Genomic DNA, 114,193 nt, shown 5'->3' on the forward strand with positions numbered 1-114,193 from the left:
CCGTGCTTCCGGCAGATCTCGGCAACCGGCAGCCCGGCCTGACCCTCCTTCAGGATCCCGATGATCTGCTCTTCGCTGAACCGGCTCTTCTTCATCGTCCGTCTCCTGATCGACGGACCCTAGCTTCAGACCGAGGGCATTTCAGGGGGCAAGGTCAGCCAGCTTGCCGATGATCACGGCGCAAGCACTAGTTCTACTCGCCTTCCACAAGCTGGGCTCTAATACCTGCAATCGACACGCCCCAAGTCACGCAGACCAGCACAACATCTAGCACCTCCTGCGTTACGGCAGGATGAACGCGTGAACGAATATCGCAACATTCATCAGAATAATAATGACGCACGTGATACTGGATGATGCAGACCAAGCGCAACTGAATTAGATGGACTTCCAGACCAAGCTGCTTGAGACCCATACCGTATGGCGCGAGATATCCAGTTTTGGGAAAAAATTCGTAAAAATCCAGAGCGCTTCTATATTATACACTACTCATCTCAATCACTTTTCGATGCCGAGGCGGGGGCCTTATCGCCCCGCATAACATCGGTGGTTGTCAGGCATTATCAGAGCGGCCAAACGGTCAGCTTTGCCACCCACACCGTCGCAGAATACCTCGGCATTGGCTTAGATGAGATAGAGTCGCGCTATGACGAAATCGAGAGAGAACTCCTAACGCAGTTCTATAGCTTTGTCATGGATCGGCGAGAAAAATTCTGGATCCACTGGAACATGCGGAATGTCACTTTCGGCTTTGAGCATCTAGAGCACAGATACAGAGTCTTAACCAAGAAGGAACCGCCCAACATACCAATAGAGGTGCGGGTCAACTTGAATGACGCACTCAAGCAGCGATTCGGCAGTGATTATGCACCAGACCCTCGAATGCCCTCGCTGATGAAACTGAACGGCAGCTTAGTGCAGGGATTTCTTTCTGGAAAATAAGAAGCAGAAGCATTCAAGAGAAAAGACTTTATTCGAATGAATACATCCACGATTTCGAAAGTAGCTTTCTTCGATTATGTTATAACTGCTGCATTGAAGGGCAAACTTAAGACTTCTGCTCGTGGATTCATCAATACGTTGGACCGCCTCTTAGAGAGTCGAAAGAACCGCGTACTGACTGCTATTGCTGCCATCGTCGGAATAGTAGTTGGCATTGTCCAGTTAATACTGTGGATCTTTTCCAGTTATGTTTAGAGCGCATACTTCTGCTGATGTAAGCCTGGCGGCGACGGCCGCCTTCCTCACTGCGTAAACCGCCTCACCCCCACCACGCACCCCACCACCCCCAGCGTCACCGCGACCATCGCCAGGCTCACCGGCTCGCCCAGCAGGGTCGCGGCCAGGGCCAGGCCGAAGAAGGGCTGGAGGAGCTGGAGCTGGCCGACGGCGGCGATGCCGCCCTGGGCCAGGCCGCGGTACCAGAAGATGAAGCCGATCAGCATGCTGAGCAGGGAGACGTAGGCGAGGCCGGCCCAGGCGGCGGGGGTGATGTCGGTGAAGGTCGGGGGCATGGTGAGGAGGGCCAGGGCGGCCATGGGCGGCAGGGACAGGACCAGGGCCCAGGAGATGACCTGCCAGCCGCCTAAGCGGCGGGACAGGCGGGCGCCCTCGGCGTAGCCCAGGCCGCAGACCAGGATGGCGAGCAGCATCAGGAGGTCGCCAGTCGGGTTGGTGGTGAGGCCCTGGCTGAGGGCGAAGCCTACGACCAGGGCGCTGCCGAGGGTGGAGAACAGCCAGAAGGCTGGCCGTGGGCGCTCGCCGGCGCGCAGCACCGCGAACAGGGCGGTGGCCAGCGGCAGGAGGCCGATGAACACGATCGAGTGGGCGGCGGTGACGTGGCGCAGGGCCAGGGCGGTGAGCAGCGGGAAGCCTACCACCACGCCCAGGGCGACGATGACCAGCGGGAGGAGGTCGGTGCGGGCCGGGTGCGGCAGGCGGAACAGGCGGACCAGGGCCAGCGCCAGGATGCCGGCGACGGTGGCGCGAGCCACGGTCAGGAAGACCGGGTCGAAGTCCAGGACGGCCACGCGCGTGGCCGGCAGGGAGCCGCTGAAGATCAGCACGCCCAGCAGGCCGTTCAGCCAGGCCCCCATCGTCCGCTCCATCCGTCCCCTCGCCTTTCCCGGCATGACAGCCGGCGGCACCATGGCGGCGCGGCACTGGCAGCGCCAGGGACGGTCCCATACAGTCGGACGAAACTGTATGGGTACGGAGAGCCCTACGGATGCTGCGCGCGGCGGAGAGCAGGAGCCGGACCGAACAGGTGATGGCGGCGGTGCGCCGGAAGATCGCCGGGCGCAGGCTGGGGCAAGGCGCCAGGCTGCCCTCGATCCGGGCGCTCGCCGGGACCATGGGCGTGTCGACCTCGACCGTGGTCGAGGCCTATGAGCGGCTGGCGGCCGAGGGCCTGATCCGGGCGCGGCCAGGGGCCGGCTTCTTCGTGGCCGGGCCGCCGGCGCCGCTGGCGCTGGCGGAGCTGGGGCCGAAGCTCGACCGGGCGATCGACCCGTTCTGGGTGTCCCGCCAGGCGCTGGATGCGGGGGTGGCCATGCTCAAGCCCGGCTGCGGCTGGCTGCCGCCGGACTGGCTGCCGGAGGCGGCGCTGCGCCGGGCGCTGCGCGGCCAGGCGCGGGCGGAGTCGGCCGATCTCGGCGAGTATGCGGTGCCGCTCGGGCTGGCGGCGCTGCGCCAGCATCTGGCGCGCCGGCTGGCCCAGCACGGGATCGAGGCGGCGCCCGGCCAGATCCTGCTGACCGAATCCGGGACCGGCGCCATCGACCTCGTCTGCCGCTTCCTCCTGGAGCCGGGCGATGCGGTGCTGGTCGACGATCCCTGCTACTTCAACTTCCTGGCCCTGCTGCGCGCGCACCGGGCGCGGGTGGTCGGCGTGCCGATGACGCCGACGGGGCCGGATCTTGCCCGGTTCGCGCAGGCGATCGAGGCGCACCGGCCGCGCCTCTATCTGACCAACTCCGCGATCCACAACCCGACCGGGGCCAGCCTGTCGCCGGTCGTGGCCCACCGGCTGCTGACGCTGGCGGATGCGGGCGGGCTCACCGTGGTCGAGGACGACATCTTCGGCGACCTCGCGACTGGTCCGGTCACGCGGCTGGCCGCCTTCGACGGGCTGCGCCGCGTCGTCCACGTCGGCAGCTTCTCCAAGACGCTGTCGGCGGCCCTGCGCTGCGGCTTCATCGCCGCCCGGCCGGACTGGATCGAGGGCCTGGTCGACCTGAAGCTCGCGACCTCGTTCAGCGGCGGCCGGCTGGCGGAGGGGGTGGTGCTGCGGCTCCTGCTCGACGGCAGCTATCGGCGCCATCTGGGCGGGCTGCACGCCCGCCTCGCCCGTGCCCGCGACCTGACGCTGCGCCGCCTGGCGGAGCTGGGCATCGAGCCCTGGCTGGAGCCGTCCGCCGGCATGTTCCTCTGGTGCCGCCTGCCCGACGGGCTCGATGCCGCCGCCGTGGCGCGGCGGGCGCTGGAGGAGGACGTGGTGCTGGCGCCGGGCAATGTCTTCAGCATCGGCCAGACCGCCGGCGGCTTTCTGCGCTTCAACGTCGCGCAGTGTGCCGAGCCGCAGGCATTTGCCGTGCTGGCCGGGGCAATGCGGGCAGCCGGCTGACGGCACGATCGGCCCGGGCGGCCCCGTATCACATCGAGCATTGGCATCCGTGCGGCATCCGCAGCCGGCGGGCTGCCTGACGCCTGACGCTCGGTCGTCATCGACGATCGGCGGCTTCGCCGAACAAGATCAATGCTGCTGATTCGAGAATAAGCAGGGCTGATTTACCCACGAGACGGTGCCGGCGCGCCGCATCCGGCCGGGCGGTCGACCAGCCGTCAGGTGCTCTACGCCATGGCCGATGGGAACGGAGCATGAACCGGGGAACCGGGTCGGCCTGTGCCGGCCGGCTGATCAGGCAGCGGCGCGGGCCGGCTGCCGACATCCTTGTCAGCGGAAGGGGTCGATGAAGGCCGGCGGCGGATGCCCCGCAGCCAGCCCGGTCACCAGAGCAGGATGGTGGCACCGCCCACGCAGAGCACGACCGCTACGCCCAGGAGCGGGACGAGCAGCGAGCGGCGGTGCGGGCGCTCGGGCAGAGGGTCCACGCCCGGCTGGTCGGGCACCAGCCGGGCCACCAGATGGTCGGGGTCCAGCACGAGCTCGCCCTGCCCGGCCTCGGCCAGGACGGCGTGGGGCAGGCCGAAGATCAGGCTGTCCGGCCGGGGACCGGCGATCTGCTCGCCGTAGGGGTGGCCGTCCAGGGCCTGGACCACCGTGTCGCCGCCGGGCGTCACCCTGAAGCGCAGCCGGGGCGGCGGGCCGTCCGGATCGCGCCCGACGATCCGGCCCTGGCCGTCCTGGTCCAGCAGCAGCGTGCCCCGGAACGCGCGGGCGAACGCCTCGAACGGGATGCCCGGCAGCCCCTCACCCGGTTCCGGCCGGGGCGGCGGCTCGCCGGCCGACGGGTCCAGGACCCGCAGCATGACCCGGCGCCCGGGCGTGACCACGAAGGCGAACAGGACGGGGGCGGCGCGCACCGGCAGGGGCGGCAGGCCGGGATCGGGTGGCGGCGGCCTCCGCGGCCGCGGCGGGCGCGGCGGGCGCGGTGCTGCCGGCGCCGGGGCCAGGGCGCCCGGCCCGTAGCTCGGCACCACGCCTTCCCAGCTCACCTTGCAGACGATGTCGTAGCCCGGGAGCTGGATCTCGACGACCGCGAACTCCGGGATGGCGTCCACCACCTCGCGGCCGACCAGGATCGTCAGGGTCTGCCCGTCATGCTCGACATCGAGCGGGTGGAAGCGGTGCTCGGCGACCTGCCAGCCGGCCGGGCCCAGCCAGGGGGTGGCCGGGTCGCTGCCGCGCACGGTGAACCAGGCCGGCCGGTCCATCGCCGCCACCGGCGCGAAGGACAGGCGCGCCCGCCCGCCCCCGCCGGCATCGGCATCCTCCAGACGTGCCCGGACCTCGCGCATCACTCCTGCCTACCCGGGGATTGCCCGCCCAGCCGGTCGAGCAGCGCGCCCAGCCGACGGTTCTGCTCGACATCGACGAGGCCGCCCTGGCCCCAGGCGGCATTGTCGCTCGTGAGCAGGCGCAAGGCGAGCAGCCAGAAGCGGGCGCGCTCGAAGCGGCCGGCGAGCGACTGGCCCTTGTCGGCGGCCAGCTCCGGCAGCTCGCCCACGGCGAGCGGGCGCGGCCGCGGCAGGCGCGGCACGTCCGGCCGGTCCGGCGGCTGGAGGTCGGTGCCCAGCAGGTTGACCATCCGGTCGATCACCAGCCCGCTGCCCATGGCGACCCGGTGCATCACGTCGCCCGCCGTCTGGGCGAACGCCTCGGTGGCCCGCACCTGGGCCTCGACCTTCTGGGCCACCTCGAAACGCCTAGCCCCCACGGCGAGCTCGCTCACCACCGCGCGGAACGCCTCGCAGGTGAGGCCGAACTGCCGGGCCAGCTCCTCGTCGCCGGCCTTGCGCTCCAGATCGTCCAGCCAGACCTGGACCGCGGCATCGCCGAACCGGGTGGGCGGGCGGTGAACCCCGTCGTCCTGCCGGCGCAGGCCCAGGACCGGCCGGTTCGACCCGACCAGGCCCATGCCCCCGCCCATGCCCTGCCGGCGCGCGATCTCCAAGAAGCGCTGGCCCAGCCGGGCGGTGCTCACCTGCAGCTCGGCCAGGAACGGCCCGAACATGGTCGGCCGGTGCTCGAACGCATCCAGCACCGGCTCGATCGCGGCCAGGCGCTGCTCGACCCGGCGCACGAGGTCGCCGGCCTCGTGGAAGGCGGCCAGCTCGCTGCGCAGCTCCTGGGCCAGCACCGCGACCCGGGGAGCGATCTGGTCGTATTTCAGGTCCGGGTCGCAGGCTGGGGCCAGATGCTCGGCGAGCAGGCGGATGCCGCCGTCGTTCAGCGCCAGCATGGCCTCCCACTTTTCCGCCGGCAGAGCGACGTGGGTGCGCACCATGGGATCGGCCAAAAAGGCCTGGCGGTAGCGGGCGAGGAGTTCCGCCTTGTCCGGGCGCAGCCGGCGCTCGGGCGGCATCACCCCGTCCGGCAGGCCGGGAACCTCCTCGTAGTCGAACAGGTCCTCGCGCTTGATGCCCTTGGGGTTGCGGATGAAGAACAGGTTGGTGAAGGGCTGGCCCGGCAGCCACTGGCGGATCCAGCCCGAGAACTTGCCGATGCTGCTGTCCAGCCGGTTGGCGATGGACGGCTCGGGTGCGGTGCCGGTGCTGAAGTCGAACAGCTTGTCGGCCTTGGTCAGGCAGAAGAACAGGCTGGTGCGCTGGTTGGGCCTGGCGGCGCGCGCCTCCGGGTCCGGCCCGTGGGTGACGCTCACCCAGTCCTGGATCAGCTCCGGCAGCTTGGCGACGTCCTGGTTGCTGTCGCCCACGCAGAGCAGCATCGTGTTGAGGTCGAGGTCGGCCGCGTACTTGTCGAACAGCACGGCGACCTTGCCGCGCAGGAAGCAGTAGGCGCGCGCCTGCGGCTTGTCCTTGGCACGCAGCAGCCGGTCCGGCGTGGAATCCTCGCGCGAGCGCGCACCGGGGAAGTCCAGCAGGTCGGTATGGGCGAAGAACGGCCAGGCGGGCTCGTCCAGCACCACGCGCAGCTCGGCCGTGAGTGCCGTCACCACCGGCTTGCGCAGGCGCACGGGCGGGCGGCCGGGCACCAGGACCGGGACGGGCTCGGCGGCAGCCGCGTCCTTGGAATCCAGGCCCAGCAGCGTGTCGACATGGACGAGGCTGCGGGTTCGCTCGGTGATCGTATCGAGCGGGACATAGGCGAAGTCCGGGGCACCCTGCCCGGCATCGCCCAATTGGTCGAGCGCGTCCTTGAGCTCGCGGTAGAGGGCGGTGAACTCCGGCAGCTCGCCCCAGAGCGGCGCCAGGAGCTCGGTCCGGTCGCCGGCGGCGAGGTAGGGCAGCACCGCCTCGGCCAGCGCCCAGTAGCGCTGGGCCAAGGGGCCGCCCCGCTCGGCCAGGTGGTGGCGCGGCAGGCTGTGGGCCAGATAGGCCCGCAGCTCGAACACATCCTCCAGCTCCAGTGGGTCGACCTGCTGGCCGCGCCGGCGCTGGGGCATGGTGGCCTCGAGCGCGGCCAGGCGCTCGCTGCTGAACGCCTGCTCCCCATCCGCCTGGCCGCCCAGGTCGAACACGAAGGCGTTGGCCAGGATCTTGACGATGTCGATCTCGCGCAGGAGCCGCAGCACCACCGGATGGCCGGGCGGGGTGGCGTGCGGGCGGATCGAGAAGCGGGTGACCACGCCCGTGGTCTCCTTGCCCCCCTGCGGGTTCACCTCCTCCAGGAAGTCGCGGCGCACCACCTCGTCGCCGCTGCCGAACAGCACCTTGGCCGGGCGGCCCACCGGCGTGATCAGGCTGCCGATCAGGAAGGACTTGCCCGCCTGGCTGGCGCCGAACACGCCCACCGACATCGGCCGCTCGGCGGCATTGGCCAGCCGGCGCGCGTCCACCGCATGCCGGCGGCAGGTGCGCTCCAGCGCGTCCAGCCGGTTGCCGACCAGGCCCGGATTGTCGCGAAACCAGGCCAGGCCCTCGACGGCGGTCCGGGCCAGCATCCGGGCCCGGTTCGCGAGGTCCTGGTCCTTTGGGCGGGTGGTGCTCTCGGTCACGAGGCCGCCAGCCCGATCGTGCGCAGCACGCCGGTATCGAGCCAGTAGCCGCCACTGGCCTCCTGATCCATCGGGATGGTCTGCAGGCGGAAGCCGACCTTGTCCTTGCGCGGGTTGCCTTCCGCGTCCTCGACCTCGACCAGGCGGAAGTCCTCCAGCGTCGCGTCCTTCTTCTCGATCCGCTCGAAGGTCACCTTCAATGGCGTGGCCAGCCGGGCCAAGCCCGCGGGGTCGGTGAAGTACACATAATAGAGCGGCGTGGTCTTCCAGCGCTCCAGCGGGAGCTGGCGGAAGCCCAGCAGCACCGGGCCGCCCATGGACAGGGTGAAACCTTCCACGTTCTCGCCGGTGTCGAGGTCGGCGTCCGCGAGCAGCACGTTGCGCGCGACGATCCGGCCGTCCAGGTCCATCACACCGATATGCCGGGCGGTCGAGCGCATCTTCAGGCGCGAGGCGCGGAACACGAAGCCGCGGGTCATGCCCTCGCAGATCCGGCAGAGCAGCGCGCCCACCGCGGCGGTGGTCTTGGGGTCCTGGATCAGGAAGTCGAGCGAGCGGAACGGGTACCAGCCGCCGACCTCGTAGCGGTCCATCGGCACGATCCGGTCCGGGAACAGCGGCAGGTTGGCATAGATCAGGTCGCGTACCGCCGGCATCCGGGACGGGCGGCCGGTGAGCAGCAGCACGTCGCAGTCATAGGCGCGGATGACGTCGCACAGGTCTTCCAGCATCCCGCTCGCGACCGAGTGGACGGCACCGGCCATGGCGCTCGGGTCGATCGTGAAGGGAATCTCGTCCAGGTCCAGGCCGACGGCACCCGCCCGCTCGGCCGCGCGCAGGAAATGCTGGCGGACCGGGGCGGAGAGCCGGTGCTGGCCGAGCAGCTCGGCACAGCGGCGGGTCTGCGGCGGGGCCGGCCGGCGCGGGTCGCTCAGCTCGTACTCCTGGATCAATGCCAGGGCGACGGGCACCAGGAGCTGGTTGACCAGCAGGGCGCGCAGGGCCTGTTCCTGCTGGGTCTGGCCGACCCGGTTGCCGCCGAACAGGTCGGACAGGACATGCCGCGGCCGGCTGGCCCCGGCACGGCCGAGCGCTGCGGCGAGGTCGGGCAGGATCACCTGCTCGATCACCGCCTGGACCACGTCGTCGCCGGCCTGGCGGAAGCCCTCGCGGAACAGTTGCGCCGGCTCGACGGTCTGCTCGTTGCCGTGGTTGATGCGGTACTCGACGATCATCAGGTCGGTGGTGCCGCCGCCCATGTCCATGCTGGCGATGCGCAGGGAGCGGCCGCGCGCGTCCTCGTGGCCGATCAGGCCGAACAGGTCGAAGGCGTTGCCGCGGAACTTGTAGCTGATCTCGTTGAACAGCCAGACCAGATGGGTGGCGGTCGCCTCGTCCCAGTCGAGCATCACGTCCGGGCGGCGGTGCACCGCGTCCTCGCCCACCCAGCCCATGGTCTGCCAGACCAGATCGATCGCGGCGGTGATCCGCTTGCGCATGATGCGCTGCTCGGCCAGCGGCGTGGCCGACGGCATGGTCAGGATCAAGGAGCGCAGGCGCCTGGGCAGTGCCGCGTTCGCCCGCTGCTCGCGCACCGCCACCGCGTTGATCTGGCAGAGCGCGTGGCTCAGCAGCTCCGCGATCATCAGCGTGTAGAGCGAGGAGCGGGAATAGAGCGGCTGCATGCCGACCTGGCCCTGGAGCGCCAGCTCGCCGGTCTCGGTGAGGCGCGCGGTCATCGGGCCGCTGATCGGCGGGATGCGCTGGCTCTTGGGCAAGGGCCCGCGGCTGTTGACCCAGGGCAAGGGCCTGGGCGCATCGTCCCACAGATAGCGCTTGGCGCTGGACAGGCCGGACACGCCCTCGGTGCCATCCGAGAACGAGGCCAGCCATTCCGCCTCCGGGCCGATCCGGACCGGCGACGGCCACCAGAACGCGTCGCGCCGCCTGCCGGTGCGCCGGCTGAGGTCGGTGCGGCCGAAGCTCGCCGGGGCGAACTCGATCCGGCTGGCGAACGGGTCGGCATAGACCCGTTCCGGCCGGGACAGGTCGCGCAGCTCCAGCCGGTAGGCCTGGCCGATATCGACCACGCCCCGGTCCTTGGGCTGCTCGATGATGATCCCGCAGGTCCGGCTGTTGCCGACATCGACCACGAGATCGACGTCGATCGGTTCGTTCTGGAGCGACGGGGTGAGCGTGTCGACGAAGCGCAGCACCGGGATGTCCAGGGTCTGCGCCAGCGCGTCGAGCAGGACCAGATAGGCCGCCCAGTACTCGCCGGGCTCGGCCAGGTCGTCCAGCTGGAGCGGCCGCTTGCGATCGCGGCTGCGCCCGGCGAGATAGGCGTCCGCGATCCAGGTCCGGACCCAGTCCAGCATCAAGAACCAGCGATTGCGCACCCCGTCGGCGACCAGGGCGAAGCGGGCATCGTCCACCGCGTCGGCGGGCTCGGGTGCCGCATAGGGGCCGGTGGCGGAGCGCTCCAGCAGCACGGTGTCGAAGGCCAGCACCACCCGGTGGGTGTTGCCGTCCTCGTCGGGCCGCTCCTGCCGGCGCACATAGAGCCGACCCCAGTTGGTGGGCCCGTTGTCGAAGCTGGGCCCGCTCGAGCCCACCGGCTCCTTCTGCCGGAAGAACGGCAGCGGCAGCCAGATCCCGTCGAACACGTCGAGCGCCCGGCTGGCCCGGTACTCGTAGACGCCGTCGTCGGGTGCCACGCGCCCGGCGGGCTCGCCCTCGACCAGGTAGCGCCACGCGCCGTCCGCGGCCTCGTACAGCGGATGGAGGACGAAGCGCGGCGCCTCGCCCGGGGACTCCTCACCGCCCGGCGCCGCCTGATGCCAGAAGTGCCCGGTCAGCCGCGCGATCCGCGCCTCGTTCAATCCGAAGTCCAGGAACTGAATCCCGGTGTTCATCACGAGGCTGGTAACTTCCGGAAAATGAACGAGCTTCTTCAACATCCAGCCTGTCTCATGGAATGCTGAACTCATACATGGAGCGACGCTCCCCCGGAAGGACGCTTCCCTCGATCAGCCGCTCGTCCTCGCCCACGCGCACCCGCAGCACGAACGGCACGGACCCGCTGCCGGGCGGGCGGCTCTTGAAATTGTGCACCTCGACCCGGTAGCGGCCCGGCGGCGGCTGAGCCGGCCAGCTCACGTTCTCGATCGGGTTGGCGCTCAACGCATCGTCCGCCACGTTGGCATCCACGTCGAGCCTGGCCCGCCCGCAGCGCGCCTGCGGCTGACCGTTGAGCTGGAAGTCGACCATCGTGCCGTTCGGGCAATAGACCCGCAGGTCCAGATCGCACGCTGCCTGCCATTGCAGGGTGACGGTGGCCGGCCCGACCGTGCCGCCGGCCTGCGTCACCGCCTGGTCGAGCCGGGCGATCCGGCTGCGCTGCTCCCGTTCGTCGCCTTGCTCCGGCGCGGGCGCAGGGCCGGCCATCGGCGTCACCGACCGCGACTGCGCTGGCGCCTGCGCCGCAGCGGGCGCCGGGCCACCGGGGATCGGCTCGCAGCGGGGCAGTGCCGCTACCTGCTGCTGCAGGGCACCGAGCTGCCGTTCCAGATCCTCGCCCTCGCGACGCAGCTCGGCCAGGCCGGCGTCCGGGGTCTGGCAGGCCGCCAGGAACGGCACCAGCACGCCGCAGGTCGGCAGGAGGGCAAACACGATCGCTGCCAGGAGCCCGCCCAGCAGCAGCGCCCAGGGCCACAGGCGCGGGCGGCTCGGCGGCGTCGCCGGGTCTGGCCCCGCAGATTCCGGCTCAGGCTCTGCAGGCACGGTCTCCGTCAGGACCCACGGCTCGGGCCGCAGCCATGGCGGTTCCTCCCGCGGCTCTGCGGATGGCTCGGCCGCGGCCTCCTGGCCGAGGGTGTCCGACTCATCCCCATCCGCCAGGTCGGGGTCCGGCTCCGGGGATGGCGCAGGGGCGGATGGTGAAGCAGGCGGCGCCGGCGCCGGCATGTCAGGACCGTCATCCGGGGTGGTGTCGTCCGGTGCGGGGGTGCCGGGCGCCGGTTCTGCCGCCGGCTGGGGCAGGTGCAGGCGCAGCGCCTCGCCGCGCAGGAAATCCTCGAGGGCGGCCAGCGGCGGGTCGGGCACGTCGTCGCGCGTTCCCCAGTTCACCAGCACCGGCTCGTCGCCCGAACCCGTGCGGATGGCGAACAGGATCTCGCGGTCGGCGAGCGGGCCCGGGAACGACATCAGCCGGTCCAGCGTCTCGCCCAGGCGCCGCTGGGCGGGCTGGCCCGACGCCTTGAGCTCGGCCACCTTCGCCCGCATCGCCGCGAGCCGCTCCTCCACCGTCCGGATCAGCGCGCGCTTGGCCGCATCGTCCAGGCGGCGATATTCCACCACCAAGCCCTCGGGCTGGGCGAACCAGCTCGTCGTCCCCTCGCCCGGCACGGGCTCCGCGAACAGCCGGGCATAGGGGTCGCCCAGGTTGCTGCGCAGGGCGGCGTCGATCTCGTGCCAGGATTCCTGGATGCGCCGCCCGCCGATGCCGAGCGGGCGCAGGCCGGCGAACGTCGTCTCGCAGACGAACTGCCGGTTCATGGCTGGCCTTCCATCCGGTTCGGCCGGCACAGGTCGGAGGCGACCGGCACCTCGACGCCGGCCTCGGCCAGGAAGGTCGCCAGCGCGTCGGTGGCGAGCGCGTAGCTCATCTGCGCGGCCTGCTCGCGCTCAGTGCGGACGAAGGTGTTCATGCCGACCACGCGGCCGCACTGGTCCACCAGCGGTCCGCCGCTGTTGCCGCCCGAGACCGACGCGGTGTGCAGGATCAGGGGCGTGCCGGCCGGGGACTGCCGCGCCGTGACCACGCCCTGGCTCACCGCCATCTCCGGCACGGCCGACCGGTCGCCGGCCCGCAGCCGGCGGAAGCCGGCATCGGTGTCCATGACCAGCTTCGGGAAGCCTGCGGCCACCACGTTCTGCAGGCGGTCGGCCGGGGCTGCCAAGCTCAGCCTGGCCTGCTCGCCGCCGTCCTCGACCTCCAGCAGCGCGAAGTCCGGCCCGCCGATCTCGACTCTGGGCGAGCGCGCCAGCAGCTTGGCCCGGGTGGCGCGGTTGAGCGCCTTGCTGGTGACCCAGATCTCGTCGGCGGGCGGGTCGCCCACCACGTGGAGATTGGTGACGACCAAGCCCGGGGCCACGAAGAAGCCGGTGCCGAATCCGCTGCCCTCGCGCTGGCCGCCGCGCGCCAGCACCAGCACGGTGGCTGCGTCCAAGAGGTCGGCCAGCGAGCGCTGCTCGGCGGGTGCGGCCGCCGGATCATGCACCGCCGGTGCCGCGATCCGCTCCACTGGCGGCGGCGGCAGGCTGGCATCGTCCGCATCGGAGGCCGGCACCGGGGCGCCGCCCGGCCCGTGCCGCATCAGCCGGTCGCCCGCCACGCAGACATTGCCGGCGAGATCCTGGCGCATCTGCGCCACCTGCCGGGATAGCGCCTGGTTGGCCTCCTTCTGCAGGGCGACCAGCACCGCGGTTTCCGGTGCGGGCGGCGGCGCCGGATAGAGCAGCACGCCGGGCAACTGGAAGGCAGCCAGCACGGCAGCGGCCGCGAGGCACCCGATCCTGAGACCGAGGCCCAGGCGTCGGCGCCGCATGCGGTAAGGCCCGGCCGTCACCCGCCCGTCACCTTCCCCTCGTGCGGACCCGACTCCCCCAGCAGCCCGGACCCGGGTCCCGATGGCAAACCATTAGTGAATATCGACACGACGGCGTCACCTGAGCGAAAATAAGCGTTGCCCCCGTCGGGCAGTCTCGACGGAAGGCACATGGTCGGATCAGAACATGACAGGGAGGCTAGCGAAGGCGGGCTGGCCTGTCGATATGCGGCATTTCCAAAAGATGACGAGCCGGCAATGTCCGGCCGCGCCTGCCCCTGCCCGCTGGGCCGGACTCGTGGCTGCGCCTGGAACCGCCACCGTCGCGACAGCTTGCTCTGGCTGCACGTCCCTTTTCCTGCCGGAGCATGCCATGCGCTTCCGCTCGTTCCTCCTGTCCGCCACGGTACTGCTCGCCGCCTGCAGCACCGGGCCGCTCCTGCCCGACCAGCCGGGTGCCGTGGGGGCGATCGAGGACTATTATGCCCGCCATGCCTGGGAAGAGGGTGCCCGTTGCGTGCTGCCGCGCATGTCGGTCACGGCGGCGGAGGTCGTCGAATCGGCGGATGGCCGGACCGTGGTCGAGGTGCGCTATTTCTGGCGGGACAACCGCCTGCAAAGCGAAGCCGGCGCCACGACCTGCGCGGGCTTCGCCTCGCGCCGCTTCACCCTCGAGGGCGGCCGGGTGGTGGCCATGACCGGCGAGCAGCGCCCAGGCACGGCAGCGAGTACGGCAGCCGGCCCGACCTGAGGCAACGTGATCGACGCGCTGCCGCGAAAGCCAGTGCGGCCGGCTTGCCCGACCGGGCGTTTATGGGAAGATGACCGATACGCTGCATCGGCATGGCCCGGCGACGCCAGGACCCTCGAGCGGCACGGGAGGATTGTCATGAGCGACGAGCAGGACCGGACGGGCGCAGGAGCGGGTGCAGCCGGCGGGACCGGCGGTGCTGGATCCAAGGGTGCGGAGGCCCCACCCTTCCAGGGGCTCCGCCAGGAGATGGACCGGCTGTTCGATGACCTGTTCGCGACCGCACCGTTCGCCTTGCTGCGCCGGCGGCAGCTCGACGCGGACCCCTGGCGCCGCCTCCAGTCGGTGTTCGACGCGACCGCACCGGTGGTGGACGTGTTCGCCGGCGAGGGCGGCTACCGGCTGGTGGCCGAGCTGCCCGGGCTGCGCGCCGAGGATCTCGACATCGCGGTGAGCAACGGCGTGCTGACCATCAAGGGGCACAAGCAGCAGGCGCAGGTCGAACGACAGGAGGAGCAGGTGCTGGCCGAGCGGCGCTACGGTGCGTTCCAGCGCTCCTTCCCCTTGCCCGACGATGCGGATCCGGAGCGGATCGGCGCCGAGCTGAAGGACGGCCTGCTCACCGTCACGGTGCCGCGCCGCGACGGGGCGCCGGCGGGCCGGCGCCGGATCGAGGTGACGGCCGGCTGAGACGACGACCCGGGCGGGCCACCGGCGTCTTCAGCCGGGCTGGCCCGATCCCTCAGGCCCAGCCCATTCCGGCATGGCACGGGCAGTCTGCTGCCGGGCGCCGCGACCCGTGGGCGCGGCCGCGCTCCGGCCAGGCCGGCAGGGGCCGGCTCACCATCAGCAGGTAGCGGCGCACCTCGGTCGGGATGCGGCTGGAGATGTCCGCCACCCGGAAGGTGCGCACCCCATCGCGTCCGATCAGGGGCACCAGCTCGTCCTGCACGAGGCGCTGCGCACCCAGCCGGTAGCCATGGTCCTCGTCGGCATCGGCACTCGGATCATAGTCGATGATCCAGGTCGAGCCCTCGGCCCCGCCGGCCCGGTGGCGCAGGGCGCCGATCAGGATCGGCTGCCCGCACGAGATGCGCAGCACCGGGCAGCCGCCGCGCTGCGCCCGCCAGAGCTGCGGGTCCAGACGGCCATCGCCGGTCAGCGGGGCCAGCAGGTACAGGCTGCGCCGGTCGACCTCCTGCATGGCGGCAGGCCGCGCGGCCTGGGCCAGCGTCACCCAGAACAGGCCGGCGCCACCCTGCGGCACCGGCGCGGGCCGAACGGGCCCCATCACGACGCCCGCACCGGCAGAGCAGCGCCGACGGTGAACCGCCCGGCCGTCATGCCGCCCTCGAAGACGGCACGGCCTCGCTCGCCTCGCGCATGAGCAGCTCGGCCTCGTCGCGATAGTCCGTGAGCATCCGCTGCGTGAAGGCGCTCTGCAGCTCCGCGGCCTCGCGCACGCTGGCGCATCTGGCCAGGGCCGCGACGTTGTCGGCATGGGCCGCGCAACGGCGGCTGGCAAAGCGCAGGCTCTCCGCGCTCAGCGTCAGCGGCAGGCGCAGCCAAGCGTGCCACCAGGTCAGCAGCTGGTTCGAACCGTCCATGGAGCTAATTCCCTCATCCATTACCCCCCAGCCTGCCGGTGCCACGCTCTTGTGTCGTGTTTTCCTTGCCCGGCCGGCTGGCGGCTACCGCCGTGCCGCTAACTACCCCCGGCCGCGGGGACCCTGCATTGATCTATGTCAAGCCACGAACGAGATTCCTTGCCCCGGCCGGTGCTCAGCACCGCCGGCACTCCCCTTCCCGAGGAAGCCGATGTCTCCCGATCGTCCCGCCAACCGGCGGCCGCTCATCGTCGCCGCCATCGTGCTGGCGACCTTCATGGTGGCCATCGAGGCCACCATCGTCGCCACCGCGATGCCGCACATCGTGGGGCAGCTCGGCGGGTTCGCCTATTACAGCTGGGTGTTCTCCGCCTTCCTGCTGGCGCAGACCACCACCACCGTGATCTATGGCCGGCTGGCCGACATCTTCGGCCGCAAGCCGGTGCTGATCACCGGCACGGTCCTGTTCCTCCTGGCCTCGCTCTTGTGCGGGCTCGCCTGGTCGATGCCGAGCCTGATCCTGTTCCGGCTCCTGCAGGGCCTGGGTGCCGGCGCCATCCTGCCGGTCACCACCACGATCGTGGGCGACCTCTACCGGATCGAGGAGCGCGGCAAGATCCAGGGCCTCCTATCCAGCGTCTGGGCGTCGTCCGCGGTGGTGGGGCCGCTGGCTGGTGCGGTGATCGTCGACCACCTGCCCTGGGCCTGGATCTTCTGGCTGAACCTGCCGTTCGGCGTGCTGGCGATCGCCGGCTTGGTCCTGTTCCTCCAGGAAAAGGTCTCCAGGAAGAACGAGCCGATCGACTATGCGGGTGCCGGCCTGTTCGCCGTGGCGATCGCCGCCTTCATGCTGATGCTCACCGAGGCCGATGGCGGCCTCGGCACCGTCCTGGCCCTGGGCCTGCTGTTCCTCCTGGCCGGGGCGGCCTTCCTCTGGCAGGAGCGCCGCGCCCAGGCCCCCATGATCTCGCTCCAGCTCTGGCGCCGCCAGCTCATCGCCGCCTGCAACGTCGCCACGCTGCTGGCCGGCATGGCGCTGATCGGGCTGACCACGATCCTGCCGCTGCACGTGCAGGGTGTGCTCGGTCGCAGCCCGCTGCAGGCGGGATTCGCGCTCACCATGCTGATCCTGGGCTGGCCGCTCGCCGTCACCCTGTCCAGCCGCTGCTACCGGATCTTCGGCATCCGCCGCACCTTGCGCGTGGGCAGCCTGATGTTCCCGCTGGGTGCCGCCGCCTTCCTCCAGCTCCAGCCGGGCAGCTCGCCGATCCTGGCCGGAGCCGGCTCGTTCGTGATGGGCTTCGGCATGGGCCTGCTCAGCATCACCTGCATCATCCTGATCCAGGAGAGCGTGGACTGGGCCGAGCGCGGCAGCGCCACCTCCTCCAACCTGTTCGCCCGCAGCCTGGGCAACACGCTGGGCGCCACCGCCCTGGGTGCCGTGCTCAATCTCGGGATCGACCGCTACGCCCCGCCTCATGCGGCGGCACGGCTGCACGGCCTGCTCGAACAGCCGGACGGGCTGGGCGAGGTCGCGACCAACCCGCTAGCGCAGGCCGCCCTGCACCAGGCCCTGCATCTGGCCTTCTGGGGCATCCTGCTCCTGGCGCTGCTGGCCTGCCTGACCTGCTGGTGGATCCCGGCCCGGCGCCACCTGACCAAACCGGCCTGACCCCGCCACAGCCGGCGCCGACCCGGCGCCGGCCATGCGCGAAAGGCGGCCGGCCGGGTGCTCAGGCCTGCCAGCTGAAGCCGAAGTCGGCCCGGGCGCGGCCGGCCCGGTCGCCCATCCCGGCGATATGGCTCGCGAGGTTGCCGAACTCGTCCTGGATCTCGGCGGTGCTGATCCCGCGCTCCCGGGCGGCCATCAGGCAGCGCGCCGCATACTCCCGCGACCGGTGCCGCTCTTCCCGATAAAGCTCCGGACCGATGTTCTCATCGATCCAGCACTGCACGAACGCCCTCGCCCGCGTGCTCATCCCGATCTCCACCATGGGACATCGAGCCTAGGAACGCTTTGGGACTTTCGTCTTCACAGTGCGACCTTTTGCCATGGAGATGGCGCTTGCCGGCCGTTGGCCGTGGCGCCTGCGGCACGCTCGCGCGTCGAATTCCGGGCGCTCACCCGGGCTCGACCGCCCCGCCCTGCTCGGCCCAGTCCTTGAAGCCGCCGAGATTGCGCACGTCGCGATAGCCCAGGTCCAGCAGCGCCTTGCCGGCCAGCGCCGAGCGGCCGCCGGACGCGCAATAGACGATCACGGTCTTGGCCGGATCGAACGCCTGGTCGTGATAGGGCGAGGCCGGGTCGGCGCGGAACTCGAGCATGCCGCGCGACACCTGCCTGGCCCCGGCGATCTTGCCGCTCGCCTGCACCTCGGGCTGGTCGCGCACGTCCACGACCAGGACGTCGCCCCGCTCCATCAGCTCCTCGGCGGTCGCACGATCGATCCGGGGCACCGCACTGTTGGCGGCGGCCAGCAATTCCTTGACCGAAGTCGGCATCGTTCATCCTCCCGGAAATGCCGTCCCGGTGGCAGATTTGCCCCGAGACGGCCAGTCGGCGAACCTGCGGCATCCGGCCGTCCGGGTCAACTTGCGGCCGGAGGCCACGATCCTCCTGCCGTCCCACCGCTGGCGCGGGCAGTACAGTCGGCGACCACAACACATCCGGCAGTTCTTGCAGTCATTCTCCGCCCTGGCCCGTCTGTTCACTTGCTTCGTCGACATAATGCCGGATCCATCCAATGAGGAGCGACGTGGGACCGGTCCCGGGCCGCTCTGTCCTCAGGGCACCTGGAAAGGATGGTTGGACCGATGATCCTGCGTGGCCGCATCTTTCTCGGCTGCACCTTCACGCTGCTGGGGGTGCCGGCCGCCCAGGCGGCGGACTGCAGCAGCACCTATGACTGCACGGTGACGAGCGGCAGCTATGCCAGCCCCTTCGGCCTGGACTCGACCGGCAGCAGCGGCAGCCAGGACGACGACCCGGGCGACGGCTCGGCGATCACCATCACCAACCAGGGCGACTTCACCCTGGGTGCCAGCAGCTACCCCTATGTGCTGCATGGCCAGTCCACCGGCGGTACGCCGGTCGACGAATCCACCGGGGGTGCCGGCGGGGCCGTCACCATCGGCAGCGACGGCGACCTGTCGCTGAGCCAAGGATCGTATGGCAGCGAGCTGATCGCGATCGACGCGCGCTCGGTGGGGGCGGACGCGGACCGGGACAACCAGAACAACGGCTCGCCCGGCGGCGATGGCGGGGCCGCCGGCAACGTCTCGGTCACGAGCACGGGCAGCATCACGCTGGGCAGCAGCCTGCCCCATGGCGGCATCGGCATCTATGCCCCCTCGCAGGGCGGCACGGGCGGCGAGGGCAATACCGAGTTCGGCGTCAACCAGCCCGGCGGCCATGGTGGAGCGGCCGGCACGGTCACCGTCACCAACCAGGGCGCCATCACCATGGGCAGCAGTTCGGCGCCGGTGGGCTCGGGCGAGCGCGCCTGGGGCATCCGGGCCGAATCGAACGGCGGCGGCGGTGATCCCGACGCGAATGAAGGCGACAACGACCCGGCCAGCGGCAACGGCGCCGGCGGCAATACCGTCACGATCGAGAACACGGGTGCCATCAGCCTCCATGTCGACGGCACCGGCAGTTCCACCGGCGGGGTGAAGGGCATCTATGCCAGCTCGACCGGCGGCAACGGCGCCCAGTCCTCCTACAACTTCAACACCGGCGGCAGCGGCGGCAGCGGCGGCAGCGTGGACGTGGACGTCGACAGCGGCGGCGACATCGACATCTCGTCCGCCCGCTCGCTCGCCGACGGCGGCGCCGGCGTCCACGTGCTGAGCAGCGGCGGCGATGGCGGGCTCGGCAACAAGCAGGACGATGACGGCAATGGCCGTGGCGGCAGCGGCGGGAGCGGCGGCAGCGTCGGCGTGAACGTGAGCGGGGCCGCGATCACCACGTCCGGCGACCATCTGGTGGGCGTGCTCGCCACCACGACCGGCGGCGATGGCGGCAGCGGCGACAGCGAGAACAAGAGCAGCGGCGGCCAGGGCGGCTCGGGCGGGGCCATCCAGATCAACCTGGAGGGCAACGGCACCATCAGCACGGCCGGGGACTATGCCTATGGCATGCTCGGCCAGAGCATCGGCGGGTTCGGCGGGGATGGCGGCGACGATTCCGCCCTGTTCGGCACCTCCGGCAGTGCCGGCCCGGGCGGCGACAGCAGCCCGGCCGGCGCCTACACGACCTCGGGCACCCGGATCACCACGACTGGCGACTACGCGGCCGGCATCGCGTTCCAGTCGATCGGCGGCGGCGGGGGTACCGGCGGCGATTTCGTCGACGTGCTGGGCGGTGCCGGCGGCAATGGCGGCAATGGCGGCAACGGCATCCGCAGCGCGGTCAATTCCAGCTCGACCATCGCGACCAGCGGCGACCATGCCTATGGCATCCTGAGCCAGGCGATCGCCGGCAGCGGTGGCCATGGCGGCGTCGCCGCCGGGTTGGGCCTGGAGCTGGGTGGCGATGGCGGCAGCGGGGGGACCGGCGGGACCGGCGGGATCCTGAACTATGGCAGCATCACCACGCAGGGCTATGCGGCGCACGGCATCGTGCTGCAGTCGATCGGCGGCGGCGGCGGGGCGGCCGGCAGTGCCGGCGGCCTGATCGGGATCGGCGGCAACTCCAGCTATGCCTATACGGCGGATGCCGGTGCGCTGGACCTCGCCAGCAGCGGCCAGATCACCACCAGTGGCGAGGCCGCGATCGGCATCGTCATGCAGTCGATCGGCGGTGGCGGAGGCAGCGGCGGCGGCAGCACCGGCTTGGCGACGATCGGCGGCAAGGGCAGCGGCGGCGGCAAGGGCGGCACCGTCATCGTCAACGGCATCGGCCCCATCACCACCCATGGCCGGTTCGCCCATGGCCTGCTCGCCCAGTCGGTCGGCGGGGGCGGCGGCAATGGCGGCAGCACGCTCGACTTCTCGGCACTGGTCCCGGCCGTGGGCATCGGCGGGTCGTCGGGCAATGGCGGGGCCGGCGGCACCGTCTGCCTGCTGAGCTATGCAGCCGACAGCGCCAACTGCAAGCAGCAGGGCAGCGACGCACCCGATGGCCGGGCTGCGACGGTCATCACCACCGGGGACGCGGCCATCGGTGTGCTCGCCCAGTCGATCGGCGGCGGGGGCGGCAATGGCGGCGATGCGACCGGCTATAGCGGCGAGAGCATCTTCAACCTCCAGGTAGGCGGCAATGCCGGCACCGCGTCCAGCGGCGGCGTCGTCGACGTGTTCCTGCGCGAGCTCACGATCCAGACCTCGAGCGCCCGCAGCATGGGCCTGGTCGCCCATTCGGTCGGCGGCGGGGGCGGCAATGGCGGGGCGGCCAGCGGCTATGACGGCGGCGTCGGCTATGCGGCCGGGTTGAGCGTCGGCGGTGTGGGTGGCAGCGGTGGCAGCGGCGGTGCCGTGGCCGTGAACCTCCAGAGCAGCACGATCACGACCGGGGCGGCGCTGGCCTCGGGCAGCGAGGACAACCAGACCACCGACGCCTATGGCATCGTGGCGCAGTCGGTGGGCGGTGGCGGCGGCAATGGCGGCGCTGCCACCTCGGATGACATCGACGTGGCCGTGCCGACCGGCGAAGGCGTGTCCCTGGCGGCGACCATGGCCATGGCGGTGGGCGGCAAGGGCGGCAGCGGCGGCGCCGGCGGCAGCGTCCAGGTCGAGCTTTCCGACAATACCGGCGTCAGCACGTTCGGCCAGGGTTCGCACGGCCTGATCGCGCAGTCGATCGGCGGCGGTGGCGGCAATGGCGGCAACTCCCAGGCTTTGTCCGCCACGGTCGGGGACGAGGATACGGTGGCCGTCGATGTCAGTGTCGCGGTCGGCGGCTCCGGCAGCGGCGGCGGCAATGGCGGCAGCGTGCAGGTGGCGATCGGCGGCCAGGATGGCGGGGACGCGACCGCCATCCAGACCGCGGACGACTATGCCAATGCCGTCCTGGCCCAGTCGATCGGCGGCGGCGGCGGCAATGCCGGGGTCGGCAGCAGCAACACCTACAAGCTGGGCGGTGCGGTCGACATCGACCTCGACATCGGCCTGGGCGGTACCGGCGGCAGCGGCAGTGCCGGCGGGGCGATCAGCATCGACCTGCAGCCCTATGCGGCCATCGTCACCCATGGCTCCGGCTCGCGCGGCATCGTCGCCCAGTCGATCGGCGGGGGCGGCGGTGCGGCGCAGGGCGGCACCGTCATGCTGGGCGGCGTCGCCGGCGGCTATTCCGGCGATGTCGAGGTCGGGGTCGGCCGCAAGGGCAGCGGCGGCGGTACCGGCAATACCGCGACGGTCGACAGCTATGGCGCCATCACCACGACGGGCGGCGATGCCGACGGCATCCTCGCCCAGTCGATCGGCGGCGGCGGCGGCCTGGGCGGCTCCATGGGCAACGATGCCTCCGCGGACCACCAGCTGGCCCAGGCGGTCTCGCTGATCAAGGACGGCGAGAGCACCTACACCTTCACGACCTATGTCGGCGGCCAGGGCGGCTCGGGTGCCGATGCCGGGGCGGTCGTGCTGGACACGGCCGGCACGATCCGGACGGGCGGCGACTGGGCAGACGGGATCGTGGCCCAGTCGATCGGCGGTGGCGGCGGCGTCGGCGGCACGGCCACCGCGTCCGGCAGCCTCGCCAAGGCCACCACCGAGATCGGCGTGGGCGGCCAGGGCGGCATGGCCGGTGCCGGCGGCAACATCTCCGGCACGGTCGCCACCAGCATCACGACGGGCGGCTACAGTGCGTTCGGCCTGCTCGCCCAGTCGATCGGCGGCGGTGGCGGCCAGGGCGGCGACGGCTCGGATAAGGCCAACGTCACCGTGCAGGTGGGCTCGGGCTCCGGGGTCGGCGGCTCCGGCGGCGCCTCGGGCAACGGCGGCAGCGTCGACCTGACCGTGACCGGTACGGTCACCACCGCTGGCGACGATGCCCACGGCCTCGTCCTGCAGTCGATCGGCAGCGGCGGGGGGACCGGCGGTGCCGGCAGCAGTGCCGGGGTGGCGGAAGACATCGACGTGACGGTGACGGTCGGTGGCCGGGGCGGCGGCAGCGGTGCCGGCGGGGCGGTCACCCTGGATGGTGCGCCTGCGGTGGCCACGACCGGCGAGCGCGCCTTCGGCATCATCCTGCAGTCGGTCGGCGGCGGCGGCGGCATCGGCGGCACGGGCAGTGCCGCCAATATCGCGTCACTGACGCTGGGCGGGAACGGCGGCAGCGGCGTCGATGGCGGCACGGTCACGGCCCATCTCGATGGCGGCCACGTCACCACCTCGGGCCAGGGCGCCCATGGCGTCGTGCTCCAGTCGATCGGTGGCGGCGGCGGCATCGGCGGCGACAGTTCCGGCAGCGTCCTGGCCATGGGCGGTGCCGGCGGCAACAGCGGCGGCAATGGCGGCAACGTCAGCTATGACGGGGCCACCTCGATCACCACGACCGGCACCGGCGCGTTCGGGATCATCGCCCAGTCGATTGGCGGCGGCGGCGGGCTCGGCGGCAGCCGGTCCGGCGCGTTCGCCGGCTCCACCCGCACCGGTTCCTCCCCGGGCAGCCTCACGTCCGGCACGGTATCGGTCCTGGCCAGCGGGGACATCCGTGCTTCCGGCGAGAACGCGATCGGCATCTTCGCCCAGAGCGACGCGGTTACGGCAGGCAAGGTCACGGTCGAGGTCAGCGGTGCGGTAACCGGCGGCAGCGGCAACCAGGCTGTCGGCATCCATGTCGACGAGGGCAGCGCCAACACGCTCACGGTCGACACGAGCGGCAGCGTGACCGCGGCTTCCGGCGTGGCGGTGCGCTACACGGCGGACAATCCGGGCACGGCCGCCAGCCTGTCCATCACCAACAACGGCACGATCGACGGCTCGCTGGACGACGCGACGATCGTCTCGGGCAGCCAGCCCATCGCCGCTGCCCGGCTGGCCGCGTCGGCGGTCGCCGCATCGACCACCCTGCCCCGGATCCGCCTGGACAATCGCGGGACCGTCATGGGTGCGGCCGTGCTGGACGCCCAGGTCCGCAATGGCGGGCGGCTGGTCGTGGGCACCGCCGGCAAGGTCGACGCGACCGAGGTGACCGGCGATTTTGTCCAGACGGCCACGGGCCGGATCGTCGCCGACCTCCATCTCGCGCAGGGCACCGCCGACCGGCTGGTCGTCCGGGGCGATGCCGACCTCGCCGGCCGGGTGGAGGTCGCTGCCATCACCCTCCTGCCCGGCCGCAGTGCCGAGGTGCTGACCGTGGCGGGGACCGGGCGCGGCGAGCTGGAGGCAGCCGATTCGCCGATCTTCGACTACCGGCTGGACCGGGTCGGCAACGCCCATCGGCTCTCGGTCGAGCGGGCCGGATTCGAGGATCCGCTGGTCGGCCGCTCCATGAACGAGCGCCGGCTCGCCCGCCACCTCCAGGCCGCCTGGGACCTGGGGGGCACGCCGGATCTGGCAGCCCTGTTCGCCGACCTCGATACCGCCACGCAGGGCGGCATCGAGAACTATGGCGCGACGCTCTATGGCCTGACGCCGGGCGTGGCCCCGGCCCCGGCGGCCAGGGCGCAGGCGGTCATGCAGGACTTCGCCGACAGCCTGTTCAGTTGCCCGACCTTCGCGGGCGCCAGTGCCCTGGTGCGCGAGGGGAGCTGTGTCTGGGCGCAGGTCGGCGGCGGCAGCACCGACCAGGACGCGACCGATGGTGCGGCCGGCTTCTCGCAGGACGGCTTCACCTACCAGCTCGGCATGCAGAACGAGCTGGCGCCCGGCTGGTACCTGGGTGTCTCGGCGGCCTACCGGGAGGATCGCTACGACGGCGGCAGCGCGCGCAGCAGCGGTGACAGTGCGCTGGCCGGGATCACCGTGAAGCACCAGCAGGGCCCGTGGCTGCTGGGCCTGGGCCTGTCCGGCGGCTATGGCTGGTTCGACACGAGCCGCACCGTCGCGATGCCCGACGGCCAGACGGTGGCCTCGAGCGATCCCGAGGTGCAGAATCTCGGCCTGCGCGCCCGGGCCGCCTATGAGCTGGGCGGCGAACATTTCTACCTCCGCCCGGCCCTCGACCTCGACGCGATCTACACCCGCCAGCCGGGCTACCGGGAATCCGGTGCCGACGCCCTGGATCTCGTGGTCGAGGCCAGCGACCAGTGGGGCCTGGTCGCCACGCCGTCGCTGGAGCTGGGCGGCAGGCTCGACCTGGCGCAGGGCTGGATGTTCCGGCCCTATCTGCGCGGCGGGGTGAGCTTTGCCGACCAGTCGTCCTGGCGCTCGGTCGCACACCTGGCCGGGGCTCCGGACGGTGCCGGCAGCTTTGCCACGGACGTGCCGGTCGACCAGGTGGCGGGCCGGGTGGATGCCGGACTGCAGATCCTGAACGGCGGCGATGTCGCCGTGCGCGTCCAGTACGAGGGCGAGTTCTCCGACAACGTCACCAGCCATGGCGGCTCGCTGCGGGTCGACTTCCGCTTCTGACGGAGGCGACCGTCGCCCTGTCGACGGCCGGCGATCCGGTGCTAGATCTGGCAGAGTGGCAGTGGCTTCCTGGCGGCAGGTGCATGGGCAGGGTCGAGATCCATCGGGCGAACCCTTCCGGCCGGGACCTGGCGGTGGGCGACATCCACGGCCATTTCAGCCGGCTGGAGGCGGCACTGGCGCGCGTCGACTTCGATCCCGCGGTCGACCGGCTGTTCTCGGTGGGTGACCTGGTCGACCGGGGGCCGGAAAGCGAGCAGGTCCTGGCTTGGCTGGCAAAGCCCTGGTTCCATGCGGTCCGGGGCAACCATGACGACTATGCGATCCGCTTCGCCAAGGGGAATCCGGTGGACGCGGACAACTACCGCCAGAATGGCGGCGGCTGGTTCATGGCCCTGCCGGAGGAGCGCCAGGGGGAGATCGGCGCCGCCCTGGAGTTGCTGCCGATCGCACGGGAGGTCGAGACGGCGCGGGGGCCGGTGGGCCTGGTCCATGCCGACTGCCCGCTGCCGGACTGGCGGATGCTCTGCGACCAGCTGGAGAATCCCGAGAGCCGGCGGGCTGCGGGCGAGCTGGAGGACCAGTGCATCTGGTCGCGCCGCCGGATCGAGGAACAGGACCTCGCCCCGATCAGGAATGTGCGCGCGGTCGTGGTCGGCCACACCCCGCTCCGCCAGGCCGTGGCGCTGGGCAATGTCTATCATATCGACACGGCCGGCTGGCTGCCGCAGGGCCGCTTCACCCTGCTGGACCTGGCGACGCTGGAGCCGGTCGGCGGCGACCCGGTCCTGGTGATCCCGCCGGAGCGCGGCCAGGGGTGAGCTTGGGAGTTGATCGGCGCGCCCGCGGGTCTACCGTCGCCACCACCGGCCCGGCCGGCAACCCGGCCGCCCTGCCCCTTTGATCGAGAACGGAGCCCAAGCGATGCGCGGCGTCGTCATTCATGCGCCCAAAGATCTGCGGATCGACGAGGTCGCCCCCCCATCCCCCGGCCCCGGCGAGGTCCGGGTGGAGATCGCCGCCGGCGGGATCTGCGGCTCCGACCTGCACTATTACCGCCATGGCGGCTTCGGCGTCGTGCGCATCAAGGAGCCCATGGTGCTCGGCCACGAGATCGCCGGCACGGTCGCCGAGCTGGGCCCGGACGTGGCGTCGCGCACGGTCGGCCAGCGGGTCGCGGTCAACCCGAGCCGGCCCTGCGGCCAGTGCCGCTACTGCCAGGAGGGCCTGCACAACCAGTGCCTCGACATGCGCTTTCTGGGCAGCGCCATGCGCATGCCCCATGTGCAGGGCGGGTTCTGCCAGAGCCTGGTCGTGTCCGCAGCCCAGGCCGTCCCGATCGCCGACCGGCTGAGCTGGAGCGAAGCGGCCATGGCCGAGCCGCTGGCGGTCTGCCTCCATGCCGCGCGCCGGGCCGGGCCGCTCCTGGGCAAGCGCGTGCTGGTCACCGGCTGCGGGCCGATCGGCGTGCTCGCCGTGATGTGCGCGCGGCTCGCCGGCGCCTCGCTGATCGTGGCCACCGACATCGCACCGGAGCCTCTGGCCCTGGCCAGACGCATCGGGGCCACTGAAGCGCTGGACACGGCCGGCAGCCCCGATGCGCTGGCTCCCTACACTGCCGACAAGGGCAGCTTCGACGTGCTGTTCGAGGCCTCGGGCAGCGAGGCGGCGGTGCGTGGCGCACTCGATGTGCTGCGCCCGCAGGGCGTCATCGTCCAGCTCGGCATCGGCGGCGACATGACCTTGCCGATCAACACGATCGTCGCCAAGGAACTGCAACTGCGCGGCACGTTCCGCTTCGACGAGGAGTTCGCGCTGGCGGTGGAGCTGATGGGCCAGGGCCTGATCGACGTCACGCCCCTGCTCACCGCGAGCATCCCGTTCGAATCGGCGATCGAGGCCTTCGAGCTGGCCTCCGACCGCTCCCGCGCGATGAAGGTGCAGCTCACGTTCTGAGGGGGGCGATCCCGCGCCGCTGCAGCCGGGACCGCGGGAGGCGAAGCCATGGGCACGTCGCAACCATCGCATCGGCCGTGTCTTTCCTACGCGTGCCGGGCAGTCGCAGGGCACCGGCGGAACATCCGGCGGCAGCCGAGGCTGGTTGGCGGATCGGCTGCGGGACGCCCGGCAGGGACATCGAGGTGCTGGCGGACCAGAAGTCGACATCCTGCCTGCCGCCGCATCGAGCGCATCAACGACGGGACGACCAGGGGCCGGCCATGACCAATGCCTTATCCGACCAGGAACGCGGGCTGATCGACGCCTACTGGCGCGCGGCCAACTATCTGTCGGTCGGCCAGATCTATCTCTACGACAACCCGCTGCTCAAGAAGCCCCTGGCCAAGGAGCACATCAAGCCGCGCCTGCTGGGCCACTGGGGCACCACGCCTGGGCTGAACTTCATCTACGTGCACCTGAACCGGCTGATCCGGCAGCACGACCTGGACATGATCTACATCACCGGGCCTGGCCATGGCGGCCCGGCCCTGGTGGCCAACGCCTATCTGGAGGGCACCTACAGCGAGGTCTATCCGAACGTCTCGCAGGACGAGGCGGGCCTGAAGCGCCTGTTCACCCAGTTCTCCTTCCCGGGCGGCATCCCCAGCCATGTGGCGCCCGAGACGCCGGGCTCGATCCACGAGGGCGGCGAGCTCGGCTATTCGCTCTCCCATGCGTTCGGTGCCGCGTTCGACAATCCCGACCTGATCGTCGCCTGCGTGGTCGGCGATGGCGAGGCGGAGACCGGGGCGCTGGCGACGAGCTGGCATTCCAACAAGTTCCTGAACCCGGTCAGCGACGGCGTGGTCCTGCCGATCCTGCACCTGAACGGCTACAAGATCGCCAGCCCCTGCGTGCTGGCCCGGATCAGCCACGAGGAGCTGGACCAGCTCTTCCGCGGCTATGGCTACACGCCGCATTTCGTCGAGGGCGACGACCCGGCGACGATGCACGAGCTGATGGCGGCGACCCTGGACCGGGTGCTGGCCGAGATCCGCCAGATCAAGGAGGACGCCGCGGCCAACGGCGTCACGGCCCGTCCCCGCTGGCCGATGATCGTGCTGCGCACGCCGAAAGGTTGGACCTGCCCCAAGGAGATCGACGGCAAGCGCACCGAGGGCTTCTGGCGATCGCACCAGGTGCCGATGGGCGGGATGCACGACAATCCCGACCATGTCCGCATCCTGGAAGAATGGATGCAGAGCTACCGGCCGGACGAACTCTTCGACGAGACTGGGCGCCTGCAGCCGGAACTGGCCGCCTTGCCGCCGCGAGGTACAAGGCGGATGAGCGCCAACCCGCATACCAATGGTGGCGTGCTCCTGCGCGACCTGCGCCTGCCCGATTTTCGCGACTACGCGGTCGAGGTGCCAGCCCCGGGTGCGGCGGTGGCGGAATCCACCCAGGTCATGGGCCGGTTCCTGCGCGACGTGATGAAGCTGAACCTGGAGGCGCGCAACTTCCGCCTGTTCAGCCCGGACGAGAACAACTCCAACCGCTGGCAGGACGTGCTCGACGCGACCGACCGGACCTGGGTCGCGGAGCGCCACGACTATGACGAGCACCTGGCGCCCGATGGCCGGGTGATGGAGATGCTGAGCGAGCACCAGTGCCAGGGCTGGCTGGAGGGCTATCTGCTCACCGGCCGGCACGGCTTCTTCTCCTGCTACGAGGCGTTCATCCACATCGTCGATTCGATGTTCAACCAGCACGCCAAGTGGCTGAAGGTGTGCAACGACATCCGTTGGCGGCGGCCGATCGCGTCGTTGAACTATCTCCTGTCCAGCCATGTCTGGCGCCAGGACCATAACGGGTTCAGCCACCAGGACCCGGGCTTCATCGACCATGTCGTGAACAAGAAGGCCGAGGTGGTCCGGGTCTACCTGCCGCCGGACGCCAACTGCCTACTTTCGGTCACCGACCACTGCCTGCGCAGCCGCAACTATGTGAACGTGGTGGTGGCCGGCAAGCAGCCCGCCCCGCAATGGCTGACCATGGACGAGGCGGTCCGGCACTGCACGGCCGGCCTCGGCATCTGGGAGTGGGCCAGCAACGACCGGGGCGGCGAGCCGGACGTGGTGATGGCCTGCTGCGGCGACGTGCCGACCCTGGAGACGCTGGCCGCCGTCGACCTGCTGCGCCGCTACGCGCCGGAGCTGAAGGTCCGGGTCGTCAACGTGGTGAACCTGATGAAGCTGCAGCCCGACAGCGAGCACCCGCACGGGCTGCCGGACAAGGACTTCGATGCGCTGTTCACCACCGACAAGCCGATCATCTTCGCCTTTCACGGCTATCCCTGGCTGATCCACCGCCTGACCTACCGGCGGACCGGCCACGCCAACCTCCATGTGCGCGGCTACAAGGAGGAAGGCACCACCAGCACGCCGTTCGACATGTGCGTGATGAACGACATCGACCGCTTCCACCTGGTGGGCGACGTGATCGACCGGGTGCCGAAGCTGGGGGCGCGGGCCGCCTATGCCAAGCAGGCGATCCGCGACAAGCTGATCGAGCACAAGGAGTACATCACCAGGCATGGCGACGACATGCCGGAGGTCGCCGGCTGGACCTGGGGCCAAGCCGGGGCTGCGCCGGCGGCCAGCTCGACCGGGGCGGACAATGTCTGAGCCGGCAGGGTCCGGACCGGGCGGTTGAACCGACGCGGCCGGTTCGATCGGGGAGGAGAAACAGGATGGGCAGCGCCAGGACGGGCCCCGGGAGAGACGAGCAGGCTTCCCCTCGCCTCGCCGAGCTCCTCGAGCAGTATGAATGCGGGCCCATCCGCTTCACCGGCACCGCCGACGCGCTCTACGAGCGCCACCTCATGTTCGACAACGTGGTCGCGAGCGCGGCGGTGGGGCCGCGCGAGCGCTACGAGGCGGCGGCGCGTTCGGTGCGGGACGTGCTCTCGCAGCGCTGGCTGCGCACCGAGCGCACCTATGATCGCAGGAAGGCCAAGCGGGTCTACTACCTTTCCATGGAGTTCCTGCTCGGGCGCTCGCTGGCCGACAATATCCTGAACCTGCGCCTCGACCCGATCGTGCAGGAGGCCATCCGGGACCATCGGGCCGAGTGGCAGGCCCTCGTCGAGGAGGAGCCGGATGCCGGGCTCGGCAATGGCGGCCTCGGCCGGCTAGCCGCCTGCTTTCTCGACTCCATGGCGACGATGCAGCTCCCCGCCATGGGCTACGGGCTGCGCTACGAATACGGCATCTTCCGGCAGGTCATCGAGGACGGCTGGCAGCGGGCCAAGCCCGACAACTGGCTGCGCCGGCCCGACCCCTGGGAGGTCGCCCGGCCGCACGAGGCGGTGGACGTGCGGCTCGGCTGCTCGTTCGAGGTGCGCGGTGGCACGCTCGGCGTGGTCATGGACCGCCCCTCGACCCTGCAGGGCATCCCCTATGACCGCCCCGTGGTCGGCTATGGCGGGAAGAACATCAACACGCTGCGCCTGTGGGGCGCTGCCGCGCCCGATGCCTTCGACTTCGCCGCCTTCAGTGCGGGGGAGCTCGTGAGTGCCTTGGCGGGGCGGCTGTCGGCGGAATCGCTGACCCGGGTGCTCTATCCGGACGATTCCACCAGCATGGGCCAGGGCCTGCGCTTCGTGCAGGAATATTTCCTGGTCGCCTGCTCGCTGGCCGACCTGGTGCGCCGCTTCCGCCGCGGCAACGGTGACTGGCGCAGCCTGCCGGACCAGGTGGCGATCCAGCTCAACGATACTCATCCGGCCATGGCCGTGCCGGAACTGATGCGGATCCTGCTGGACGAGGCGGGCCTGGGCTGGGAGGAGGCCTGGGACCTGACCCGGCGCACGCTCGCCTACACCAACCACACGCTCTTGCCCGAGGCCCTGGAGAAATGGCCGCTGCGCTGGTTCGAGCGGCTCCTGCCCCGCCAGCTCGAGATCATCCTGGAGATCGACCGCCGGCTGGCCACCGAGGTGCGCGCCCGCTTCCCCGGCGACGAGGGGCGCGTCCTGCGCACCGGCCTGATCGAGACCGACGGCGACCGCCGCATCCGCATGGCGCATCTGGCGATCGTCGGCTCGCACAGCACCAATGGCGTGGCGGCGATCCATTCCGAGCTGCTGCGCAAGGTCACGGTCCGGGACCTGGCGGAACTCTATCCCGAGCGCTTCGGCAACAAGACCAACGGGGTGACGCCGAGGCGCTGGCTGCTCCTGGCCAATCCGGCCCTTGCGGGCAGCATCACGGCCGCGATCGGCGATCGCTGGATCACCGACCTCGCCGAGCTGGAAAGGCTGGCGCCGCTTGCGGAGGACACCGGCTTTCGCGACGCCGTGCACGAGGCCAGGCGCCGGGCCAAGGCCAGCTTCGCCGACTGGCTGAAGGCGACCTCCGGCGTCGTGGTGGATCCAGCCTCGATCTTCGACAGCCAGGTCAAGCGCATCCACGAGTACAAGCGCCAGCTCCTGAACGGGCTGCGGATCGTGATCCTCTACGGCCGCCTCCGCGAGAACCCCGATCTCGAGATGGCGCCGCGCACCTTCTTCTTCGCCGGCAAGGCTGCCCCCGCCTACGAGCCGGCCAAGCTGGTCATCAAGTTCCTCAACAACCTGGCCGGCACGATCGACGGCGACCCGTGCGTGCGCGGCCGCCTCAAGCTCGTGTTCCTGCCCGAGTACAACGTGTCGCTGGCCGAGCGGCTGATCCCGGCCAGCGACGTGTCCAACCAGATCTCGACCGCCGGCTACGAGGCCAGCGGCACCAGCAACATGAAGTTCATGATGAACGGTGCCATCACGATCGGCACGCGCGACGGCGCCACCATCGAGATGGCGGCGGCGGCCGGGGACGAAAACTTCTTCCTGTTCGGCCTGACCGCGCAGCAGGTGGCCGACAGCCGCTCCTGGTACAGCCCCTGGTGGCACTACGCGCACGAGCCCGAGACCCGTGCCGCCTTGGACCTGATCTTCTCGGACCATTTCAGCCGCTACGAGCCGGGCGCGTTCCTGCCGCTGCGCCATGCCCTGCTGGAGGCCGGCGACCGCTACATGCACCTGGCTGACCTTTCCGCCTATCTCGACGCAGACCGGCGGCTGCTCGAGGCTCATGCCGACCGGGACCGCTGGGCTCGGATGGCGGTTGCCAACATCGCCCATTCCGGCCGGTTCTCCAGCGACCGCACGATCGCCGAATATGCGTCCGAGATCTGGCAGGCGAGCCCGTGCCCGGTGCCCTAGGCAGGCCATCCGCCGCCATCGCGGACGCCCCTGTCGCGCGCCGCCCCGGCAGCGCGGATGGAACATGCGGCGTCCGGGGAAGTTCTCGATTAGAGTTGTCCGGACCCCATGGACGAGACGCAGGTTCGTGAAGCTGCCCGCGAGGAGAGGATTGACCATGCGAGGCCCCCTGATGGTTGCGGTCGCCGGCCTCTCGGTGATCATTCCGGCGGCCGCCGGCGCACAGTCGGAGCAGCCGTCCCCGGCTCCAACAGAGGCTGCAGGAGGCCAGGCCGAGACGGCCGCGCGTCGCGGGCCGGCGGATCTCTGCCAGGAACTGCTGGCCTTCGTGCAGCGCCCGGAGGAGGAGCGGTCGGAGGAAGATGACTCCCCACCACAGGCAGCCACGGCAGTCGAGGCTCCCTCGCAGGAGGAGCCGGCGCCGCAGCCGGAAGGCGGCAACGACGCCTCGCAGGAGGCGTCGGGCATGAGCGGCCCGATCGCGCCGTCCGGCGCAGGCACGCCCGGTCCGCAGGTCGGGGCCGAGGACGAACCGGCCGGGCAGGAACAGGCTGCGACGCCGGCAGCACAGAAGGCGGAAGCACCCACGTCGGCGGAAGCGAAGCAGGTCCCAGGCCCGTCCACGGGAGCGGCTGCCCCGCCGCCCACCACCGATCCGAATCCCGCCCAGGTCGAGAAGGCCCAGGCGGCCGCGCAGACCGGCGACATCGGGCAGTGCCGGGCGGTGGCGCAGGAAATGCGCCGGGCCGGGATCACCATGCCGGCACCCCTTCTGGCGCTGGCCGCGCTCGATCCGAAGTTCTTCGGGGCGGGGCAGCAGCCCTAGCCGGGGCAGCGCGGCCATGCGGGCGCGAAGCTGGCCTGCCTCACCGGCAGCAGCGGGCCACCCGGCTGCCGGTGCCTTGGATCGTCAACTGCCTGACCGTGGAGGTTCTCGATGAAGGTGTTCCTGGTAAGCGCCGTTGTGGCCATTCTCCTGGCCGTGGCGGTATCGGCCATCCTCGGCCAGTTCCACGAGCCCGCCTATCAGCGCTTTGCGGGCAGCGGCGCCTATGTCGATCATCCCGGGCACAACCTGGTCGGCCCCGACTGGTCCGGCCTGGCTCCCGTCCCGCCCGCACAGGAATCCTGAAGCGGCGGGCGCGCCCGAGCGGCGCGCCCTCCCCGGCACCTCGTCGACTATCGGCGCAACTGCTCCTCGACCCACAGGTCGTGATGGGCCCTGGCCCAGGCGACGTCGACCTCGCCGCTGCCCATCGCGTCATAGGCACCCTCCATGCCGAGCGTGCCGATATAGATGTGGAAGATGATCACGGCGATGAACAAGAAGCCCACCACCGAGTGGACGACCTGCGTGATCTGCATCCCGTTGACGCCGAACGCCGCGAACGGGAAGAGCAGCATGATGCCGGTGACCGACATGACGATGCCGGCCAGGGCCACCCACCAGAAGATCAGCTTCTGACCGGCATTGAAGCGGCCGGCACTGGGATGGGTGTTGTTGAACACGCCCCCGCCCGCCTTCAGCCAGGCCCAGTCGACCCCGCGCTTTGGGAAGTTGTCCTTCACCCAGACCACGATCATGAACAGGACGCCCAGCATGAACGGCCATGCCAGGTAGTTGTGCGCATACTTGCCCCACTGGGACAGGGTCCCGAATGCGTCGGGGCCGATCAGCGGCATCAGGTAGCGCTTGCCGAAGATGTAGTTGATGCCGCTCAGCGCCAGGATGATGAAGCTGACCGCAGTCAGCCAGTGGGTGAAGCGCTCGAACACGTTGAAGCGGAGGATCTTGATGCCGGAGACCTCGTCCGCCTGGATCGGCCCCTTGACCAGGTAGACCCCGCCCAGCAGGAGGACCACCGCCAGGATCAGGATGCCGGCGCCCCAGGGCAGCCAGGATTCATGGAAGACCCGCCACTGCCGGCCCTGTGGCTGCTCCAGGACCGCGAGCTTCGGGTCGGGCTGGGCGAGATAGCCCTGGAGCTTGCCTTCCTGCTGGAGCAGGTCATCCGCCTGGACGGACATGGCGGTCGGGTTGACCGCCTGGGCCCCGGCTTCCTGGGCCCCTGCCGGCCCGGTCATGGCCGGGAGGCAAGCGACGGCGAGGGCGATCATGACGACCAGCGCCCGGATCCGGTTCAGTCCATGGGTCACGGGATCCTCCTGTACGGCTCCTGGAGCGATGTCGGCCGGGTGTGCGGCACTTCCTGGTCAGGTGACGGTGATCGTTTCGCCGTAGGCGGTCTTCCAGCCCCAGGCACCCGACCCGTAGCCGCGCGTCACCACCCGCTCCTTGTAGATCTGCGCGATGATCTCGCCGTCACCGGCGAGCAGCGCCTTGGTCGAGCACATCTCCGCGCATAGCGGCAGCTTGCCCTCGGCCAGCCGGTTCGAGCCGTAGCGGACATACTCCGCCTCCGACAGGTCCGCGTCCGGCCCGCCGGCGCAGTAGGTGCATTTGTCCATCTTGCCGCGCGAGCCGAAATTCGTGGCCTGGGGGAATTGCGGCGCGCCGAACGGGCAGGCGTAGAAGCAGTAGCCGCAGCCGATGCATATTTCCTTGGAGTGGAGCACCAGGCCGTCATCGGTCGCGTGGAAGCAGTCGACCGGGCAGACCGCCGCGCAGGGCGCGTTGGTGCAGTGCATGCACGCCATCGACACCGAGCGCTCGCCCGGCTTGCCGTCGTTGATGGTGACGACCCGGCGGCGGTTGATGCCCCAAGGCACGTCGTGCTCGTTCTTGCAGGCGGTGACGCAGGCGTTGCAGTCGATGCAGCGGTTCGCGTCGCACAGGAATTTCAAGCGAGCCATGCGTGCTCCCCTCCGCTTCAGACTGGCTGGATCTGGCAAAGCGTGGCCTTGCCCTCGTGCATGTTGGTCACCGGGTCGTAGCCATAGGTGGTGACCGTGTTGGCGCTCTCGCCCAGCACCACCGGATCGGTGTTGCCGGGATAGCGGTGGCGGAGATCCTCGCCCTGGTACCAGCCGGCGAAATGGAACGGCATGAAGGCCACGCCCTTGCCGACCCGCTCGGTCACCAGGGCCTTCACCTTGACCCGCGCCTCGTTCTCCGCACCCGACACCCAGACGAAGCTGCCGTTCTGGATGCCGCGGTCGGCGGCATCGGCCGGGTTGATCTCCACGTACATGTCCTGCTGCAGCTCGGCGAGCCAGCGGTTGGAGCGGGTCTCCTCGCCGCCGCCCTCGTACTCGACCAGCCGGCCCGAGGTCAGGATGATCGGGAAGTTCTGGGCGAGGTTGGACTCGACGGCCGCCTGCTGCACCGAGAAGCCCAGGTTGGGCAGGCGGAACTGGCGCTCGTCCGGGCGGGTCGGGTAGTCGGCCACCAGGTCCGGGCGGGGCGAATAGACCGGCTCGCGATGGACCGGCACCGGGTCGGGCAGGTTCCAGGCATTGGCCCGCGCCTTGCCATTGCCGTAGGGCGACACGCCATGGTCCAGGCAGACGCGCTGGATGCCGCCCGAGAGGTCGGTGGCCCAGCTTACCGTGTCGATGTCGTTGCCGCCGATGCGTTCGATGACCGCCAGCTCCTCCGGGGTCAGGTCCTGGTCCCAGCCGAGCTTCCTGAGCACTCCCATCGTGATCTCGGGATAGCCGTCGGTCAGCTCGGAGCCCGCGGAGAAGGAGCCCTCGCTCAGGAGGGTCTCGCCGTTGCGCTCGACGCCGAAGCGGGCGCGGAAGGTGCCGCCGCCATCCTTCACATGGAGGCTGGTGTTGTAGAGGACCGCGGAGCCGGGATGGCGGATCTCCGGCTTGCCCCAGCACGGCCAGGGCAGGCCGTAATAGTCGCCGCCGACCTCGGGGTCGTCCATCGGTGCGCGCAGGGAGACCAGGTCGAACTTGCCCTGGTTCTTCATGTGCGCCTTGAGGCGTTCCGGGGACTGGCCGCAATAACCGGTGGACCAGCCGCCCCGGTTGATCTCGCGCAGGATGTCCTCGGGGAGCGGCACGCCGTTCTCGACCTTGATGTTCTTGAACATCTGGTCGGCGAAGCCGAGCTTGACCGCGAACCGGTAGAGGATCTCGTAGTCGTTCTTCGATTCGAAGATCGGCGGCACGATCTGCTCGCCCCACTGGAGCGAACGGTTCGAGGCGGTCCGGCAGCCGTCCATCTCGAGCGAGGTGCAGGCCGGCAGCAGATACATGTTGTCGGCGCGCTGCGACATCGAGGCGAACGAGGTCGGGTGCGGATCCACGACCACGAGCAGGTCCAGGCTCTCCACGCCCTTCACCGCCTCGGACATGCGGGTGACGGTGTTGCCGCCATGGCCCATCACGAACATGGCCTTGAGCGGGCTGCGCTGGTCGATCTGCTCTTCGGGCAGGAGGACCGCGTCGAACCACCTGGTCGAGGTGAGGCCCGGCGTCTCCATGTTCTCCTTGCGGCTGCGCGCCTTGCGGCCGCCCTTGGCCGGCACCTCATCGAAGCGCGACTGCAGCCACTCGTACTCGACCTCCCAGACCCGCGCCCAATGCTTCCACGCACCTTCGACCAGGCCGTAGTAGAGCGGCAGGCTGGTGGAATCGAGGCCGAGGTCGGTGGCACCCTGGACGTTGGTGTGGCCGCGGAAGATGTTGGCCCCGGTGCCGGGCGCCCCGACATTGGCGGTCGCAAGGCACAGATTGCACAAGGCGCGCACGTTGGCGGTGCCCACCGAGTGCTGGGTCACCCCCATGCACCAGATGACCGTCGAGGGCTTCTGCTTGGCGAACGTCTCGGCGACGCGCCGCATGGTCTCCGGCGGCACGCCGGTGACCCGCTCGACCTCGGCCGGCGTCCACTTGGCGACCTCCTTGCGGACGTCGTCCATCCCGTAGACGCGCTGGCTGATGAAGTCCTGGTCCTCCCAGCCATTCTCGAAGATGTGCCAGAGCAGGCCCCAGGCCACCGCAATGTCGGTGCCGGAGCGGATCCGGACATATTCGGTCGCATGGGCGGCGGTGCGGGTGAAGCGCGGGTCGATGACGATCAGGTTCGCCCGGTTGATCTCCTTGCCCGCCAGCACGTGCTGCATGGCGATCGGATGCGCTTCCGCCGGATTCCCGCCCATGATGATCATGGTCTTGGAATTGCGGATGTCGTTGTAGGAGTTGGTCTGGGCGCCATAGCCCCAGGTGTTGGCGACGCCCGCCACCGTGGTCGAGTGGCAGATGCGCGCCTGATGGTCGACCGAGTTGGTGCCCCAGAAGGCGCCGAACTTGCGCAGGAGATAGGCGGCCTCGTTGGTGAACTTCGCCGAGCCCAGCCAGAGCACGGAATCCGCACCGGCCTTCTCGCGCAGGTCCAGGAGCTTGTCGCCGATCTCGTCGACCGCCTGCTCCCAGCTGATCCGCTGCCACTGGCCGCCTACCAGCTTCACCGGATATTTCAGGCGCCGCTCGCCGCCGACGATCTCGCGGATCGCGGCACCCTTGGCGCAGTGCGTGCCGCGATTGATCGGGCTTTCCCAGGACGGCTCCTGGCCGACCCAGACCCCGTTCACCACCTCGGCGGTGACGGTGCAGCCGACCGAGCAATGGGTGCAGATGTTCTTCCTGATCTGCACCTGCGGGCCGGAAACGGCGCTGCCCGCGGCCTTGGCCTTCTGGACGGAACCGAGCTGAAGCGAGCCCAGGGCGGCGAGGCCGCCCACCGCCAGGCCCGAGCGGCGCAGGAAGGCACGGCGGTCCGTGCCCCCGCTCCCCTGGGCCACCATCTCGACCGGCATCCTGGCGCGGCCCGCCTCGCCGCTCCTGCGCTTGATCAGCATGGCCCTACTTCCTCAGCGTCTCGTAGCCATTGGTCCGGTAGAAGGCCCGGACATCGTCGGTCTCGCGGTAGCGTGCCTTGGTCTCTTCCGGGCCGGGGTCATAGGCCTGGGCGTCCTTGGCGCCCATGACCGCACCGGCCGCGGCTGCCACCGAGCCCGTGCCGAGCGCGCGGAAGAACCTGCGGCGCCCGAGGGACCTGCCATCCTGCTGCTCGCTCATGTCTTCCTCCCCTGACTTCCCGGCCGGCCCATCACTCATCAACCGGCGGCACGCCGCTCGGCTCCCGGCGATACGGCTGCCACATCCATCGCGAACGCACTGGCCTCGATCTCCATGAACAGCCGCCCGACCGTGCCGACGCTGCGGTAGAAGGGCGTGGATGCCGCCTGCTCCAGATCCCCGAAGAACCGCCCGGCCCAGGGCTCCAGATGCCGGCGGAAGAACTGCCGTTCGCTCCCCCGCCCGGCGTCGAACCGGCCGGACGCCAGACCGGCCATGGTCTCGCACAGGATGGCCAGATGGTCCTCGGGCTCATGCACATGCGCCGCACGCTCGATCCCGAGCGCCGCCATGTCCTGCCGGATGCCTACGAGCGGCCGCTCGTGGAGGAACCCGGTCAGGTAGTACGAGGCATGCGGGATGAGCTCGCTGCGGCCGATGCCGATGAACAGATCGAAGAACGCGCGCTCCAGCACCGCCGGGTCCGCCGTGGCCGCAGCCTCGGCCAGTGCCGCGTGGGCCTGTCCGAGCGGGCTGCCATCGCCCTCCAGCCCGGCGAGCCGTGCCAGCAGCTCGGCAGTCGGCTGCCGGCCGAGCAGCAGGGCCAGCAGGTGGTACTCATGGGCCCGAAGGAGGTCGATCTCGTCGATGCTGGGTTCGCCGCCCATGCCGCTCCCGTTCCGCAATGCCCCAGCCGTCACCCGAAGCCGCCCCTGTGCCAGGCTCGGGACCGGCAGCCTGTGTCGGGGACATATCATGCCACGACCGCAATCTGCCGGAAGGGTCGAACGCCAGTTTCCTTAACATTCTCGGGCGATGGCCGTCTGTCTAGACATAGTCTGCACTGATTGAGGACATTCCGCCGCCCGGCATTGGTCAGCCGCCGGATCAGATCGGCACGGCCCCGCCGTGCCGGCGGTGCCGGATCGGCCGTTCCGCTGCATGATCCGGCATGGTCGGCGCCGCCTGGCGTGGCCCGGGTCCGGACGTCTCCAGCGCAGCGGCGGGCAGTGCCTGCGGGGCGGCGGCAACGGCCGGCGGGTCCGCCGCAGCGCTCCCGGCAAGGGATGCAGGCGCAGGGTCATCCGCGGCGACCGGCACCTCGCCTGGCGCGGGTTCAGGGACGGCTTCCGGCGTGGCGGGAAGCTGTCCCACGATCCGGCGCGCGGCGTTGATCACTTCCTCCGTCCTGGCGAGCGGCCCCGAGCCCGGCACGCTGCCCGGAACGGACCAGTCATAGGCATAGTCGCGTGCATCGCCGACATAGTCGCGGATGGCCGGGTCCAGGACCCACATCCGCCGGAGTGCTGCGTTGCGCAGCGCCGCCGGGACGCCCTTGCGCATGAACGGCGTCAGGTCGGATTGCGCCGTCAGTTCCTCGACCGAGGGCAGGCTGGCCAATTCTTCCTGCAGATCGGGTTCGGCTACCGCGGCCTGATCCGCGACCGCTGGCGGTGCGGCACTAGGCTCGGTCGACACTTCCAACTCGCCGGAGACTTCCGCCGCCTCGCTCTCGCTTGCCGGCTGCCTGCGGGCCTCCAGCTTGCGGCGCGACCAGCGCGACAGGAAATCCGCCTCGTCGCTCACGACCTGCGCTCCTTCTGCCCGCCCGTGCCGACCGCACCGCGCGCCAGCGCCTCGGGATCGGCGCGGCTGCGCTTGCGCTTGACGAAGGTCCGCTCCTGGTGGAACGCCTCGAAGAATGCCGCGACCTTGGCCTGGATGGCGGGTGGCATCGGCACCGGCTCGACGATCGCCTCCAGCCCATCCACCAGCGCCTCGCCCTCGTAGGGATCCGCGGTGACCGTCGCCACCGCATACTCGTCGCCGGCCGTGCGCCGCAGCGCCACCCACAAGGACGGCCGCCCGGAGGTCAGGTTGTCACGATAATGGCTGGTGGCGCTGGGGTGGAGCGTCACCTCGAAGCCGCCCGCGTAGAACAGTTCCTCCTGCGCGTCGCCGCCGAGCCGCGTCCCCGGTGCGGCCGCGGGAACGCCCGGCAGCACCGATGCCGGCAGCCAGGCATGGTCCAGCCACGGCCCCTTCAGCCTGCGCCTGGCGACGATCAGGCCGACCTCGAAATGGTCCTCGGGCTTCATGGGTTCTCTCCTGCCGAAGCGCGCCGGCCGGCCCGGACCGGCAGCCCTGCCACCAGGTTCTGCGGCTTCATCCGCACGCGCCGGTCCGGCGCCATGGCGAGGATCAGGTAGACCGGATAACCCCGCACCGCCGCCTCGGCGTCCTCGGGATCGCGGAAGAACAGGCGGAACAGGGCCAGGACCCGCATCCGCTCGTCCTCGCTCAGCGTGCTGCCGCTCCACAGCGCATTGCCGATCCGCGTGCCCTCGGCGTCCAGCCCGACGAACCAGCGCCATTCCCGGTCCTCGATCGCCGCCACCGGCTCGACCTGCACCGCGACCTGCAGCACATGGCCGACCCAGGCCTCGATCGCCCGCGCCACGGCCTCCCGCCCGGCCGGGTCGGAGCCCAGGTTCAGCACCATGGTGAAGGCGTCGGAGCGGCTCCAGTAGGTCCAGGCATTGTCCCGGTTCATGACGTCGAGCTCGGCCACCGGCTCCCGACCCAGCATGGCGAGCAGCGGCGAGCGACCCACCGCCTGCTCTCTCGCCTCGACGATCTCGTCGTCGGCCAGCAGCAGCGTGCCATCGTGGAAGGACGCGCGCTGCGGGCGGAACATCAGCTCGGCCGCGCGGAGGACGTAAGGATCGTCGCAGCCGTCCAGCGCGTTGCGCAGGATCAGGTGGACGAGCTGGTCGAGGAACAGGGCCGGCAGGTGCCCGGCCCTCTGGTGCACGAGCTGGCGATAGGCCGCCTCGACCGAGCCCGCCGCCACCAGCCGGTCGCGGAAGCGCAGCATGACCTCCCAGTTCTGTCGCGCATCCGGATCGGCCAGGGCTGCCAGCTCGTCCGGCGCCACCGGGCGGCCGGGCTCGGCCAGCAGTGCGGCATGGAGCCGGCGCTCCGCGAGGCAGGCCTCTTCCGGCGGCACCAGCTCGGGCCGGGCCAGATAGGCCTGGAGCAGCCCCTCGGTGACGGCGAGCTCCCCCTTCTCGGTCCGGCGGGTCAGATGGTGGCCGCTGGAAACCCAGAATTCCCTCACGAACCGGCTCTCCCGTACATGCGCAGCGACTTCGTCCTCACAGATGCGGGCGTCCGGTCTTTTCATCGAGCCAGGATGGAACGCGCAGGGCCTTGAGCAGTTCCATTCGTTCGGGCGGGGCGCTGGCGGCATGACGCAGGATCAGGTCCCCGTTCTCCTCGAGACGGGCGGTTCCTGCCAGGTTCAGCCTGGCCAGATAGCGGTTGCCGATCGGATCGAAGCCTTCGTGATACCAGGTGTCGAAGCTGCGCATGAGGTAGCGGGCGAACTGCCCGGCAAGGTCAGCCAGGCCATCCGCTGCGCAGCCCTCTTCGTCGAGGGCGGTGGAATCCGGCGTCAGCCCCGGCTCGCCGGCCCCCTGCTTCGACGCGATGAGCATGATCGAGAAGACCAGCCAGCCCGGCACGTCCGCCTCGCCGCAGTTCTCCGGCCAGCCCAGCCGGCCGCCGCCCAGCCTGGCGCCGTCGAACCGGATCGCGTCCGGCCAATCGAAGCCGATCGGCTTTTCCGGCGCGCAGGCGGCGGCGATCGCATCGGCAGTGGCGACCATCCCGGCGAAGAACGCCCGCCTGGCCTGCCGGAGCGCTTCGTCCGGCTCCAGCACGACCGCGAGTTCCAGGACGTCCGGCCGCGGCACCCATACCAGCGTACCCGCCCCGGCATCCGGCGCCAGCCGGCAGGCATGGGCAAAGGCCGCACCCGGTTCGTTCTGCACGGCCAGCCGGTAGGCGGGCGGCAGGTCGGGCAGGGCCGTCGCGGCGGCTGGCACGGTGGCGGTGGTCAACGAGGCTTCCCCCGGTCGGGCTGTCCTGTCTTGATCGATTCCAGTTTGCTGCCATTGGTCGGGTACGGGAACTGCCAAGACGCCTTCAGCGGGGAGACGAGCGAGCATGCCGCAAGGCGATAGGACTGTGATCGTATGTTCCTGCGAGGGAACGGTGCCGCTGGACGAGGCCGCCATCGCCCGCGGCTGCGGCGGCAGCATCCAGCGCGCCGACCAGCTCTGCCGACGCGAGCTCGACCGGTTCCGCTCCGTCCTCTCGGACGGCGGGCCGGTCACCGTTTCCTGCACCCAGGAAGCGCCCCTGTTCGGCGAGGTGGCGGCGGAGCTGGCGGCGGAGGAGCGGGTGGCCTTCGCCAATATCCGCGAACACGCCGGCTGGTCCGCCGAAGCCCAGGATGCCGGGCCGAAGATGGCAGCGCTGCTGGCTGCTGCCGCCGAGCCCGCACCCTCCTTCCCGTTCGTCCCGTTCGAGAGCAAGGGGGTGACGCTGGTCTATGGCCGGGACGAGTTGGCGATCGAGGCGGCGCACCGCCTGGCCGACCAGCTCGACGTGACGGTGCTCCTGACCCGGCCCGGCGAGGTCAGCCCGCTGCGCATCGGCGAGTTCCCGGTGCTGCAGGGGACGATCGTGGGTGCGAAGGGTCATCTCGGCGCCTTCGAGCTGCGCATCGACGACTATGCCGTCCCGGCGCCCTCTTCCCGCGCCAAGCTGGCGTTCGGCATGCCGCGCAACGGCGCCACCTCGCGCTGCGACATCATCCTGGATCTCACCGGCGGCACGCCGCTCTTTCCCGCCCACGAGGTCCGCTACGGCTATGTGCGCGCCGACCCGCGCGACCCCGCCGCCGTCGAGCGGGCGCTGTTCCAGGCCTCGCACCTGGTCGGCGAGTTCGACAAGCCGCGCTATGTCGATTTCCAGGCGGACCTCTGCGCCCATTCCCGTTCGCGCATCACCGGCTGCACCCGCTGCCTGGAGGTCTGCCCGACCGGGGCGATCTCGCCCGGCGGCGACCATGTGCTGATCGACCCCCATGTCTGCGCCGGCTGCGGCAGCTGCGCATCGGTCTGCCCGACCGGGGCCGCCACCTATGCGCTGCCGCCCACGGACGTGCTGATGCGCCGGCTGCACCGGCTGATGGCCACCTACCAGGCGGCAGGCGGCAGGGATGCCGTGGTGCTGTTCCACGACGGCGACCATGGCGAGCCGCTGATCCAGGCACTCGCCCGGTTCGGCGACGGCCTCCCCGCCAACGTCCTGCCCGTCCGGGTCAACGAGGTGACGGAGATCGGCCCGGAAGTGGTGGCCGCCCTGTTCGCCTACGGGGCCGTGGGAGCCCACTTCCTGTGCCGCGCCAAGCCGAAGCACGACATCGTGGCGCTGCAGCGCATGGTGAGCCTGTCCGACACGATCCTCCAGGCGCTGGGCTACGGCACCGGGGCACCTCCCGTCGCCATCATCGCTACCGACGATCCGGACGGCCTAGCCCAGGCCCTGGCCGAGGCACCGCATGGCAGGCCTGCGCGGGTGCCAGCGCGCTTCGTGCCGGCCGGGCGCAAGCGCAGCGTGCTGGAGACGGCGTTCCGCGAACTGCACGCCGCGGCACCGGCGCCGGTCGACTGCGTGCCGCTCGAGGCCGGCGCCCCCTTCGGCGGGCTCGACTTCGACGTGGACGGCTGCACCCTCTGCATGTCCTGCGTGTCGGCCTGCCCGACCCAGGCGCTGACCGACGGCGTGGAGCGGCCGACGCTGCGCTTTCGCGAGGCCTTGTGCGTGCAGTGCGGCCTGTGCGCCCGGACTTGCCCCGAGGACGTGATCCGGCTGAAGCCCCAACTCGACTTCGCCGCCTGGAACTCCCCGGCCCGGCTGGTCAAGGAGGAGGAGCCGTTCCACTGCACCGTCTGCAGCAAGCCGTTCGGGACCCGTGCCTCCATCGAGCGCGTGGTGGCGAAGCTCCAGGGCCGGCACTGGATGTTCTCGGGCTTGGCCGGCCAGGACCGGATGCGCGTCCTGATGATGTGCGAGGACTGCCGGGTCGAGGCGGTCGTCAACGAGAGCTTCGACCCCCACGACATGCCGCAGCAGCAGCCTCCCCGCACCATCGAGGACGATCTGGCGGAACGTGCGCGGATCAAGGCCGGGCTGGCATGAGCGGCCCGCTGCTCCCTCAGCCGGCCTGCCGGCGGATGACGAAGGTGATCGTCTCGCCGTCGCTGTGCTGCTCCTCCAGCGCGTCGCCGGTCTCCTCCACCAGATGCGGAATGTCGACCGCCGCCTTGGGGTCGGTACATTGCACCTGGAGCAGGTCGCCCGGCGCCAGGCGCTGGAGGGCCTTGCGGGTCTTCAGCGCCGGCAGCGGGCAAACCAGCCCGCGCAGGTCCAGACGGGTTTCGGTCATGGGCTTTCCGGGCAGTCACGTGATGGCGAGGCAGGATTAAACCGGGCGGGTTGGATGTGTCAGTAGATTGTCCGCTGCCCGGCAGCAGCCGGGCGGGGCCGCTGGTTCCAGTGCCCGATGCGCTCGCGCGCTGGCTGGCCCCGCTGCGGCTCCTGCCGGCCCGGCGCGTCGCCCTCGCCGACGCGACCGGCATGGTCCTGGCCGAACCGCTGACGGCCCCGGCCGCACTGCCGCCCAGCGCGGTGGCGCTGCGCGGTGGCTACGCGGTGGCTGCGGCCGACACGGTGGGCGCCTCCGCCTATAACCCCGCCTTCCTTGCGGACGTCCCGGAGCGCGTCGTCGCCGGCGGCTTCCTGCCGGCCGGGACGGATGCGGTGCTGCCGCCCGATGCCGTGGTGCTCCATGGCGGCTTCGCCCAGGCCGCCCAGGCCGTGATCCCCGGCGAGCACGCCCGCCGCCCCGGTGAGGATGCCAGCCAGGGCGCCACCCTCCGCCCCGCCGGGCAGCGCCTGCGCCCGCTCGACCTGGCCATCGGCGCTGCCGCCGGGGTCCGGCAATGCGCCGTCCGGCGCGCCACGGTCCGCCTCCTCCCTGCGCAGGCCCATGACGATGCGGCTCGCCTGCTGGTCACTTCCCTGCTCGAAGCCGCGGGGGCACAGGTCGAACTGTCCGCCCCGTTCGGCAGCCGGCCGGATCTGGTGCGGGCACTCGCCCGGCCGGACGCGGACCTGGTCGTGGTGCTCGGCGGCAGCGGCCTGGATCCGGCCGATCCTGCGCCCGCGGCCCTGGCCGAAGGGGGGGAGCTGGTCGTCTCTGGCCTGGCGCTGCGCCCGGGCGAAGCTGGGGGCTCCGGCCATGCCGGCGGCCGGCCGGTGCTGCTGGTACCCGACCGGCTGGAGGCGGCCCTGGCGCTGATGCTGGTGTTCGCCCGGCCCTGCCTGGACCTGCTGCACGAGGCCACGCCCGCACCTGCCATGCCGCCCCTCCCCCTGGCCCGCAGGATCACCTCCACGGTCGGCTTCACCGACATCGTGCTGCTGCGCAGGCACGAGGCCGGCCTGGAGCCGCTGGCGACCGCTTCACTCTCCCTGCCCGCCATCGCTTCCGCCGATGCCTGGCTGGCCCTGCCGCCGGAGAGCGAAGGCATGGCCTCAGGCACCATCATCGAGGTCCAGCCATTCCCCATGTTCGCGTGATGCAGGCAGTCAACCCCCATGCCCTGCTGGGAGCAGCGGCGCAGCAGGAACAGTTCCTCACCGTCCTGCCGCGCGCCGAAGCCATCCGGCGCTTCGAGGCAGCGCTGCCGCCGGGGCCGCTCGGCACCGAACGGGTCACCCTCGCCGACGCACGGGGGCGGGTGGCGGCGGCGCCCATCCATGCCGCCATCGACGTGCCCCCATTCGACCGCGCCCTGGTCGACGGCTTTGCCGTGCGCGCCAGCGATCTCGCCGCGGCTGGCGAGAGCACGCCGGTGGTCCTGCGGCTGAACCGGGAGGTCATCGCCTGCGGGATCGCCCCGCGCCTGGCCGTCCAGCCCGGCACCGCCACCCCGATCGCCACCGGCGGGCCGATCCCGCGCGGTGCGGATGCGGTGGTGATGATCGAGCACACCGAGCCGGCCGGGGACGACGACGCTGCGATCCTGGTGCAGCGCGCCGCCAGTCCCGGCCAGTTCCTCGCCTTTGCCGGCTCGGACATCGTGCAGGGCGAGACGCTGCTGCGCCCAGGCACGGTGATCGGTGCGCGCGAGATCGGGATGCTGGCGGCTGCGGGACGAGACGAGGTCACGGTGTTTCGGCGCCCGCGCGTGGGGGTGCTTTCCACCGGCGACGAACTGACCAGCCCGGGCAACCCACTGCGCCCGGCCGCCATCTACGACAGCAACGGCCCGATGATCGCGGCGGCGGTCGAGGAGAACGGCGGCACGGCCGTCAGCTACGGCGCCGTCCCCGACCAGGAAGCGGCACTGCGGGAATCCATCGGCCGGGCCTTTGCCGAGTGCGACATGGTCATCCTGTCGGGCGGCACCTCCAAGGGTGCGGGCGACCTGACCTACCGGCTGATCGCCGATCTCGGCCCGCCCGGCATCGTCGCCCATGGTGTGGCGCTCAAGCCCGGCAAGCCACTCTGCCTGGCAGTCTGCGCGGGCAAGCCGGTGATCGTCCTGCCAGGCTTTCCCACCTCGGCGATGTTCACCTTCCACGACATCGTAGCCCCGGTGCTGCGCCGCCTGGCCGGCCTGCCGCCGCGGGGCGAGGCCCGCCTGCCGGCGACGGTCCCGGTCCGACTCGCTTCCGAGCTTGGCCGGACCGAGTTCGTGATGGTGTCGCTGGTCGAGCACGGCGACGGCCTGCTGGCCTACCCGGTGGGCAAGGGCTCGGGCTCGGTCACCACCTTCTCCCAGGCGGACGGCTTCATCGCGGTGGATGCGCTGGCCGAAAGCGTACCGGCCGGGACGGTGGCCGAGGTGACGCTGTTCTCCCCGCAACTCCGCATCCCGGAGCTGGTGGTCATCGGCAGCCACTGCATCGGGCTGGATGCGCTGGTCACCAGGCTCGCCGAAGCCGGCCAGACGGTCCGGCTGATGGCGGTCGGCAGCCTGGGCGGGCTGGCGGCGGCCGGGCGCGGCGAGTGCGACCTGGCGCCCATCCACCTGATGGACCCGAAGACCGGGCGCTACAACGCGCCCTACCTGACGCCCGGGCTGGAGCTGGTCGAAGGCTGGCGGCGCATGCAGGGTGTCCTGTTCCGCAAGGGCGACCGGCGCTTTGCCGGGCAGGAACCGGAAGCGGCCGTGGCGGCAGCACTGGCGGATCCCGGCTGCATCATGGTCAACCGCAACCAGGGTGCGGGTACCCGGATCCTGATCGACCGGCTGCTGCGTGGGCAGAGGCCGGCCGGCTACTGGAACCAGCCGCGTTCGCACCATGCGGTGGCCGCCGCGGTGGCCCAGGGCCGGGCCGACTGGGGGGTCGCCATCGCCCCGGTCGCTGAAGCGCAGGGGCTTGGCTTCATCCCGCTCGCGGAGGAGCATTACGACTTCGCGCTGGTGTCGGAGCGGCGGGACCGCCCGGCCGTGCAGGCCTTCCTGACCGCCCTCGACGATGCCGAGTTCGGCGCCGAGCTCGGCCGGCTGGGCTTCCGCCGCGCCGTGCCGGCGCCAGTCCTCACCTCCGGCCGGTAGCGGGAACGCCGATGGCACAGCTCACCAACGACTGCTTCGCCTTCGGCGGCGAGCTGATGCGCCTGGAAGAGGCGGTGCGGCTGATGACCGGGCGGGTGGAGACCGTCACCGGGACGGAGCTGGTCCCGCTGGAGGAAGCCGATGGGCGGGTCCTGGCCGAGGACGTGGTCGCCACCGTCGACCTGCCGCCGTTCGACAACTCCGCGGTCGATGGCTACGCGGTGCGTCATGACGACCTGAGTGCCGAAGGGGACAGCCGCCTGCCGGTCGCCGGGCGGGTCGCCGCCGGTGCGGCGCCCGAGGGACTCGCGACCGCGGGCCAGGCGGTGCGCATCTTCACCGGCGCTCCGCTGCCGGCCGGTGCCGACACGGTCTTCATGCAGGAGGATGTCCGGGTCGAGGATGGCCTGGCCAGCCTGCCCCAGGGGCTGGCGCGCGGTGCCAACCGGCGGCTGGCCGGCGAGGACTTGCCGAAAGGCGGGAACGCCCTGCCCGCCGGACGGCGGCTGAGCGCGCGGGAGGTGGGGCTGCTGGCCGCACTCGGCCTTCCCGCCGTCCAGGTCCGGCAAAGGCTGCGCGTGGCGCTATTCTCGACCGGCAACGAGGTGGTGGCGCCGGGACAGCCTCTGGCCCCGGCCAGGCTCTATGACGCCAACCGCTTCATGCTGGGCGTCCTGCTCCGCCGGGCCGGCTGCATCGTCACCGACCTGGGCATCCTGCCGGACACCCGACAGGCGGTAGGCCATGCCCTGGCCGGGGCGGCAGGCGGGCACGACCTGCTCCTGACCTCGGGCGGCGTGTCCGCCGGCGACGAGGACCATGTGAAGGCCGCGGTCGAGCAGGATGGCGCGCTCACCTTCTGGCGGGTCGGCATCAAGCCGGGCCGGCCGGTCGCCATGGGGGTCGTGCGGGGGACGCCGTTCATCGGCTTGCCCGGCAACCCGGTGGCGGCCTTCGTGACCTTCAGCTTCCTGGCCCGCCCGCTGATCGCGCGGCTTAGCGGCGAGAGCCATCAGCCGCCGCTGCCGGTCCCGGTGACCTGCGGGTTCAGCCACCGCAAGAAGGCCGGCCGGCGGGAGTTCGTACGGGTGCGCCTGGCCGAGCAGGACGGCGCGGTCCTGGCGCTGAAGCATCCGCAGGACGGTGCCGGCGTGATCACCTCGCTCACCGCGACCGATGGCCTCGTGGTCCTGCCGGAGGAGGTCACCGCGGCAGCACCGGGCGACCGGGTCGGCTTCCTGCCCTACGGGGTCCTGTCCTGACCGCCGAGCAGCCGCTCCGCCGCTGCCAGCTCGTCTGGCGTGTTCACGTTGAAGAACGGGTCGACCGGCTCACTCGGCCAGTCTGCGGGGGCAACCCCATGGCGCGCCGTCCAGCGGTCGATCTTGCGCATGTCCTCCTCGACCAGGGCGCGGCGCAGATCGTGGCGCAGCGCCACCGGCCACAGCCCGTTCACGGGATGGGTCCGCCCATCGGTGCGGGCGCAGGCGAGCGGCATCCCGGCCAGGCTGCGCGCCGCGTGCAGCCGCTCGACATAGTCCGCCGGCAGGAAGGGCGAATCGCCGGCGACGCTGACGATCCAGCCGACGTCCGGCCGCCGCTCCACCGCCCAGTCCAGGGCCGCCAGGATGCCGGCGAGCGGTCCGGGAAAGCCCGGCAGATCGTCCGGGACCACCGGCAGGCCGGTGGCGGCGAACCGCGCCGGGTCGCCGTTCGCGTTCAGGATCAGTTCACGGCACTGCGGCCGCAGCCGCTCGATGACATGGTCCAGCAGCGGCCGGCCGCCCAGCAGGGCCAGCGGCTTGTCGCCGCCACCCATGCGCCGGGCCAGGCCGCCCGCCAGGATGACGCCCAGGGTCGCGGGCGCTGCGGCCTCAGTCATCGCCGCCCTCCCCGCGCCGGCCCTTGGCCGAGAGTCCTTCGACATAGGCCAAGTCCTGGTCGAACAGGATCCGGTCCTCGCCCGAGAGCGCCAAAAAGCGCTTGCCGCGCGCCCGGCCGATCAGGGTCAGGCCGGTCCGCCTGGCCAGCTCCACCCCCCAGGCGGTGAAGCCGGAGCGCGAGACCAGGATCGGGATGCCCATGCGCACGGTCTTGATCACCATCTCCGAGGTCAGCCGGCCGGTCGTGTAGAAGATCTTGTCCGCCCCGCTTTGCCCGTGCCGGAACATCCAGCCGGCGATCTTGTCCACCGCGTTGTGCCGGCCGACATCCTCCATGTAGACCAGCGGCCGGTCTTCTTTCGCCAGCACGCAGCCATGGATGGCGCCGGCCTCCAGGTAGAGGGACGGTGTCGTGTTGATCGCGTGGGTCAGCCGGTAGAGCCAGGAGGTCCGCAGCCGGGTCTTCGGCAGCTCGATCCCGTCCAGCGCCTCCATCAGGTCGCCGAAGGCCGTGCCCTGCGCGCAGCCGCTGGTCTGGGTGCGCTTGCGCAGCTTGTCCTCGAAATTGGTCTGCGTCTCAGTCCGGACGACCACGACCTCCAGGTCCTCGTCATAGTCGACCGCGGTCACCCGGTCCGCGGGCTTCAGCATGTTCTGGTTGAGCAGGTAGCCGAGCGCCAGATATTCCGGGTAGTCGTTGATCGTCATCATCGTGACGATCTCCTGGGCGTTCAGGTAGAGCGTGAGCGCCCGCTCGACCGGTACCCTCGCGTCCACCTGCTCGCCGCACTCGTTCACCCCGACGACTTGCTGGGTGAGCCGCCGGTCCGCGGGATCGGGGCGGACCAGCAGGTCGGGATTGTCCTTGATCATCGGCTCCGTCCGGCCTGCCCCTCGGCAGGCGCATAGCCCAGGCTGTGCTGCGACCGCTCCCGGGCCGCTTCTGTAATCTGCCCCACCAGCGGTGCAGGAACCGAGTGGTGGACAGCCAGGAAATAGGTTTCCTCGCCGAGCGGCAGGAAGTCCAGGCCGAAGCGCTCCGCACTGGCCCTGGCACCCATGCCGGCGTCGGCCGCACCGGAGGCGACCAGGGCCGCCACCGCCTGGTGGGTGAACTCCTCCACCTCATAGCCCTGGATCGCCGCAGGCGACACGCCGGCCCGGGCGAGCAGCCGGTCCAGCCACAGGCGCGTGCCCGAATCCTTCTGGCGGTTGACGAAGCGCAGCCCGGCCCGCGCCAGATCGCCGATGGCCTGGATGCCGAGCGGATTGCCGGCCGCCAGGATCAGCCCCTGCTCCCGCCGGAACAGCGGGATGACGGAGAGCGTCGGCTCGGCACGGAGCTGCGCCAGCGGCCCGGTTTCCGGCAGCTCCACCCCGCCGCCATGGAAGCCAGCAGCATCGACGCTGCCGGCCAGGAGCCGGCGCGCGGCCTCCAGGCTCCCGGCCACCGCCACCTCGACCCCGTCCAGCTCCGTCAGGATGTCCAGCAGCAGCGGGTCATGGCTTACTGCCAGTAACACACTTGGCCGCCGCTCCTCCGTCAGTGCGGTCAGCCGGAGCTGCAGTGCCCGCTCCTCTTCCGCCAGGAGCCCCGCCGACCGGCTGAATGCGGCCGCCAGCGCATCGCGCAGTGCGGTGCCCAGCGGGGTGAGCATGCTGCCATGCCCCTTGGTCTTCACCGCGACCGGCTGCCCGAGTGCCGCCTCGAGTTCCGCCAGCCGCCCCCAGGCCGAGCGGTAGGACAGGCCCAGCCGCAAAGCAGCGCCCCGCACCGACTGGTCAGTGGCGATTCCCTCCAGCAGCGCCATGGTGGGCCCGAGGCCGATCTGCCGCCCGCCCAGCTCGATCTGTCCTGCCAGCGTCAGGGCCACGCGCATATGCAACCGCTTTCCTATTGAAGTGGCACCCGTCTCGCTATCATCTGCCTGGACCATGTTGCAAAGCCTCGGCGACGCCTTCTCCATGCTCGGCGCGCTGGACCATGACGTCATGGCCATCGCGTGGCTGTCGCTGCGCGTGAGCCTGTCGGCGGTGCTGCTGGGTTCGCTCGTCGCCATCCCACTGGGCGCCCTGCTCGCGATCGTCACCTTCCCGGGGCGGCCGCTGGTGGTCGCGGTGGTCAATGCGTTCATGGGCCTGCCGCCCGTGCTGGTCGGGCTGATCGTCTACCTCCTCCTGTCGCGCTCGGGCCCGCTGGGCGCTCTCGGCCTGCTGTTCAGCCCAGGCGCCATGATCGTGGCGCAGACCGTGCTGGCGATCCCGCTGCTGGCGGCACTCACCCGGCAGATCGTGGAGGATGCCCATCGCGAGCTCGACGAGCAGCTCCGCTCGCTGCGGCTCGATGTCTGGCAGCGCATCCGGGTGCTGGTCTTCCACCTCCGCTTCTCGCTGGTGGTGGCGGTGCTGGCCGCCTTCGGCCGCGCCATCTCCGAGGTGGGTGCGGTGCTGGTCGTGGGCGGCAATATCGACGGCTACACCCGCACCATGACCACGGCGATCTCGCTGGAAACCCAGAAGGGCGACCTGCCGCTCGCCATAGCATTGGGCATCCTGCTGATCGCCATCGTGCTCGTGGTCAACGGGACGGCCTCGGCGATGCGCGCCTACACCATGCGGCTCTACCCATGACGGCCGGGCTGCAGATCGTCCTGCGGGGCCTGTGCTTTCGGCCGAACGGCCGGACCGTGCTGGCCGGCCTCGACGCGACCATCACCTCCCCTGGCATCACCGCCATCATCGGCCCGAACGGGGCCGGCAAGAGCGTCACCCTGCGCATGATCGACGGGCTGCTGCAGCCGGACAGCGGCACGGTCCGGTTCGGCCCGCGGCCGCCCGAGAGCATCCGGCGCAGCTTCGTCTTCCAGCGGCCGGGCCTGATCCGGGCGAGCGTGGCGCGCAACATCGCGCTGGCCCTCCTCCCGCTCCGCCTGCCCCGCGCGGAAGCGGAGCGCCGCGTCGCCACCGCCCTGGCACGGGTTGGGCTGGCGGACCGGGCCGACGATTCGGCGCAGAAGCTGTCCGGCGGCGAGCAGCAGCGGCTGGCGCTGGCCCGGGTCTGGGTGACCGACCCTGAGCTCCTGCTGCTGGACGAGCCGACGGCGAGCCTCGACCCCGGTGCGACCGAGGCGATCGAATGCCTGGTCCATTCCATGGCCAAGGCGGGCACCAAGATCGTGCTGGTGTCGCACAATATCGGCCAGGTCGCCCGGCTTGCCCGCGACGTGCTGGTGCTCTGCCAGGGCCGCGTCGTCGAGCACGGCGCCACCGGCCAGATCCTCACCATGCCCAGGACTCCCGAGGCCCGGGCCTTCCTGAAGGCGGAAATGCCATGGCAGTGCTTCGCCGCAGCCTCCTAGCCATCGGCGTGGCCCTGCTGGGAATGGCTCCGACTCTCACCCCGGCCGCGTCGTCGATCACCGTCGCGTCCACGACCTCCACCGAGCAGTCCGGCCTGTTCGGCCATCTCCTGCCGCGCTTCACCGGGAGGACCGGCATCGAGGTCAGGGTGGTGGCCCTCGGCACCGGGCAGGCACTCGATGTCGGCCGGCGCGGCGATGCCGACGTGGTGTTCGTCCACGACCGGGCGGCGGAGGAGAAGTTCGTCGCCGAAGGGCATGGCGTGAACCGGGTGGAGGTCATGTACAACGACTTCGTCATCGCCGGCCCCAAGAGCGACCCGGCGAAAGCCGCCGGCAGCGACATCCTCCAGGCCCTGCAGCGGATCGCGGCCACGGAGCAGCCCTTCATCTCGCGCGGCGACCGCTCGGGCACCCATGCCGCCGAGCTGCGCTACTGGCAGGCGGCCGGCATCGACATCGCGGATGCCGGCGGCGACTGGTACCGGGAGATCGGCCAGGGCATGGGGCCGGCCCTCAACATGGCCTCGGCGTCCAACGCCTACGTGCTCTCCGACCGCGGCACCTGGCTGTCCTTCAAGAACCGGGGTGAGCTCGCGATCCTGGTCGAGGGCGACCGGCGCCTGTTCAACCAGTACGGCGTCATGCTGGTGAACCCCGAGAAGCACCCGGACGTGCAGGCGACGGAAGGCCAGGCCTTCATCGACTGGCTGGTCTCGGACGAAGGGCAGCAGGCGATCGGCGACTACCGGATCGACGGCCAGCAGCTCTTCTTCCCGAACGCGGGGGCAACCCAGATCTCGCAGTGAGGGCGATGCCCGCTGGCTTCTGGCTCTTCGATGTTGCTGAACCCTCCGCCTCTGCCTATCGTCCGGCCCGCCGACGGTTCCCCGGAAGGGGAGGCAAGAGGGAACAGGGAGCATTGGCCGAAGCAGCGGCTGATCGCGAGCCCTGGCTACCCCCGTAACTGTGCGCGGCGAGCCGATCTCCTTTCCATGGCCACTGGGCGACCGGGAAGGCCGGGGGTCGGCCACGACCCGTGAGCCAGGAGACCTGCCGACGGTAGTGTCGCTTGATCCATGCCTGCGGGTGGCGGGTGTGGGACGGGTACCCGTTCGCGGCGATGCGCTGGTCGTATCGAGGGCGGGAATCCGTGCAGCGCATGGACAAGGTCATCATTGCCGCGGGCATCGCCCGCAGCGCGCAGCCGCCCTCGGACGGCCATCCACCGGCATGGATGGCCCGCTTCGCCGCTTGGTCGCCCATGCCCTCGGTTCGTCCCGATCGAGGGAATTGCTTCATGGTCATCGTATCCGACGCAGCACGCCTGGCCGGTGCCGCGTCCGTTCTCACCCTGGTCCTGGGCCAGGCACCGGTCATGGCACAAGAGTCGCCCCTCACCCTGCCGAGCGTGGTGGTGAGCGCCAGCCGCATCGCCGTGCCGGCCGAGCAGGTCGGCAGCAGCGTCACCGTCATCACCGCCGAGGAGCTGGCGGAGCGCCAGACCGTGCTGGTGGCCGACATCCTGCGCGACGTGCCGGGCGTGGCGGTCAGCCGGTCCGGCGGGATCGGCACGCCCACCCAGGTCCGGATCCGCGGGGCGGAAGCCAACCAGACCGTGGTGATCATCGACGGGGTGGAGGCGGGCGACCCGGTCAGCGGCGAGTTCGACTTCGGCTCCCTGCTGGCCGGTGACATCGAGCGGATCGAGGTGCTGCGCGGCCCGCAGAGCGCGCTCTGGGGTGCCGATGCGATCGGTGGCGTCGTCAACATCGTGACGCGCAAGGGGACGAAGGGCTGGCAGGCCAGCCTGTCCGGCGAGACAGGCTCGTTCGCCACGGCGCTCGGCAATGCCCGCCTCTCCGGCGGCAGCGACCGGATCGACGGGGCGCTGGCTGTGTCCGGGCTCACCACTGAGGGCTTCAACATCGCGCGCGAGGGCGGCGAGAAGGACGGTGCCGGCAACCTCACCCTCCAGGGCAATCTCCGCTACCGCCCGGTCGAGAATCTCGAGCTGGCGCTGACCGGCCGCCACGCGGACACGCGCACCGACACCGACCCGCAGGACTTCGCCTTCCCGCCCACGCCGACGAACGGGCTGGTGATCGACGGCGACGAAGAGACCAGGACCAGCCAGTTCACCGGCCGTGCCCAGGCGACGCTCGACCTCCTGGAAGGTGCCTGGCGCCACACGCTGGGCGCCAACCTCACCGAGATCGATTACCGCTACTATATCGACGGCCAGCGGACCGGCGGCAATGACGGCCGGCGCACCCGGTTCGACTACCAGAGCAGCTACCGCTTCGAGACGCCCGGCTTCGCGGAGGCCACCCACGACCTGATCCTGCTGGCCGAGCACGCCCGCGAGACCTTCGAGAACATGGGCGCCACACCGGATGCGCCGGAGAACCAGAAGCGGCATCGCGACCAGACCGGCCTGGTGGGCGAATACCGGCTGGGCCTCTGGCAGCAACTGTTCCTGTCTGGTGCGGTTCGCCAGGACTGGAACAGCGGGTTCGACGACGCGACCACTTGGCGGCTGACCGCGGCCTATCTGGTCCCCACGATCGGGACCCGGCTGCACGGCAGCTACGGCACCGGAGTCACCAACCCGACCTTCTATGAGCAGTTCGGCTTCTTTCCCGACAGCTTCGTCGGCAACCCGGACCTGAAGCCGGAAAAGTCCGAAGGCTTCGACGTCGGCATCGAGCAGCCGTTCCTCGGCGGGCGGCTGGTGGCGGATCTCACTTTTTTCCACACCGACCTGGAGGACGAGATCGTCACCGCGTTCGACCCGGTCACCTTCCTCAGCACGGTGGTCAACCAGGATGGCCGCAGCCGCCGCCAGGGTGTCGAGCTGGCGCTGACGGCGGAGCCGTGGGCCGGCGGCAGCCTGCGCGCGGCCTACACCTATACCGATGCCGAGGATCCGGACGGCGCACGGGAGGTCCGCCGGCCGCGCCATGTCGGCAGCCTCCAGGCGAGCCAGCGCTTCCTGGACGGCCGCGCCCAGCTCGGCATCGGGATCCAGTATAACGGCCGCCAGACCGACAGCGAGTTCGTCAGCACCACGCCCGGAACCACGGTCGAGCTGGATTCCTACACCCTGGTCGACCTGTTCGGCGCCTATGCGCTGACCGACCGGGTCGAGCTCTACGGCCGGGTCGAGAACCTGTTCGACGAAAGCTACGAGGAAGTGTTCAGCTACAGCGCCCCGGGCATCGCCTTCTATGCCGGCATGCGCGTCAGCTTAGGGGGCGGGGCGACGTGATCCGCCCTGCCCTCATGGGCCTCCTGGCGCTCCTGCTGGCGCCGGTCCCCACCGAAGCGGGGCCGCCCAGGCGGATCGTGTCGTTCAACCTGTGCAGCGACCAGCTCGTGCTGCTGCTGGCCAGGCGCGAGCGGATCGCCTCGGTGAGCTATCTCGCGGCCGACCCGGCCATGTCGGCGCTGGCGGACCAGGCGCGGGGCCTGCACCTGAACCACCGCCAGGCCGAGGAGATCCTGGCGCTGGACCCGGACCTGGTGCTGACCAGCACCTTCACGGACCGCGCCACGACGGCATTGCTGGCGCGGCTCGGCCGGCGCGTGGTGGCGCTGCCGCCCGTGACGAGCCTGGCCGAGACCAGGGCGCAGATCCTGGACGTGGCGGACCTCCTGGGCGAGCCCGCGCGTGGCCGGGCCATGGTGGCGGAACTCGATGCGGCCCTGGCGGCGGTGCCGCCGCCTGCCCCCCCGCGGGCACGCGCCGTCCTGTTCCAGGCGAACGGCTGGACGGAGGGCCCGGCCACGCTCGCCGGCGACCTGCTCCGCCATGCCGGGCTGGACAATCTGGCGGTGTCCTATGGGATCGACGCCTATGGCCGGCTGCCGCTCGAGACCGTGCTGCTGGCGGCACCCGACCTGGTGGTGAGCGGGACCATGCCGGGCAACGCACCCTCGCTGGGCCAAGCCCTGCTCGACCACCCGGCCCTGCGCACCGCTTTGCCGGATCGGCGGCGAGTCCGGGTGCCCGAGGCGCTCTGGACCTGCGGCCTGCCGCAGACGGCCGACGCCGTGGCCCTGCTCGCCCGGGCACGGGACCGGCTGCGGTGAGCGACCGGGCCCTGGGAGCGGGCCTCGTCCTGCTGCTGGCCCTGCTGTTCTCGGGCTCGCTGCTGCTGGGGCCGGCCACGCCGGCCCTGGCGTTCCTGCAAGGCCTGCTGGCCGACCCGGACGGGCCGCTCCGGCTGATCCTGGTCGAGATCCGGCTGCCCCGGGCCCTGCTGGGGGCGATGACCGGGGCCAGCCTCGGCCTGGCCGGTGCCGCCCTACAGGGCTATCTGCGCAACCCCTTAGCCGAGCCCGGCATCGTGGGCGTGTCCGCGTCCGCCGCCTTCGGCGCGGTGCTGGCCTTCTATTCCGGCCTCGCCACCCTCCTGCCGCTGGCCATGCCGGTGTCCGGGATCCTGGGTGCCATGCTGGGCGTCTTGCTGGTGCAGGCCCTGGCTGGCACCGCCACGCTCGGCCTGATTCTGGCGGGCGTGGCGGTCAGCAGCTTCGCGAGTGCTTTGACCTCGCTCGCCCTGAACCTTTCGCCCAACCCGTTCGCCGCGACCGAGATCACCTTCTGGCTGATGGGCTCGCTGGCCGACCGCAGCTTCGACCATGTCTGGCTGGCCCTGCCCTTCACGGTGACCGGCTGGCTGTGCCTCCTGACCACCGGCCGGGCGCTGGACGCGCTGAGTCTGGACGAGGATGCCGCGGCCAGTCTGGGCTTCGACCTGGCCCGGCTCCGCCTGGTCCTGCTGGCCGGCGTCGCTCTGGCGGTGGGGGCGGCCACCGCTGTCACCGGAGTGGTCGGCTTCGTCGGCCTGGTGGTGCCGCATCTGCTTCGCCCGCTGGTCGGCCATCGGCCGGCCCGGCTGCTGCCGTTGAGCGCGCTGGGAGGCGCCTGCCTGATGCTGGCGAGCGACCTCCTGGTGCGGCTGGTCACGCCGGGCCAGGAGCTGAAGCTGGGCGTGGTGACCGCGCTCATCGGCACACCGTTCTTCTTCTTCCTGGTGTTGCGCGCCGCGAGGACCGCGCCGTGAGCCGGCTGCTCGCCGACCGGCTGACCTTCCTGCGCGGCGGCCGCCGGCTGCTGGACGAGGTGAGCGCCACGTTCGGGCCAGGCGGGCTGACCGGCCTGATCGGCCCGAACGGGGCGGGCAAGACCACGCTGATGCGCTGCCTGGCGGGCTTGGTCAGGCCGCAGCAGGGCCAGGTCAGGCTGGACGGCCGTGCGCTCGCCGACTGGCCGGCCCAGGTGCGCGCCCGGCAGCTCGCCTATCTGCCCCAGGCCGACACCGTCCACTGGCGGCTCAGCGTCGCCGACCTGGTGATGCTCGGCCGCCTGCCGCACCGCCAGGGCTGGAACGGGCCTGGGCCGGCGGACCGTGCGGCGGTCGAAGAGGCTCTGGCCGCCACGGACTGCACGGGCCTGGCGGCACGCGCGGTCGACACGCTGTCCGGCGGCGAGCGGGCGCGCGTCCTCCTGGCCCGGGCGCTGGCCGGCCAGCCTGCCACCCTGCTCGCCGACGAGCCCACCGCCGGCCTCGACCCCTACCACCAGCTCGAGGTGATGGAGCGGCTGCGGTCGCTGGCGCAGAGCGGCACCACCGTCCTGGTGGTCCTGCACGACCTGTCCGCGGCCGTGCGCTTCTGCGACCGCCTCGTCCTGCTCGACCGGGGCCGCGTGGTGGCGGCGGGCGACCCTGGCGAGGTGACGGCAGCGCCCAACCTCAGGACCGTCTTTCGCATCGAGGCGGCACGTGGCCAATTGCCGGAAGGGCCCTATCTCCTGCCGCGGCGGCGGGTCCTGGACTGAGCGACGGGCGGAACGGAACGAGAAGAGACCGCCGGACTGCCGGTACGGCGCTGCCTCGGCACCAGAAAGCCTCTCGCGCCGCCTTGCCGGATGGGCTGAGAAGGACGGAGCCGGAGCGGCGCGCAGGGCAGTCCTGCGAGCGGTGAGCCGTCGGTCGAGGTGGAGCCGTCCGTTCGGCCCGTTCCGGAGGACCGCATGGATGGAGAGTTCGGGTGAAGAATGACTGAGGGTTCCGTACGGCGGCCTGAACCGGCAGGCGCGCTCTGGGTGGCGCTGGGGTTCATCGCCCTGGCGATCGTCCTGCGGCTACCGGCGATGCTCTACTCGGTGCTGAACTTCGACGAGAGCATGTACCTGCTGATGGGCGACAAGCTGCGGCAGGGCTTCCTGCCCTACACCGCGCTCTGCGACCTGAAGCCGGTTGGCCTGTTCGGCCTGTTCGCGCTGATCAGCGCGCTGCCGATGGACGGGGTGCTGGCCATGCGCCTGTGCGCTGCCGTCGCGGTCGGCCTCAGCGCCTTCCTGCTCTGGATGGTGGCGCCGCGTCTGTTCGACGACCCGCACCGCCACATCGGGACGATGGCCGGGCTCAGCTATGTCGTCTTCATGCTGGCCAATGGCGGCCTGAACGCCCAGGCCGAACTGTTCATGAACCTCGCCTCCCTGCTGGGCCTGCTGCTCGCCCTGCGGGCGACCGGTACCGGCGGGCGACCGCGGCTCGGCCTCATGGTCGCGGCGGGCCTGGTGCTGGGGGTCGGCGTGCAGATCAAGCAGGTCGTCGCCATCGACATGCTGGCCTATCTGTTCGGCTTCTTCCTCCTGACCACGCAGGGCCTCCGGCAACTGCCCGCGCGCATCCGGGAAGCCTGGCTGCCGCTGGCGGCACTGGGGCTCGCCGCCACGGTGCCGACCCTCGTGATCATGCTGGTCTATGCGGTCAGCGGGAACTGGGACGCCTGGGTGGCCGGCAACCTGACCACCCATCGCGGCTTCTATGGCGATACCGGCCCGGAGATCGCCTGGGACGCCGGCTTCCGTGCCCTGGTGGAGCAGGCACCGCTATGGGTCGCGGCCCTCGTGGTCCTGGTCGTCGGCGGCCGCCTTGCCCGCGACCTGGGCGAGCGGCGCGCCATCCTGTTCCTGTGGCTCTGGATCGTCCTGGTCGGGATCGGCCAGCTCTTCCTGCGCTTCATGTCCGACCACTATTTCCTGCAGTTCCTGATGCCGCTGGGCCTGCTCACCGGCTTTCTCCTGGGACGTGGCGTCCTGGAGCGGCTGGACGGTGGCTTCGGGCGGCGTGCCGTCCTGGCGGCCCTCGTGGTGCTGGGCGTCTTCGCGGCCGCCAAGAACCCGATCGTGAACGCCGTCTACATAGCGCGGGACCGCTATGTCGGGGGCGAGGCCCATGCGGGCGATGCGGCACGGCAGGCGGCCACCGAGATCGCGAAGGACCTGCGCCCGGGCGATGCGCTCTACGTCGTGGGCTTCATGCCGATCGTCTATTACCTGACCGGTGCCGAGATCCCGACCCGGTTCGCCTTCACCGGCCTGCCCAACCAGCGATTCCCGGGCCGCGACGGCTGCACTTGGGTCGAGCCCCGGGTCGAGCTGCAGCGGATCCTGGATTCGAACCCGCGCTTCATCCTGGTCGAGCAGGGCGTGTTCTTCGAGGAACTGCCGCCGGAGCTGAAGCGGCCGCTGCTGGACCGGCTGGGCGAGCGCTACCGCCTGCGCGCCGAGTTCGAGCAGCATCCGATCCACCACCTCTACCCGTTCGAGCGCTTCGTCATGAACGGCGCCGCAGCGGCCAGGCTGTACGAACGGGTCGATCCGGTCCTAAGCCCGGAAGAGGTGGCTTCCTAGGGTGGCGACATGGCGGCCGCCGGGCGGCCGCCATATCCGGCCGGGCGGCTAGATCGCCGCCCGTTCCCGCAGGGTGGCGGTGCTGCCTGCGTCCGCGGTCCGCAGGGCATCGACCGGCAGCCCCTCGGCCTGCAGGCGCCACATGCGGGTGAACAGGCCGCCGCGGCGGCGCAGCTCGTGCGCAGGCCCCTCCTCGACGATGTGGCCGTCCTGCATGACCAGCACCCGGTCGAACGCCGCGACGGTGGACAGACGATGCGCCACCGCGATGACCGTGCGCTCCTCCATCAGGTCGACCAGGGAGTGCTGGATCGCCATCTCGGATTCGGTGTCGAGGGCCGAGGTCGCCTCGTCGAGGATGATGATCGGCGCGTTCTTCAAAAAGGCCCGGGCGATCCCGATCCGCTGGCGCTGCCCGCCGGACAGCCTGGTGCCGCGCTCGCCGACCAGCGTGTGGTAGCCTTCGGGCAGGCTGCGGATGAAGCCGTCGCAGCAGGCGGCACGGGCGGCGGCATACACCTCCTCGTCGGAGGCGTCGGGCCGGCCGAAGCGGATGTTCTCCATGACCGAGCGGTGGAACAGGCTGATCTCCTGGGGCACCACCGCCAGCGCGTCGCGCAGGCTGTCCTGGGTGATGCTCGTGACCGACTGGCCGTCGATCAGCACGTCGCCGCTCTGGACGTCGTAGAGGCGCTGGATCAGGCTGATCAGGGTCGACTTGCCGGCACCGGACGGCCCCACGATCCCGACCTTCTCGCCCGGCCGGATGAACAGGCTCAGCTCGTGGATCGCGTCCCGGTCGGGCGCGCCATAGGCGAAGCCGGCCTTGCGGAACTCGACCGAGCCCCCGCCCCGCTGCAGCACCCGATGGTCGGGATCGTCCACCAGGGTCGGCCGCTGGCCGATCAGCTTCAGCGTGTCCGCGATGAAGCCGAAATGCTGGCCGATCTCGATCAGGGCGAGCGACAGGTCCCGGACCCCGTGCAGGATGCGGAAGGTGAACATGCTCACGATGACGACGTCGCCGGTGGTGATGGCTTGCTGGCCCCAGAGATAGAGCGCCCAGGACAGCATGCCGGTGATCATCCCCCACAGCAGGATGTCGTAGAGCAGCCGGGTCTTCTCCAGGAACATCCAGCTCCGGCGCTGCCGGCCTGCTTCGACGGCGAAGGTGCCGGCCAGGCGCTGGCGTTCCCGCTTGCGGGCCGAGAACGCCTTCACCGCCCACATGTTGGAGATCACGTCGGTGAGGCCGCCGGCCGCCTCGGCCGCGGTCCCGGCAAAGGCCTGGTGCAGGGGCCGGCCCCGCTCGCCGAACAGGATCAGGCCGACCGTGACCGCCACCACGTAGAGGCCCAGCGCCAGCGCCATCTGGCCGTTGATCGTGGTGAACACGACCAGCGCACCCAGGAAGTCGATGGTGGGCGGGGTGATGCGCCAGACCAGCGTGTTCGACAGCGCCCCGAAATTGCCTGCCGTGGCGGTGATCCGCTGGCCGAGCGAGCCGGCCAGGTTCTCGGTGAAGTACCGCATCGGCTGGCCGCTCAGATGGTCGAACAGGTCGAGCCGCATGTCGACCCCGACCCCGATCGTGGCGCGGCAACCCAGCCAGCCGCTGGCCCGCCAGAGCAGGCTCTCCATGGCGATCAGGCCGACGAAGACCAGGAACGCCGTCCAGACCAGGCCGACATTGTCGCCCGGCCCGGATGCCATCCCGTCGACCAGCAGCTTCATCGCGTACTGCACGCCTACGGCCGAGCAGCCGGCGATGACCACCAGCGCTGCCAGGAGGATGAAGTGCCAGCGCCAGGACGCCAGGTAGTGCATGATGAAGGGCTGCGGGCTGCGCAGGAACTGCGGCAGGTCCTGCGGATCGGCCGCGGCCGGGCGTGCCTTCAGGCGGGGCCGCGTACCTTGGAGCAGTGCGGCGCTGTCAGTCATCACCACCCGCCAGCGCCAGGACGCGACGATCGGCCGGTACGGCGGCGGTGATCGTCCCGAAGGTCATCTGCTGGCGCTCGAACTCGTCGCGCAGCGGCTCGCAGACGATGCGCCGGCCCAGGCTGTCGGGCTTGCTCAGCAGGCCCACGTCGCAGTGCCGGTTATTGTCCCAGCCGGGATAGTCCAGGATCGGATAGAAGCAGATCCCGAGCACGGGCACGTCCAGCGCCATGGCGGCGCGCACCTCGGCGCAGACATAGTGCAGCCATGAAGGCCTGGCCGAGCCTTCCGCACCGGTCTCGCTGACCAGGACCGGCCGGCCGTAGCGCGCATGCAGCTCGGCCAGCATGGCGTGGAACGGCCGATAGGCATGATGACCGAAGGGGATCGTGCGGCCGCGATAGTACCACTGGTTCTCGGGATAGAAATTCGCCCCGATGATGTCGAGGCAGTCCGGCGAGCCGCCGAGTTCCGGCTCGATCCGGCCAGAAAGCAGGTCATAGGCCTCGAACTGGGCCAGCCTATAGGCCTCGGCACCGGCGTGGGCCTTGCCGGACAGGGCCGCCGAGGTGACGTGGATCGACGGCTCGGCATAGACGAAGCGGGCGCGCGGATCGACGGCGCGGATCGCCCGGACGGCCGCGAGTGCCGCGCGCACGAGCTGGCGCTTGAGCTCGCCCCCCCGCCCGCGCGTGCCCGGGTTCATCCTGGCGACGTCGCCGCCGGCCCAGGCCCAGAACGAGATCTCGTTCATGGGGCAATAGAACGGGACCGCGTCGGTCTCCTCGCGCACCAGGCGCGCGGCCTCGGCGGCGAAGCGGGCGAAACGCTCCGGGAAGGCCGCCGACCAGATGTCGAGATGGTCCGGCCAGCCATAGTGGCACAGATCCCAGATGACCTGGACCTCCGCCCGCTGGGCGGCGCGCAGCATGGGCAGGAAGCTCGACCAGTCATAGGCCCCCTGGCTCGCCTCGATCAGGTGCCAGCGCAGCCCATCGCGGACCGTGTGCAGACCGAGCTCGCGAAGCTGGCGGTAGTCCGCCTCGGCCAGCCGGTCGTGCATGGTGGACTTGATCAGGTCGAGGCGCCTGCCACCGGCACGCCGGCGATGGCAGGAGCACTCGAAGCCGCCCATCAGGAAGCTGTGAAATAATCGTTCGTCTTGCATGCGGCAGCAGGCCCCGCGTTTGCACCATTTCATAGGAAGGCGGCCGTGCCGGGTGCGGGACCCGCACCCGGCTGGTCGTCACGCGGAATCGGCCAGGGCCACCGCCGTCGCATGCACCGGCCGCTGCTGCCTGGGCTCCTCACGCTCCGCCAGGCGCCGATAGGTGGCCAGGGCCTGCCCCACGACCTGGTCCATGTTGTAGTATTGATAGGTCCCGAGCCGGCCGACAAAGGTGACGTCGCGCTGCCTTTCGGCCAGCGCCGCATATTGCCGGTAGAGCGCCTGGTTCTGCGGGCGGGGGATCGGATAGTAGGGGTCGCCGTCCGCGCAGGGGAACTCGTAGCTGATGCTGGTCTTCTCGTGGATCTGCCCCGTCAGGTGCTTGTACTCGGTGATCCGGGTATAGGGCACCTGCTCGGACGGGTAGTTGACCACGGCCACCGGCTGGAAGCGGCGCTGGTCGAGCGTCTCGTGCCGGAAGGTCAGGCTCCGGTAGGGCAGCTTGCCGAAGCGGTAGTCGAAATACTCGTCGACCGGGCCGGTGAAGATGGTATGCGCTGCCCGGATGTCCTTGCGGACATCCTGATAATCGACTCCTAGCTCAAGCTCGATATTGCCGTGGTCGAGCATGTTCTCGAACATGCGCGTGTAGCCGTCGCGCGGCATCGCCTGGAAGCTGTCCAGGAAGTAGCGGTCGTCGGTATTGGTCCGGGTCGGGATCCGGGAGGTGACCGACTTGTCCAGCTCCGACGGGTCCAGACCCCACTGCTTGCGGGTGTAGCCGCGGAAGAAGGTCTCGTAGAGATGCCGGCCGACCGTCGCCACCACGACATCCTCGGACGTCCGCTTCGCCTCGATCGGCTCCGCCCGGCTGGCGAGGAAGGCAGCCGCCTCCTCCTCCGTGCGCAGCGAGAGGCCGTACAGGCCGTTCAGCGTGGTCCGGTTGATCGGGATGGGCAGGAGCTGGCCTTCCACGCTGGCGAGGACGCGATGCTCGTAAGGTCGCCAGCGGGTGAAGCGCGACAGATAGTCGACGATCTGCTGGCTGTTGGTGTGGAAGATATGCGGGCCGTACTGGTGGATCAGGATGCCCGCCGCGTCCTTGCGGTCGAAGGCGTTGCCGGCGACGTGCGGGCGGCGGTCGACCACGAGCACGCGCTTGCCGGACCCGGCCGCCAGGCGCTCGGCCAGAACGGAGCCGGCAAAGCCGGCGCCGACCACCACCGCGTCATAGGCGGGGCGCCGGTTGGAGGGACGGACCGCAGGATAGGACAGCGGCTTGGCGCCAGACGATGCCTGCCGATGCGCCGCGCGCTGGGTGACCGCTTCGCTGATGAGGTCGCCCATCGCGCCGAAGGTCCGGTCCCACGACATGCTGGCGAGCAGCCGGTCGGCCTCCTGCCGGGCGGCCGCACGCTCCGGCGCCGGGGCCTGGAGCAGCCGCGCGCAGGCTGCGACGAAGCCATCCGCCGTATCGGCGATCGCCACCGCCGGCGTCTCGCCATAATGCCGGACGACGTCCACGATCGGCGTGGACACCACCGCACGGCCGCCGGCCAGATATTCGGGCGTCTTGGTCGGGCTGATGAAGCGCGTCGCCTCGTTGATCGCGAACGGCATCAACGCCAGGTCCCAGCCGGCGAGATAATCCGGCAGCTCGGCGTAGTTCTTGGCACCCAGATAGTGGATGTTGGGCAGCCTCGGCAGGTCGTCCGGGCTGATCTTCACGACCGGGCCGACGATGACCAGGTTCCAGTCCGGCCGCGCCTGCGCCACCTGGCGCAGCAGGTCGAGGTCGAGACGCTCGTCCACGACCCCGTAGAAGCCCAGCCGGGGCCCAGGGATCCCGGCCTGGTCGGGGCAGTCCGCTTCGGGGCCGCTGCGCGCCCGGGCGAAATGGTCGACGTCCACGGCCGACGGAAAGGGATGGATGTTGTCGTGCAGGTGGCGCTTGGCCTCGTAGAGGCTGTGGCCGCCCGTGAAGACGACGTCCGCCTTGCGGATCAGTTCCGCCTCCAGCGTGCGCAGCTCCGGCGGGGCCTGACGGAAGTTGCTGAGCTCGTCCATGCAGTCATAGACGATGCCGGCGGCCTCGATGTCGCGCGCGAAGCTGAACATCATCGGCGTATAGAACCAGAGCAGCGGCCGCGGCTCACGGATGGTGGCGAGGAGGATGTTCAGCATTTCCCGCAACGCCTGGTCGCGTGCCTGGGCATCCCACCAGTGCGGCAGGCGCGGCCGCAGGGCGATGACGTTGGCGTCGGGGAAGGCATGATGCTCGAGATAAGGCAGCGGGTGATCGCAGGGAATGTACTCTTCGAAGAAGAATACTCGCTTCTGCCGGGCGAACCTGCGCATCAGATGTTGGGGCCTCTGTAAGACGAAGTCCCATCTAAGATGAGAAAAACAGATTACTGTCTCATATCCAACTGGAGGCAAGCTTTTCGTCGTCGGATTGGATGCAGAAAAATCAGTGATCTTGATTGGAATGTACGGATCCAACGCCTTGTCTCCCCACTGCGAAGCGCGCCTCGTAACTAACCGAGGCAGCGGCTGACAGTTCCAGGGCCGGGCATGTAAATGAAGAATCGTTAAATAATACAGCTTATCTGCGCATTTCCCCCCCCAGTCATCTTTTCCTACCGGGCGGCTCCAGCCATATTTACGTACCAATCACTGTAGTAACTACCCCCTGGCAGGCGGATCCGAGGTCCGGCGGCAGGCCTGGGTGCGGCCGGATCCGCCCGGCACAGGACGATGGCCGCCGGACGGACCGGATCACCTGCCAGCCGGCGATTCCCGCAGATGGCTGCCTGGTCCAGGTCTCGATCCGGTGGAGGTAAGCGCCACCGGCACGACCTGACGTCGCTACCCACGCTCAAGCGACGACTTCACGCTGCCGCTGCCGGCAGACCTCCGAGGCCGGCAGTCATCGCCAGGGTTCGCGAACAAGCTGCTGCGGACCTACGCCATGCTCAGGGACACGCTGAACAAGCCTCGCGGCAAGGGCCAGCAAACGGTGCGGGTCGAGCATGTGAAGGTGGAAGCCGGACGGCCGGGCGATTGGAGGGAACGTGACTGCAGAGGCTGGGGTCGGAAGCAGAAGGGCCGATCAAAGCCATGCATCGACACTGGCCGATGAGACGCGACTCATCAGAAAAAGGGATCTGGAAGAGCAGGATGCGTCCAGGCTGCCGACCGCCAGACGAGGTCATCGCCCTTACACTGCAGGTGGTCCCGTCGTCGCTGAAGCCGCGATCTCAGCCTCGGTGTCGCGAACGGCCTGCTGCAGCTGGATCACCAGTTCCTCGACCGGGTGACCGTCAGCCGCTGCCTGCTCGATCGCGCGCGCCGTAACACCAATACGCAGCAGGCCGAAGCTGGGGGCGGTACCGGCCAGGCGATGGGCCGGCCTGGTGACCGCCTCGAGGTCGCCCTGCAGACGTTCCACCTCGGCTGCCAGTGACTGCGCCGACGCCATTGCGTTGGCCAGGAACTGTGCCAGCTTGACCGGGCCTGCCATCTTCCGCAGGTCGTCGATGCGTTGCCGATCGAGGATCGCCGCAGCCTGCTCCGGCACGCTCGCTGCCGCGGTCGCCGATGTCTCGGCTCGTTCTACCCCCTCCGTGACCGCCGCAAGCGTATTGAACAGCCGGTCCCAGTCGATCGGCTTGGTCAGGACCCGGTTCATGCCGGCCGCCAGGCAGCGTTGCTGCTCCGCCTCCATCACGTTGGCCGTCAGCGCCACGATCGGCACCTGGCCGGTCGGCCGTGGCAGCAGCCGGATCCGCCGGGTGGCCTCGATGCCGTCCATGACCGGCATCTGCACATCCATCAGTACCACGTCGAAGCGGTCCTGGCCGACCTGTGCCACCGCCTGCTCGCCATTCTCCACCAGCAGGACCTGATGGCCGTTCTGCTCCAGGGAAACCTGCAGGAGCTCGCGGTTCAGGGCCACGTCATCCGCCACCAGGATCCGCAGCGGCCGCAATGACCTGGAGACCTGGCCGCCCTTGCTGGGGGTGAGGATCGAGCCGATCGGCAGCCGGATCTCGAAGAAGAAGCAGCTCCCCTTGCCGGGCCGGCTCGTGACCCCGATCTCGCCGCCCATGGCCATGACCAGGTACTGGCTGATGGCCAAGCCCAGGCCGGTGCCGCCGAACCGGCGCGCGATCGTCTGGTCGGCCTGGGTGAATGCCTGGAACAGGCCTTTTTGATTCTCTTCAGGGATGCCGATGCCGGTATCGCGCACCTCGAAGCGGAACGGCACGGTCCCGTCCTGAAGGGCGCCGCATTCGACGACGACGCTCACCCCGCCGCTGCTGGTGAACTTCAGGCCGTTGCCGACCAGGTTGATGAGGACCTGCTGCAGGCGGGTCGGATCGCCGCGCACCACCGGCGGGGAATGCGCGTCGAGATCGAGGGTCAGGGCGAGGCCGCGCTCGGCCGCCTGTGGCAGCATGAGCAGGCGCACATCCTCCAGCAGCGTCGCCAGGGAGAAGTCGACCTGCTCCAGCGCGACCCCGCCGGCTTCCAGCCGCGAGAAGTCCAGGATGTCGTTGATGATGTGCAGCAGATGCTGGCCGGAGGAACGGATGGCACGGACCTGGTCCTGCTGCCGGCTGCTCAGGGGTTCCCTGGTCAGGAGCTCGCTCATGCCCAGCACGGCGGTCATCGGCGTCCTGATCTCGTGGCTCATCGCCGCCAGGAACTGTCCCTTCGCCTGCTCGCTCCGCTCGGCTTCCGCCTTGGCCGCTTCGGCCGCGTGCAACGCCTGCCGCAGCGCCATGCTCTGGCACTGCCGCCACCAGCTGAGCAGCCCCATGACCAAGGCGATCACGCCGACGGCACCACCGGCTACCCACGCCTGGCGTCGCCACGCCTCCAGGACGCGCTCGGTCGGCTCCGCGGCCACCAGTTGCAGATGGGTGCCCGGCACGGGCGTAGCAGAGACGACAAAGCCGTTGGCGGCCGACGGCGGGGACGGCTGCGCCAACCACTCGTCCAGCCAGACCGGTCGAGCCGGCGGCATGTTGCGGTCCGGCCAGTGCGCTGCATCGCGGGCGTAGACATGGCCGTCCAGGTCGACGAGGACCAGCCGCTGGTCGGGTCGGAGCAGGAGCCCGGCGAAGATGTGGGTGTAGAGTTCCCAGTCGATGGCGGGAGCGAAGATGGCGGCCAGTTCGCCATCCTGTCGGCGCAGTGCCCAGCCCAGCGGGACGACCCAGCCCTTGTCGCCGGTCCGGGCAATGATGGGCCGGCCGATGAACATGCGGCTGTCGGGGTGCTCCTGGTGATGACGGACATAGTCGCGGTCGCTCAGGTCGATACCCACCTCGGCCCTCGAGGTTGAAAAGGCCACCCGGCCATCCGGACCGATCAGGAGAGCGTCATCGAGTGCACGCAGCTGCGTGTCTGATGAAGCGTGGCCCTGCAGCCACGGGAGAACCTCTTCCAAGGTCGCATGACCCTGGCGGAACTCCTCGGCCGCAACCGTCACGATGAGATCGAGCGTCGCCAGGGCGCGCTGCGTGGCGCCGCTGGCGGCTCGGCTGATGGCTGCCAGCTCATGCTCGGACGCAACCAGCGCCTGCCGCCGGCTCTCGGTCAGAAAGACTCCCGCAATGCCGGCACCCATCAACAGGGTCAGCAAGGTGCTCAACAATGCAGTTGTGTAAGGCGGCCAGGACGATCGCCTGCCCCATCGACGCATCCACATCAGACTTTCCGAGAGTACACCAATCGCTCGAGCCCCGGCGGGCGAAAGACCTGTCTGCCGGAGGACCGGCTTCACGATGGGTCTTGCGGTAATGCTGCCGGCCTCCCAGGAACCGCACATGCCCGTGGCCCGGCGTCAACCGATGTCTCGTCGCACCGATCGCCTGCGGCTGCCCTGCACTGGTTCGAGGAAGGGAGGATGGAGCATCCACATCCTGCCCTGCGCGACGAGGCCGTAGCCAAGACAAATGCGCCTTCCCGGCCCTTCGGCGCTGGTCGTCAGGAGACACCGATCATCCGGCCGCCGGCAGTGGTTAGAGGCCAGGCCTGGAAGGCGCAGCACGACATGACCACCACAGTGCCGGAGGAGTGCCGGAAGATGAGCGAGCAGATCGGCCGCTGGTGAGACGCAAGCGCCATTGCCCTGCATGGACGGGGCGCAAGGGCAGCCCGAGGGGCAGAAGGTGGAGCGGTGCGGCTCCTGGCTCGGCGAGTACCAGCGCCTGATCGCCAATGGGCTCTCGCCATATGCGACCCACGTGGCGGTGTGGCCGAACGGTTGCCGTAGTAGCTGAAGCTCAGACGAGACAAGGAACCGAACGCGTCGGGTCCGGCACCGATCGCGGTAGCGCCCATTCGCTCTTGCTCGGCACTTCCCACCCATGCCCGCGCAGGCCGGGCTGGAAGTGGGGGAACGGGTGGCAACGCCGGAAGGGCCGGCAAGGTCGGGCATGCTGCTGCTCGCCTGCCTGTTCGGCGGCCTCTATGCCGCGCAGGCGATCGCCGGTTGCATGGTGCAGACGGCCCTGCCGACCGTGCTGCGCGACGCCGGCATGGCGCTGGATCGCCTCAGCTTCCTTTACGTCCTGTTCCTGCCCTGGGCGCTGAAGTTCCTTTGGGCACCGGCGATCGGCCCAGGCGAGCCACGGGACCAACCGTAGCCTACGCAACCGATTGCGCTGCCCATGACTCATGGAAAAGGCGTTCTCCGCACCCTACCCTCCTCGGTAGGCTGCTAGGGGATCTGCTCGTGTTCAGAATGCCATCGGTTCTGCCACTCTATCCTCTGCTTCTGGCTATCCATTATCCCCTGTACCTGATGGCCAGCGACCTTGGCATGACGGACGTCCAGGCTGCGTTGCGCCCTGCCATCGCCGGTTTTCTGGTGGCGCTGCTGCTGACGGCTCTTTCTGGTGCGGTGCTGAGGGACATCTACCGCGGCGCGCTGTGCACCACGCTGATCGTCATCCTGGTCTACCACTTTGACCGCCTGCAGATCTTCTTCAACGCGACGATCGGCCGTCTGAGCGGCCCGCTGCCCGACGTCCTTCTCCTTGCGGTCCTGCTCGTCCTCGCCATCCTCATCGTCATGCTTGCCCGCCCAGGCCCGAACCTGACACGAATCGCCAACGTCATCGCAGGCGTGATGCTGGCTCTGCCCTTGGCAACACTGCTTTGGCAGGAAGCCGAGGCTGACGATGCAACGGTGCGTACGCTTGCCGCCGAGCAACGTGATAGTCTGCTGGCCGCCGCCCGCCCCGTCGGTTCTCTGCCCAACATTGTCCACGTGGTGCTCGACGCCTACTCGCGTCAGGACGTACTGACCAACCTCTACGGCTTCGACAACACGCCGTTTCTGGACAGCCTGCGCCGGCTGAACTTCGCCGTCGCCGACAGGGCGACCACGCCTTACAACCAGACCATGCTGGCTATGACCAGCGTGCTGTCCACGGACTACCTTGATCCGCAGGCGCCATTGCCGCCGGGGGTGTCGCTGCGGCGCAGCCTGCGTAAGCAGCTGCAGGACAACCCGGTGATGGGTGCCCTGTCCCGACTTGGCTACCAGACCGCCGCCCTCGACGTACGCTACGATCCCATCCGGATGGATCAGGTCGACCGCCTGCTGGGGCGCCACTGGATCAGCAACTTCGGCATGACGACCCTTGAGCGCAGTCTCCTGCACCGGCTGGCCCTGAGGTTGGGCTTCGTGGAAGCCAGCCTGCCGCGCGACATGTTCGAGACACCCTACGAGCGCGAGCTGACCAGCCCGTTCTTCCTCTATGTTCACGCTCTGGCCCCGCACCCGCCGTTCGACGTGAACCGACATGGCGAGCCGATGGAGCCAGAAGGCGGCTGGAGAGGGCTGGCCGACGGCTCCCACTTCACCGATGGCAACCCCGAGCGCAGGCGGATCTACCGTGACGGCTACGTCGAGAAGCTCCAATTCACCAACCAGCTGGTCTTGGCCTACCTGACCCGGCTCGTGCAGGAGGTCCCGGACCCGAAGGTGATCCTTGTCCATGGCGACCATGGCGGCGGCATGCAGTTCGACCAGAACAGCCTCGAGTACACTTGCGCTGCCGAGCGCTTCTCACCCCTGCTCGCTGTCTATGCTAGCGATGGCCGACTACAACAGGCTCTTCCCCCTGACCTCAACCTCGTCAATTTGTATCGCGTGGTGTTCAACACCTACATTGGTACGCAGCTGCCGCTGCTGCCGGCGCAGAGCACCTTCGCTGACTGGCTGGAGCCGACCAAGCAACAGCCAGTGAGCCCCGAGCAGCTCGGGCAGCAGTGCGCGCTCTAGATGACCCGCGATCTACGGGCGGCTTGCCGGCCTTCACGAGTTGCCGTTGCACGTGGGCGTCGATGCCTGGTGCGACCGCTGCCAGCGCGGCTCCCCGGTGATCAAGGACGTCTGGATGCAGAGGTACGGCCGCGACAAGACGCTGCCGGGGTTGGAGCCGCGGCTGAAGCGCAAGGAGTGTTGCGGGAGGGGGAGGTTCAGGCAGAAGATGAGGTGAGCCAGCCTTTCGGCATCACGGTATTGCCTCAACGTTGCTGAAGCTTTTCGTCACTTAGATCATGCTGCCAACCCCCCACCTTGGTGCGTGCGTGGGCACCAAGGTGGGGGCCGAATCGATATCTTGTTCCAGATCTTCAGGCAGGCGGATCAAGTGGAGCAGTTAGACTCGTGACGCCGACTATGGTGACAATCGCCGGACCAATCACGTCATGAGCTGGGTGCCGAGCATCCAAGAACGCATCGATATAGCCGCCCAAATCGATCATCAGGCTGGGCTTTCCGTCAAGATCGGCGGTGCTAACCCTGAGATCGCCCTCATCGATGAGGCCATTGCCGCTAGTATCTAGAATGTACCTCATCCAAAGATTGTCGGCATTCAATCCGGATATGATCTCACCCGAAGACGACCGATAATTTCGTATATCGACTCCTAGAGCGATGAAATCCTCACCCTCAACATAGTCATTAACAAATATGTGGCCTCCGTTCGGTATCGCATCACCCCAGGAAATAATTGCTCCGAATAAGTCGACTCCTGCACCCCCGATCATCAGATCTGATCCTAGACCTCCGATGAATATGTCTCCTCCAGCACCACCTTCCAGTATATCATCCCCTTCCATACCAACCAGAGTGTCGTCCCCCGATCCGCCACTCAGTGCATCGTTTCCGCCAAGGCCGATGATGCTGTCATCGCCTGCTCCTCCGGCCAGCCGGTCGGGGCCACTGGTTCCCCAGAGCTCGTCATTTCCGTCAGTGCCCCCACCGGCTGGCGGTGGTGGTGGAGGAGGCGGAGGTGATGGCGGAGGAGGTGGCGGCGGCGAGGGTGGCGCTGGAGGTGGCGGCGGAGGCGCAGGAGGTGGTGTGAGCGGCGGCGGATTGTCGACCTGCATGAACGCCTGACCATCCCAGACCCGTGGCGCGTCGAACTGCGGGAGGTAGAGATGCTCGATTCCGCCACGGGCAACTTGGCCGACCAGTTGCACTTGCAGTGTCGCGCCATTCTCGGTCCGGTGGGAGATGAAGAGGTCAGCGCCGCTCGTTCTGAACATCAGGTCTTCGTAGCGGATGCCACCGCCGAACTCGATCCGGTCTGTTCCACCGGAGTCGACGACCACCTCCACGCCCTGTCCGGGCTCGAACTGGTAGATGTCGTTGCCCGTGCCGCCGATCAGACGGTCGGCGCCGGTACTGCCAACCAGCAGATCGTTTCCATCTCCGCCGTGAAGTGTATCGTTCCCTTCATTTCCGCGGAGGATGTCGTCACCGATGTTGCCACGGAGGACGTCATCGCCTTGGCCACCGAGAAGGTGATCGTTACCGGCCCCGCCGATGAGATGATCGGGCGACTCGTTCCCGAACATCGTGTCGTTACCGGCGCCGCCAAACAGCGTGTCGCGGCCGATCCCGCCCTCGATGCGGTCATCACCTTCCTGACCATACAGGAAGTCGTCGCCCTGCTCGCCATAGAGGCGGTCATGTCCGACCAAGCCAAGCACTATGTCGTTTCCACGGCTGGAAGAAATTACATCGTTTTCTTGTGAGCCAACGATGCGTTCTGGCGCTACCGTGCCAGCGAGTGTCGCCATAATTGCCCCTTTTGATTGTGTAGAAGGGCTGAATCTGCGTGGCGACCAGCTAACTTGCCGGTAATGCTCAAGGGAAGAGGAAGTTTTCTGCAGCAGGATCAGGACGATGTACTGTTGCTGGCAGTCTGCTCTCTCAGCCGTACGCCAGCTTCGATGAACTCCACGTCGGCTTTGGACAAAGCTCGATGGAGCGCCGCCAGCAGATCAGCGGGATCGAACGGCGACTGAACTGCCCCTTGCTATTGTGCCTTAAGCGTCAGGAGCAACCTCGACCCCTGCAAGCCGATAGAGACGCACCATGGGGCTCAAGCCAACTGCCCAGCGGCTCTTCACCCGCCGCTCCGTCTCCAACTGCAGGATCACCTCATAAAAATCGTCGTCGCTCAACTTCGCGCGTTCGCGCAGGGCTGGGCCTGATAGTTCGTGCCCATCCGCCAATGCCGCCAGAATGGCGCTCTTCGCCGCATTCTCAGCCATTGCCCGTGCTCCTGGAGCCGCTGGTGTTCAAGGCGAGGTTGCCGTCCTAGCAGGAGCCTCTTCAGCAGTTGGAGGCTCGCCTTTGCTCCCTGCCTTTAGACCTGCCTCGATCAGGTGGGCGGATGGCTTCCTCAGCCGCACCATCGACGCAAGCTCGTCCTGGTAGTTCTCCAACTCGGCGCGGATGGCAGACAGGTAGCATTGACGTCCGGTCCTGTACCGACGCCGCTCCTGACCGGAGTTGTACCAGAGAGTGAGGATGATACCGCTGAAGCCGAAGATGGCACCCGCGAGGGTCTGCCATTCCTTCAGCCATGCGAAGTATGCGACGATGACGCTCGCCATATCGACGAGCGCACCTGTCACCAGCCTGGCCCCTGCACGGTACCTGAGGCCGTCCCCTTCAGGTACCAGAAACCAGCTAACTCATTGAGAAGAATGGCGCGCCCGAGAAGACTCGAACTCCTAACCTTCTGATCCGTAGTCTGCGGTGCAGGTTGATCAGCAAGTACCTCGTGTGCCCAAGAGTGAACATTGGCCCTTGTACTGCAGGCAATGTTCCGGCTATCACTGCTGTAGAACGTGCTCATCAGTAGTCGTTCATAGTCAGGCTGATGAGCGAAGTTTGCTCACCAAGCGCTCACCAGGGGCCGACATGCCAGAGCGGCGGAAGCTCACGAAGGAAGCGATCCAGCGGCTTCGGATGCCCGAGGGCCAGTCGGAGCACACCGTCTGGGACACCGAGCTAAAGGGCTTTGGCGTCCGCCTGCGCGACGGCGGGTCGAGGAACTTCATCGTCAAGTTTCGGGTCGGAGGGCGATCGCGGCAGGTGACGCTCGGGCCTGCATCGTCCGAAGGTCTGGCGAGCGCCAGATCGGCGGCGGCGAAGGCTCTGCAGGATGCCAAGGCCGGCGATGATCCACAGGCAGCGAAGAGTCAGCGTCACGACGACGCGCGGGAGAATATCGGCAGCCTGATCGAGGCGTACCTGGCGCAGGCGGAGAAGCGGCTGCGGCCGGCAACGGCGCGCGAGGTCCGACGCCACCTCCTGGTGCACTGCAAGCCGCTCCACGGGCGCTCCGCTCGGTCGATCACCCGGGCCGACATCGCCAGGCGCCTGGACGAGCTCACCGAGACGAGCGGGCCGGTATCGGCGAACCGGGCGCGGGCGGCGCTGTCTGCCCTGTTCACCTGGGCCCTCACCCGCGGCCGCGTGCCGGCCAACCCCGTAATCGGGATAGAACCCAACACGGAAGTCGCGCGCGATCGCGTTCTCGCTCCCGGCGAGCTGCTGGCGATCTGGCAGGCGAGCGCTGACGAAGGCGAGTTCGGCCGCATCGTCCGGCTGCTGATCCTGACCGCCTGCCGGCGCCAGGAGATCGGCGACATGCGTTGGTCGGAGCTGTCTGCGGATGGCACGACGTGGACCATCCCCGGGCAGCGGACGAAGAACAAGACGCCTCACCTGGTGACGCTGGCACCGCTTGCCCAGGCCATCCTGGCAGAGCAGCCAAAGCGCCAGGTGGGCGAAGGCACCGCAAGGCATGTGCGCGATCTGGTGTTCGGCAAGGGAAGAGGCGAAAGCGGCTATCAGGGGTGGACCCGCGCGAAGTGGCGCCTCGATGCCCGGATCGCTGCCGCGGCCGCGCATGCCGACGGGCGCGACAAGCCGACGGCGAAGGATCACCTGAAGCCCTGGACGCTGCACGACTTCCGCCGGACCTTCGCCACGGTCTGCGCCGAGCAGCTCGAGATCCTGCCGCACGTGGTCGAGGCCTGCCTCAACCACCAGGAGCGGCGGAACACCGGCGTCGCCAGCGTCTACAACCGCGCCACCTATGCCGAGCCGATGGCCCGCGCGTGGAAGGCATACGCCGGCTGGATCGACAGGCTTCTGACCGGCCAAGCGGCCGCTACCAACGTGGTGGCGCTGCGCCGGTAGGAGAGCGGGCCCGGCGCTTCCGGGCATCTCGGCCGGACGGGCCCATCCTGGAAGAGACGCCCGCCCGGCCATGCTGAAGGATCAGCGAAATGGCAGATACCACTGAGAACGAGAGGGCGCCACAGGCGAGAGATTCAGACGTACAGGGCGACCGAGAAGCTACGGCTGCACAAGGCGAGGCCACCGCTGTTAGGCGCGCGAAGCGCAAAGGCTCCAGGAGTGGCCATAGCCCTCTCAGGATCAGGAAGCTCGAAGACGATGAACTTGCGGCCCTTCTACGGCATCATGACATCGAACCGTCGGAGGATCGGTGCAACCAGCTGCGTGATGCCCTGATCCGTTTCCAGCGCTTCGAGCATGAGGTCACGGTTTCTCCCACGCCCAAGGAGTGGTCTGAGGCTTTCGAGCAGATCGAAGAGCAGCTTCGATCGATTCTCGACCAGCCGAAGTGGGTTCGGAAAGAGCTATTCGCAGCTGCACCCAGCGAGCCCGATCGAGCAAAGATCATTCGTGCCTGCTTGCAAGCAGCACGGAAGCTGAAGAAGCAGGGGCCAGATCGCACGCGTGGGGCTGGCAGGAAGCGGGAGAGTTCCAGGGGCAGTGCCCTGCGAGCCGCGGTTGAACCGCTCTGGCTGGACTGGGCGCCAGGTCGTGGCCCTTGTCAGCTCCAGGGGAGCAAGCGCGAGGTCGACCCGCCGGGGGTCAGGTTCCTATGCGATGTCGCCGATCTTCTAGGACTAGGGCGCTTCGTTCCCCCCTCTCGAGGAAGCGGCCGCCCGGACTGGATCACGTCGGGATCTGACGGAGCTTTACGCCACACGCTTCGGCATGCCTGGCGCATAACTCCTCCCAAGAGGGAGCGAATTACGCGCGACGACGAAGCAGGAGATGGTGCATAGAAGTGCTACTCGCCGATCACATAGGGAATGGCGAGGATGCACGAGAGCACTGACCCGCTTGCAGTCGTCACCGAAATCGAGGCCGCCAAGCTCCTGAAGGTGGCCGTGGTAACCGTCCGCCGGATGCGCTGGGCCGGCACTGGTCCGCGCTACGTGAAGCTGTCCGAAAAGCGGATCGGCTACCGCGTCGCCGACCTCAACGCCTGGCTCGACGCCCGTACCTCCAAGGCCGCCTGACGCGGCAAGGAACAATGCAATGCCTCTGCCTAGAAACGGCGGAGGGCCAGCTCTTGCAGGAGCCGGCCCTCAGGAACAATGCCGCGCGTCTACTATCACGCCTGCCGAGCCAGTGCACGCACTGGATATCCTGGCCTGGCTGCGTGGGGCTCAAGATGTGGTCGACGCCATCCGCGATGGCACGGTCATCCGGCCCGAGAGCGTGCAGGCGCTTCTCGCCGCCGAGCCTTCCCCGGATCTCGCCAAGGCTCTGGCCATGGGGCTCGCCGCCCAGAAGCTCGCGGTGCCCTCGGATATCGATGCGGCGTTTCGGGCTTGGCCCGAGCTGCTGGGAGCATGAGATGAACGACCCGCTCCCTAGGTTCTGCAGCGCCTGCCGCAATTGGCCGGCCGTGCCGGTTGGGACCGACAAGCTGCCCCTCCTGAAGGCCTGGCCCGATCGAGCCACCGCCGACGAAGACGAACAGTGCGGCTGGCTGCGCCGCTGGCCACGAGCTGCGCTGGCGGTCCATCTCGGCGGTGCCGGAATCGTCTGCCTGGACATCGAGGGCACGGCCGGCGGAGCACATGCCACCTCGGGCGAGGCTGCCTTCTCCGAACTCCTGGAGCGTCTCGGCCCGCTGCCGAAGACCGCCATGAGCACCACCCCATCCGGAGGGCAGCATCTCTTGTTCCAGGACCCAGGCGGCCTGCGCTCTCGGGTCATCGCTCCCGGCATCGAGATCCGGGCGGGTACCGCACTGGCTGTCCTCCCGCTGGAGGGAAGAACGCCCGGCCGGCGCTGGATCCACCACCCGGACACCGGCGTCGCCGTTCTGCCGGTGAAATGGACCGATGCCTTGCGGCCGCCCCCTCCCCCGCCATCTGGGCCACCGGTCCGAATCGACCACCGCACCGGCCGCTATGCCCGGGCGGCGCTGGACGATGAGCTGCACCAGCTGGCGGGCACCGCGGAAGGTGGGCGCAACCACGCCCTGCACGCCTCGGCGGTGCGTCTGGGCTCCCTGGTGGGTGCCGGCCTCCTGGAAGGCCAAGCGGTGGCGGACCTCCTCGAGCTCACAGCACGCGAGATGGGCCTGCACCCCAAGGAGGCGATCCCCACCATCCGCAGCGGCATGGCCTATGGCGCCGCTCATCCGCGCGAGGTGGCGTAGTGGTGGCCAATGTCGTCGAGCTGAAGGAGCGGGCCGTAGCACCAGCGGAGAAGGCGGCGGCCGAGGCGCCCTGGCCCGAGATGGTGCCGCTCTTCGCCCACCATGAGCGGCCTTTGGAGTATCCGCTGCATCTCCTGCCGAGGATCATGCGGGACGCCGTCACCGACATATGCGCCTACGGCCAGCAGCCCGTGGCCCTGGTCGCATGCAGTGCTTTGGCGACGGCGTCGCTGGCAACCCAAGCCCTTGCTGACGTCGCGCGTACTCCAAGCCTAGTGGGCCCGATCGGGCTGAACCTGCTCATGGTCGCCGAAAGTGGCGAGCGCAAGACCACGGCGGATCGGCGGATGGCTCGGGCGATCCGGCAGTGGCAGCAGCTCCAGCGAGCCAACCAGCGTGCGGAGCACGAGCAGCAGAAGGACCGGCGGGCAATCTGGACGGCCAAGCGGGACGGCCTGCTCGCGGCGATCAAGAAGGTCGTGGGCGCCGCCAAGCGGGAGGAGCGGGACAAGGCGGAGGAGCTCGAGGCGGCGCTGCAGGGCATGGGGTCGATGCCGGCCGTTGATCCGCTGCCGGTCCTGTTCATGGAGGACACCAACCCTGAAGCGCTGTCGATCGACCTGGCCAATGGCTGGCCATCCTCTTCCCTGTGGTCGGATGAAGGCGGGCTTGTGGTCGGCGGCCATGGGATGAGCGAGGAAGCGATCACCCGCTACCTCTCGCTCCTGAACCGGCTGTGGGACGGCAACCCGTTCACCCGACGGCGCTCGACCCGGGAGAGCGTCGAGCTACGCGGCCGCAGGTTCACTGCCAGTCTCATGATGCAGGCCCAGGTGGTGAGCAAGCTGCTGGCCGCCGGTGACGGTGTCAGCCGGGAGAACGGCTTCCTGGCGCGGTTCCTGATCGCGTGGCCGCGCTCGACCATGGGCACCCGCCTCTATCGCCCGGGATCGACCGAGACCCCTGCCCTGGCGGTCTGGGACGAGCGCCTGACCCAGCTCTTGGAGATGCCACTGCCGGTGGATCCGGAGGCGGATCTTCCGATGGTACTGAAGCCACCGGTCCTGCCCTTGAGCCAGGCTGCGTTCGAACGCTGGCGCTCCTTCTTCGACGACGTCGAGTGTGAGCTCGGCATCCGCGGTGAGCTCGGCGATCTCACCGACTTCGGTGCCAAGGCGGGCGATCATGCGGCGCGGATCGCCGCGGTGCTGCATGTGCTGGTGCACGGGCCGACCGGCGAGATCGGGCCGGAGCTGATGGAAGCCGGCGTCGAGATCGCGGCTTGGCATCTCCATGAAGCCAGGCGCCTGTTCGGCATGATCGGGCGGGATGGTGTGGCGACCGATGCCGAAGCGCTGCTGTCGTGGGCCATGGAAGAGCCCGAGGCACCGTCGATGAAACGCATCCTGCAGTTCGGGCCCTCACGGGTTCGGGCCAAGGAGCGGCGGGATGCGGCGATCGCCAAGCTCACCGAGCATGGGCTGGCCAGGGTGGTGAAAGAGGCCCGAGCAGAGCGGCTGGTGGTCAACCCCGAGTGGCGGGGCGTGCCATGAGCCTGGCCGAGCGCTGGGAGGCGCAGAGGAGAGAGGGAGAGAGCTGTCTTTCTTCTTCTCTCTCCTCCACCGCCACTTCTCGCGCGCGCGGACGCGCACATGCGCGCGCGCACGCGCCCCCGCGACCCTCCCCTGCTACCCCGCTACCTTTGCTACCTTCCGGCGGCGTTTCTGGCCGGTTTGGCCCCTTTTCGGCTTCTCGGGTAGCAGAGGTAGCAACGGTAGCAAGGCTAGCAGCTACTGTACCCCCAGCTTTCGATCATGCTCGGTCCCTTGGCTGGCATGTCGAGGCCTTGCCGAGCGGCATCCTGGTCGACACGCGCAGGCGGACGACCGATCCAGCTCTGCTCGACCAGCTGCACGGGCTGCTCCTGCACGGCGATGGGATCCTGGATCCTGGCGAGGTCGTGCTGCGCGGCGAGCTCGACGCGATCGAGCAGGAGTTCCTGCCATGACCGATCCGGCAGCGCGCGCCCATGCGATCGCGGCTCTGGCCGAAGCCCGCCACCGCGGCTGGGGCATCGTCCTGGTGGGCGGCCAGCCGGTGATCACGGCACCCCTGCGCAGCCTCAGCCCTGCCCTGCTCGACCGCTTGATGCAGTTCATCGACGCGGTCACCGACATCCTCGAGGAGGAACGCTGCCGATGACCTGGAGATGCTCCGGATGCGGACAGACCACTGCTGCCGCACATGTACAAAGCCGGATTATGACAAATGATCATCCGGAAGACGGCGAGAACTATCGTCACCTCTGGCAGGAGATCGTCCAGCAGTACGGCGCGGCCGCGGCCGTGGAGGGTTGTGCCTACGCCTGGGACGTTCCGCCTGAGGAGGCCCGTGCCTGGCTGATGCAGGCGAATGTCCTGCCGGCGGAGACGAACCCATGACCGGCTATCAGGCGCCCAAGGTGCTGCTGACCACGCTCACCGAGCGGACCAGTGCGAAGGGCAACGTGTATCTCACCGGCTGGCTGGCCAAGGCCCGGGTGGTTGGCTTTCGCGGCGAGGACGACGAGCACGGCAACCCGGTCTGGAACCTCTATCTGTCGGAGCCGGAGCGACGGGAGAATGCGTCCCCACCCGGCAAAGTGCCGGGGGAGAGCCGGGCGGGGAGCCAGGAGGGAGCAGCACGCCAGGGGCGTTCCTCGACCTCCGTCTCTCCCGAGCTGCGGCGCCAGCAGCGGGCGAATATGGCCACCTTCGAGGCCCAGCGCCGGCACGAGGACGCGATGACTAACCTGAACGACCCGATCCCGGAGTGAGCTGGATGGTGAAGAAGAAGGAGACGCCCGAGCAGGGGCCAGCGCCGATGAAGCCGCCCCCGACGATCGCGCGGCTGGTCGAAACTTGGGCAGACAAGCCGGAGATCTCCGGCGTCGCCTCTGGCACGGTGACGTCTCGGCTGGTCGACCAGGTCGCCCAGGCCCTGTTCTACGGCTCCACCCCGACCCAGGAGTTGCTCGACTGGAAGCAGTGGGCCGCGGTCAACACGATGAAGGCCATGGCGCCACAGGACGCCATCGAAGGCCAGCTGGTCGCCCAGATGGTGGCGACGCATGATGCGGCCATGGAGTGCTTCCGCCGAGCAGCCCTACCGGAGCAGACCTTCGAGGGCCGGCAATCGTCGCTGGGCTTCGCGAACAAGCTGCTGCGGACCTATGCCCTCCTCACCGACACGCTGAACAAGCACCGCGGCAAGGGCCAGCAGACGGTACGGGTCGAGCATGTGACGGTGGAAGCCGGAGGCCAGGCGATCGTCGGCAACGTGACCACAGGGGGTGGGGGTGAAGGACGGATTGGACATCAACCCCATGCAACATTGGCCGATGCTGGACTGCCCTCGGTGCGGGGCGAAGACGCGGAGCGGATTAGCGTGCCGAGCACCTGCAGTGAGAGGTAAGAGGCGCTGCCGGATGCACGGAGGAGCTCGCGGCAGTGGTGCTCCCACCGGCGCTGCGAATGGCCGCTATCGCACCGGCAGACGCACCCGGGAGATGCAGGAGCTGCGGCAGCGGGTGGCGCGGCTGCTGCGGGAGGCGGCGGAGCTGGTCTGAGGGGCATCTAACGGTCTCAGGAAGCCGGCCTCTTCCTCTACGGACCATCTCTACGAGATAATCAAAGACAGACAGTAAACTTCCGCTTTAACCCCTTGGGGTGACTACGACCTAGCGCAGCTAAGCCGCAAGCCTCTCTTCAACGTCGCAGTTGAAGTCGAGTATGAGCTGGATCGGCTCGGCATCTTTGTGCATTTCATTGTAGACTTGCACATCCGTTGCCAGTTGCACGAGGTCTCCAACCACTTGCTCACGTCGCTGCGTGAAGGCTTTTTGCATGTGCTCGCGCGGAGCGGCTTGCATGACCGCCCACATGGTATACTGCACACCCCGCCGTGTGACACGGACGGCGTGGTTCACGCGGTAGCGGCGTCCCTTCCGGTCCGTTGCATACTCCTCGCGCAGAGCTCGCGACATGGCGTCCGCAAGAACGTCGTAGGGGTCCACTTCAGGCAGAGGTATCAGACCGTTCTGAACAGCCCACATACTAGCATCGCGCGCACTTGCAGGGAGATGGCCGTTGGCTCGTTCGTATTCGCGCCACGCCCGTTGCAATTGCTCGTTGCGAGTTGTCACCGCTTTCCTCCTCAGTCGATGGGTGCAGCTACGCCCCAGCCATCGACAATGGCACCTGGAAGAACGAACGCACGGACCTTAACCAGATAGCGCCGAAGAAAATCCCACCTTTCCGTACGTTTCTGGATCTGCCCAACCACAAGCCCGGGATGAACCCCCAGCCGTCGCGCGAAACCGATGACATCCCGCTCAGCAAAGAATGGTGCTTTCCTGGCGATGAAGGAATTCATCTCGTCTTGCGGCACGCAGAAGGAAGCTGCAGCGGCATTCGCAGCCACTTCTTCCGGGGGAAGTTCCTCAATGGGACGCTTGGCCTCAACCTCTATATCGATGATCTCTTGCTCCTGACCGTCCTTGCGAAGCACATGCTCGATCTCGTGTCGCAGGACGAACCAGAAGTTATCAATGCGATCGAAGCGCATGGATAGGCCAATCACGGGAGAGCTCTTGTCGAGCCAGAGGCAGACCCCGTCGATCTTTGCGTTAGGCAGTATTTCCACGATCACCAACCTTACGCCGCACTCGGCGAGGATTCTTGGAACCGAGCGGGCCTCCTCCGGGTCAGCCAAAAGGGTTCGAAGCCGCTGCAGCGCCTCCCTCAGTGCTTTCTCAGAATACCGCCCGACCACCATCGTTCGCGCGATCTGGCGAACCCGGAAGAGCCATGCGAGCTGCGCGGGAGGTACTTCGTCGTGATAGGACGACTTCCTGGCAGCATGCTGCAGATGCGGGATCTCATTGGCATTGGCTACCTCGAAGAAGGCTGCCATCTGCGCCTCGAGCATGCCCGCATCGGAATCGGTGAGCCAGTTGCGCCTGATCATCTCCCGAACTGGATAAACCGATTGTAGCCGCGCGCGGCGCGCGACCCCAGGATCAGGGTCCCGAGCACGAGCCATGTCGTAGGCGCGCTGCAGGTTCGCGAACAAGTCGGCATGAACGTCAAAGGCCTGAGCCAACGCCTTTGCCATCTCCGGGCTGATCCCGCGCTTGCCAGAGATGATCATATTCACGGCCTGCTCAGGCGTACCAAGGATGTAGGCGAGATCCCGCTGAGTCCACTGACGAGCCTCCAGCTCCTCCCGGATATAGTATCCAGGATGAGGCACATCCCCAGTATAGGTGTTTCCGTCCATGCCCATTCCCTCAGTGCGGATCGCCAATCTCCAGCACAGTGATTACGCAAGGTGTAGCTGCTTCATCCATTTCAAAGATGATCCGGAATTGGTCATTTATCCGTATCTGACGACGATCACCATTTCCTTCGAGTCTCTTATAGTTAAGCGACTTCCAGCTCCTTAACGTTCGTTCGTCAGGCGCTTGAGCCAGGAAGTTTAGCTTTTCCCGCGCCCTCTTGATAACTGCGAACGGTAGGCCGAGCTCGTGAGCGCGATCCGTATGGATTAGGGCAAGCTTCTGGTCTGCGAACACGACCTTCATGCCCCAGAGCATATGGGACTCGTCGTGCAGGTGTCAATTATCGACTTAACGCCAGGCGTTAACTTGATGTTTGGAATCTCTGCATAATGGAGCTCAGGGACAGGCTCGATCGGCCGAGTCGTGGCTGAGGCCGCGGACGTGCCTCCTCAGGGAATAGCGGCGAACGCCGCAGCCAAACAAAGCCTCTTGCAGCTGATGGCCTGGCAGCGCGAGCCTGCCCTTCCAGGACAGGGCTTCAATTATCAGGAAGGCGATGACCATGGCGGGCAGCCTGCTTTCGAACCTGACTGGACGCACACCGGCCGAGATACTGGAGAAGCGGACCTGGTTCACCGCCACCTACGTGCTCGGCGATGGCCAGCGGATGTACCTGCGGAGAAATGGCTCGTTCGGCATGTTCTGCGCTGACTGCCTTTTCGAGGAGCGGCCTGAGGGCATCGATGAGCCGGCCGTGATCGCCGAGGTCGAGATCATCGTCCGAAGCACCAGCTCCGGCTGAACGAGGCGCAGCGGGGCCCCAGGAGAAGCAAGCCTGGAGGATCAGGGTCTGCCTGACCTGTCGATGGAAAGGGAGGCGACTGGCTTTGGCAGGCTGCTGATCGCCGGGCGGAACCTCTACCTCGTCCCCCCGTCGAACACTCCTGCTGCCGCGATCTCGGCCTCGGTGTCGCTGACGGCCTGCTGCAGCTGGACGACCAGGTCATCGATGCGCTGGCCATCGGCTGCCGCCTGCTCGATGGCACGGGCCAGGATGCCGATGCGCAGCAGGCCGAAGCTGGGAGCAGTGCCGGCCAGCCGATGGGCCGGCTTGGTCACCGCCTCAAGGTCACCCTGCATACATTCCACCTCGGCCGCCAGCGCCCTGGCCGACGTCATCGCGTTGGCCAGGAACTGCTCCAGCTTGGCTGGCCCGGCCATCTTCCGCAGGCTGTCGATGCGCTGCCGATCAAGGAGCGCTGTAACCTGTTCAGGCACGCCCGCTGCCACAGCCTCCCTTGGTTCGGGTCGGGCTGCCCCCTCCGTGACCGCCGCAAGCGTATCGAACAGCCGGTCCCAGTCGATCGGCTTGGTCAGGACCCGGTTCATGCCGGCCGCCAGGCAGCGTTGCTGCTCCCCCTCCATCACGTTGGCCGTCAGGGCCAGGATCGGCACCTGGCCTGCTGGCCGTGGCAGCTTCCGGATCCGCCGGGTGGCCTCGATGCCGTCCATGACCGGCATCTGCACATCCATCAGCACCACGTCGAAGCGGTCCTGGCCGACCCGCGCCACCGCCTGCTCGCCATTCTCCACCAGCAAGACCCGGTGGCCGTTCTGCTCCAGCGAGATCTGCAACAGCTCGCGATTCAGGGCCACGTCATCGGCCACCAGGATCCGCAGCGGCCGCACCGGCCTGGTGCTGGAGACTTGGCGGCCCTTGCTGGGGATGAGGATCGAGCCGATCGGCAGCCGGATCTCGAAGAAGAACGTGCTTCCCTTGCCGGGCTCGCTCGCGACTCCGATCTCGCCGCCCATGGCCGTGACCAGGTACCGGCTGATGGCAAGGCCCAGGCCGGTGCCACCGAACCGGCGCGCAATCGTCTGGTCGGCCTGGCTGAACGCCTGGAACAGCTTCCTGCGGCCTTCCGCGGAGATCCCGATGCCGGTGTCGCGCACCTCGAAGCGGAACGGCACCATCCCGCTGTGAGTGCTGCCGCAGCGGACCATCACGCTCACCCCGCCACTGCTGGTGAACTTCAGGCCGTTGCCGATCAGGTTGATGAGGACCTGCTGCAGACGGGTCGGATCGCCGCGCACCACCGGCGGGGAATGCTCGTCGAGATCGACGGTCAAGCTGAGGCCACGCTCGGTCGCCTGCGGCAACATGAGCATGCGCACATCCTCTAGCAGCGTCGCCAGGGAGAAGTCGACCTGCTCCAGCGTGACCCCGCCGGCTTCCAGCCGGGAGAAGTCCAGGATGTCGTTGATGATGTGCAACAAATGCTTGCCGGAGGAGCGGATGGCACGGACCTGGTCCTGCTGGCGGCTGCTCAGAGGTTCCTTGGCCAGGAGGTCGGTCATACCCAGCACGCCGGTCATCGGCGTCCTGATCTCGTGGCTCATCGCCGCCAGGAACTGCCCCTTGGCCAGCTCGCTTCGTTCGGCTTCCAACTTGGCAGCTTCGGCCGCATGCAACGCCTGGCGCAGCGCCAGGCTCTGGGACTGCCGCCACCAGCTGAGCAGTCCCATGACCAAGGCGATCACGCCGACGGCCCCAGCAGCCCCCCACGCTTGAAGCCGCCAATCCTGCAGGATGTTGTCTATCCTGTGCGCGACCACGAGATGCAGGTCCGTTCCTGGCACCGCATTGACAGCGATCACAAAGTCGCTGGTGGTCAGCAGCGGCGATGGCTGCGCTAGCCACTCGTCCAGCCAGAGCGGCCGTTCCGGCGGCAACGTGCGGTCCGGCCAGTGTGCCGCATCGCGGGCATAGACGACGCCTGCCTTGTCGATGAGGGTCAGCCGCTGGTCGGGTCGGAGCAGCAGGCCGCTGAAGATGTCGATGTAGAGCTCCCAGTCGATCGCAACACTGAAGATGCCGGCCAGCGCGCCGTCTGCTTTCCGCATTGGCCAGCTGAGGGGAACGATCCAACTTTTCGGAGTGGTCCGGGCGTTGACGGGCCGGCCGATGAACATGCGGCTGTCGGGATGCTCCTGGTGGTGACGGACATAATCACGGTCACTTAGATCGACACTGACGTCTGTCGGTGAGGCCGAGAAGGCTACCCGTCCGTCTGGACCGATCAGGATGCCCGTCTCGAACGCACGCAGCTGTTGATCGGATGGCGCATAGCCGCGAAGCCAAGCCTGAATCTCATCGAGCTTGAAATGACCGTGGCGGAATTCATTGGCTGCAACTGTCACGATGAGATCGAGTGTCGCCAAGGCTCGCTGCGTGGCGCCGCTGGCGGATCGGCTGATGGCTGCCAGCTCATGCTCGGACGCAACCAGCGCCAGTCGCCGGCTCTCGGTCAGAAAGGCCCCCACAATGCCAGCACCCATCAATAGGGTCAGCAATGTGCTCAACAAGGCAACTGTACAAGGTTGCCAGGACGATAGCCTGCCCCGTCGACGCATCCACATCAGGCTTTCCGAGCTTGCATCAATCGTTCGAGCCCCGGCCGGCGATAGATCTGTCCTACCGGGTGTCCGGCTCATGATTGGCCTTGCTGCAATGCTGCCGGCCTCCCCAGGTACCGCTCATGCCCAGGGCCCGGCGTCAACCGATGTCTCGTCGCACCGATCGCTTGCAGCTGTCCTGCACTGGCTCGAGGAAGGCAGGATGGAGCATCGACGTCCTGCCTGCGCGACAAGACCGTGGCCAAACCTCTTGGTCGTCAGGCGGCGGTGCGTGTGGCCTGTGGGCGCTGCGGGCCAACCAAGTGGTGCCGCCATGGGAAGGCGGCGGAGGTGCTAGGCGATCACGGCTCCTGCATCCGCTCCTCGATCTCGCCGCGCAGCGCGCCCGCCTCCCCTGGCGGACAGTCGATGATGGCCAGCTCCAGCCCGGGCTGGATCCGGCCCTTGCGCAGCGCCGAGGCCACGCCGAACAGCAACTCCGGACGCGACAGGGCCACGATGCGCAGGATCTCGCGCAGGGTCGGCGGATCGCGCCGGATCCAAGCGATGACGTACACCTGCGCCAGGGGGATCTCGGGGTCGGGCATGGTAAGGGCCGGCGTGGTGGCTTGGGCAACTCGAGGCCGGGTCAGGGGGTTCCGCCGCCGGTCAGCTTGTTCTACCGCCCTGCCCGGCAGTGCCCCTGGATGCCGGCCGCGATCTCGTCCGGGCTGCCGATCAGGTTGATCGGGCCGTCATAGGCGATGGCGTTCTCCGGCATGCCGCGCCAGGATTTGGGCTCGGGCGTCACCACCATGGTGATGCCGCCGGCCTGATGGATCGCGGCCAGGCCGCGTGACCCGTCGTCCAGGTTACCGGACAGCACCACGCCGATCATCCTCTGCCAGCATGGGCCGCCACCGACCGGAACAGCAGGTCGACCCTGTGGTTGCGGTGCTGGCGGTCCGGATCCTGGACGAGCTTGCTGAAGCTGTTGGCCGCCAAGGTGAGGTGCTCGGCCGGCTGGCCGATATAAACGCAGCCTAGCTTGAACCGTTGCTCCTCCTTGGCAATGGCGACCGGCAGGGCGAAGCGGCGCGCCAGGATCGCCCGCAGCTGGCAACATGCGCTGGATTTTCCTCCGGGAATGAGCAGGATGTAGCGATGAACAGGTGGCGCTGGATCGACGCCCTGCCCTTATGTCATGTAGAGCACTTAGAGTTGAGATGGTCCAGATCCCCTTCAGCGTCATCTAGCGTTCCGATCCTGGGCCAGAGCATCCATCGTGCACCCTCCTGATCATGTTCGTGATCCCGCCAGGCTTGCGGCTTTGGCCCGCTACGCTGTCCTTGGCACACCCGCCGAGCCGGGCTTCGACAACATCGTGCAGTTGGCTGCGCAGGTATGTGACGCTTCAGTCGCCTTGGTGAGCCTCGTTGCTGCCGACCATCAATGGTTCAAGGCGCGGATCGGGTTCGAGGCCCGCCAGACCGACCTTGACAGCTCGGTCTGTGCCTTCGCCCTGCTTGAGCCGGAGCTGCTCGTCATCCCTGATCTTACCCAGGACGAGCGAACTCGGAACAACCCGCTGGTCACGGGTGATCCTCACATCAGGTTCTATGCCGGCGCGCCGTTCCGAGCGGCAACGGGAGAGGTGCTGGGAAGCCTCTGCGTCCTCGATGACAAGAAACGTCCGGGCGGGTTGACCGAGCAGCAGGCCGTCGGCCTCAAGAACCTAGCACGGCAGGTAGAAAATCAGCTGGAGTTGCGACAGGCGATCATTGAACGGGATGCTCTGACGGCTCAGCAACAGCTTATGGTTCATGAGCTGAACCATCGCCTCAAGAACATGTTTGCGATGATCCAGGCTATCGCCATGCAGACCTTTCGCCCGGTTACTGATCGAGAACCAGTCGATGCGTTTCTCCAGCGCCTCCATGCGCTGTCTTCCGCGCACGACGTTCTCCTCCAGCAAAACTGGTCGGCCGCCAAACTTGGCATGGTCGTTTCTAATGTGCTCGGGACCCTGGCTGATATCGACCGGTTCGATATCGTTGGACCTGAGATCAAGCTTGGACCCCGCACGGTCTTGGGGGTGTCGCTGCTCCTTCATGAGCTGACGACCAATGCGCTAAAGTACGGCTCACTTTCCAAAGAAGGTGGCCGTGTCGTCCTGCATTGGCAGCTCGAGGGCCAGGAAGACGATGCGGAGCTTGTGCTGGCGTGGCGTGAAAAGGGTGGACCACCTGCCAAGGAACCGAAGCGCCGAGGCTTTGGGTCGAAGCTTATCCACATGGGCCTTGTTGGAACCGGCGGTGCGGAGCTTCGTTATCTGCCGTCAGGCCTGGAGGCTGAGTTCAGAGCACCTCTCGCCCAGGTGCGTCAGTCGTAAGAACGGAGGGAGCTTGGGCGTTGGTTGCGACACGACAAGTCATCCTGGTGGTCGAGGATGAGCCGCTACTGAGATTGGCAGCGGTGGACATGGTGGAAGATGCGGGCTTTGAGGCCGTGTCTGCAGCAAATGCTGCCCAGGCCATCAGCATCCTGGAAAACCGCAACGACATTCGGCTCGTGTTCTCCGACATCGACATGTTGCCCGGCATGGATGGGATAAAGCTGGCTGCCTATATCCGAGATCGCTGGCCACCCATCGCGATCATTCTGACGTCAGGCATCTATGCATCAACTGATGTGACTTTGCCACCAAATAGCCTTTTCTTTTCTAAGCCTTATGTAGAGCGAGACATATTGCGGGCAGCTCGACGAATGATTGCCTGACCAAGATAAAAGGATTCAGATATAGGTGTGCGGCATGTGCGAGTGCGATGCCGTAGACATGTGACAGAGGAGCCGGTGATCAGTGGGCCCGGCTCGATTGCCATCTGCCTAAAGAGCACCCGGACGAGGAACACATCGATGTTGCCGCTGGAAGTTCAGCAGTAGACATCATCCGGCTCAGACGCTGGACCATTTCTGTGATAAGCGGACGGCTGAGACTTAAGGCACACAGCATCAGGCCGCTGCTCTCCGCGGTGTTTTCTGACGCTCGGCAACTTCCAGCACCAGCTCGCCTACCTGCCCCAGGCCGACACCATCCACTGGCGGCTCAGCGTCGCCGACCTGGTGATGCTCGGCCGGCTGCCGCACCGCCAGGGCTGGAACGGCCCTGGACCGGCAGATCACGCGGCGGTCGCCGAAGCCCTGGCCGCCACGGACTGCGCGGGCCTGGCGGCACGCGCGGTCGACACGCTGTCCGGCGGCGAGCGGGCGCGCGTCCTCCTGGCCCGGGCGCTGGCCGGCCAGCCCGCCATCCTGCTCGCCGACGAGCCCACCGCCGGTCTCGATCCCTACCATCAGCTCGAGGTGATGGAGCGGCTGCAGTCGCTGGCGCAGAGCGGCGCCACCGTCCTGGTGGTCCTGCACGACTTGGCCGCGGCGGTGCGCTTCTGCGACCGCCTCGTCCTGCTCGACCGGGGCCGCGTGGTGGCGGCGGGCGACCCCGGAGAGGTGACGGCAGCGCCCAACCTCAGGACCGTCTTCCGCATCGAGGCGGCACGTGGCCAATTGCCGGAAGGGTCCTATCTCCTGCCGCGGCGGCGGATCCTGGACCGAGCGCCAGGCAGCACGCTGATCTAACCGATCGCCCAGATGGCGCCGGCCTCGAAACGTGAGGAGGTCTTGCTGGACCACTGCCTTATCCAATACGCCAAGCCGACAAGGCATCAAGCTTCAGTTTCTGTTGTCTCTGCCGCCATGTGCCACGCGATGACATGCTTGTGGTACCAACGCCCAAGGCTTTCCCCGAGCACGACCAGGCTGATGCCCAGCAGCGCCACATCTTTGATCAAGAACGAGCCCGTTGCATTGAGCCATGGAAACCCGCCTGATGCAGCCTCCCAGATCGGCAGCGCGAACATGGTCGACACGGTGACGGCAAAGGTCAGGCTGGCGAGTGCACCTCCAGCGACACCGGCGCGGGCTGACCAGGGCGAAGCGATCAGAAGTGCGGCCGTCAGCAGCTCGACGGTGCCTAGCAGGTAGGAAGCACCGGCTTCGCCGAAGACCGGGTAGAGCCAGGCGAGCCAGGGCGTCCCGCTGATCAGCGGCTTGAGCGCATCGATCTCGATCTGCGTGAACTTGAGAATGCCGATCATCGCGAGCGGTAGGACGATGCCTGTCAGCGCGACGGCGCGGCCGGCCGATCTGAGATGCTCAGCGTGCTCAGGGCGATTCAGTAGGGCAAGCGTTCGGTGAGCGGCCATCGGGCGGTGCTGCATGACTGTCTCCAGCAATTGTATGCGTGAAGCATATAACTGCACGCTCTCTTGATGTCTATGCGTCGCGCATATATTTTTAATGGATGGAGAATGCGAAGATCGAGAACGTGGTCGGCGCCCTGGTGATGGCACTGTCCGATGCCGTCCTGCGCGGCACACAGGGCCAAGCGCCTGAGCCTGGACCGGCTGCAGCAGCGATCACATTGCTGGGACACGAACCAGGGCTGCCGATCGAGCGGCTACGGCGGGCGTTGCACCTCTCACACCCAGGTGCGGTGCGTCTGGTAGATAGGCTCGTTGCTGATGGACTGATTGTGCGGCAGCCTTCTCCGGCTGACCGCCGAGCGGTCTCGTTGCACCTGACCCAAGCCGGCGAACGAAGCAGGCTGGCTATTCTAGATGCGCGTCAGGGCAGCTTGGCACGTGCCCTGGACCTTCTGGATGCGCCTGAGCGCGAGGTCTTTGGGCGCCTTGCTGAGAAACTGCTGGGCGGCCTGATCCAGGACCTCGACCACGCCTATTCCGTGTGCCGGCTTTGCGATCAGACGGTGTGTGTGGATTGTCCGGTCGAAAAAGCGCTGAGATCCAAAGAGTGACAGGTCCGGATTTCAGTGACAGCCATCGGCCGCAACTTCCTGCGGAAGCGTCACAAAGGCAGCCGCGTTCGGATGAAGTTGATGTTGATCCTTGCAGCGCGGGATGAGGGCTTGGTGGTGATGGCGAGCGGAATGGGCTGAAGGCTGCGACATCGCCGAACTAAGCCGAAACTTTCCCGAACCAGGCGGCAATCTCGGCTGAGGCACGGTCTGGATCCTCGCGACGCGGGAAGTGGCCGATACTTTCGAGCGGCGCGGCATCGAGGTCGGTGAAATACTCCTCCAACCGATCCATCCATTCGACCTTGAGCACTGGATCGAGCGCGCCCCAGCGAATGCAGGTGGGGATCGCGATCGGCGGCTCTTGCGGGTCCTCGCGCTGCATCGCGGCGCTACGAGCGGCGTTGCGGCTCAGGTACCAGTCGAAGCCGCCTTGCAGGTTGCCAGGCTTGAGGAAGTTGTCGACCCAGGCCTCCAGCACCTCCCCCTCGAATGCAGCCGGGTTACCGGCCGCCCAGTGGCGGAGCATGTTGCCGAAATAGACACGGCAGGCTTTTCGCGAGGAGCCAACGAGATCTGCAGCCCACGGCTTCAGGTGGAAGGACTGGTACCAGATCTCCGCCAAATGGCCCGGCGCAGCCCAGCGTGACCCGATGCCAGGATAGGGACAGTCGAAGAAGAAGAGCCGGGTCAGACGCTCTGGCTGCATCCGGGCGAAGGCTTGTGCGACGACAGCACCCACGTCGTGGCCCACGATCCCAACGCGGCCAAGGTCCAGATGGTCGAGCAATGCCAGCAGGTCCCGCGCGTGCACCTCGGACCCGACACGATCGGATGGGCCCGCGTCTGGCTTTCGGCTGTTGCCGAAGCCCCGCAGGTCGGGGGCGATCATGTCGAAGCGATCAGCCAAGCGCACCATCACCGGCTCCCAGGTGAACCAGAACTCCGGCCAGCCGTGGAGCAGCAGGATAGGCAGCCTCCCTTGCCCGCAACGAGCGTAATGGAGCCGTGTACCGTTCGCCTCGAACGTGTCGTGCAGGATGGCGTGAGCCACTGTGGCGCTCCCCCTCAGTTGCCGAGCAGCAAGCTCAACCACTCAGCCAGGTGCCGGTGCCGCCACCGTGATGAACAGCTGAAGCCGTTCAGGGCCGCTGCCTCGACAGCACTCTACCTATCACCGCAGGCCCTGCCTCAGGTGCCTCCAGGCGACTGAGAGGAAGTGGCCGGAGCCTGAGGTTTCTCGGCAGCTGCAGCCTGTAGGCCGAGCTCGACCAGGCGGCGGATGGCCTCTGCCTCACTCGGAAGTGGGTCCTGTTGGCGCCGCCACATGGATATCGCGGAGATCAGCTCCGGCGACATCCGCACGAGCTTGGTTTCGGTAAGTTGAGGTCGCTTGCTCATAACGCCGTCATAACCGATATCGGCGTTGACATCTATAGATAACACCGATATCGGTTATAGCGCGGACCGGCCGAGGATCATCACTCCTCGACCGGCCCTAACCACCAACCGATGGAGCCATCGGTCATGGCTGAGGCCACTTTTACCATCTCCCGCCGCACACTGCTCGGGGGGATCGTCGCTGCACCTGTGATCGGCGTCACCGCGACCGCTGCCGCCGCCCCTGCCGGATCCGCCCTCTTCCCCCTCTGGCAGGAACGCGAGGAGCTGCTGGCCAGGCGGCGTCAGCTGCTCGCCTTGCAAGACGGCGATGCGCTCGACGCCCTGTGGACTCCGATCTTCGACGTCGAGGAGCGGATCGCGCAGTACCGGTCAACGAGCCAAGAGGATCTACGGATCAAGGCGGCGCTGGCCAACGACCTGCTCGCAGACGCGCCGGACGAGGAGGACATCCACCACCCGATCCTGCTCAGCATCTTCCGGGACGTGGAGCGGATGCTGCTGACGGGGGTGTCGACATGAGCATGAACACCAGCCGCCGTACCCTGCTCAGCACTCTGGCGGCAGCGCCGGCGATCGCTGCCACAGGCGCCGCAGCGACGTCCCACCATCAAGACAGCTCGATCAGGTCGCTCATCCGCCAGTGGGAGGAGGCGGTCGCCGCTTGGAAGATCGAGAGCCGGATCGACGAGGACAGCGACGCGACGGAAGCAAAGCGCCAGGCCTGGGATAACCTGGAGACGCGGATCTTCCGCACCCCCGCCCGGTCGGCCGACGATCTTCAGCTCAAGATCGACTTCTATCGCCGCGAGGATCCGCTCGACGACGATGACTGGCTGGCCAGCATCTTTGCGGACGTCGAGTCCATGCTGCTGATGGGAGGGCGGGCATGAACGCGATTAGCACCAGCCGTCGCAACCTGCTCGAGCACGTCGGCGCAGCCACGACGATGGGTATTGCCGCGATCGCGGCGCCCGCGATCGCTGAGCCCTCGCCAGCGCCGCGACATCCGGATGTCGAGCTCCTCCGTCTCCGAGACACGCTGGAGCAGGCCTGGGAGGCCGAGGAGGCCACCTATGCCCGCAACGCCAGCACGCACTTCGTGCAGGCGATCGAGGACGAGAACGAGGCAGCCTTCCAGAAGGTCTGGGCGCTCGCGCACAGGATGATCGGTATGCGGGCCACCACGCAGGAGGGACTACTCGCCAAGGTGACCGCGATCGCCTGGCTCCGGCGGGACGAGGACCAGTTCGACTGGGTCGACTACAAGGATGCCAGCATCGACACCTGGGCTGCCTGCACGATCGCCAACGACCTCCTGATGATGCGGAGGTACCGGGCATGAACCTGTCAGCCCCTGCCCTCGCCTTCGGTATCGATCACTCCCTGAAGAGAACCGCCATGTCGCTCACCGCCAAGTCCGCCCGGCAGATCGATGCAGCGAGGCTCGATCAGAGCGCCGCCGGCCGCGTCAACGCCCTGCGCCTGGAATGGCTAGAGGCGGTCGACCAGAACTTCTGGGCGCTGGACAACCTGCGCTGCATGCGGGAGGGCACGGAGCGCTACGAGAAGGCGGTGGAGCGGATCGTGCGGCGCCGGGCGGTCATGTTCGGCCTGGTCGAGCAGGCCTGCGCGGTACCGCTCGACACGCCCGAGGCACGCCGGCAGCTGCAGCGCTTTGCCGACTGGATCGAGAAGGCCGGCAGCGACCACGAGGACCGGGACATCGAGCTGATCGAGACGCGGCTCGGCCGGATCATCGAGGGTGAGTGTGAGGTCGTGCCGCCTCATCTGCTGGCGGCGCCGGCAAAGAAGACCGGTCGTGGCAGGAGCACGGCTGTGGCGTCCTGACGCCAACCACAGCACACCTCAAGCAGCCGTCTCAGGGAAACCTGGGGCGGCTTTGCCTTGGAAGTCACAACACCGCGACCGAAGGGGACGGCCGATGATTGTCTCCCACAGCGACCATGACAAAAACTCCATGGCCGCACATGCGGCGCTCACCTGACAGCAGGCTCTTGGCCCACAGCTCGACCTCGACGCTCATGGAGGAGCGGCCGGTCGCCACGATCCGCGGGGCCAGCTCGATGATCTCGCCAATCTGGATCTGGCTCGTGAAGTCGACGTGCTGTGCCGCGGCGAGCACCACCGCCTTGTGGCAGCGGCGGGTGGCACAGACGAACGCCGCCTTGCTCATTGCGGCCAGGGCATGGCCGCCGTGCAGGCTGCCATAGTGGCTGGTCCACTCCGGGAACACCATCTCGACCATGCGCAGGGGAGAGGCACCGGGCACATCGGCCATGGGCGGCAGCGATGGTAGCGGTGAGGAAGCCGCCCCATTGGCCACCGCCACCATGTTGAACACGGCCCGCGAGCACAGGCGGCGCCCACCGGCCACGGCTTCCGCAATCATCGTCACTTCGATCCCCAGCGACCGGCGACCAACTCGGACCACCCGGCCCGCGAATTCGACCATCTCGCCCAGATGGGCCGGTGCGGAGAAGTCTATCCGATCACAGGAGGCCGTGACGATTGGCCCATGCGCGTGGCGGGTGGCGGCGATGAAGGCTACTTTGTCCATGTGTGCCAAGCCGACCCCGCCGAACAGCGTGCCGTGATGGTTGGTGTCGCCTGGGAACACGATGTCGATAAGATGCGTCGTATCAGCCATGCCGCGCTGGCCCGTCACGCTGTCATAGCGTCGATCTCCGCCAGAATGGCCTTCTGATCCAGACCCTTCTCCCCGATGACTACTAGGCTGCTCCGGCGCGTCTCGTCCGGACGCCATGACCGATCGAAGCCGAGGGTCACGCGGCCGCCCACCCCCTGGATGGCCAGGCGCAGCGGCTTACCCGCGACCTCGGCAAAGCCCTTCAGGCGCAGGACGCCGTAGCGGTCGGCGATCGCGGCCAAGGCCCGGGCCACACGGTCCGGGTCCGATACCTGGCCCAGCTCCGCAACGAAGCTCTCGAAGTCGTCGTGATCATGGTCGGCCCCGCCATCGTGATGCGAGGGTCGCGTTTCCAGGTCGCCCTCGGCGGCGGCGCCGATGCCGAGTACCACCGAAACCGGGAGCCGACCTTCGGTGGCACGGACCATGCGCGCTTGCAGCCGGAGGTCCTGGGTGACGGACCGCTCCACGATGGGCCAGTCGGCGTCCGCGACGAGGTCGGCCTTGTTCACCACGACCAGGTCGGCACAGCCGACCTGCTCCTCGAACAACTCCTCAAGCGGCGTCTCATGGTCGAGGCTGGTGTCGCCCTCGCGCTGGGCCTGCACCGCTGCCGGGTCTGGAGCGAACAAGCCTGCCGCCACGGCGGCAGCATCGACCACCGTGATCACGCCATCCACCGTCACCCGCTCGCGGATGCCCGGCCAGGCGAATGCCTTCACCAGCGGTTTGGGCAGCGCCAGGCCGGAGGTCTCGATCACGATGTGGTCGGGTGCGGGCGCCATCGCCAGCAGCTTCTCCATGGTCGGGATGAAGTCGTCGGCCACCGTGCAGCAGATGCAGCCATTGGCCAGCTCGACCACGTCCTCGGCGCGGCAGGTGGCGTCGCCGCAGCCCAGCAGCAGCTCGCGATCCACCCCGAGCTCGCCGAACTCGTTGATGATCAGCGCCAGGCGGCGGCCGCCGGCATTCTGCAGCAGGTGGCGGATCAGCGTGGTCTTGCCGCTGCCGAGAAAGCCGGTGACGATGGTGGCCGAAATCTTTGCCATGGGGTTCCCGATCGGGTTCTTCAGGGACAGACAGGGTGGAGCCTCAGGTGGTGCTCGCCCGGATCCGGCGCGCCGCCGCGACCATGTTCACCAGGGCCGGCCGTACCTCGTCCCATTTGCGGGTCTTCAGGCCGCAGTCGGGGTTGACCCAGAGCTGCTCGGCCGGCAGCCGCTCGGCCGCTGCCTTGAGCAGGTCGACCATCTCCTCGGCCGGCGGGACCCGGGGCGAGTGGATGTCGTACACGCCCGGCCCGATCTCGGCCGGATAGCGGTAGCCCGAGAAGGCGCCCAGCAGCTCCATCTTCGAGCGCGACGTCTCGATCGAGATGACGTCGGCATCCAAGGCGCCGATCGCCTCGATGATGTCGTTGAATTCCGAGTAGCACATGTGGGTGTGGATCTGGGTCTCGTCCCGCACGCCGGACGCGGTGATGCGGAAGCACTCGACTGCCCAGTCCAGGTAGGACTGCCATTCGGTCCGGCGCAGCGGCAGGCCTTCGCGCAGTGCCGCCTCGTCGATCTGGATGATCGGCGCCCCGGCGGCCTCCAGGTCGACCACCTCGTCGCGGATGGCGAACGCGATCTGGCGGCAGGTCTCCGCGCGCGGCTGGTCGTCACGCACAAAGGACCAGTTCAGGATCGTCACCGGCCCGGTGAGCATGCCCTTCATCGGCTTCTGCGTGACGGACTGGGCGTAGCGCCACCACTCCACGGTCATCGGCCGCGGCCGGGAGACGTCGCCGAAGATGATGGGCGGGCGAACGCAGCGGGAACCGTAGGACTGCACCCAGCCATGCCTGGTGAAGGCGAAGCCCGATAGCTGCTCGCCGAAATATTGCACCATGTCGTTGCGCTCGAACTCGCCATGCACCAGCACGTCGAGGCCGATCTCCTCCTGCCAGCGCACCGTGCGGGCAGTCTCCTCGCGCAGGAAGCCGGCATAGGCGGCATGGTCGATGACGCCCTTGGCATGGTCGGCCCGCGCCTTGCGGACCTCCGGCGTCTGCGGGAACGAGCCGATCGTGGTGGCCGGGTAGAGCGGCAGGCCCAGCTTGGCGTGCTGGGCCTTCGCCCGCTCCCGAAACGGGGACTGCCGATGCGCCAAGCCGGCATCGCTGCTCCCGGCACGTGCGCGGACTGAAGGGTCGACGATCTTGGGCGAGGTCCGGCGCGAGGCGACCGCGGCGGTGGATGCGTCAAGCGTCGCCTGCACGGCGTGGCGTCCCTCGTTGAGCGCCCGGGCGAGCACCGCCAACTCGGCGACCTTCTGGACGGCGAAGGCCAGCCAGTTCCGGACGTCGGGATCCAGGTCGGTCTCGCGCTCCAGGTCGATCGGCGTATGCAGCAAGGAGCAGGAGGGCGCCAGGGTCACCTCGCGGCCCGCCTGGACCAGCGGGGCCACGCGCTCCAGGATCGCGTTCAGGTCCGCCTTCCAGACGTTGCGCCCGTCGACGACGCCCAGGGAAAGGACCTGATCGGGCCGGCTCCGTGCCACGACTTCCGCAAGCTGGCCAGGTGCCCGGATCAGGTCGACATGCAGGCCGTGGACCGGCAGGGCCAGCAGGGTGTCCAGGTTGTCGCCGACGCCGCCGAAATAGGTGGTCAGCATCAGGCGGAGGCCCGGGAGCGCATCGGCGAGCGCCGCATAGGCCTCACGATAGGCATGGCGCGCCCCGTCGCTCAGGTCGAGCACCAGGCAGGGCTCGTCGATCTGCACCCAGCCCGCCCCTGCGTCCTTGAGCGCTGTCAGCGCCTGGGCATAGACCGGCAGGAGCCGCGGCAGCAGGGTTAGAGGATCGAAGTCGGGGGTCGTCGCCTTGCCGAGCAGGAGGTAGCTGACCGGCCCGAGCAGCACGGGCCGCGTCTCGATGCCCTGCCGCTTCGCTTCGAGATACTCGTCGAGCGGTTTGGTGGAGGCCAGGCGGAAGGTCTGGTCGGCACTGAACTCCGGGACGATGTAGTGGTAGTTCGTGTCGAACCACTTGGTCATCTCCGTGGCCGGCACGCCGGTACCGGCATGGGCATGACCGTGGGCACAGCCACCGGCGTCCCCGGAGGCATGCGTGCCGCGCGCCATGGCGAAGTAGGTGTCGAGATCGACCTGTGCGCCCGACCAGCCATAGATGTCCGGCACCGCACCCACCATGGCGCTGGTGTCCAGCACATGGTCGTAGAGCGAGAAGTCGTTGGACGGGACGATGTCGGCGCCGAGGTCACGCTGGCGCTGCCAGGTGTAGCTCCGCAGCTCGGCCGCCGTGGCGAGCAGCTGGTCTGCACCGATCCTGCCGGCCCAGTAGCCTTCCAGTGCGATCTTCAGTTCGCGCTTCGGACCGATGCGGGGAAAGCCGAGGGTAGCGACGCGGACAGGTGCGGTCATGTCTCAGAGCCTGATGTTGCGACGAGGCTCGATGACAGGACCCTGCAGGAGATTCCGGGCGCAGCCCGACAATCCGCATGCGGCCTGACCGGGCACCCCGCCGGAGGACGTCGTTTGTCGGGGCAGGTCTCCTGGCTCACGGCTCCGCATAACGATCCGGCCTTCCCGGGACGAGCCCAGTGGCACGGAGTGGATCGTCACTTGCCGCTTACAGTTGCGGGGGCAGCGCCGGCCTCGCACCGGCTTCCCTCTTAGCTCCCGCCACCACGCGAACGCAGCGAACGGGAGCACCTCGACGCAGCCAGTAAAGCGTCGGCATGCGTTGCTGTCAATTGCTGGATAAAGACATCTTTATGTGTTTATGACGATGAGGCTGCTCCGTGATCGTGGACGGCAGATGCCTTGGCATCGGTTATCCACAGATACGCTTACCTGTGCATAAATACTGGTTGATCAACCCTAGCCGTTGACATTGATCAACCGGATACCGCTAGATATTGAGGTCACGGGTTCTCCGGCAGGTATGCCGGAGCTAAGACGGGAATCCGGAAGGCCTTGGGTTAAGGCTGAGCCGGAGCTGCCCCCGCAACTGTGAGCGGTGAGCTGATCTCCCCTGGATGGTCACTGGCGAAGCGTCGCCGGGAAGGCCGGAGGGCAGCGTCGAGCCGCGAGCCAGGAGACCTGCCGGTGACGTCGTCCACGTTCTCGGGCGGGGTGCCCCGATGGAACGGCCGGTCACGCGGACGGCGGCGCAAGCCGCCGGCGCCTGCCCGGCAGTTCATCGGCGGGTCCCCGGGAAAGGGTAAGCTGCCGATGTCCCTGGCACTCGAAGTCGACCGTCCGTCCCTGGCACCGCACTCCCGTGCCGCTGCCTTCGATCACGCCGACTGGCGCCTGATCCGGCGCAACGGCGCGGTGACGCCGTTCGATCCCGGCAAGATCACGGTGGCGCTGACCAAGGCGTTCCTGGCCATCGAGGGGCGGCAGGCTACCCAGTCCAGGCGGATCCACGAGCTGGTCGAGGATCTCACCCGGCAGGTCGTGACCGCGCTAGCACGCCGTCCCGACAGCGGCCGGACCTTCCATATCGAGGAGGTGCAGGACCAGGTCGAGCTGGCCCTGATGCGGGGCGAGCACCACAAGGTCGCGCGCGCCTACGTGCTCTATCGCGAGGAGCGGGCGCGCGAGCGCCGGCTCGCCGAGGCGCCGGGCCTGCCGGACATCACCGTGCGCGACCCGGACGGCCAGGAGCTGCCGCTGGACCGCCCGGCCCTGGCACGGCGGATCGACCTAGCCTGCCAGGGGCTGGCCGACGTCCAGCCGGCGGCGGTCCTGGCGGAGACCGAGCGCAACCTCTTCAACGGCATCTCCGCGGGAGAACTCGCGCAGGCCCCGGTCCTGGCGGCGCGTGCCCTGATCGAGACCGAGCCCAACTATGCCTTCGTCAGCGCCCGCCTGCTGCTCGACGTGCTCTATGCCGAGGCGGCGCGGCTGGTCCCGGGCGAGCCGGGCCCCGTCGACTATGCCGCCTATTTCTCCGCCTATGTGCGCGCGGGCATCGGGTTCGAGCTGATCGACCCGGAGCTGGCCCGCTTCGACCTGGAGCGGCTGGGCCGGGCCCTGTTGCCCGAGCGCGACCGCGACTTCCAGCTCCTGGGCCTGCAGACCCTGGCCGACCGCTACTTCCTGCACCGCGACGGCATCCGCTTCGAGCGGCCGCAGGCCTTCTTCATGCGCGTGGCGATGGGCCTGGCCCTGCGCGAGATCGACCGCGAGGCGCGGGCAATCGAGTTCTACGAGCTCTTGTCGTCGTTCGCCTTCATGGCCTCCACGCCCACCTTGTTCAACGCCGGCACACCGCGCGCGCAGCTCTCCTCCTGCTTCCTCACCACCGTCACCGACGATCTGGACGGCATCTTCAAGGCGATCCGCGACAACGCGCTGCTCGCCAAGTATTCCGGCGGCCTCGGCAACGACTGGACGCAGGTGCGCGGCCTGGGCGCGCACATCAAGGGTACCAATGGCCAGTCCCAGGGCGTCGTCCCGTTCCTGAAGGTCGCCAACGACACGGCGATCGCGGTCAATCAGGGCGGCAAGCGCAAGGGTGCGGTCTGCGCCTACCTTGAGACCTGGCACATCGACATCGAGGAGTTCCTCGACCTGCGCAAGAACACCGGCGATGACCGGCGGCGCACCCATGACATGAACACGGCCAACTGGATCCCGGACCTGTTCATGCGCCGGGTCGAGGCGGATGCCGAGTGGACCCTGTTCTCGCCCGACGAGGTGCCGGACCTCCACGACCTCTACGGCCCGGCATTCGAGACCGCCTATCTCGCCCACGAGGCACGGGCGGCGCGTGGTGAGGTCAAGGTCTTCCGCCGGGTCCGGGCGCTGGAACTCTGGCGGCGCATGCTGACCATGCTGTTCGAGACCGGCCATCCCTGGCTGACCTTCAAGGACCCCTGCAACCTGCGTTCGCCCCAGCAGCACGTGGGCGTGGTGCACTCCTCGAACCTGTGCACCGAGATCACGCTCAACACCTCGCAGGACGAGGTGGCGGTCTGCAACCTGGGCTCGATCAACCTTGCGGCGCACGTCACGCCGGACGGGATCGACCGAGAACGGCTGGCGCGCACTGTGCGCATCGCCATGCGCATGCTCGACAACGTCATCGACGTGAACTTCTACACGATCCCCGAAGCGCGCCGCGCCAATCTGCGCCACCGCCCGGTTGGTCTCGGCCTGATGGGCTTCCAGGACGCCCTGCACGTCCTGCGCATCCCGTTCGGGTCGGAGGCGGCGGTGGGCTTCGCCGACGAGAGCATGGAGCTGATCAGCTTCCACGCCATTGCCGCCTCCGCCGATCTGGCCGAGGAGCGTGGCCGCTATCCGTCCTTTGCTGGCTCCCTGTGGAGCCGGGGCATCCTGCCGATCGATTCCCTGGAGCTGCTGGCCGAGGCGCGCGGCGGCCTGGACCTGGACCGTTCGGCGGCGCTCGACTGGGCGCCGCTGCGCGAGCGGGTGATGCAGGTCGGCATGCGCAACTCCAACGTGCTGGCCATCGCACCCACCGCGACGATCTCCAACATCTGCGGGGTCTCGCAGTCGATCGAGCCATCCTTCCGCAACCTCTACGTCAAGGCCAACATGTCGGGCGACTTCACCGTGGTCGTGCCCGCACTGGTCCAGGACCTGAAGGCCCGGGGTCTGTGGGATGAGGTCATGGTGAGCGACCTGAAATATTTCGACGGCGCGCTCGGCCCGATCGACCGCATCCCGGACGACCTCAAGGCACTCTACGCCACCGCCTTCGAGATCGAGCCCGCCTGGCTGATCGAGGCCGCGGCTCGGCGCCAGAAATGGATCGATCAGGCGCAGTCCTTGAACCTCTACCTCGCCAACCCGAACGGCCGCCTGCTCGACCAGACCTACCGGCTGGCCTGGAGGCGCGGCCTCAAGACCACCTACTACCTGCGTGCGCAGGCCGCGACCCAGGTGGAGAAGTCCACCCTGCGCGGCACGGACGGAAAGCTCAACGCCGTGGCGCTGGCGCCCACCGAGACTGCTGCCTTCTGCTCCATCGACGACCCCGCCTGCGAGGCCTGCCAGTGAACGGAGCCGCCCTCATGCTCGACTGGAACGAACCAACTGCCACCGCCGAGCCGGACGCGGGGACGAGCGGCACCGGCCTCGGCACGATCGACCGGGGTGCGGGGCGCGTCCAGGTTGGCGACAAGGCGATGATCAACGCCCGCGCCGACGTGAACCAGCTCCTGCCGCTGAAGTACCGCTGGGCCTGGGAGAAGTATCTGGCTGCCTGCAACAACCACTGGATGCCGACCGAGGTCTCGATGCAGGCCGACATTGCGCTGTGGAAGTCGCGGGACGGGCTGAGCGAGGACGAGCGGCGCATGGTGCTGCGCAACCTGGGCTTCTTCGCCACCTCGGAATCGCTGGTCGCCAACAACATCGTGCTGGCGATCTACCGCCACCTGACCAACCCGGAATGCCGCCAGTACCTGCTGCGCCAGGCCTTCGAGGAGGCGGTGCACACCCATACCTTCCAGTACATCTGCGAAAGCCTCGGCCTGAACGAGGGCGAGCTGTTCAACATGTACCGGGAGATACCCTCGATCACCGCCAAGGCCGCCTGGGCGCTGGAGCACACAAGGAGCCTGGACGACCCGGCATTCGCCACCGGCACGCCGGCACAGGACCAAGCCTTCCTGCAGGACCTGATCGCCTTCTATGTCGTGTTCGAGGGCATGTGGTTCTACACGGGTTTTGCCCAGATCCTCTCGCTCGGCCGCCGCAACAAGATGGTCGGCATCGCCGAGCAGTATCAGTACATCCTGCGCGACGAGAGCATCCACCTGAACTTCGGCATCGACGTGATCAACCAGATCAAGGTCGAGAACCCGCAGCTGTGGACCAAGGCCTTCCAGGACGAGGTCCGGCAGATGCTGAAGGAGGCCGCCGAGCTGGAAGCCGCCTATGGCCAGGACACCATGCCGCGCGGCCTGCTTGGGCTGAATGCCGCCTTGTGCGAGCGCTACATGCACTTCATCGCCAACCGCCGCTGCGCCCAGCTGGGCTTGGCCCCCGTCTTCACCGAGACCGACAACCCGTTCCCCTGGATGTCCGAGGCCATGGACCTGAAGAAGGAGAAGAACTTCTTCGAGACCAGGGTCACCGAGTACCAGAACGGTGGGGCACTGAGCTGGGATTGAAGAACACGTTCTTGCTCCATCGAGACCACCGTCAGATGATAGTGTTCAATTAACGTCACCAGACATGGACTCGCATCGTCAAACTTATGGCTTGATCCTCAGTTCGAGCACTACCGGCGCATCATCTTAGGTAGCCGGATGCTAAGGCACGCCGGGGCCGGTGCAGCGCCAAGGCAAGGTCATCCATCTGGTGGCGGAGCGGCCGGAGGATCTGAGCCGGCTGGTCGCCAGCCTCGGCTCGAGGAGTCCGCCGGGCTACAAGCCACGGGACATCTACATCCGCGAACTGCGTCTCAGCTCCGGCATCAAGCTGCCGACCCGGGACTTTCGGTGAGACGGCAGGCGCACGCGACCCTCCGGCCCTGAGCAAGGCCCACCTTGGTGAGGCCGGCTCACGAACGGGATCCTCAGCAAGCGTGCTGCCGGATCATGTCGGACACTCCTGGACGCCCATCGCAGACGGATGGCTGAGGACGCCTCACGAGCGGCCAGCGCATCGGCGTTCACGGCTTTCACGCGCTTCGCAGCGGCTTGCCCGAAGTCGCCCACACGGGGCGCGCTGGCCAGGCACCTGCGTTGGTGGCGAGGATCTGGCCCAGCTGGTGATCGGCGCTGAACTCGCCCGCGACTGCCCGCGGTTCAGCGGCGGGCGCTATGCGGCGATGGAAAGGTCACAGGCGGCGGATCTGCCGCTGCCGGGGTGTTGCCGGCGGCCCTGATCATGGCTGCAGTATGCGACCAAACATCAGCAATGGCTTGACGGGGGCTGGACGCACGGCGTCCAAAGGCGACAAGGTGTGGCTGTAGACCCGCCACGATGCAAGATCGAAAGCCGACAGGGCCAAGCTCAGCGGGACGGCACAGAGGTTCTTACGAGCTGAAGCATGCGTGACTCTGATGTTCGAAAGGCGCTTCGACAGCGCTTGGTCGCGGACCATGCAGGCGATTCCGATACGCTAATCGTCGAAGAGATGGGCGTTTGGTCCGGATCTGTTCGAATTGATCTAGCAGTGATCAACGGGGAATTATGCGGCTTTGAGCTGAAGAGCGACCGGGACACGCTGGCGCGCCTACCTCTCCAAGCCGAGCTCTATAGCCGCGTATTCGACCGATTGGTGCTCGTAGTGGGCGAGCGGCACGCAGCCAAAGCCGTGGCGCATGTGCCTGCTTGGTGGGGCGTGATACTGGCCGCTATGGAGGGGGATAGCGTGACACTCACGCATTCTCGCCCGCCACAGCCGAATCCTGCGCCAGATCCGTACCTAGTTGCACAACTCCTATGGAGGGAAGAGGCGCTTGCTGTCCTCACGTTCCGCGGCCTCGCAAAAGGTTGGCGCGGGAAGAGGATTAAGTTGATCCATCAACGCTTAGCGGCTGAGCTTCCCTTCGTTGAACTTTCCGCCCACGTCAGGGAAGCTCTAAAGCGGCGCACTAATTGGTTAGGGAACTGTTGCGCGGGTCACCTCCACGTGCCTGTTAATGCCGAGCTGGACCCAAGTCTCTAGGTTCCCAGGCTCAGTGGAACCGGCAGCGATCGCATCGATTTGCTGGTCGGCCCAACAATGTGCTAGAGACCCACGCACGGGATACGCACGAATGCTTTGTGCATGGCCGCGCAGCTGAACATCCATGTCTACGCTTCCTAGACCCGTTGTACTTACGCCGCGGCAGACAACAAAGTTATCTGAGAGGGGATATTTGGCATTGATTGGGAAGCCCCATGCAATACCGCTAGGCGGCGGCACAGTAGGTACGGTAGCATAGTCGCCGTAGTCTAGCCGATATGGTAGTGCGAGACTTGAAAGTCTTTGCCACAGACGAAGCTCAGATCTTGAGATCGTGTGTAGACCAGCCGCGAAACCGCTGAAATTTTCGGGCATCGATGTGCCCGTCATTGTTACTGAACGCCAATCGCCTGCACGATGGAGCGTTTGAAACGCCGCGTCTAATGTTGAGCCAAGCGACGCAACGGTTACAACATTGTTGGTGAAGTCTACTACAAGATCAGTATCTCCAGGCGCATGTGGCCACGCGCCAATCCAGGCGGAAGCAGATGTGAATTGTTGTAGATCGACCCGCAGCACCACACCACGTTTGTCGGTTGCTGCTACAGCACTCACACCCTGCTGATAGAGTAGTGGCGCATCAAGCCGAGTGGCGGGGATGAAGGTAAGCCCTTGTGCCCGGGCTGCACTACCTATGTCGATGATAGGATGGTGACTAGCAGATCCATGTGCCACGGCAGACGCGTCTAAGGAAACTGGATCTATTCCCCAGGTAGAACGAAGCTCATCCGCAAAAGCATCAGCAGGTTGAATGGCGGCGCGGGTCTTCGTCGCCTTTCGACCGACGAAACGGTCGGCTCCACAAACAAATAGAGGAAGGACGTCCCGTCGGCCACCGACTGATAGACGCCGCATCCCAACTCGCTCGCCTCTCTTCCAGCGAAGGATCGGAACGTAACGATGAACCATAGGCCCCCTTCGTTGCGTAGGACGCAACTATAGTAGCTCCAGCTTTTAGCTGAGGGGCTTCATGTACGTTTGTTCATACACAGATGAAGCGGGACCTATGCTTTGTCAATGCCGGAAATTCCTTTCCGTGCATGTGGCATTTCAGTCTAGCCAGTCACTGACGACTGCGCGGCTCATTCAGGCAAAGTCCCCCGCCGTCAGTGTAGTCATTCCGCCGGCTCGCTTGCGACGGCACGCCGGCGCCGCCGCGCCATGACCAGGTCGAAGACCAGCCAGACGCCTTGTGGCTGCGCATAGGCAATGAGGGCCTGCAGGCCGGCCATCGCCCCGCCGTCTGCCATCGCCATGGCGGCTAGGAAGGCGGAGATCGCCAAGGAGAGGCCATGCGCGATCAGCAGCCGGCTCAGGCCGCCGTCCCACTTGCGCATCAGCCAGAGGAACACGCGACTAAGCAGGAAGGTCGGGATGAGGGCGCCGAGGAAAGCCAGGAGGTCCGGGCTCACGCGAAATCCCCCGCCGTCAGGGTGGTCACGCCGAACAGCGTGATCGTGCCGGAGCCCACCTGCCCGTTGTTGGGATGGAACTGGCCAAAGTCGATGGTCAGGCTGAAGCGCTGCTCGCCCATGAAGGACATCAGGTTGATGGACACTGCCTCGTCCGCATCCGTGACGATGCCGTTGCCATTGGTGTCCAGGTCCGAGAACTTGAACTCGTAGAACTCGGTTGTGCCTTCAGCCTCGTTGTCGACCCGAGATGCGATGTGGAGCTTGTCCTGGCCGACAGTGAAGTCGGAGATGAGATCGTTGACGAGCCAGAACTCGCTTTCTGGGTTGTCGGACGTACCGCCGCCGGTCTGGAGGGAATAGTCGAAGAGGTCGCTGCCAGATCCGCCGGTTAGGATCGACGTCCCCTCTCTGGTCTCTCCGCTCCTGAGCCAATCATCACCCGCGCCACCGATGAGCCGATCCGTGCCTTCGCCGCCGTACAGTTGGTCGTTGCCGAGCCCGCCATCCAAGCGATCATCGCCGTAACCGCCGGAGAGGATGTCGTCGCCCAGCTCGCCGCGCATGTTGTCGTTGCGGGTTCCGCCATTGGCCAGGTCATTCCCGGCGCCGGCGAACAGCAGCATGCTGCCTGCCTCATCGCCGAACCGAGCTTCGAACCCTTCGAAGGGCATGACGATCCGGTCGTCGCCAGTCCCGGCATAGACGGTGTCGTTGCCGCCGCCGCCCAGGATCAGGTCGTTGCCATCGCCGCCATAGATCAGGTCGTCGCCCAGGCCGCCGTAGAGATCATCCGGGCCCTGCTGGCCCGAGAGCGTGTCGTTGCCGGCATCGCCCCAGATCCGGTCGCGGTTGTCGCCGCCGAACAGGATGTCGTCGCCATCGCCGCCGCTCATCAGGTCGAAGCCGGCATCGCCGTAGATGCGATCGTTGCCGGCCTCGCCGCGCAGCGTGTCGTTGCCCAGGCCGCCCTGGATGAAGTCGTCGCCGCCGCGACCCTCGATCAGGTCGTTGCCGGCCAGGCCCTGGATGGTGTCGCGTCCGGACGTGCCGAACAGCCGGTCGTTGCCGGTCGTGCCGGTGATCTTTGCCACGGTGAAGGCCCCCTTGGGGTTGTGGTTGTGAGGGGCCGAGGGCGGCTGCATGTAGATCGTCAGTGCCCCGTCACCCGTCGTCAATGCCTGATGTCACCTGAATACGAGTGAGCACAGCAAGGCAGATGGAGCAACCACTCACTGATGTGCGGAAATAGCCTGTTCTAGCGCGCATTTACGCGCCGCGACGTTCCGGCAACAGCGGCATACAAGGCAGTTGGCCATTCACTTGGACTGTCTGTGATCCATGCCGTCACTCCTGCAACTACCCCCTACCCCGGCCGCTGCTCTCTCCGGGCAGCCATGTATCAACGAGCGCGCTGAACCCGCCTCTCACGGAGAACCGTGATGTTCTCGGGGTTCCTGCTCACCTCGTCGTCGCCGTTCACCCTGGCCTCGGGCGGCACCACCGAGCCTGGCGAGCAGCCGGACACCAGCCAGATTGCCAAGTGGGCGAGGATGCTCGGCAGCAACATCCCGAGCTCCCAGTTCGGCAACTTCAGCTCGCATAGCTACTACTGGCAATTTACAGCTCCCATGACGGGGATGCTGGAATGGTGGTGCTGGTACACGCAGGGCGCTCGGCCTAACTTCGAGTGGGGGGACCGCCACGCCTTCGGGAACTATGGCGAGTACCAGCTCGTCGTCTACGAGATCGACGACCCGAATGCCTCGAACTGCCTGACCGACACGACCCGAACCTATGTCGGAGAGAGCGGCACCTTCTGGCCCGGCCGGATCGTCGACGGATTCGACGGCGTCGACAGCCCACGCTTCTCCGGACCGGGCTCCTATTCGAACAGCCAGAGCGCCGCCAACGGCATCATGGTCGGCACCGCTGGTGCCTACTTTCAGAGCTACAACCAGAAGACCCAGAAGGGAAAGAAGGGCAGCAACTTCAAGCCGGCGGAAGACCCGGCGATGCCGTCCAACCACACCAGCCAGACGCTCTACTGCGGCAATGGCTGGCCGATCGTGCCGGTGAAGAGCAAGGACGCCTACGGCAACCTGACTGTCACCGGCATTCCGGTCACCAAGGACAAGGTCTACCTCGTCCACTACAAGAACCTGTCGAGCAGCCCTAACGCCAATTGCTCGCACGACAACAACTTCATGTCGGTACACAACCCGATGTTCGGGGTGTCCGGCGTCTCGATGCCCATGGATCCACACCTGGCGATGTATGGGGCGACCGGGGCACGCGATTGGCGCCGGATTCCGGCCGTCAACTATTCCGTTGCAGGGATCGTTTTCGGCAACGCCGGCTGCCTGAACCGGGATCAGACCGGGAACTACACCAAGATCGTCGGCAACACCTGGGTCCGCCAGCAGTGGACGCCGATCGAGGGCTATGACGAAGAGTTCGCCCGCGTCTGGGTGCATGTCTGCCGGCACACTGGCACGGAACAGGGGCTGCAGGGCCGTCTGGTGCGCGCTTCGCAGAACACCAACAGCAACGCCTTCCCAGAGGCGCTCGGAGCGTCGGGCTTTGCTGCGATCGATGACAACTTCTCGGGCTGGTTCGACTTCCCCAAGGGGGTCGCCAAGCAGGTCGACATCTCGAGCTACGACGGCGGTAGATGGGGCGACGATTCGAGCGAGAACAGGAACCCTGGCAGCAACGTCCGCCCTTGGATGAGCGCAGCCCTGCCAAGCAAGGCTCGCATCCAGCGTGGCTACCACTATGCCCTGGAGCTGCGGAACAAGAGCAATTTCACGACCAGTGGCTACTGGATTGGGGACAGCATCGGCATGGGCAACCGGTTCCACCGATCCCGTGCTACCGGGCGAGGCGCGCTCTATCCCCTCAACGTCTTCCCCTGCATGGCCGATGGCGTGGACCGTGAGGGTTGGGAGCTACGGAACAACGCCCAGACCTCGACCAACGCCGGCAGCAACTGGTCGGTGCTCTACCAGGCGGGTGTAGAGTTCCCGATCTGCCTGGAGCCGGCATGAGCGCGCGTCACCAGCCTGCCGCGGATGCGCCAAGCCTGAACGTGAGCGTGGCCGTCCGCCCCGCCTACGACATCCCGGGCTTCTGCGAGGCCTTCGGCGTCGGCCGGTCCCACGTGTTCGACGAGATCGCCCGGGGGCGGCTGCGCGCGACCAAGATCGGACGGCGCACGGTCATCGCGGGCACCGATGCTCTGGCCTGGCTTGAGGCCTATCGGCAGGCTTCGGGGCAATCGTCACCCAAGGTCGCCTGACGCAGATGGAGGTGGCAGCTGTCGCGCAGAGACAGCCCACCTCCCCTTTCTCGCCAGCGGCCGATCGTGCTCCCCCAGAACCCGAGAGGTAGCAAAGGTAGCGGGGGTAGCAGGCATGCGTGCGCGCGAGTAGCTGAGCGCGAACAGGCCAGTGAGGCCCTGAGCCAGCTCACCAGCAGGGCCACACATGTAGCACGGGCGGCAAACCGACACCGGGCTATGGCACCAGCGGCTCTGCGCACGAGCATCCACAGAGGGATTTGCTCACCATGTGCTCACCAGCGACCGAGGCCTGGTGAGCGCTGAGGGCCTAACTCATTGAGAAGAATGGCGCGCCCGAGAAGACTCGAACTCCTAACCTTCTGATCCGTAGTCAGATGCTCTATCCATTGAGCTACGGGCGCGCGGCCGGCTGAGCGGCGTGGCGGGGTGATAGCGTCCTGGCGAGAGGTGCGCAACCCCGCACTTGTGGGAAAAATTCAGTGGGTCGCCTGCTCCAGGGTCTCCTCGACCTCGTGCTCGGCGGTGGCCTCGATCGGCTCGGGTGCCGGCGGGCCCATGATCACGCGCACCAGCGCAGGGGTGAGCAACAACAGCAGCAATGCCAGGATGACCGCGGGGCGCATCGACGCGAACTCCAATCAGATCAGGTTGCGCCTGCCTAGCGCCTGACGCCCCGAAAGAGAAGATCCGGCGCTCTCCTGGCTTGCCCCGATCGACGGCCGATGCTGCAAGCAGCCGCTGCCTGATGCGGGGAGTCTTCAGCCTTGTCCGAACTCATCCTGGCGATCGCCCAGTTCGACCCGGTGCCGGGCGATGTCGCGGCCAACCTCCAGGCCATCCGCCGGCTGCGCGACGCGGCGGAGGGGGCGCATCTCCTCCTCTGCCCGGACCTGGCCCTGACCGGCCTGCCGGTCGTGGCGGGCTCGTGGGACAGCGCTGCGGATGCGCTGCTGGAACTTCAGGCCGACACCGCAGATGGCGGGCCGGCCGTGTTGGTGGGCCTGCCCTGGCGGCCGGAGGATGGCGGGCGGCCGCGGCTGGCCAGCGTGCTGCTGGGCCAGGGGCGGGAGCTCGGCCGGCGCTGGCGGGTGCAGATGGGCAGCGATCCGCGGCTGGCCCTGGGGATGCGGTTCGCTCCGGGGGAACTCGCCGGCCCGCTGGCCCTGCCCTGCCCGGACGGCCCGCCCTGGCGGCTGGGCGTGCTGGCCGGGGCGGAGATCGACCATCCGGAAGTCGCCGAGGCGCTGGCGGAGAGCGGTGCGGAGATCCTGCTGGTGCCGGCGGCCCTGCCGTTTGCGCCGGGCGCGTTCGAGCGCCGCCAGCAGCACGCAGTCCGGCGCGTCACCGAGACCGGGCTGCCGCTGGTCCTGGCCAATGCGGCGGGCGGCGGCGGGGAACTGGTGTTCGACGGGCTTTCCCTGGCGCTCGATGGAGACAGGCGCTTGGTGGCGCTGGCACCGGCGTTCCGGGAAAGCCTGCTCGTGACCCGTTGGGCCAGGGATGACGACGGGTCGCTGGCGCCGGTCGGCACCGGCCTGCGGGTGCCGCCGCCGGACGAGCCGGCCGACTTGTACCTGGCCCTGCTGGCCGGCCTGCGCGGACTCACCGGCCGGCTGGGGCTGGGGCTGGCGCTGCTCGACCTGGACAGCGCCGGCAGGCTGCTGCCGGTGCTGGCGGTCGATGCGCTGGGTCCGGGCCGGGTGCGGGGCTGGACGGACGGGAGCGGCCGGAACCCGCTCGCCGATGCGCTGGGCATCCGGACGGAGCGGATCGATGCCGGACTCGTGCAGGCCACGCTCGGGCGGATGCTGGAACCGTACGGTGCCGGGCTCGTGCCGGTCGCTCCCGTCCGCGACCTGATCGGGACCGCGCTGGCCGCCCGGCTGGGGGCGTTGCTGCTGAGCGGGGTGGACCGCGCGGCAGTGGCGGCCGGTGCCGCCGCCAGCGGCTATGCGCCGCTGGGTGAGCTGGCGGAGCCGGTCGTCCAGGCGCTGCTGCGCTGGCGGGCCACGCAGCGTCCGGACGGCGCGCTCGGGCCGGAGCCCGCGGCACTCGCGGCAGCACTCGCCGAGCCCGGTGCTGCCGCCGCCGAACAGGCAGCTCCGCCCTCCTGGTGGCAGGCCCGTGGCGGTGCCGGGCCGGCGCCACTGGTCCTGCGGGCGGCCGATGGAAGCGGTACCGCCGACGCGGCGGATCACCCAACCTCCGCTGGCACATGATACCAGAATTATCGCTGTTTAGTTGAATTTTGCTGGCCATGCTTTATCGTCTCCGCCCGGCAGTGCAGGGCGGAGCGGCATGACGCAGGAACGGGCACAGCCGGGGCGTGCGGTGGGCGCGGAACCCGGGATCGCGGACCAGGTCCGGGTGCTCCGGCGCCACTGGCCGGTCCTGGTCGGCATGACCGCGCTGGGCGTGGCGGCGGCGGGGCTGGCGGCACGGCTGATCGAGCCCGTCTATGTCGCCCGCGCCGAAGTCATCTACGAGCCGGTGACGTTCGGCGGGCCGGACGGGCTGGACCAGATCGCGGCCCCGCCCGAGAGCGGCACGCTCGACAGCCAGATCCGCCAGATCGCCTCGCGCGCCATGGCCCGCGAGGTCATCCAGCGCCTGGACCTGGGGCCGGAGCTGGAAGGCCGCCCGGGCCCGATGGCCCGCCCGATCGCCTGGCTGGCGGGCCTGGTGCCTGGGGCGGGCCCGGCGCCTGAAGGCTTGGTGGAAGTGCCGATCGACGCCCCGCCGGGCGAGCCGTCGCCCCGCCTGCTCGACCGCTTCCTCGACCGGCTCGAGGGCAGCCGCGAGGGCAAGAGCCACGTGGTCGCGATCACCTGGGAGGCGAACGACCCACGGCGCGCGGCCGAGGTCGCCAACGAGGTCGCCCATGCCTTCGTCACCGCGCGCCTCGCCCAGAAGCTGGAGGCGGCCGGCCGGATCGAGGAACGGCTGGCCCTGCGCCGCAGCCAGCTCCGCGACGCCCTCCTGAACGCCGAGGCCCGGCTGGAGCAGGCGCGCGCCGCCGCCAGGCCGACCCTGGTGGCGGCACTCGGCAGCGGCGAGGACCAGCTCAATGCGCTCTCGCGCGACCTGGTCGAGGCCCGGATCGAAGCGCAGACCCGCGAGGTCCGCTCCGAGCGGCTGAAGGACGCCGCAAGGCGTGGCCAGGGGCTGCTGGGCGCCGGGGAGGACCAGCCCTCGCCCTATCAGGCCCTGCTGGCGCTGGATGCCGCCGCGGCGCGCGAGGAGGCGGAGCTGCAGGCCCAGTATGGCGAGCGCCATCCGCGCGTGGTCGACCTGCGCAGCCGGCGCAAGGAGCTGGCCCGCAAGCTCGCCTCCGCAGAAGGACAGATGCTGCAGAAGCTCGACATGGAGGCGGAGATGGCGCGGGTGCGGGCCGATGGCCTG

General features: G+C 68.4%; 100 protein-coding genes, 1 tRNA gene, 3 pseudogenes and 3 riboswitches (1 of these 107 cut by a window edge). Of the genes and pseudogenes, 55 read left to right on the forward strand and 49 right to left on the reverse strand.

Annotated elements, in window-relative coordinates; all coding sequences use genetic code 11:
* A partial coding sequence (locus tag HLA95_RS10075; RefSeq protein WP_222183311.1) for a transposase occupies positions 1-95 on the reverse strand: 95 nt, incomplete at its 3' end.
* Between the two features lie 325 nt (positions 96-420).
* Here HLA95_RS10075 and HLA95_RS10080 point away from each other — a divergent pair.
* Positions 421-942 (forward strand): hypothetical protein, encoded by a 522-nt coding sequence (locus HLA95_RS10080; protein WP_222183196.1) that lies wholly within the window; start codon positions 421-423, stop codon positions 940-942.
* Positions 943-1,244: 302 nt separating this feature from the next.
* Here the strand turns inward: HLA95_RS10080 and HLA95_RS10085 are convergent, their stop codons facing one another.
* Positions 1,245-2,108 carry a DMT family transporter gene (locus tag HLA95_RS10085; RefSeq protein ID WP_191061830.1) on the reverse strand — a complete coding sequence of 288 codons (864 nt, stop codon included), beginning with the start codon at positions 2,106-2,108 and terminating at the stop codon, positions 1,245-1,247.
* Between the two features lie 119 nt (positions 2,109-2,227).
* On the opposite strand from HLA95_RS10085, the gene HLA95_RS10090 reads away from it, so the two are divergent.
* Complete coding sequence (locus HLA95_RS10090) at positions 2,228-3,625, forward strand: aminotransferase-like domain-containing protein (RefSeq protein ID WP_222183198.1); 1,398 nt, start codon at positions 2,228-2,230, stop codon at positions 3,623-3,625.
* A 383-nt stretch (positions 3,626-4,008) separates the two neighbouring features.
* On the opposite strand, the gene HLA95_RS10095 is transcribed toward HLA95_RS10090, so the two are convergent.
* From HLA95_RS10095 to HLA95_RS10115, 5 genes are read right to left on the reverse strand one after another with little or no spacing between them, the layout of a single operon-like run.
* The gene (locus HLA95_RS10095; RefSeq protein WP_222183200.1) at positions 4,009-4,980 is read right to left on the reverse strand and encodes a hypothetical protein; all 972 of its coding nucleotides are present in this window, start codon (positions 4,978-4,980) and stop codon (positions 4,009-4,011) included.
* Positions 4,980-7,640, reverse strand: coding sequence for a virulence factor SrfC family protein (locus HLA95_RS10100; RefSeq protein WP_222183202.1), 2,661 nt, complete (start codon positions 7,638-7,640; stop codon positions 4,980-4,982). The genes HLA95_RS10095 and HLA95_RS10100 overlap by 1 nt, the downstream gene beginning before the upstream one ends.
* Positions 7,637-10,630 carry a virulence factor SrfB gene (locus HLA95_RS10105; protein WP_306422273.1) on the reverse strand — a complete coding sequence of 998 codons (2,994 nt, stop codon included), beginning with the start codon at positions 10,628-10,630 and terminating at the stop codon, positions 7,637-7,639. Before HLA95_RS10105 ends, HLA95_RS10100 begins: the two co-directional genes overlap by 4 nt.
* Positions 10,611-12,197, reverse strand: coding sequence for a hypothetical protein (locus HLA95_RS10110; protein ID WP_222183206.1), 1,587 nt, complete (start codon positions 12,195-12,197; stop codon positions 10,611-10,613). The genes HLA95_RS10105 and HLA95_RS10110 overlap by 20 nt, the downstream gene beginning before the upstream one ends.
* Entirely contained in the window at positions 12,194-13,249 is a 1,056-nt protein-coding gene (locus tag HLA95_RS10115) for a S1 family peptidase (protein WP_222183208.1), read from the reverse strand. Before HLA95_RS10115 ends, HLA95_RS10110 begins: the two co-directional genes overlap by 4 nt.
* A gap of 373 nt (positions 13,250-13,622) precedes the next feature.
* Between HLA95_RS10115 and HLA95_RS10120 the strand changes: the two genes are divergently transcribed.
* Positions 13,623-14,000, forward strand: coding sequence for a hypothetical protein (locus tag HLA95_RS10120; protein ID WP_191062230.1), 378 nt, complete (start codon positions 13,623-13,625; stop codon positions 13,998-14,000).
* Between the two features lie 138 nt (positions 14,001-14,138).
* The gene (locus HLA95_RS10125) at positions 14,139-14,690 is read left to right on the forward strand and encodes an Hsp20/alpha crystallin family protein (protein ID WP_222183210.1); all 552 of its coding nucleotides are present in this window, start codon (positions 14,139-14,141) and stop codon (positions 14,688-14,690) included.
* 52 nt (positions 14,691-14,742) lie between these two features.
* Here the strand turns inward: HLA95_RS10125 and HLA95_RS10130 are convergent, their stop codons facing one another.
* On the reverse strand, positions 14,743-15,294 hold the full coding sequence (locus tag HLA95_RS10130) for a hypothetical protein (protein ID WP_222183212.1): 552 nt from the start codon (positions 15,292-15,294) through the stop codon (positions 14,743-14,745).
* Between the two features lie 46 nt (positions 15,295-15,340).
* Positions 15,341-15,607, reverse strand: a complete 267-nt coding sequence (locus HLA95_RS10135; RefSeq protein WP_191062048.1) for a phasin family protein — start codon at positions 15,605-15,607, stop codon at positions 15,341-15,343.
* Positions 15,608-15,818: 211 nt separating this feature from the next.
* Here HLA95_RS10135 and HLA95_RS10140 point away from each other — a divergent pair, with 211 nt between their 5' ends.
* Positions 15,819-17,279: an MDR family MFS transporter gene (locus HLA95_RS10140; RefSeq protein ID WP_191062047.1), complete on the forward strand. Its 1,461-nt coding sequence runs from the start codon at positions 15,819-15,821 to the stop codon at positions 17,277-17,279.
* A gap of 61 nt (positions 17,280-17,340) precedes the next feature.
* Here the strand turns inward: HLA95_RS10140 and HLA95_RS10145 are convergent, their stop codons facing one another.
* On the reverse strand, positions 17,341-17,586 hold the full coding sequence (locus HLA95_RS10145) for a hypothetical protein (protein ID WP_222183215.1): 246 nt from the start codon (positions 17,584-17,586) through the stop codon (positions 17,341-17,343).
* Between the two features lie 142 nt (positions 17,587-17,728).
* Positions 17,729-18,109, reverse strand: coding sequence for a rhodanese-like domain-containing protein (locus HLA95_RS10150; RefSeq protein ID WP_191062025.1), 381 nt, complete (start codon positions 18,107-18,109; stop codon positions 17,729-17,731).
* Between the two features lie 312 nt (positions 18,110-18,421).
* On the opposite strand from HLA95_RS10150, the gene HLA95_RS10155 reads away from it, so the two are divergent.
* From HLA95_RS10155 to HLA95_RS10185, 7 genes are all read left to right on the forward strand, one after another.
* Positions 18,422-25,123: an autotransporter outer membrane beta-barrel domain-containing protein gene (locus tag HLA95_RS10155; protein WP_222183217.1), complete on the forward strand. Its 6,702-nt coding sequence runs from the start codon at positions 18,422-18,424 to the stop codon at positions 25,121-25,123.
* Positions 25,124-25,206: 83 nt separating this feature from the next.
* Positions 25,207-25,944, forward strand: coding sequence for a metallophosphoesterase (locus HLA95_RS10160; RefSeq protein ID WP_191061355.1), 738 nt, complete (start codon positions 25,207-25,209; stop codon positions 25,942-25,944).
* A 103-nt stretch (positions 25,945-26,047) separates the two neighbouring features.
* Positions 26,048-27,079 carry an L-idonate 5-dehydrogenase gene (locus HLA95_RS10165; RefSeq protein ID WP_222183219.1) on the forward strand — a complete coding sequence of 344 codons (1,032 nt, stop codon included), beginning with the start codon at positions 26,048-26,050 and terminating at the stop codon, positions 27,077-27,079.
* A 263-nt stretch (positions 27,080-27,342) separates the two neighbouring features.
* Positions 27,343-29,748: a phosphoketolase family protein gene (locus HLA95_RS10170; RefSeq protein WP_191058496.1), complete on the forward strand. Its 2,406-nt coding sequence runs from the start codon at positions 27,343-27,345 to the stop codon at positions 29,746-29,748.
* Positions 29,749-29,813: 65 nt separating this feature from the next.
* Positions 29,814-32,324 carry a glycogen/starch/alpha-glucan phosphorylase gene (locus HLA95_RS10175; protein WP_191058497.1) on the forward strand — a complete coding sequence of 837 codons (2,511 nt, stop codon included), beginning with the start codon at positions 29,814-29,816 and terminating at the stop codon, positions 32,322-32,324.
* Positions 32,325-32,496: 172 nt separating this feature from the next.
* Positions 32,497-33,150, forward strand: coding sequence for a hypothetical protein (locus HLA95_RS10180; protein ID WP_222183221.1), 654 nt, complete (start codon positions 32,497-32,499; stop codon positions 33,148-33,150).
* Positions 33,151-33,261: 111 nt separating this feature from the next.
* Positions 33,262-33,456 (forward strand): hypothetical protein, encoded by a 195-nt coding sequence (locus HLA95_RS10185; protein ID WP_191058499.1) that lies wholly within the window; start codon positions 33,262-33,264, stop codon positions 33,454-33,456.
* A gap of 47 nt (positions 33,457-33,503) precedes the next feature.
* Here HLA95_RS10185 and HLA95_RS10190 read toward each other — a convergent pair whose 3' ends face one another.
* The 9 genes from HLA95_RS10190 to HLA95_RS10230 form a co-directional block, all read right to left on the reverse strand.
* On the reverse strand, positions 33,504-34,481 hold the full coding sequence (locus HLA95_RS10190) for a formate dehydrogenase subunit gamma (RefSeq protein WP_222183223.1): 978 nt from the start codon (positions 34,479-34,481) through the stop codon (positions 33,504-33,506).
* Between the two features lie 57 nt (positions 34,482-34,538).
* Positions 34,539-35,138 carry a formate dehydrogenase FDH3 subunit beta gene (gene fdh3B / locus HLA95_RS10195; RefSeq protein ID WP_159717257.1) on the reverse strand — a complete coding sequence of 200 codons (600 nt, stop codon included), beginning with the start codon at positions 35,136-35,138 and terminating at the stop codon, positions 34,539-34,541.
* Positions 35,139-35,155: 17 nt separating this feature from the next.
* Positions 35,156-38,098 (reverse strand): formate dehydrogenase subunit alpha, encoded by a 2,943-nt coding sequence (locus HLA95_RS10200; protein ID WP_191058500.1) that lies wholly within the window; start codon positions 38,096-38,098, stop codon positions 35,156-35,158.
* A 4-nt stretch (positions 38,099-38,102) separates the two neighbouring features.
* Positions 38,103-38,318: a formate dehydrogenase gene (locus HLA95_RS10205; protein ID WP_191058501.1), complete on the reverse strand. Its 216-nt coding sequence runs from the start codon at positions 38,316-38,318 to the stop codon at positions 38,103-38,105.
* 38 nt (positions 38,319-38,356) lie between these two features.
* Positions 38,357-38,986, reverse strand: a complete 630-nt coding sequence (locus HLA95_RS10210) for a TorD/DmsD family molecular chaperone (RefSeq protein WP_191058502.1) — start codon at positions 38,984-38,986, stop codon at positions 38,357-38,359.
* A gap of 220 nt (positions 38,987-39,206) precedes the next feature.
* Positions 39,207-39,905: a DUF3306 domain-containing protein gene (locus HLA95_RS10215; protein ID WP_222183225.1), complete on the reverse strand. Its 699-nt coding sequence runs from the start codon at positions 39,903-39,905 to the stop codon at positions 39,207-39,209.
* Entirely contained in the window at positions 39,902-40,417 is a 516-nt protein-coding gene (locus HLA95_RS10220; RefSeq protein ID WP_191061060.1) for a DUF3305 domain-containing protein, read from the reverse strand. The genes HLA95_RS10215 and HLA95_RS10220 overlap by 4 nt, the downstream gene beginning before the upstream one ends.
* Complete coding sequence (locus HLA95_RS10225) at positions 40,414-41,439, reverse strand: DUF6352 family protein (protein ID WP_191061059.1); 1,026 nt, start codon at positions 41,437-41,439, stop codon at positions 40,414-40,416. Before HLA95_RS10225 ends, HLA95_RS10220 begins: the two co-directional genes overlap by 4 nt.
* Before the next feature lie 37 nt (positions 41,440-41,476).
* Positions 41,477-42,223 carry a biotin/lipoate--protein ligase family protein gene (locus HLA95_RS10230; protein WP_222183229.1) on the reverse strand — a complete coding sequence of 249 codons (747 nt, stop codon included), beginning with the start codon at positions 42,221-42,223 and terminating at the stop codon, positions 41,477-41,479.
* Between the two features lie 106 nt (positions 42,224-42,329).
* On the opposite strand from HLA95_RS10230, the gene HLA95_RS10235 reads away from it, so the two are divergent.
* Positions 42,330-44,372: a 4Fe-4S binding protein gene (locus tag HLA95_RS10235; RefSeq protein WP_222183230.1), complete on the forward strand. Its 2,043-nt coding sequence runs from the start codon at positions 42,330-42,332 to the stop codon at positions 44,370-44,372.
* Between the two features lie 16 nt (positions 44,373-44,388).
* On the opposite strand, the gene HLA95_RS10240 is transcribed toward HLA95_RS10235, so the two are convergent.
* Positions 44,389-44,619, reverse strand: coding sequence for a sulfurtransferase TusA family protein (locus HLA95_RS10240; protein ID WP_222183231.1), 231 nt, complete (start codon positions 44,617-44,619; stop codon positions 44,389-44,391).
* Positions 44,620-44,729: 110 nt separating this feature from the next.
* Here HLA95_RS10240 and HLA95_RS10245 point away from each other — a divergent pair, with 110 nt between their 5' ends.
* The 3 genes from HLA95_RS10245 to HLA95_RS10255 are packed head-to-tail and all read left to right on the forward strand — an operon-like array spanning position 44,730 to position 49,065.
* A complete protein-coding gene (locus HLA95_RS10245) occupies positions 44,730-45,815 on the forward strand; it encodes a molybdopterin-binding domain-containing protein (protein WP_222183232.1) in 1,086 nt (361 codons plus the stop codon).
* Complete coding sequence (locus HLA95_RS10250; RefSeq protein ID WP_222183313.1) at positions 45,815-47,803, forward strand: molybdopterin biosynthesis protein; 1,989 nt, start codon at positions 45,815-45,817, stop codon at positions 47,801-47,803. The genes HLA95_RS10245 and HLA95_RS10250 overlap by 1 nt, the downstream gene beginning before the upstream one ends.
* Before the next feature lie 11 nt (positions 47,804-47,814).
* Positions 47,815-49,065, forward strand: a complete 1,251-nt coding sequence (locus tag HLA95_RS10255) for a molybdopterin molybdotransferase MoeA (protein WP_222183233.1) — start codon at positions 47,815-47,817, stop codon at positions 49,063-49,065.
* On the opposite strand, the gene mobA is transcribed toward HLA95_RS10255, so the two are convergent.
* From mobA to HLA95_RS10270, 3 genes are read right to left on the reverse strand one after another with little or no spacing between them, the layout of a single operon-like run.
* Positions 49,047-49,685, reverse strand: a complete 639-nt coding sequence (gene mobA / locus HLA95_RS10260; protein ID WP_222183234.1) for a molybdenum cofactor guanylyltransferase MobA — start codon at positions 49,683-49,685, stop codon at positions 49,047-49,049. The genes HLA95_RS10255 and mobA overlap by 19 nt on opposite strands.
* Positions 49,678-50,559: a formate dehydrogenase accessory sulfurtransferase FdhD gene (locus HLA95_RS10265; RefSeq protein WP_191061595.1), complete on the reverse strand. Its 882-nt coding sequence runs from the start codon at positions 50,557-50,559 to the stop codon at positions 49,678-49,680. The genes mobA and HLA95_RS10265 overlap by 8 nt, the downstream gene beginning before the upstream one ends.
* Positions 50,556-51,566 (reverse strand): substrate-binding domain-containing protein, encoded by a 1,011-nt coding sequence (locus HLA95_RS10270; RefSeq protein WP_191061596.1) that lies wholly within the window; start codon positions 51,564-51,566, stop codon positions 50,556-50,558. The genes HLA95_RS10265 and HLA95_RS10270 overlap by 4 nt, the downstream gene beginning before the upstream one ends.
* Positions 51,567-51,621: 55 nt before the next feature.
* Between HLA95_RS10270 and HLA95_RS10275 the strand changes: the two genes are divergently transcribed.
* The 8 genes from HLA95_RS10275 (at position 51,622) to HLA95_RS10310 (ending at position 60,756) form a co-directional block, all read left to right on the forward strand.
* Positions 51,622-52,317, forward strand: a complete 696-nt coding sequence (locus tag HLA95_RS10275; protein WP_191061597.1) for an ABC transporter permease — start codon at positions 51,622-51,624, stop codon at positions 52,315-52,317.
* On the forward strand, positions 52,314-53,045 hold the full coding sequence (locus tag HLA95_RS10280; protein WP_222183235.1) for an ATP-binding cassette domain-containing protein: 732 nt from the start codon (positions 52,314-52,316) through the stop codon (positions 53,043-53,045). Before HLA95_RS10275 ends, HLA95_RS10280 begins: the two co-directional genes overlap by 4 nt.
* Positions 53,018-53,854 (forward strand): ABC transporter substrate-binding protein, encoded by an 837-nt coding sequence (locus tag HLA95_RS10285; RefSeq protein ID WP_191061210.1) that lies wholly within the window; start codon positions 53,018-53,020, stop codon positions 53,852-53,854. The genes HLA95_RS10280 and HLA95_RS10285 overlap by 28 nt, the downstream gene beginning before the upstream one ends.
* Positions 53,855-53,911: 57 nt before the next feature.
* A riboswitch (cobalamin riboswitch) is annotated at positions 53,912-54,120 on the forward strand.
* A gap of 225 nt (positions 54,121-54,345) precedes the next feature.
* On the forward strand, positions 54,346-56,316 hold the full coding sequence (locus HLA95_RS10290; RefSeq protein ID WP_191061209.1) for a TonB-dependent receptor plug domain-containing protein: 1,971 nt from the start codon (positions 54,346-54,348) through the stop codon (positions 56,314-56,316).
* Positions 56,313-57,140: an ABC transporter substrate-binding protein gene (locus tag HLA95_RS10295; protein WP_222183236.1), complete on the forward strand. Its 828-nt coding sequence runs from the start codon at positions 56,313-56,315 to the stop codon at positions 57,138-57,140. Before HLA95_RS10290 ends, HLA95_RS10295 begins: the two co-directional genes overlap by 4 nt.
* Positions 57,137-58,117: a FecCD family ABC transporter permease gene (locus HLA95_RS10300; protein WP_191062548.1), complete on the forward strand. Its 981-nt coding sequence runs from the start codon at positions 57,137-57,139 to the stop codon at positions 58,115-58,117. The genes HLA95_RS10295 and HLA95_RS10300 overlap by 4 nt, the downstream gene beginning before the upstream one ends.
* Positions 58,114-58,893 carry an ABC transporter ATP-binding protein gene (locus HLA95_RS10305; RefSeq protein WP_222183237.1) on the forward strand — a complete coding sequence of 260 codons (780 nt, stop codon included), beginning with the start codon at positions 58,114-58,116 and terminating at the stop codon, positions 58,891-58,893. The genes HLA95_RS10300 and HLA95_RS10305 overlap by 4 nt, the downstream gene beginning before the upstream one ends.
* A gap of 219 nt (positions 58,894-59,112) precedes the next feature.
* Positions 59,113-60,756 carry a glycosyltransferase family 39 protein gene (locus HLA95_RS10310; RefSeq protein ID WP_222183239.1) on the forward strand — a complete coding sequence of 548 codons (1,644 nt, stop codon included), beginning with the start codon at positions 59,113-59,115 and terminating at the stop codon, positions 60,754-60,756.
* Between the two features lie 48 nt (positions 60,757-60,804).
* On the opposite strand, the gene HLA95_RS10315 is transcribed toward HLA95_RS10310, so the two are convergent.
* From HLA95_RS10315 to HLA95_RS10330, 4 genes are all read right to left on the reverse strand, one after another.
* The gene (locus tag HLA95_RS10315; RefSeq protein ID WP_191061788.1) at positions 60,805-62,697 is read right to left on the reverse strand and encodes an ABC transporter ATP-binding protein; all 1,893 of its coding nucleotides are present in this window, start codon (positions 62,695-62,697) and stop codon (positions 60,805-60,807) included.
* Entirely contained in the window at positions 62,690-63,865 is a 1,176-nt protein-coding gene (locus HLA95_RS10320) for a beta-glucosidase (RefSeq protein ID WP_222183242.1), read from the reverse strand. The genes HLA95_RS10315 and HLA95_RS10320 overlap by 8 nt, the downstream gene beginning before the upstream one ends.
* A gap of 78 nt (positions 63,866-63,943) precedes the next feature.
* The gene (gene glf, locus HLA95_RS10325) at positions 63,944-66,223 is read right to left on the reverse strand and encodes a UDP-galactopyranose mutase (RefSeq protein WP_191057495.1); all 2,280 of its coding nucleotides are present in this window, start codon (positions 66,221-66,223) and stop codon (positions 63,944-63,946) included.
* Between the two features lie 862 nt (positions 66,224-67,085).
* Positions 67,086-69,518 (reverse strand): hybrid sensor histidine kinase/response regulator, encoded by a 2,433-nt coding sequence (locus tag HLA95_RS10330; RefSeq protein ID WP_191057496.1) that lies wholly within the window; start codon positions 69,516-69,518, stop codon positions 67,086-67,088.
* A gap of 264 nt (positions 69,519-69,782) precedes the next feature.
* Here HLA95_RS10330 and HLA95_RS10335 point away from each other — a divergent pair, with 264 nt between their 5' ends.
* The 3 genes from HLA95_RS10335 (at position 69,783) to HLA95_RS10345 (ending at position 72,170) form a co-directional block, all read left to right on the forward strand.
* Complete coding sequence (locus HLA95_RS10335; protein WP_191057497.1) at positions 69,783-69,989, forward strand: hypothetical protein; 207 nt, start codon at positions 69,783-69,785, stop codon at positions 69,987-69,989.
* A 256-nt stretch (positions 69,990-70,245) separates the two neighbouring features.
* A complete protein-coding gene (locus tag HLA95_RS10340; RefSeq protein WP_222183244.1) occupies positions 70,246-70,524 on the forward strand; it encodes a hypothetical protein in 279 nt (92 codons plus the stop codon).
* A 176-nt stretch (positions 70,525-70,700) separates the two neighbouring features.
* On the forward strand, positions 70,701-72,170 hold the full coding sequence (locus HLA95_RS10345) for a sulfatase-like hydrolase/transferase (RefSeq protein WP_191057498.1): 1,470 nt from the start codon (positions 70,701-70,703) through the stop codon (positions 72,168-72,170).
* 353 nt (positions 72,171-72,523) lie between these two features.
* On the opposite strand, the gene HLA95_RS29100 is transcribed toward HLA95_RS10345, so the two are convergent.
* The 5 genes and pseudogenes from HLA95_RS29100 to HLA95_RS10360 all read right to left on the reverse strand — a co-directional run bounded on the left by HLA95_RS29100 (position 72,524) and on the right by HLA95_RS10360 (position 74,821).
* Positions 72,524-73,075, reverse strand: a complete 552-nt coding sequence (locus HLA95_RS29100) for a calcium-binding protein (RefSeq protein WP_369076371.1) — start codon at positions 73,073-73,075, stop codon at positions 72,524-72,526.
* Positions 73,061-73,138, reverse strand: a pseudogene (locus HLA95_RS29285) (hypothetical protein); the annotation flags it as partial. The gene HLA95_RS29100 and the pseudogene HLA95_RS29285, both read right to left, overlap by 15 nt.
* Before the next feature lie 432 nt (positions 73,139-73,570).
* A pseudogene (locus tag HLA95_RS29290) lies at positions 73,571-73,978 on the reverse strand (calcium-binding protein); the annotation flags it as partial.
* Positions 73,979-74,227: 249 nt separating this feature from the next.
* The gene (locus tag HLA95_RS10355; RefSeq protein WP_191062060.1) at positions 74,228-74,455 is read right to left on the reverse strand and encodes a hypothetical protein; all 228 of its coding nucleotides are present in this window, start codon (positions 74,453-74,455) and stop codon (positions 74,228-74,230) included.
* 27 nt (positions 74,456-74,482) lie between these two features.
* Positions 74,483-74,821: a hypothetical protein gene (locus tag HLA95_RS10360; protein WP_191057501.1), complete on the reverse strand. Its 339-nt coding sequence runs from the start codon at positions 74,819-74,821 to the stop codon at positions 74,483-74,485.
* A gap of 259 nt (positions 74,822-75,080) precedes the next feature.
* Between HLA95_RS10360 and HLA95_RS10365 the strand changes: the two genes are divergently transcribed.
* The 11 genes from HLA95_RS10365 to HLA95_RS28920 all read left to right on the forward strand — a co-directional run bounded on the left by HLA95_RS10365 (position 75,081) and on the right by HLA95_RS28920 (position 82,294).
* Positions 75,081-76,397, forward strand: coding sequence for a tyrosine-type recombinase/integrase (locus HLA95_RS10365; RefSeq protein WP_191057502.1), 1,317 nt, complete (start codon positions 75,081-75,083; stop codon positions 76,395-76,397).
* A 935-nt stretch (positions 76,398-77,332) separates the two neighbouring features.
* The gene (locus HLA95_RS10370; RefSeq protein WP_191057503.1) at positions 77,333-77,533 is read left to right on the forward strand and encodes a helix-turn-helix transcriptional regulator; all 201 of its coding nucleotides are present in this window, start codon (positions 77,333-77,335) and stop codon (positions 77,531-77,533) included.
* Between the two features lie 112 nt (positions 77,534-77,645).
* Complete coding sequence (locus tag HLA95_RS10375) at positions 77,646-77,873, forward strand: hypothetical protein (RefSeq protein ID WP_191057504.1); 228 nt, start codon at positions 77,646-77,648, stop codon at positions 77,871-77,873.
* A gap of 1 nt (position 77,874) precedes the next feature.
* Positions 77,875-78,687, forward strand: a complete 813-nt coding sequence (locus HLA95_RS10380; protein WP_191057505.1) for a bifunctional DNA primase/polymerase — start codon at positions 77,875-77,877, stop codon at positions 78,685-78,687.
* A gap of 2 nt (positions 78,688-78,689) precedes the next feature.
* Complete coding sequence (locus HLA95_RS10385; RefSeq protein WP_191057506.1) at positions 78,690-80,240, forward strand: YfjI family protein; 1,551 nt, start codon at positions 78,690-78,692, stop codon at positions 80,238-80,240.
* Positions 80,241-80,533: 293 nt separating this feature from the next.
* Positions 80,534-80,695 carry a hypothetical protein gene (locus HLA95_RS10390; RefSeq protein WP_191057507.1) on the forward strand — a complete coding sequence of 54 codons (162 nt, stop codon included), beginning with the start codon at positions 80,534-80,536 and terminating at the stop codon, positions 80,693-80,695.
* On the forward strand, positions 80,692-80,889 hold the full coding sequence (locus HLA95_RS10395) for a hypothetical protein (protein WP_191057508.1): 198 nt from the start codon (positions 80,692-80,694) through the stop codon (positions 80,887-80,889). Before HLA95_RS10390 ends, HLA95_RS10395 begins: the two co-directional genes overlap by 4 nt.
* 59 nt (positions 80,890-80,948) lie before the next feature.
* Complete coding sequence (locus HLA95_RS10400) at positions 80,949-81,128, forward strand: hypothetical protein (RefSeq protein ID WP_222183246.1); 180 nt, start codon at positions 80,949-80,951, stop codon at positions 81,126-81,128.
* On the forward strand, positions 81,125-81,502 hold the full coding sequence (locus tag HLA95_RS10405; protein ID WP_191057509.1) for a hypothetical protein: 378 nt from the start codon (positions 81,125-81,127) through the stop codon (positions 81,500-81,502). The genes HLA95_RS10400 and HLA95_RS10405 overlap by 4 nt, the downstream gene beginning before the upstream one ends.
* A 5-nt stretch (positions 81,503-81,507) precedes the next feature.
* Positions 81,508-82,140, forward strand: a complete 633-nt coding sequence (locus HLA95_RS10410; protein ID WP_191057510.1) for a hypothetical protein — start codon at positions 81,508-81,510, stop codon at positions 82,138-82,140.
* A complete protein-coding gene (locus HLA95_RS28920) occupies positions 82,067-82,294 on the forward strand; it encodes an HGGxSTG domain-containing protein (protein WP_306422275.1) in 228 nt (75 codons plus the stop codon). Before HLA95_RS10410 ends, HLA95_RS28920 begins: the two co-directional genes overlap by 74 nt.
* Before the next feature lie 120 nt (positions 82,295-82,414).
* Here the strand turns inward: HLA95_RS28920 and HLA95_RS10420 are convergent, their stop codons facing one another.
* The 3 genes from HLA95_RS10420 to HLA95_RS29295 are packed head-to-tail and all read right to left on the reverse strand — an operon-like array spanning position 82,415 to position 84,322.
* Entirely contained in the window at positions 82,415-82,870 is a 456-nt protein-coding gene (locus HLA95_RS10420) for a hypothetical protein (RefSeq protein ID WP_191057512.1), read from the reverse strand.
* Between the two features lie 11 nt (positions 82,871-82,881).
* Positions 82,882-84,006 carry a HigA family addiction module antitoxin gene (locus tag HLA95_RS10425; RefSeq protein WP_191057513.1) on the reverse strand — a complete coding sequence of 375 codons (1,125 nt, stop codon included), beginning with the start codon at positions 84,004-84,006 and terminating at the stop codon, positions 82,882-82,884.
* 10 nt (positions 84,007-84,016) lie between these two features.
* Positions 84,017-84,322, reverse strand: coding sequence for a type II toxin-antitoxin system RelE/ParE family toxin (locus HLA95_RS29295; protein WP_369076370.1), 306 nt, complete (start codon positions 84,320-84,322; stop codon positions 84,017-84,019).
* Positions 84,323-84,569: 247 nt separating this feature from the next.
* Here HLA95_RS29295 and HLA95_RS10435 point away from each other — a divergent pair, with 247 nt between their 5' ends.
* Positions 84,570-84,809, forward strand: coding sequence for a hypothetical protein (locus HLA95_RS10435; RefSeq protein ID WP_222183251.1), 240 nt, complete (start codon positions 84,570-84,572; stop codon positions 84,807-84,809).
* A 116-nt stretch (positions 84,810-84,925) separates the two neighbouring features.
* Here the strand turns inward: HLA95_RS10435 and HLA95_RS10440 are convergent, their stop codons facing one another.
* From HLA95_RS10440 to HLA95_RS28145, 3 genes and pseudogenes are all read right to left on the reverse strand, one after another.
* Positions 84,926-87,373 (reverse strand): hybrid sensor histidine kinase/response regulator, encoded by a 2,448-nt coding sequence (locus tag HLA95_RS10440; protein WP_191057516.1) that lies wholly within the window; start codon positions 87,371-87,373, stop codon positions 84,926-84,928.
* Positions 87,374-87,768: 395 nt separating this feature from the next.
* Complete coding sequence (locus HLA95_RS10445) at positions 87,769-88,014, reverse strand: hypothetical protein (protein WP_191057517.1); 246 nt, start codon at positions 88,012-88,014, stop codon at positions 87,769-87,771.
* 71 nt (positions 88,015-88,085) lie between these two features.
* Positions 88,086-88,564 (reverse strand): annotated as a pseudogene (locus HLA95_RS28145) (chemotaxis protein CheB).
* 172 nt (positions 88,565-88,736) lie between these two features.
* Here HLA95_RS28145 and HLA95_RS10460 point away from each other — a divergent pair.
* The 3 genes from HLA95_RS10460 to HLA95_RS10470 all read left to right on the forward strand — a co-directional run bounded on the left by HLA95_RS10460 (position 88,737) and on the right by HLA95_RS10470 (position 91,042).
* Positions 88,737-89,798 carry an HWE histidine kinase domain-containing protein gene (locus tag HLA95_RS10460; RefSeq protein WP_222183253.1) on the forward strand — a complete coding sequence of 354 codons (1,062 nt, stop codon included), beginning with the start codon at positions 88,737-88,739 and terminating at the stop codon, positions 89,796-89,798.
* Between the two features lie 20 nt (positions 89,799-89,818).
* Entirely contained in the window at positions 89,819-90,184 is a 366-nt protein-coding gene (locus tag HLA95_RS10465; protein WP_191057519.1) for a response regulator, read from the forward strand.
* Positions 90,185-90,445: 261 nt separating this feature from the next.
* Positions 90,446-91,042 carry an ABC transporter ATP-binding protein gene (locus tag HLA95_RS10470; protein WP_222183315.1) on the forward strand — a complete coding sequence of 199 codons (597 nt, stop codon included), beginning with the start codon at positions 90,446-90,448 and terminating at the stop codon, positions 91,040-91,042.
* Between the two features lie 86 nt (positions 91,043-91,128).
* Here HLA95_RS10470 and HLA95_RS10475 read toward each other — a convergent pair whose 3' ends face one another.
* Positions 91,129-91,683 carry a YkgB family protein gene (locus HLA95_RS10475; protein WP_222183255.1) on the reverse strand — a complete coding sequence of 185 codons (555 nt, stop codon included), beginning with the start codon at positions 91,681-91,683 and terminating at the stop codon, positions 91,129-91,131.
* A gap of 83 nt (positions 91,684-91,766) precedes the next feature.
* Between HLA95_RS10475 and HLA95_RS10480 the strand changes: the two genes are divergently transcribed.
* A complete protein-coding gene (locus HLA95_RS10480; protein WP_191058979.1) occupies positions 91,767-92,279 on the forward strand; it encodes a MarR family winged helix-turn-helix transcriptional regulator in 513 nt (170 codons plus the stop codon).
* Positions 92,280-92,439: 160 nt separating this feature from the next.
* Here the strand turns inward: HLA95_RS10480 and HLA95_RS10485 are convergent, their stop codons facing one another.
* Complete coding sequence (locus HLA95_RS10485) at positions 92,440-93,333, reverse strand: alpha/beta fold hydrolase (RefSeq protein ID WP_222183257.1); 894 nt, start codon at positions 93,331-93,333, stop codon at positions 92,440-92,442.
* Positions 93,334-93,806: 473 nt separating this feature from the next.
* Here HLA95_RS10485 and HLA95_RS10490 point away from each other — a divergent pair, with 473 nt between their 5' ends.
* The 4 genes from HLA95_RS10490 to HLA95_RS10505 are packed head-to-tail and all read left to right on the forward strand — an operon-like array spanning position 93,807 to position 95,531.
* The gene (locus HLA95_RS10490) at positions 93,807-94,202 is read left to right on the forward strand and encodes a hypothetical protein (RefSeq protein ID WP_191058980.1); all 396 of its coding nucleotides are present in this window, start codon (positions 93,807-93,809) and stop codon (positions 94,200-94,202) included.
* The gene (locus HLA95_RS10495; RefSeq protein WP_191058981.1) at positions 94,199-94,573 is read left to right on the forward strand and encodes a hypothetical protein; all 375 of its coding nucleotides are present in this window, start codon (positions 94,199-94,201) and stop codon (positions 94,571-94,573) included. Before HLA95_RS10490 ends, HLA95_RS10495 begins: the two co-directional genes overlap by 4 nt.
* Complete coding sequence (locus HLA95_RS10500) at positions 94,570-95,025, forward strand: hypothetical protein (protein ID WP_191058982.1); 456 nt, start codon at positions 94,570-94,572, stop codon at positions 95,023-95,025. Before HLA95_RS10495 ends, HLA95_RS10500 begins: the two co-directional genes overlap by 4 nt.
* Positions 95,022-95,531 (forward strand): hypothetical protein, encoded by a 510-nt coding sequence (locus tag HLA95_RS10505; RefSeq protein ID WP_191058983.1) that lies wholly within the window; start codon positions 95,022-95,024, stop codon positions 95,529-95,531. Before HLA95_RS10500 ends, HLA95_RS10505 begins: the two co-directional genes overlap by 4 nt.
* 64 nt (positions 95,532-95,595) lie before the next feature.
* On the opposite strand, the gene HLA95_RS10510 is transcribed toward HLA95_RS10505, so the two are convergent.
* Genes HLA95_RS10510 through metE form a run of 3 tightly spaced genes read right to left on the reverse strand, consistent with a single transcriptional unit; the run spans position 95,596 to position 99,777 of the window.
* Positions 95,596-96,351 carry an acyl-CoA thioesterase gene (locus HLA95_RS10510; protein ID WP_191058984.1) on the reverse strand — a complete coding sequence of 252 codons (756 nt, stop codon included), beginning with the start codon at positions 96,349-96,351 and terminating at the stop codon, positions 95,596-95,598.
* 14 nt (positions 96,352-96,365) lie between these two features.
* The gene (gene cobW, locus HLA95_RS10515) at positions 96,366-97,400 is read right to left on the reverse strand and encodes a cobalamin biosynthesis protein CobW (protein ID WP_191058985.1); all 1,035 of its coding nucleotides are present in this window, start codon (positions 97,398-97,400) and stop codon (positions 96,366-96,368) included.
* Between the two features lie 43 nt (positions 97,401-97,443).
* Positions 97,444-99,777 (reverse strand): 5-methyltetrahydropteroyltriglutamate--homocysteine S-methyltransferase, encoded by a 2,334-nt coding sequence (gene metE, locus HLA95_RS10520; protein WP_191058986.1) that lies wholly within the window; start codon positions 99,775-99,777, stop codon positions 97,444-97,446.
* 104 nt (positions 99,778-99,881) lie between these two features.
* Positions 99,882-100,087, reverse strand: a riboswitch (cobalamin riboswitch).
* Between the two features lie 180 nt (positions 100,088-100,267).
* Positions 100,268-100,480: riboswitch (cobalamin riboswitch) on the forward strand.
* 110 nt (positions 100,481-100,590) lie between these two features.
* Between metE and HLA95_RS10525 the strand changes: the two genes are divergently transcribed.
* The 4 genes from HLA95_RS10525 to HLA95_RS29105 all read left to right on the forward strand — a co-directional run bounded on the left by HLA95_RS10525 (position 100,591) and on the right by HLA95_RS29105 (position 106,015).
* Positions 100,591-103,392 carry a ribonucleoside-diphosphate reductase subunit alpha gene (locus HLA95_RS10525; protein WP_222183259.1) on the forward strand — a complete coding sequence of 934 codons (2,802 nt, stop codon included), beginning with the start codon at positions 100,591-100,593 and terminating at the stop codon, positions 103,390-103,392.
* Positions 103,393-103,406: 14 nt separating this feature from the next.
* On the forward strand, positions 103,407-104,510 hold the full coding sequence (locus HLA95_RS10530; protein ID WP_191060016.1) for a ribonucleotide-diphosphate reductase subunit beta: 1,104 nt from the start codon (positions 103,407-103,409) through the stop codon (positions 104,508-104,510).
* 160 nt (positions 104,511-104,670) lie between these two features.
* Entirely contained in the window at positions 104,671-104,844 is a 174-nt protein-coding gene (locus HLA95_RS10535) for a hypothetical protein (protein ID WP_191060017.1), read from the forward strand.
* 550 nt (positions 104,845-105,394) lie between these two features.
* Positions 105,395-106,015: a sce7726 family protein gene (locus HLA95_RS29105; protein ID WP_191060018.1), complete on the forward strand. Its 621-nt coding sequence runs from the start codon at positions 105,395-105,397 to the stop codon at positions 106,013-106,015.
* Here HLA95_RS29105 and HLA95_RS29300 read toward each other — a convergent pair.
* The 3 genes from HLA95_RS29300 to HLA95_RS10555 all read right to left on the reverse strand — a co-directional run bounded on the left by HLA95_RS29300 (position 105,950) and on the right by HLA95_RS10555 (position 108,665).
* Positions 105,950-106,984, reverse strand: coding sequence for a beta family protein (locus tag HLA95_RS29300; protein ID WP_191060019.1), 1,035 nt, complete (start codon positions 106,982-106,984; stop codon positions 105,950-105,952). The genes HLA95_RS29105 and HLA95_RS29300 overlap by 66 nt on opposite strands.
* A gap of 206 nt (positions 106,985-107,190) precedes the next feature.
* Entirely contained in the window at positions 107,191-107,487 is a 297-nt protein-coding gene (locus HLA95_RS10550) for a hypothetical protein (protein ID WP_191060020.1), read from the reverse strand.
* Positions 107,484-108,665: a calcium-binding protein gene (locus tag HLA95_RS10555; protein ID WP_222183261.1), complete on the reverse strand. Its 1,182-nt coding sequence runs from the start codon at positions 108,663-108,665 to the stop codon at positions 107,484-107,486. The genes HLA95_RS10550 and HLA95_RS10555 overlap by 4 nt, the downstream gene beginning before the upstream one ends.
* A gap of 264 nt (positions 108,666-108,929) precedes the next feature.
* Between HLA95_RS10555 and HLA95_RS10560 the strand changes: the two genes are divergently transcribed.
* Complete coding sequence (locus HLA95_RS10560; RefSeq protein ID WP_191061405.1) at positions 108,930-110,537, forward strand: hypothetical protein; 1,608 nt, start codon at positions 108,930-108,932, stop codon at positions 110,535-110,537.
* Positions 110,534-110,788 (forward strand): helix-turn-helix domain-containing protein, encoded by a 255-nt coding sequence (locus HLA95_RS10565; RefSeq protein ID WP_191061406.1) that lies wholly within the window; start codon positions 110,534-110,536, stop codon positions 110,786-110,788. The genes HLA95_RS10560 and HLA95_RS10565 overlap by 4 nt, the downstream gene beginning before the upstream one ends.
* A 328-nt stretch (positions 110,789-111,116) precedes the next feature.
* Here HLA95_RS10565 and HLA95_RS10570 read toward each other — a convergent pair.
* Positions 111,117-111,192 (reverse strand) — tRNA-Arg (locus HLA95_RS10570).
* Between the two features lie 75 nt (positions 111,193-111,267).
* Positions 111,268-111,414: a hypothetical protein gene (locus tag HLA95_RS10575; RefSeq protein WP_159716490.1), complete on the reverse strand. Its 147-nt coding sequence runs from the start codon at positions 111,412-111,414 to the stop codon at positions 111,268-111,270.
* Between the two features lie 141 nt (positions 111,415-111,555).
* On the opposite strand from HLA95_RS10575, the gene HLA95_RS10580 reads away from it, so the two are divergent.
* Positions 111,556-113,010, forward strand: coding sequence for a nitrilase-related carbon-nitrogen hydrolase (locus HLA95_RS10580; RefSeq protein ID WP_222183263.1), 1,455 nt, complete (start codon positions 111,556-111,558; stop codon positions 113,008-113,010).
* A gap of 79 nt (positions 113,011-113,089) precedes the next feature.
* Positions 113,090-114,193, forward strand: the 5' portion of a protein-coding gene (locus HLA95_RS28820; protein WP_222183265.1) for a GumC family protein. The gene runs 1,095 nt beyond the window's last position; only the first 1,104 of its 2,199 coding nucleotides appear in the window; the start codon lies at positions 113,090-113,092; its stop codon lies beyond the right edge, outside the window.

It is taken from the genome of Geminicoccus harenae (assembly GCF_019800005.1).
Lineage (GTDB): Bacteria > Pseudomonadota > Alphaproteobacteria > Geminicoccales > Geminicoccaceae > Geminicoccus > Geminicoccus harenae.

Coding starts and splice junctions, on each gene's coding strand:
- HLA95_RS10080 (WP_222183196.1), top strand. CDS start 421: ATGGCGCGAGATATCCAGTTTTGGGAAAAAATTCGTAAAAATCCAGAG.
- HLA95_RS10085 (WP_191061830.1), bottom strand. CDS start 2,108: ATGGAGCGGACGATGGGGGCCTGGCTGAACGGCCTGCTGGGCGTGCTG.
- HLA95_RS10090 (WP_222183198.1), top strand. CDS start 2,228: ATGCTGCGCGCGGCGGAGAGCAGGAGCCGGACCGAACAGGTGATGGCG.
- HLA95_RS10095 (WP_222183200.1), bottom strand. CDS start 4,980: ATGCGCGAGGTCCGGGCACGTCTGGAGGATGCCGATGCCGGCGGGGGC.
- HLA95_RS10105 (WP_306422273.1), bottom strand. CDS start 10,630: ATGAGTTCAGCATTCCATGAGACAGGCTGGATGTTGAAGAAGCTCGTT.
- HLA95_RS10110 (WP_222183206.1), bottom strand. CDS start 12,197: ATGAACCGGCAGTTCGTCTGCGAGACGACGTTCGCCGGCCTGCGCCCG.
- HLA95_RS10115 (WP_222183208.1), bottom strand. CDS start 13,249: ATGCGGCGCCGACGCCTGGGCCTCGGTCTCAGGATCGGGTGCCTCGCG.
- HLA95_RS10120 (WP_191062230.1), top strand. CDS start 13,623: ATGCGCTTCCGCTCGTTCCTCCTGTCCGCCACGGTACTGCTCGCCGCC.
- HLA95_RS10125 (WP_222183210.1), top strand. CDS start 14,139: ATGAGCGACGAGCAGGACCGGACGGGCGCAGGAGCGGGTGCAGCCGGC.
- HLA95_RS10135 (WP_191062048.1), bottom strand. CDS start 15,607: ATGGACGGTTCGAACCAGCTGCTGACCTGGTGGCACGCTTGGCTGCGC.
- HLA95_RS10140 (WP_191062047.1), top strand. CDS start 15,819: ATGTCTCCCGATCGTCCCGCCAACCGGCGGCCGCTCATCGTCGCCGCC.
- HLA95_RS10145 (WP_222183215.1), bottom strand. CDS start 17,586: ATGAGCACGCGGGCGAGGGCGTTCGTGCAGTGCTGGATCGATGAGAAC.
- HLA95_RS10150 (WP_191062025.1), bottom strand. CDS start 18,109: ATGCCGACTTCGGTCAAGGAATTGCTGGCCGCCGCCAACAGTGCGGTG.
- HLA95_RS10155 (WP_222183217.1), top strand. CDS start 18,422: ATGATCCTGCGTGGCCGCATCTTTCTCGGCTGCACCTTCACGCTGCTG.
- HLA95_RS10160 (WP_191061355.1), top strand. CDS start 25,207: ATGGGCAGGGTCGAGATCCATCGGGCGAACCCTTCCGGCCGGGACCTG.
- HLA95_RS10165 (WP_222183219.1), top strand. CDS start 26,048: ATGCGCGGCGTCGTCATTCATGCGCCCAAAGATCTGCGGATCGACGAG.
- HLA95_RS10170 (WP_191058496.1), top strand. CDS start 27,343: ATGACCAATGCCTTATCCGACCAGGAACGCGGGCTGATCGACGCCTAC.
- HLA95_RS10175 (WP_191058497.1), top strand. CDS start 29,814: ATGGGCAGCGCCAGGACGGGCCCCGGGAGAGACGAGCAGGCTTCCCCT.
- HLA95_RS10180 (WP_222183221.1), top strand. CDS start 32,497: ATGGTTGCGGTCGCCGGCCTCTCGGTGATCATTCCGGCGGCCGCCGGC.
- HLA95_RS10185 (WP_191058499.1), top strand. CDS start 33,262: ATGAAGGTGTTCCTGGTAAGCGCCGTTGTGGCCATTCTCCTGGCCGTG.
- fdh3B (WP_159717257.1), bottom strand. CDS start 35,138: ATGGCTCGCTTGAAATTCCTGTGCGACGCGAACCGCTGCATCGACTGC.
- HLA95_RS10200 (WP_191058500.1), bottom strand. CDS start 38,098: ATGCTGATCAAGCGCAGGAGCGGCGAGGCGGGCCGCGCCAGGATGCCG.
- HLA95_RS10205 (WP_191058501.1), bottom strand. CDS start 38,318: ATGAGCGAGCAGCAGGATGGCAGGTCCCTCGGGCGCCGCAGGTTCTTC.
- HLA95_RS10210 (WP_191058502.1), bottom strand. CDS start 38,986: ATGGGCGGCGAACCCAGCATCGACGAGATCGACCTCCTTCGGGCCCAT.
- HLA95_RS10220 (WP_191061060.1), bottom strand. CDS start 40,417: ATGAAGCCCGAGGACCATTTCGAGGTCGGCCTGATCGTCGCCAGGCGC.
- HLA95_RS10235 (WP_222183230.1), top strand. CDS start 42,330: ATGCCGCAAGGCGATAGGACTGTGATCGTATGTTCCTGCGAGGGAACG.
- HLA95_RS10240 (WP_222183231.1), bottom strand. CDS start 44,619: ATGACCGAAACCCGTCTGGACCTGCGCGGGCTGGTTTGCCCGCTGCCG.
- HLA95_RS10250 (WP_222183313.1), top strand. CDS start 45,815: ATGCAGGCAGTCAACCCCCATGCCCTGCTGGGAGCAGCGGCGCAGCAG.
- HLA95_RS10255 (WP_222183233.1), top strand. CDS start 47,815: ATGGCACAGCTCACCAACGACTGCTTCGCCTTCGGCGGCGAGCTGATG.
- mobA (WP_222183234.1), bottom strand. CDS start 49,685: ATGACTGAGGCCGCAGCGCCCGCGACCCTGGGCGTCATCCTGGCGGGC.
- HLA95_RS10265 (WP_191061595.1), bottom strand. CDS start 50,559: ATGATCAAGGACAATCCCGACCTGCTGGTCCGCCCCGATCCCGCGGAC.
- HLA95_RS10270 (WP_191061596.1), bottom strand. CDS start 51,566: ATGCGCGTGGCCCTGACGCTGGCAGGACAGATCGAGCTGGGCGGGCGG.
- HLA95_RS10275 (WP_191061597.1), top strand. CDS start 51,622: ATGTTGCAAAGCCTCGGCGACGCCTTCTCCATGCTCGGCGCGCTGGAC.
- HLA95_RS10280 (WP_222183235.1), top strand. CDS start 52,314: ATGACGGCCGGGCTGCAGATCGTCCTGCGGGGCCTGTGCTTTCGGCCG.
- HLA95_RS10285 (WP_191061210.1), top strand. CDS start 53,018: ATGGCAGTGCTTCGCCGCAGCCTCCTAGCCATCGGCGTGGCCCTGCTG.
- HLA95_RS10290 (WP_191061209.1), top strand. CDS start 54,346: ATGGTCATCGTATCCGACGCAGCACGCCTGGCCGGTGCCGCGTCCGTT.
- HLA95_RS10310 (WP_222183239.1), top strand. CDS start 59,113: ATGACTGAGGGTTCCGTACGGCGGCCTGAACCGGCAGGCGCGCTCTGG.
- HLA95_RS10315 (WP_191061788.1), bottom strand. CDS start 62,697: ATGACTGACAGCGCCGCACTGCTCCAAGGTACGCGGCCCCGCCTGAAG.
- HLA95_RS10320 (WP_222183242.1), bottom strand. CDS start 63,865: ATGCAAGACGAACGATTATTTCACAGCTTCCTGATGGGCGGCTTCGAG.
- glf (WP_191057495.1), bottom strand. CDS start 66,223: ATGCGCAGGTTCGCCCGGCAGAAGCGAGTATTCTTCTTCGAAGAGTAC.
- HLA95_RS10335 (WP_191057497.1), top strand. CDS start 69,783: ATGGAGCATCCACATCCTGCCCTGCGCGACGAGGCCGTAGCCAAGACA.
- HLA95_RS10340 (WP_222183244.1), top strand. CDS start 70,246: ATGCCCGCGCAGGCCGGGCTGGAAGTGGGGGAACGGGTGGCAACGCCG.
- HLA95_RS10345 (WP_191057498.1), top strand. CDS start 70,701: ATGACGGACGTCCAGGCTGCGTTGCGCCCTGCCATCGCCGGTTTTCTG.
- HLA95_RS10355 (WP_191062060.1), bottom strand. CDS start 74,455: ATGGCTGAGAATGCGGCGAAGAGCGCCATTCTGGCGGCATTGGCGGAT.
- HLA95_RS10370 (WP_191057503.1), top strand. CDS start 77,333: ATGCACGAGAGCACTGACCCGCTTGCAGTCGTCACCGAAATCGAGGCC.
- HLA95_RS10380 (WP_191057505.1), top strand. CDS start 77,875: ATGAACGACCCGCTCCCTAGGTTCTGCAGCGCCTGCCGCAATTGGCCG.
- HLA95_RS10395 (WP_191057508.1), top strand. CDS start 80,692: ATGACCGATCCGGCAGCGCGCGCCCATGCGATCGCGGCTCTGGCCGAA.
- HLA95_RS10400 (WP_222183246.1), top strand. CDS start 80,949: ATGACAAATGATCATCCGGAAGACGGCGAGAACTATCGTCACCTCTGG.
- HLA95_RS10405 (WP_191057509.1), top strand. CDS start 81,125: ATGACCGGCTATCAGGCGCCCAAGGTGCTGCTGACCACGCTCACCGAG.
- HLA95_RS10410 (WP_191057510.1), top strand. CDS start 81,508: ATGGTGAAGAAGAAGGAGACGCCCGAGCAGGGGCCAGCGCCGATGAAG.
- HLA95_RS28920 (WP_306422275.1), top strand. CDS start 82,067: ATGCTGGACTGCCCTCGGTGCGGGGCGAAGACGCGGAGCGGATTAGCG.
- HLA95_RS10425 (WP_191057513.1), bottom strand. CDS start 84,006: ATGGACGGAAACACCTATACTGGGGATGTGCCTCATCCTGGATACTAT.
- HLA95_RS29295 (WP_369076370.1), bottom strand. CDS start 84,322: ATGCTCTGGGGCATGAAGGTCGTGTTCGCAGACCAGAAGCTTGCCCTA.
- HLA95_RS10435 (WP_222183251.1), top strand. CDS start 84,570: ATGGCGGGCAGCCTGCTTTCGAACCTGACTGGACGCACACCGGCCGAG.
- HLA95_RS10445 (WP_191057517.1), bottom strand. CDS start 88,014: ATGCCCGACCCCGAGATCCCCCTGGCGCAGGTGTACGTCATCGCTTGG.
- HLA95_RS10475 (WP_222183255.1), bottom strand. CDS start 91,683: ATGCAGCACCGCCCGATGGCCGCTCACCGAACGCTTGCCCTACTGAAT.
- HLA95_RS10480 (WP_191058979.1), top strand. CDS start 91,767: ATGGAGAATGCGAAGATCGAGAACGTGGTCGGCGCCCTGGTGATGGCA.
- HLA95_RS10490 (WP_191058980.1), top strand. CDS start 93,807: ATGGCTGAGGCCACTTTTACCATCTCCCGCCGCACACTGCTCGGGGGG.
- HLA95_RS10495 (WP_191058981.1), top strand. CDS start 94,199: ATGAGCATGAACACCAGCCGCCGTACCCTGCTCAGCACTCTGGCGGCA.
- HLA95_RS10500 (WP_191058982.1), top strand. CDS start 94,570: ATGAACGCGATTAGCACCAGCCGTCGCAACCTGCTCGAGCACGTCGGC.
- HLA95_RS10505 (WP_191058983.1), top strand. CDS start 95,022: ATGAACCTGTCAGCCCCTGCCCTCGCCTTCGGTATCGATCACTCCCTG.
- HLA95_RS10510 (WP_191058984.1), bottom strand. CDS start 96,351: ATGGCTGATACGACGCATCTTATCGACATCGTGTTCCCAGGCGACACC.
- cobW (WP_191058985.1), bottom strand. CDS start 97,400: ATGGCAAAGATTTCGGCCACCATCGTCACCGGCTTTCTCGGCAGCGGC.
- metE (WP_191058986.1), bottom strand. CDS start 99,777: ATGACCGCACCTGTCCGCGTCGCTACCCTCGGCTTTCCCCGCATCGGT.
- HLA95_RS10525 (WP_222183259.1), top strand. CDS start 100,591: ATGTCCCTGGCACTCGAAGTCGACCGTCCGTCCCTGGCACCGCACTCC.
- HLA95_RS10530 (WP_191060016.1), top strand. CDS start 103,407: ATGCTCGACTGGAACGAACCAACTGCCACCGCCGAGCCGGACGCGGGG.
- HLA95_RS29105 (WP_191060018.1), top strand. CDS start 105,395: ATGCGTGACTCTGATGTTCGAAAGGCGCTTCGACAGCGCTTGGTCGCG.
- HLA95_RS29300 (WP_191060019.1), bottom strand. CDS start 106,984: ATGGTTCATCGTTACGTTCCGATCCTTCGCTGGAAGAGAGGCGAGCGA.
- HLA95_RS10560 (WP_191061405.1), top strand. CDS start 108,930: ATGTTCTCGGGGTTCCTGCTCACCTCGTCGTCGCCGTTCACCCTGGCC.
- HLA95_RS10565 (WP_191061406.1), top strand. CDS start 110,534: ATGAGCGCGCGTCACCAGCCTGCCGCGGATGCGCCAAGCCTGAACGTG.
- HLA95_RS10575 (WP_159716490.1), bottom strand. CDS start 111,414: ATGCGCCCCGCGGTCATCCTGGCATTGCTGCTGTTGTTGCTCACCCCT.